Genomic DNA, 88,838 nt, shown 5'->3' on the forward strand with positions numbered 1-88,838 from the left:
ACTCCCGGTAGATCGGGGTGTCAAAGAAGGCTTCTTCCATCGCCAGATCCGACAAGGTGAACCACTGCTGCATGCAGGGGATGCGCAGCATGGTCTCCAGTGCAAAGGGTGGGCGACCGTTCTTGCCTTCGGGGTAGTACGGCGCAATGAGTTCGACCAACGCAGCCCAGGGAACAACCAGATCCATCTGGGCCAGCAGTTCCTGCTTGCGGGTCTTCTTGGTACTCAGGTTCAGATCAAGGCTGCCTTGCTTCATGGCCGTGAGGTTGCCATTGCCTGCTGACTCCTACCAAACAAGGGGGAGGTTTTGCAGGATTTCCTTAACCCCTTTCAGATAAACCACACCACACCCCATCCAACGCAGACTGCGCAACTCACTGGCTACGATGCCGGGGCAGCATGAACCAGACGTTTGCCCCACACCCAACCACCCGAAACACCCATGCGACTGATCATTCTTGACACCGAAACCACCGGCCTATCACCTGCTGAAGGCCGCATTGTGGAAATTGCCGCAGTAGAAATGCTGGACGGCAAGCTGACCGGACGGGAGTTCCACCACTTGCTGAACCCCGAGTGCCCCATCTCCGAGGAGATTTCAGAGATTATCGGCATCAACGACGCCATGGTGGCAGACAAACCCGCATTTGCTGATATTGCCCAGGCCTTCATCGATTTCGTTGGCGACGACAAATTGGTGGTTCACCGTGCGGAATTCGATAAAGCATTCCTAGGGATGTCCTGAACAACTCGGTTTCGCGCGTGCTACGAGACTGAGTTTTTCATCTGGCGCAATGGAGACCGTCTTTCCAGCGGTTCCGCCTTGTTTGGTGCCCCTTGTGGGGGCCACTTGCGCAGCCGCTGCGGCTGCACGGCTGTTTGCGGGCGCACTCATCCCTTCGCCCCCAGCAATTGGTGGCGCACCATCCACAGGTTGGACAGCGCAAACAGCGTCTTGAGCTGCAGTGTGTTCTTCTTCAATCCCCGGTAGCGCACCTTCACATATCCAAACTGCCGCTTGATCACCCGAAAGGGATGCTCCACCTTGGCCCGGATGCTTGCCTTGATCTTCTCCACCCGGTCTATGAGCGCGTCAACGGGGTTGTTCTCTTTGTCCAGCTCTTTGCGCTTGCCCGGGCGCATCGCTATGTGCCACGTCACGCCCGCCCTCGCATCCGGGCGCTTGTGAACGCCTTGATAGCCCGCGTCACCAAACCCGTCTTTTTCTTGCCCGTGCAGCAAGCTGTTGCCTTCTACAACGTCGGCCACGTTGCCCGAGGTTCCGATGACGGTATGCACCAGTCCTGACTCCGCGTCCACGCCAATGTGGGCCTTCATGCCAAAGTGCCATTCATTGTGTTGACGCCGACCGAAAACTGAGCCGCTTTTTGGTGTGATGCCGACCTAAAACTGAGCCAGGTGTTTTACCTACCCTGCTGTTTTGTGCAGCAAGGGAATGAAGAGGGTGATCACCATGGACATGATTGGCAAGATACGGCGGATGCACCGCCGGGACAAGAAGACGAAGCGGGAGATATCGAGGACCACGGGCCTGTCTCGCAACACGGTGGCCAAGTGGCTGGACGAGGCGCAGCCGGTCGAGCCCAAGTACCGCCGGGAGGCGGCGAAGGCGACCAAGCTGTCGGCGCACGAGGCGGAGCTCAAGCAAGCCTTGAAGGCCGATGCCAAGCGGCCCAAGAAGGAGCGGCGCACGGCCAAGGCCTTGTTCACGCAGATCAAGGCAGCGGGCTACGAAGGTGGCTACACGCGGGTGACGGACTTCATCCGCAAGTGGCGCCAAGGTGAAGGCCAACAGGCGGCCTGCAAGGCCTTCGTGCCATTGACCTTCGAGCTTGGCGAGGCCTTCCAGTTCGACTGGAGCGAAGACGGCTTGCTGGTGGGCGGGGTGTACTACCGCATGCAGGTCTCGCACATGAAGCTGTGTGCCAGTGGGGCCTTCTGGCTGGTGGCCTACCCCAGCCAAGGCCACGAGATGCTGTTCGATGCGCACACGCGCAGCTTTGCAGCGCTGGGCGGTGTGGCACGCCGGGGCATCTACGACAACATGAAGACGGCCGTTGACAAGGTCAAGAAGGGCAAAGGCAGGGTGGTCAACGCGCGCTTTGCAGCCATGTGCGCGCACTATCTGTTCGACCCTGACTTTTGCAACCGTGCCAGCGGCTGGGAGAAGGGGCGCGTGGAGAAGGATGTGCAAGACAGCCGCCGTCGCATCTGGGTGGAGGCGGGGCAACGGCGCTTTGGCAGCTTTACCGAGCTCAATGCGTGGCTGGGCGAGCGCTGCCGGGCTCTGTGGCGAGAGCTGCGCCACCCGCAGCACAAAGCGTTCAGCATCGCCGAGATGCTGGAGCTGGAGCAAAGCCACCTGATGCCGATGCCGGTGGCCTTTGATGGCTATGTTGAGAACCCGGCCAAGGTGAGCAGCACCTGCCTGGTGACGGTGGCGCGCAACCGCTACTCGGTGCCCTGCGAATGGGCGGGGCAAATGGTCAGCACACACCTGTACCCGGCGCAGATCGTGGTGGTGGCCGGCGATGCTATGGTGGCCACGCACGAGCGCCTGAGCGATCGCAACCAGACCCGCTACGACTGGCAGCATTACGTGCCGCTGATCGAGCGCAAGCCGGGCGCGCTGCGCAACGGCGCGCCCTTTGCAGACCTGCCCGAGCCATTGCAGCGCATGCGCAAAGGCTTGCTGCACCAGGAGGGCGGCGACAGGGTGATGGCGCAGGTACTGGCCGAGGTGCCCAAGCAAGGGCTGGACGCCGTGCTGGTGGCGGTGGAGTTGGCCCTGGAGAGTGCGCCGCCATCGGGGCGGGTGAGCACCGAGCACGTCATCAACGTGCTCGGCCGCCTGCAAGCGCAGCCCCTGCCCGAGACGGTTGCGACCAACCTGCAAGTGAGCCAGACACCCCTGGCCGACACGGCGCGCTATGACAGCCTGCGCGCTGGCAGCGACATGCAGGAGGCCGATCATGCGTGAGCTGGACAAGGAGTTCAAAGAGCTGCGCCTGTACGGCATGGCCGGGGCCTGGGAGGACCTGGTCAAGCAAGGCGGCCACGCCACGCTGGAGAGCTCGCGCTGGCTGCTGGAGCACCTGCTGCAAGCGGAAGTCACGGACAGAGCCATGCGCTCAGTGAGCTACCAGATGCACACGGCGAAGTTCCCCGTGCACCGCGACCTGGCGGGCTTCGACTTCGAATGCTCGCCCGTGGACAAAAAGCTCATCGAGCAGTTGGCCAGCATGGCGTTCACCGAGCAGGCGCACAACGTGGTGCTGGTGGGTGGCCCCGGCACGGGCAAGACGCATCTGGCCACGGCCATCGGCGTGGCGGGCATCACGCGCCATGGCTCACGCGTGCGGTTTTACTCCACGGTGGACCTGGTCAACGCACTGGAGCAGGAGAAGGCCCAAGGCAAGGCAGGCCGCATCGCAGCGAGCTTGCAGCGCATGGACCTGGTCATCCTTGATGAGCTGGGCTACCTGCCCTTCAGCCAGGCAGGCGGCGCCTTGCTGTTCCACCTGCTGAGCAAGCTCTACGAGCAGACCAGCGTGATGATCACCACCAACCTGGACTTCAAGGAATGGTCCAGCGTGTTCGGCGATGCCAAGATGACCACGGCACTGCTGGATCGACTCACGCACCACTGCCACATCGTCGAGACGGGCAACGAGTCCCACAGGTTCATGCACAGCACAGCCGTGGCCAAGAAACGCATCAAGGCACGCGAACAGGCCAAGAAGGCTGAGCCGTTCTGAGCGGTTCAAGGGCAAGCCGCTACGGGCTTCGCCCTGCGCGGCTTACCCTCAACGGACGACCACCGAGCTCGATCACCAAGGAGACCAAAACCGACCCAAGGCACTACACTTATCCACAGCCGACCTTCACAGGTTGGCCATTAGCCCTGGCTCAAAATTCAATCGGCACGGTGGCTCAATTTTGAATCGGCGCCAACACATGATGCGGGTGTTGCAGGAAATGTACGCAGATGGGGAGCCGGTTTCTGCGGCCGACGTTGAGTACCTGAGTCCCTACATGACCTCGGGCATCAAGCGTTTTGGCAACTATCACCTCGACCTGAAGCGGCCCCCGGAGCCCTGGGTCAAGGAATCACAGTTTCGTGAGGCGGCCAGGCGTGCACGGGCTGCTGCAGCTGCAGTGGCAGCGGAGGGGCAGCGAGCCGGCCAAAAGGGAGCAGGAGCATGAGCGATCCAGAAACCACCGTCCTCACGGCCTATGGTCGACTGGACAGGGCTTCGCTGACACGGCTACAGAGCACCTACGACACCTCAAAACTGCTGCGCGCAGTCGAACAGCTCGACAGAGTTGTGGGCAACGCACGAGGCCAGGACGGCCTTCGGGACGTACTGCTGCGGCTTCACGGTATGGCGCACGCTGTGGTCAACGGGGCCGGATTGTCAGGCTCTGCGCAAGAGAGCTTGCCCGAACTGGCTTTTGAAGCAACTTCAGAGATCCGTCAAACAATCGCTACGCTGCAGGAATGGGTGAAGCTGATTGAACCGCTGGAAACACTACAGGTGACCAAATGAGCTTCTATTTTGAATAAAGGAACGATTTCACATAACCAAAAGGCTTATGAGTCAAAACTGGCTTTATCCCGGCTTGCCCTCCTCATGTACGCATTGAGAGCATCCGCCGCCGCTTCGAGCTTAGCTGCAGCAGCCAGCCCTGCCTTCTTGCGACTGGCCTCCAGAGAGGCCTGTGTGCTGCGCGCCATCGCTAGTCCAGGCCGTAGGCCGTAGCAAAAGCGGCTTGACTGGGGTAGGTTTCACGCTCGCGATCAAGCAACCCGTAGCTGACGATCAATCCGCCATCCACCTCAACGACCTCGATTTTCCTCGGTTCGTTGCCAGCAGCCTCGACATTGCCGAAGAAGCTGATGCTCAGACCGGAGCCTTCCCGGTAGGCGATGGCGACATTGTTGATGTGGCTCATCGCATTGCAGACAGCCACAGCCTGCGATTGATTCAAGATACGTTGGTGGGCCATGCTATTCCTGTGAATTAAGCGATGGCCCTATTATTGCGCACTAATTGGCCTTTTAGTACACACTAATAAAGATTTTTTGCGCTTGCTTGCGCCCCCGCCCACTCCAGCCACCGGGTGGTCTAAGCCCGTGCCGGAATGGTAAGGGCTCCTGCCTAAGCGCTCGGGCTGGCCGACAGCTCGTCATCTTCTGGCTGAATGCGCGTTCCAGCCGTCTCAAGGCCGCTCACCTTGACCCTAGCCATGCGTGCAATGTCCGCGTAGTCGTCCAGGGTAGGCTCTTCGCCGTTGACCGAGTGCAGGTGCAGGGAAAAGAAGCGCCGCTCACCTTCCTCAAAGTAAGCCCGATCCTCTTTCGGCGTGGTGGTGGAAAACCACATGCGCTCCTGCAGATGGCTGCAGGAAGGCTCGGAAAATCCGAAGTCTTGAACAAGCCGTTTCAGCTCGTCAAAATCCATGTCTTCGCGTTCGCGCTCGTAGCCACGGTACGCCACTTCGCCAGCTTCGACCGACTCGTCAGTCACCACCTCGAACGTGATGGAAACGGTGTAGTTTGTGCTCATATAGTTCCTTACGGGTACGGTGTAACGGTCACATGCCAGGGGTCGGTGAATCGCAATGTTCGACCTTCATGGTCTTCCACAGAGCCCGGTCGATCATGAAATCGTCGGCGACACTGCTGACGCGAGACGTGTACGCAACCACTTCCTCGCCCTCAACGTCTACCCAGCCCAAATCGAAGTCGAACCGAGAACTGGCGTTCTTGATCTTGCCGTCCACCACCTCGCCATGCATCAGGACAAGCTGCTGGCTCTCGTCCAGTTCGAGATACCACGCATCACCATCCAGCACTACGGCAGTTCCCTCTTCCTGGCTGGACAGGTAGCCCGCAAGGCGATTCTCTTCCTCGCATAAGTTGGCCCAGGCAGCACCCACCTCGCCAGGGGCATCGACAAACACACGATCAGTCCTGATCGGAAAAGACGGCGCCGGAGTACGCTCAATCGCAACACGCATGGAGACGGCCACCGCCGCGTCAGACACGTTCAGAATACGGTCGGCGTCGGGGGTAAATGGATCTCCGTTGATGCTGACCACGCCGCCCGTGGATGCACTTACGCGGATGGCCCTGCCATCGGGAGTGGTCATCGTGCTACGCACCCACTCCTTGGCCTGCGCCTGCACCCAATCCCCCAGCGTTGCGCCCATCGCACCGGCCACTCGTTGCGCGAGAGCCTGCGCCTCGGGCTGGGTCCGCGCCTCCGTAACGGGCATCTTGGCTTTCAGCGCGTCGAATGAGGCTATGGCCGCATCAAGCGCGCCGATCACTGACTTACGAGGCATGACCTCACCCTCAACGAGCACATCGTCGCCTTTGCCCAGCTTCGCATAGGCCAGGACCATGGACGCACCTGGGGGCGCCTCCAACACAACGTGCAAGGTCAGCCCATCGGGGTCGGTTCGCTTGAATCCCGCCCGCTCAGTGCCATCGGCAAGAGTCTCGACCGCGCCACCAAACTCCAGCTCAACATCCTCGCCGTATTCACGGAGCTTGGTCAACGCGAAATCGGCTTTGATGATCTCAGGTGCCATGGATTCATTGATGGAAGCCGTCACATCCCGCAGAGCCTGCATCTGCGCTTGCCAGCGCGGGTCTTGGTTGGCGGGCGGTAGCTTGCTATTGCTGACCTTCTGGCCCTCGTCCAGTGCCAAGAGTACCGAGGCGTCTTGCAGCTTGTGATGCGCCTCGTGAACACCGTGCAACGCGAGCTTGCAATGCACCAGCGCCTGAACGATCCGGTTTTTGGTGATGGCCGGGTCAGCATGCTCGTGCTGATCCCGAAGCGTTTCCAGGCGCTCCACGCTCGCACGGAGCACCTGATCGGAGTGCATCTCACCCATGGCGATCTTCGCCAGATCACTGGAAAGCGACTTGTTGGAATGATCCATTTTGATCCCCTCGGCGATTGATTGCTGGAGGTTTATGGTGCCGGGTCGGCATCGTCAAAGCTGCGCTCGAAATCCTCGAATGTCACGCGCCCCTCGACCACCTCGCGCAAGGCATTCAGCTCAACCGCTTTCAGCTCACGGAAGGAGGTTTCACGCACCGTCTGTGGCTCGTCGTAGCCGGATGCCAGCTCACCCTTGGCGTTCACCAGCCATGCATCGCCTTGGCCCTGGTGGTATCCCGGCTCGAAGTCCTTGGTTGGCACCACGTACCGGAACTCGCCATCTGCGATGCCGGAGTAGCCGTCATCGGCAAGATAGACGCTGCCGCTCTGTAGCGCTTCACTCATGTCCACGCGGCCATCTTTCACCAGCGAGGCCACGGGTACGAACTGGTAGCGGCCCACGTTCAGCCCGTTCACATCATGGAGCTGGAAGTCGTTTGCACCATCGCCGATCCGGGCAGCGGCATCACGCAGGATGCGCGACACCTCCTGCTGCGGCTCATCCTCAAAAGCAAGGTTGCCCAGCTCGATAGCCAGACGCAGCCCGCTATCGGGGATTGGCTCGCTGGGCACGCGGGAAAGCACCGCAATTTCTCCCACCCGGTTGCCGTTCACGTCACGCAGTGGAAAAGAGCAATCGTCCAGGCTCATGCCCTCGATCTTGTCGGCTGCATCGCCAACGATCCTGGCGATCTCATGAGTGCGGCCCATGTCCGCAAAGGCTGCGTTGCCAGTGCTTTCAATGGAAAGCACTACATACCCCCCAGGCGATGCCTGGGGCAACTCGTCCTCACGCGCGGGGGTTGTGTTCTTCTCTGTCGTCATTGCCTTTTCCTTCTCCCAGTTCGCGGACATGCTCTTGGCCGTTGCAAGCGCATCGTCCGCGTCGTTTGTGTAGTACGCAATCGCTTCCTGCCTTTCCTCGCACCATGCCCTGCCTTTGTCGGGATAGCGCTCGGAAAGCCTGTACAGGTTGACGGTGACACGCCACTCGCCATCGGCGTGCAGCGCAGTCATCCCTGGAAGTTCCTTGATCGCGTCTCTTGTTGCCTTGATAGAAGCCATTTTTTGTTCCACGAGTGCAGCGCCTACGGCGCTGGTCCACCTACCTCAATGTCGCTGTACTGGCCGTCCAACGCCACATCCAGCTCGAAGCCGTCCAGCGCGATCTCATCGTCCTGGTCCTGGGCGACGCCCGCATTCACCTGCTGTGTCGCTTCGTCGCCCAAGCGGAGGCCTCCAAAGTCAATCTCCACATCCTCATCGGCAGCTTGAGCAGCCGGTGACGGGGAAACAGGCACCGGCATCGGCCACACCACCCCACCACCCCCTGGCGCGGGTGGCGGGGTGGCAACGGGAGCGGCAGCGGGCATCGGCCACGCCACATGCCCACCCCCTGGAGTAGCAGGCGGTTCCGCAACAGGCTCATGCGTGACTGCGGGCTTGATCGGCGCAAAATTCGGCAGCTCACCCTTGATAATCTTTTTGAGGTCAATGCCCTGTTGACGCTTCGCATTGGGGTCAGCCGCGCCAATTGCGTTGTCGGAAAGGTGCCCTTCAACAATTGCGCGTAGCTCTGGGTCGAAGTCAAAGACTGCGTTGTAGATTTTCTCGGCGTCGCGAGCCGCCTTGAAGATCGCAGAACGGTCCTCTTTCAAGAGCTTGATGTAGTCATCAAGGTAGGCCGCGTGGTCTTGCAGACCACCCTCCACGCCCAGTGCGGCGCAGATCATGGCCGACGCCATCTCGGCGCGCAGTTCTTCCCACACATATTCGGGCGAGTCGCGCTTGGCATCCTCAACGCCACGATTCAGCCGGGACTCGTGGCCCGTCCAATGCGCGATCTCGTGGATGACAGTGCGGTAGTAGTCACCTGGGGTCTTGAAGTGACCGCGAGGCGGCACCGTGATTTCGTCGCCCGCTGGATCGTAGAAGGCTCTATTGACCAAAGCGCCCTTGGCAGCTCGGGTCAGTTCACGATGTTCGATCACGGCGCCGGTTGCCTGGATCAGGCGCTCTGCATGCTCATTGGCATTGAACGGGCGCCGTTCTTTCATGGGCGGCATGCCCACCACATCGGCCCCGTTGAACACCAGGGCATAGATGGGCTTTGGCCGCTCCACCCTGGCCGTGGCCTCCAAGTCATCGACCGGAGCCCACTGGTACGAGTCGTGGCCACGGAACCTGCTACCTGTGACGCGCGCATTCTGCGCCGCCTCAATGGTGTCCGCTTCCTTCATCCAGCCGAGGCGCCCGTAGGCGGCATATTTGCCGCTCTTGAGCTGATAGACAGCTTCGACAGCAGGCTTGTCTGTCCCTGCAGACCACTCCACATCCTTGGGCTTGGACTCAGGAAACTGCCAAAACATCACCGCCTCCGACACCGCTCCCTTGCGAATCGAAAGCCCTGCCTGCTTGGCCTGATTGAACGTCAGCCAGCGCGGGTCAGCCGAGTCGCGTGCGAGCTGGCCCATGAGCAGGTTCACAGCATTGGCACCGCGATACTCGCGGCCCTGCTTGCCTTTCTGCGGCGTGTAGGGATTGAAGGCCTTGGTCAACCCTCGATCCCAGCTCGCCTCCCACGGCTTCGTGCCCTCCGTTTCCATCAGCTCTATGACCTTGTTGGTCACGTCCTGGGTGAAATTCGGGCGTGGCTTCTTTTCGTCCATGCCTCAACCTCCTGCAGCCACGAGCTGCTGGCCGTCGAAGATGACGTTGCGCTGGTACTCCGCAACGATCTCTTCCAGAAAGTCCAGGGGAACCGCGTCTTCGCGCTCGGCAATCGTCACGTCGATTTCATCGTTCATGGAATCCTCACTTGTCCTCGAAAAAGAAAGAAACCTTGCCCGCTGGGTCCAGGCGCAGGCCTGCGGCGAATTTCTTCTTGGCAGCAGACGTGAACCCACTCACTGGAGCCAATGAGCCCGTGCGGATCAGCGTCAAGGCCTCACGCTCAGAGAGCGTTCGGCCAGCGATGTTTGCCCACAGCGTGAAGTCCCCTGTTGCACACGAGTACCTGGGCTTGTCGCCACCCAGATGGCGCAACTCACCCTGGCACCGTGGACACGGTGCCTCGAATGGCTTGGCGGCTGCAGCGGCGCCGCTGGCCTCCGCTGAATCGGCGAACTCGAAGCCCATGGAGAAATCGTCCTTGAGCACGAGGATCGCGTCGAATTTGCGCTTGGTCTTGCTGCTGTGGAAGCCCTTGAGCAAGCCCGTTCGGCGCTTGGTCAACAGCTCGGTCATCTCGTCGGGCGTTATCACGCGCTCCGACACCGTGGTCCAGATCCCAAAACCGCAACTGCATTCGAGCTTGCGGTTGCCGCGCAGCTCGCCGCCGCACTTCGGGCATGGGGTCTTAAAAACCCGCTGGGTAGGCTCTGGCATTGCCGAGGCCTTGCCCTTGAGCACGTCGATCATGCCGCGCGCACTCTTGCCAATGCCGGACATGAATTCATGGCGGGCAAGGCGCCCGTGCTGCACGTCCTGCAGACGGTGCTCCCACGAAGCCGTCATTTCAGCAGAGGTGAGAGCGGACAGGTTGTTGCGGGTCAGGAACTCGTAAAGACCGTCGCCCTTGTCCGTGGGAACCAGAAACTGCTCTTTGCCTTCACGGGTCATGTAGGGCTGCTTGGGCTTCTCCCTGCTACCCGTGCTCAGCAAGCCTTCAATGATGGACGCCCGTGTCGCGGGCGTGCCCAGGCCAGTTTCGCGGATCGCCGCGCGCAGCTCGGAGTCCGCAAGGGTCTTCCCGGCTTTCTCCATTGCTCCCAGCAACGTGTTTTCGTTGTAGCGAGCTGGAGGCTTGGTCTTGCTGCCAACCGCCTGGACACCCTGGTTGCGTACCGCCTCACCCTTTTCGTAGGCACAAAGGCCTGGAGCATCACCCTTTTGACGGTCGCCACCCCACACCACACGCCAGCCTGCATCAAGCATCACCCGGCCAGAGGTGCGGAAACGCTCGTCAGCCACCACCGTGATGCGGGTGGTGGTCTGGTACACCGCATCCGGGTAGAAGGCCGCGATGAACCGGCGCGCGATCAGGTCGTAGACACGCTGCTCGTCGTCGGAAAGACCGCTAGGCCTCGTGCCGGTAGGAATGATCGCAAAGTGATCGGAAATCTCGTTGTTGTCGAAAATCCGCTTGTTTGGCTTCACCCAGCCGCCGTCGATGACGGCCTGCGCCAATGCGGCATAGGCAGTCCCACCAAATTGGCCCATCAGCGCTGCTGCAGGGGCCACGTAATCCTCCGGCAGCGCTTTTGCATCAGTCCGAGGGTAGGTAGTGACCTTGTGCGTCTCGTACAGCGCCTGGGCAATGTCCAGCGTCTTCTTCGCGGAGAACTTGAAACGCTTGTTCGCCTCGCGCTGCAGCGTGGTCAGATCGAACAGACGCTGCGGCGCTTCCTGGGTGCGCTTCGCCTCCTCAGTCACGCTGCTGGGCGGGACACCGTGGCACTTCGCCACCAGGGCATCAGCCCTGGCCTTGTCGAAGATGCGCTGGCCCGACGAGGCCTCGGGCTCGGCACCAGCTTCGTCGTCGTCCACCTCATCAACAGCCTCGGCCTTTGAGCTGGCATCAAACCAAGTCCCCTGGTAGCTCCCAGCAGCGACACCAAATGTGCCGCGCACCTCCCAGAAATCCTTGGGCACGAACCCCTTGATAGCGCGCTCGCGCGCTACCACCAGTGACAGGGTTGGCGTTTGCACCCGCCCTACGCTCATCAGCTCGTAGGCGCCATTCTGGCGCTCGTGAAGGCGAGTCACACCACGGGTGCCATTGATCCCCATGACCCAATCGGCCTCGCTGCGGCAATAAGCGGCATCAGCAAGGCCCTGGTATGTCGCACCGTCGCTGCGGTGCTTCCAGGCCTCAAGGATGGAGTCGTGCGTCATCGACTGCAGCCACATGCGGCTCATGGGCTTGCGACATCCGGCGTAATCGAAGATGAGCCGGAAGATCAGCTCACCTTCGCGCCCAGCGTCGCACGCATTCACCACCTCTGTGACCGATGGGTCTTTCATCAGCTTGACCAGTTGCCGAAGCTGCGGGCCTGCGTCCTTGGTAGGACGCAGCTCAAACCGCTGGGGGATCACCGGCAGGTCATTCAGACTCTTGCCACCCTCGTCGGCCTCCTTCGAGAAAATCTCGATCAGGTGGCCGCGTGCATTCGACACAATCGCGTCGCTACGCTCGTAGCAGCCGTCGCCCTTGCTGAATCCACCCAACGCCTTCGCAATGTCACCGGCAACAGATGGCTTCTCGGCAACGATCAAGACTCTTCCCATCACCATCCCCTCAGTGCGCTTGGCCTGCTGCGTCCTGCTCAGCCTTATTGATGAACTGCTCAACGATCTCTTGCGCCTTGATGGCGCGGGCTTCCTCTTCGTTCGCCGCGAGCACGGCGACACGAATTGCCGCGACGCTGCCGTCGCAAGCACCTTTCGAGTAAGCGACCAGCACACGCATCACATACAGGGGATCGCGCTCACTGCGCCCCCCTTGGGTTTCGTTGATGTGCTGCGTCAGGGCACGGAGTGCATCCAGCAGATCGTTCTTGCGCGCAAACTCGATCAAAGGCCCAATCTCCACCGGCTTGAAGACAGGGTGGATCACGAGCGGCGTGATCTTCTCCGCGTCAATGGCATCCCAGAATGTGATGCCATCGGCGCCGACCATGACGGTCTTGCGGCCACCGTAGAGGTCTTCGACCTCCAGAAAAGTGGCGGGCCTATATTTCGTTCGCTTGTCCATATTCATGCTCCTGCGCTAAAGGCATTCCATCGTCCGTGACAACGGGAATGCCAAATTTCTCAACCATCTCAGCAACCATCAAGGCTGCTGGGTCACGGTGCGATCCAAGGTAATCCTCAACCATTTTTGCGAGGTTGCGGTGCTGGAACAGTTGGCCAACGTTCGCACTCCAGTCCCGCCCCTTTGCCGTCAACTCAAAATCTTCTGTCACCAGCCCACGCGCAGCGAATTTGTTGACATGCTCCACCAGCGTCGAAGGACGGCCAAGGCCGTTCTTGTGCATGAGATGCAGCAGGCTCTGCTCCTGGGTCCAAGGTTTGAATCCTGCCTCCGGCACAACCACTGGGTACAGCCGCAACCCAGCTTCCGTCTTTCGGTGCCAAGGCAAACCTGCAAGCTCATCAGGCAGTCTCTGCAGATCGCGCAGCGCTGGCTGCTCCAGCGTGCAACGCACTCCACAATCCACCAGATTGCGAGCGACGAGCACAAGCACATGCTCCGGCAGGGACAGCAGTTCTGCCACCCGGTTCAACGGCACCTCGAAGGTCGCGGGATTCGGTGCCTCATGGCCGTGCTCAACCTGCAGCCCATGTGCGCGCACGGCGGTGAAACGCTCCGCGTCGAAGGCGGCGCCGTTCATGCGGGCGATCACATCAAGTCGCCGCGCTGCGTCCACGCTGATCGCCTGGGCCATTGATCGCGGGTAGGTCATCTGTCCCCGCTCATACAAGTCCTGCATCGCCCTGGACACGTCAGCAACTTCGGCACCAGTCTCCACGCTCGACAGCAGGACAATCTCACCGTAGTTGAGGGGACGGGCGCCGACCGTCGATTCAACGCTACTGCCCACCGACAAATGCACATCCAGCATCACGGGATCAGGTATGTCATCGCCCGCAAACACTGGCCGCTGCGCAATCCAAGGCTCGCAGCCGTCCTCGGCGGTAGCTGTGTAGGTTGCAACCCCCACCACGGGCTTTTGCTGGGTCAAGGCCAGGAGCAGCGAGCCCTGCACTCTCCCCACCGCGCCCTCAGCACTGGACAGTGCGCCGACAAGGCGATCAAGCACACGCCTTGCATCGCCCTTTGCCGCCGAGAGCGGATCAAAGGGCGCGGCGTCCTCGAAGGCAGCATGGACCTCTGACGGAGACAGGGCACGAAGCCGTACACGCACCACCCGCGAGCGATCCTCGGGGGCAATGACCAAACGCCACACGTCTCGGGCGATCACGTCGCCCTCTTGGTCGTCATCAGTGGCGATGACGATCCGGCCTGTAGTGCTTTGCGCAGCCTCTCGGATGCGTTCGCACGTAGCTATGCGATCCTCCCGGATCGCATAGTTTGTCTCGCGAAAGCTGCTTGTGATTCCCAGTGGCGACAACCGCGCCGGGTTGCCTGCGATGTGGCCTGCGGTTGCCTCCACCTCGAAGCCACGCATCCCCGCTCGCCAAAGCACATCCTTCAAGCTCGCGCGCTTGCCGGGTGCTTCAATGATGACAAGCGTCTCAGCCATGGCATGGGACGCCCGTCAGGAACGCGCCGCCAACCCCGTCACCTCAGCGAAGTAGTCGCAGGCGAGAAACAGGCCATCGGAGGCCTGCTCCGCACCCACAGGCCCCGTGAAATTCATGTCTGCACGTTCCTCGGAGAGGCAGTAAATCTGAGCCTCGTCGTCGTCCAGGCTCAGGGTGACATTCAGGACATTCGTCGGCACGCCGTTCACACGGGACAGCACACCAAACTCGATCACCCCATCCGCATCGGAGAAGCTGGCCCTGACTCCATCCAGCTCAACGCCAGACACGAGCCAAGAAACGCGCAGCGGCTCAATGCCGTCGCGCGTCAACTCCGCCCCTGCAGCGGTCAGGTAGCCGTAGACACGGCCCCGAATTGCGTCAGCGAAGCTGGTCGCCATCATCACCCCTTACTCGAAGGATGGCCCATTGGGCAATACACGGCTCCACTGGATGCCAGAACCACCGGACATGGCCTCCAGATTCGCAAACTTCACCTCGACAGGATGGGATTCAATCCACGAAGCGCGTGCGTGGTACACCTCAATGAACCGATACAAGTCCTCGAAAGACATTGCAGACTGTGCAGCGCGCAGCACACCGATGGAGATCAGCTCAGGTGGCAAATTGACCTTGCGCAGTGATTCCGCCAATTCGGGATTGCTCGCATGCAACTCGGCATGGCTTGCAGCCACGACCGTGGGCTGCATGTCCTTGTAAACCATCGTGCCCCGGCTGCTGTCTGCCCCCACGGACATACCCTCGACGCCAAAGGCGCCATCGAGATCGGTGAACTGGTAGCGAATCACGCTTAACAGAGCCCGACCCAATCCGCTATTGGCGTATTCGGGCAAATCAACTTGCACCAGGGAGAGCTGAGGCGCATCGAACAGCTCGCGTTGCGGGTCGATGTAGTTCCCGAAAGCGAGGCTGCGTGCTTTGATCGACTGTTCCAGATTGCTCATCTCATACTCCATTCCGATGTGCGCCACCATGGCGGCGCGATGCCATTATGGCACCAATACTAACGCACATTCTCGAACTATGTTCAAAAAAACGTCGTTTCAATTATTGAAATTTTTTGGTTAAAGCGAATGAGCCCGGTGCTCAGGCTCGAAGTCCCAGAGCTGGTAGTCGGGCATTTGGATGCGCTGCGGGTCAGTGAACAGCACGTAGCGCTGCGGCTCCTTGCTGATCTGGTCCATCGCCTGGAACAACACGCGGTTGACCTCCAGCGGCCCGCTGGTAGCCGCGATCATCCCGATCCGCTCCATGCCCTGCTCCATGGCCCTCTTCACCGCGTCCGCGCTGGCCTTGTTCAGGTGCTCCAAACTGTCCATGGCGCCCAGGATTTTCGAGGTAGAGCCGTAGATCGAGCGAGCGATCCGGTCTACGTCAGGCCGCTCGCCGTTGGCGATGGCCTTGGCGATCTCTTCCGAAATGTCCTTGAGATGCCCCGCATAGCGGGTGGACTCGGCCTCGAAAAAGGTGGTCGCAGCTTCCAGATAGGTCTTGAGGTCCGCTCCGCGCCCCAGCGACTTCTCGGATGAGTAGGTTTCCTTCGCCAGCTTCGCCAGCAGTTGGATGCGATCACGGTGCTGCTCTTCCGGCGAGCTGCCGTCCTCGCGCCCCTTGCGCATGAGGTCAATCAGCAGCGGCATATTTTCGACCATGGCCTGCTGGACCCACGAGTCCTGCATCCACAGCAGGACATTGCGATCAACACGCTTGCCTGCATCGGCCATGGCAATCAGGTCAGGGATGACCAGCTTCTCCAGCACCGGCTCCCGCGCGATCTGGACTGTCTTGCGCGTGGCCGCGCCACGCTCTTGCCCGTAAGTGCTCATACCCGTGGCCCCTGTTGTTGGTTGCCGAAAGCCGTTGCCTCACGCCCCACTCGTGTGTTGCGCTCCAAGGTGAAATCAGGATGGATGGACTGTGCAGCCGCCTCGAAAACACGAGCCACATCCGCACGGTGTTCGAGCACATAGGAGTCGAACACCTCGACAACGAACGGGCCGACGCGGTGAAATGGAGCCAGCTTGTCCATGTTTCGCGCAGCGACCAGGGGGAAGGCCTCTTTGCTCTCAGGATCGAGCTTGTAGTCGTAGCCAAACTCGCCCATACCCACATAGCGCGAGACGCCCTGTGCAAGGCAAATCACCGAGGGCAGAAGCATGTCCGCAACGTCCTCGGGGAACAGGCGAGCCCTGTCATACAAAAACTGCGTGCCCTGCGCGTGCTCACGCTCAGCCAATCCCGTCACCAGGGTCATCAAAGACTCCCAGTTCTTTTCCTCAAAAGACATTTTTACCCTCCGATCTGCCCGACTGGGCAATGACGATCAACTCACAAACCTCGTATGTCTTGCGCATCACCCGGTCATGCTCTTCAAGCACATGCTCGTAGTTCATGCCGCCGATGCGCTCGTAGTTGCCAATGGCAAACGCTCGGTCGATCTCCTGCATGTCCTGCAGCTTCTCGACCGCCTTGCGTGCGCATGCGTTGTAGACCTGGGCCATCACATCCACACTCACCCCGTAAGCGCGCTGGATCATCAAGGCCTGCCCGTATTCCGTCATCCCGTCCACGCCCTGTAGCGCGTGAAATTCCGCTTGCGCTGCCACGGCATAGACCAGACGGCACGCCATCGCCTCCGTGTCCATCACGTAGAAGTCGAACAGGTTCACGAGTCCCATCATCACCGGAGCCGCGTGCAGTGTGGCGAGCTTGCGCGCGGCGCCAAGGTCCAACTGCCCCGATGATTTCGGGAACAACCTGGGCTGCTTGGCGCTCACCGCCTCAATCAGGCGCCCGAAGAGTGCCATCGGCAATTCTTTCGTGCGCCCCCCGATCTGACGCCACTTGAATTCTTCGGTCACGGTTTCAAGAGCCACAGCAGTGCACATCGAAAAGGCCGCGCCGTAGTCGGGATGGTCTTCGGGTACTCCGGCAATTGACAGGCATGTCTGACGGACTGCAGCAAGCCGCTTGAGCACATCCGTCATCCCACCAAGAATCTCCCCGTCGCCCAGGTCCGCACTGACGTGGTACACCCGCGAAACGATCTGAGCAGCCAACTTGGCGCTCGCACATCGCTGCCGCACGTCACCATCGGCGATCAAGCTGATCTGCGCCGTGGTGTCCGCCACTGACTCCCCCAGATCGGCCTCGGCCAGTCTGGTGACATGCATTGCGCTGGGATCAAATGCCCCCATCACACACCCCTCCACTAGAGCGCACGGCCAGCTCCGCGAGCATCAGCATTCCTTGCGAATGAGCCATCGGTACACACCCAGCAGATTCGCACACAGAAAGATCGTTTGCTGCGCTATCAGAGGGTGAGAACCCAGTCGGTATGCAGCAACAATCCAGGCGATGCTGGACACGATCCACAACACCCAAGCCCATGGGGCGAGCCGCCCCCGCCAAGCGAGCAACACCGCGCCGGAGATCCCCGTAGCGGCACCCAGCATCTCAACTGGAGACATGGCAAGCACAGCCGCCCACAGCGACGCGAGCAGGCTGTGAACATCAACCATGGGCCATCTCCGGTATCACCACCCAATGCCAATCGTTCTTGGGAGCGCCGCGAGACTTGATCTGGACCAGCATCGACTTCTGCAGCTTGATCCAGGCAAGCGCCTGCTCTTCCACGCGCAGCTTGGTGGCAGCACCGCGCCAGTACAGCTCGTCAATGCCGAGGATGACCTTGGTGGACACAGCGGCAATGAAATCCTCCGAGAAGTGCGTTGGCGACTGGGAAATGCAGATCAACGCAACACCGAATTTTCTAGCCTCCTTCGCGATGCTATTCAGGATGTTTTCTGGATCGGAATCAAAGAAAATATGCGCCTCATCGAGCACGATCACCGTGTTGGGTTGCGCCTGCTCACCTGACTGGATAGCTTCCGCAAACAGCTCCTGCAGCTTGAACAACACGAACAGCTTTCGCTCCTCCATGCCCAGTGCGCGAATGTCGTAGCGCCACACCGATGCCTGCGGATCAAATGGCGGTGGCTTCGGCTTGAACACCCCGATGGCATTCATGTTCTCCAGCCGATCCACCACGCCTTTCAACACATCGGTGCTGTCATAGCGCAGCAGATCATCAACCTCCCGCCCCGTGGAAATCGCGGTCACATACTCGGTATAGGCTTCGATGGCTTTCTGCTTGGCCTTATCAATGTCAGCCTGCATCTTCTCGTCAGAAAAGCCTCGCTCCCCTTTGCGCAAGGCTTCAAGCAGCTTGCGTTGATAGGCTGCAGACGCTTTGTTTGCCGCAGCCAGACAAGTGATGGCCTCCTGACCACTTCCCAAAAAACTCTGCTTCATGATGTAGCGGGCTGTGCGCAGCACATCAGAGATCGAGGGATGTCACACGCACTTCATTCCCCCTTCGCGCGGTCGGGAAGACCTCGAATTGCATCGTCCCAGTACCTGGGCCGCTGTGCGTTCCCCGCCACCTTCTGCAGCCAGTTGGCTGACATATCCCAGCGCCGACCTATCGCCACAAAGGTCCATCCTTTGCGCACGACTTCGGCCCGAAATTCGGCGGGTGTCAATCGCTCCAATGGGGCGGTGTCCCCAGGCGATTTGTCTGTAGCCATGCCATATCCTTTCCATGTATCCAAATGACTATAGCAGCCACCCAACACCCGCCCATGGCGCATACGCCATGAATAACGACGAAACGCCATCTTCAAGCAGCTTTTCCACCATGAACATGGCGCATACGCCACATTTAGATACAAATTAAAGCTGCTTTTTTGCTGCGCACCATGGCGTATACGCCATGTTTGCGGCGCATAATACATGCATGCACAATCACATGGAGGATCGCAGCAATGTCCGGTAAATCCCTGAAAGCAATGGCCGCCGACAAAGACAACAACGCGGTGAAGAAGACTGACCTGTGGAAAGTCGATCCTCGCGTCTTGGTCGAAGTCGAAGGCTTCAATTTGCGCGACTACGACGACCCGGAGGTCATCGCTCAGATCGAGGCGTTCGCAGACGCATACGCTGCGGGGCGCTACGTGCCTGCGCTCATCGTGTGGACCGACGATGAGGGCCGCATCAGCCCTGTCGAAGGCCACCTGCGGCGACGTGGTGCAATGCTTGCCATCGAGCGTGGCCACGACCTGCCCTACCTTGAATGCGTGGGCTTCAAGGGAAGCGATGCAGAACGAATCGAAGTGATGCTGCGCTCTGCAGATGGTCTGCAGCTTCGCCCCCTGAACACAGCAATCGGCTACCTGCGACTGCACCGGAAGGGCTACACCAATCAGGAGATCGCCCAGAAAATGCACCGCACCGTGGCCCGCGTGGAGCAGTTGCTGCTGCTCGGCATGGCGAATAGCGACGTGCATGCACTGGTCAAGAGTGGCAAGGTGTCCGCAGACGCGGCCATCGAAGCTGTCCGCTTGCATGGCGAGGCCGCTGGCGAATACATGCAAAGCACGCTCAACAAGGGTGGAAAGGTCACTCGCGGAGCTGTGCGCGGCGCCGGCATCCCACCCAAGGTGGCAGGAACCGTGACGGGCGCCTTTGGCGAACTCTTCGGGAAACGCACGCGCGGCGGTGTTCTCGAAGGCCTTGCCCGCTGGGAAGCCAGCGGGATGCCGAAGGGGCAGAAAATCGAGGTGGACGCCGCGGCACTCCTGGCGCTGAAAGAGGCACACGATGCCCTGGAGTCGATCACCGAAAAACGCAGCAGCCGCGCATCGGAGCGCGCGGCCAAAGCCAGTCAGGGGAATCTGGAAGGTCTGGAGTAACCCGCTGCTGATCCTTGGCAGGCCCACCGCATCTCGGAGCAATCCGAGTCGGTGGGCCTTGCTGCGTCTACGCGCCCAGGCGCTGCAGGCCTGCAGCGCAGACCCCGTAGGGGGGAGCGTCGTGATGCTGGGCATAGCGGGGCATGCTCTTGATCGCGCGGATGCAGAGAATTGGTCCCGTTGTACAGCTCAACGCGACGGAGCGACCTCGGGACCGCCAGCCAGCTCGCGCATCCACTCGAATCCAGTTGTGAAATGAGGGATGTCCAAACCCGCATCTACGGCCTTCAATCCTTCCGACAACTGGATCACTTCGCGCAGCACTTCGGGCTTCGTCCCCTCCAAGTCCCAGCCGTCGCTGTGTCTTTCAAGTTGCACAAGATGACGGGCCTGGGTGAACGGTTGCCCCGCTACTTCGATGGATTCGCGCAGCGCCGTGTTGAGCTTGCGCGCCACGTCCTGGCCCGTACCCTCGATGCCCTCGGCAAGCTGCGTAGCGTGCCGCAGAAATTCCAAGTGAGCCTCCGGTGTGGCTACCATGTCCTTGTAGTCTTGCACTTGAATTTTCATGGTGTCATGTCCTGTGTTGATTCGTTGGTGAGCGTTGCACGGTACTCATCCAGCAGGTTGTCAAAGCAAGCCCGCAGCGCATTCCGATCCTCACCCGATGGGTTAGGGCTGGCCTCAATGTCGGCCACCTTTCGCCCATCGCCCGCGCCGTGGACGAGGTAGTCGCTGCGCCCGCCCTGTTCTTCAATCTTGTCCTGCACATAAGCCGCAAAGGCGCGAGCAAACAGCTCGCGAGTGGTGTTCCAGTAGGGCGCAGACCGAAGGTTGTCCAGCTTTTCTGCATCACGGCTGAACACCGATTGCTTGCGCAAACTACTTTGACCCAGCAGCACCTCGGGCACCGGCAGGCCACGCTCTGCATAGGCCTGCAAGGTGCTACCGAGCCCAAGAGCCTTGCCCATGTGCCAACAGTTATCGCGCATGTGCTTGAAGCCATCTTTGCCCAGCTTGCCGCGCCATTTCGTACTCATTTCATCGCGCACCTCGTCAGCAAGACTGTGCAGCACAGAGAACGAAATCACGCCAGCCTCCCCCAGAACACCACGGTACGGGTTGTTGTCCAAGGTATCGGGCAACAGTGCCTCTACACGCCGCGTGATCTCCATGCGCATGGAATCCATCGCATGCCCCAGATCAGCAAGGGCCTCGGGCCGCTGCTCCACGGGCACGCTGCCCAGCCAGGATTCCGCATTGGACTTGCTGCGCGCAGCATTGCGAGACGCCAGCTCGGTCAACTCCTCGACCGTGGCGTTGCGCCAACTGAGCCGGGTAGACAGGGTGCGCATCGAATCCAAGGGAGGACTCGTCATCTCGGAGGCATACGTTCCACCACCTGAAAGCGCCGCAATCTGGTGATCCAGAAAATGCCCCATCTCGTGCGCCAGCGAACCGCCACCCTTGAGCCGAGTGAGGTTGATGACGGTACGCCCCGGCTCATAGTGAGCAAGTGCCGCCCCCCTGCCCCCAGTTCCACGAGCACCGAAAGCAACGGCCAGCTTACCGCCCATGCTCAAGTCCTGGGGTCTGAGATTCAGCGCCTGGGCGAGATCGGCGAAGCTGTCGAACGCCGTATTGATGACTGCTTGCCGCTCCTTTTGTGGAAGCCACTCGCCATACTCGATAGCCCGAAACCCGAAGCGCTCAAGCAGCTCGTCAGCCGTCACGTCACGGCCATCGCGCCAGTCTTCTCCATTGCGGCGCAGGTGCTCAAGGTGCGGCACATGCAGCTCCTTGTCGATCTCCGTGCGGCGCTTGCGCTCTGCAGCTTCTTCCTCGGTCGCCGTCTTGGCTGGCTTGACCAGGGCTGTCCAGGGCTCTGCGTTCTCCATCCGCTGGGTTGCAGAGTTCCATGACCGCGTGGCCTTTTGGATCTTCCTCTCGGCAGCGTAGAAAAAATCCCTCTGCAGGAACTTGGAGGTATCCCTGCCTACTTGGTGCCACAAGGCACCACCGTAGATCACGCTGTCATCTCCTTGCGAGAGATATTCACCGGCAGCTACCGCTGCGCTCCTGAATTCAGCCTCGGTCTTCACGCCTTCAAAGAAGTCCCGCATCCGACCAACAGCCGTCACAAAATTGTCGGCGCACTCGCGATCACTGAGTGGGCTGTACTTCATGGGAACGGTGTTGATGCTGTCCTTGAACAGCTTCAAGGCCATCGCCACCTTCGGCTCCACCCCCGCCTCTTTCATGGCCGCATAGTTCAACGGAGGCCACACGTTCTGCTTGTTGACGTGCAACTTGATCTCAAGATCATTCATCGCCAACACATCGTCAAGGGCCATCGCGCGCTTCGCATAGTCCTTGCGCGCACCACCGATCTTCTCGCCCACGTCCACATGCTTGCGCGTGTCGGGCGCATCTATCGCCAACGGTTGCTGCACAGGTTTTGCCTGAACTGCCTTGGCTGCGGCCATGGCCGCATCCCGCTCTGCAGCGATCTCCGCATTGACCATCTTCTGCCACAGCAGGCGGGCGCCCAGCAGGGTGTCAAGCACCTTGTCTTTGGAAGCAATCCCCAGCTTCTCAGCACTCAGCGCCAGGGACTCGTAAGCACTGTTCTCGATGTTGTTGAGTTTGCGAAGACGCCAGCTACCGGCGTCGTTTCGCTCCAGGGCAGGCTCGGTGTCGCCAAAGACCGAATCGGCCAGGGACGAATGGCGCTCGACCAGGGCGTAGCCCTCGTTGAATACAGCCACCTGACCCCACACCAAATCTGGCGACTCGTCCTTGAGCTGCTTTGGATCGGCTATCCAGCTATCCAGGCGATCCAGCGCGGTCTTCAAGAGAGCGGCGTAGGCCATGCGGTCCCGGAGGTAATCAACCACGAGTGATTGCGGCACCGCGTCCTGCCGCAGCCACAGCGCGTTTTCTGGAGAGATCGTGCGCCGCAGATCGGGCATGGCCCAAACGTCGCGCAACGCCACGACCTTGCCCTGCCCCACCACAGCAATGGGAACACTGGCAGCAAAGCCGCTGCGGTGGTACTGCCCCTCCTTGAGCCCATCTGCCTGGGCGGCTTCCTCGTTCACGTAGTAGACCGCCAGCGCATCATCACGATAGCCAAGCTGCGATGCCTTGAGGGCAAGCGCTATCGCTATGGTCCTATCCCGATCCTGACCCAGCAAACCGGCTGTCTCCAGCGCCTCCCGCAGTGGCACTGGCTTGTCACTCTGACCCCATGGCTGCTGATTGGGAACCCAGACACCGATGGAGTCATTCACCATCGCCCTGCGCAGTCGCTCCCATCGAGCCTCGTAGCCTTGAAAGTCCTCGCTCGCAACCAGAACACGCTCAAGTGGCATGTCTTCAACATCATTCACCGTGAGGCCTGGGAACAACCGCTGCAGATCGGACAGCTTGATCGAATCGCGCAAGGCCTCCGCAGCGAAAGTGGGGTACTCGGCGCCATGGGCATTGAAGTCAGCAGCAGTCCCGGAGGCGAGCCGCGTACTGTCCATCGCGCTGAACCCCATATCGGCCAGCGCTTCACGGAACCGATCAGGGGTATACCGCTCAGCGACGGTAGGGTCCAGCACCTGGGCAATGGCCCGCTGCGCAGCCCAATCCCTGGAATGCGGCATTTCCAGCCGCAGTACCGTGCGCGTGCGCGCATCGGACTTTGGCAGCACACTGAGCTTGGCCGCGTAGCGGGAAAGATTGAACCACTTCACTGCGTCACTCCACAGCTTCCAGCCGTTCACCAACCTCTTTTTCCTGCAGAACCAGGCTGCGCAGCTCTGCTATCCCGGCAAGCACGTTGCCAGCCGTAGCTTGCTGCCCAGCTACGTGCGCAGCCTCCACATTCCAGGCGCTACCACCGCCCAGCGTTGTAGCGGCAAGCCCAGCCACGTATGACTCTTTCGCACCGCTGGTAGCACGCTCTAAAACGAGCTGGTAGCCCTCATCACGGGTGCCGGTTACGGTGACTTTTACGCGGTCATCCCCCTGACCATAGGCCAGATGGATGCTCGAAAATGCACCCTCTTCGGCCTCAGAACCAAAGGCAACCGCTGCGCCCAGGATCGCATCGAGACAAACAGCATCCGCGTCCTGCAAGCCAAAGTCGCTGGCCGATGCCCGCAGCAGGCTCAGCCGGGGGAAATGGGTGCGGTCGAACGACTCAGGGTGCTGCATGCTCTTGCTCGCCGCCAGTAAACTTCGCGCCCACCGCCTGCAGCAGCTCCCTGACGCGCTCAATGATCGCCTGGATAGCCGCTTTCAGGCGCTCAGCGTGCGATTCCGTCTCGCCACCAAACACGGGGGTTTCTGCTGCCAGCTCCTGCATCTTGTCCTTGGAGGCGTCCACCTTGTTGCGCGCCTTCATGGTCTTGGGATCGGTCATGTCGGCATTCATCAGCTCTTCGGCGCTGTGCTCGTATTGCCCTGTGTAGCTCTTGAGGGCCTTGTCCAATGACACTTTGGCCTGCAGCGCATCCGGTGATGCAGCGACCTCCTTCACGAACTTGTCGTGAAGCTCGGCCCATTCACCACCGGGCTTCATCTTTGCCATCGCATCGGGCACAGAAATGCCCGTCTTGCGCGCACGCTCTTCGATCTCTTCACGCAGAGCAGCCATCGGCGCAACCTGCCAAAACTTGTTCAGCGCCTTCTCGTAGTTGTTCGTTGACTTCTCAATCTGGTTGATCCGGTACTCGCTGATCGTTGGCATGACGGAAACGCGGTCGTAGCTGCTACCGGCAAACTCGGGCTTCGCCCCCCAATTGCCGATACCTCGCCCAGCGGCGCCGACTGCGGCACCGATGAACTTGGCAGAGCCGGATGCAAGGGAAGCAAGCCCGCCGATCAAAGCGCCGCCTGTGGCGACCAGCTCGGCGCCGACTGAGCTGCCGTACTGTGGCGCCTCGTCACCTCGCGCACCCCGCCCGCCACCGCCGCCAGCAGTGACCCCGGCGCGCAGCTCGGCGCCCTTTTCTTCGCGCAGTCCAAGAGACAACCGCTTGGAAATGTCAGCAAGCATCTTGTCGTGGGCCTTCGCATCGAGCAGCGCTGTGTTGGGGGCCTCTCCAGCCATCTCCGCGAGCACTTCTGCGAGCACGTCCAAGGGAATCTTCCCGCTGGAAAGGTCCACGCCCTTGGCCTGCAATGCAGCGATGAACTCTTTGTCCTCAAGACTGAACTGCCCCTTGCTCTTGCTCTCAGACTTGACCTCGGTGGTCTTCTTCATGCTCACGCCCACACTGGCGTTCACACCATCCTTGTCCACACCGACCTTTGCGTCAAAGCCCTTCTCAGTTTTAGAGCTGGATGACACGATGGCCTCTGCCTGGGCCGCAAGGGCGCTCTTTTGCGCCTGTGCGAATTGCACGATCTCCGCGCCGCCGCCGCGAATGACGCGCAACCCGCCAGGAACCGAACTGAGCGCATCGGCATCCAGGGCAAGCTCGGGCTTTTTCGATTGCCCTAAATCCTTGGACTTCGCCGCTGCAGATTTCGCGGCCTTTGGGTCTGGCCCAAAGCTGGGAAGACCATCTTTTACCTTCAACTCATCCATATCTTTCTCACTACTCATGGTCTTCTCCTACGCGAAATTGCCTTACTGGAGTGCCTTCGTCGCACCCTGCTTTACAGCGCGCTCGCGCGCTGCATCCGTCGCCCTGCGTTGCCTCTCAGATTTCTGAGCAGCCAACGTCGCCAGGAGCGCTTCCACCTTCTCGCGCTTGCGATAAATGGCCTCTTGCATGTAGTTGCTGACCGCCACCGTCTGGGCGTAGTCCACCCACAACGCGCGAGACGAAACCTGTGTCAGGTTTTTTTGCCACTCGGCGTCGATCATGCGCCGCTTGGACTCACGAGCGATCATTTCCGAGGGTGAAACATTGCTGTAGCTCTCGTAGCGCACTCCCGGCAACGAACCATACCCATCACGATCCGAGAGGAATTCGGGGATGGTCTTGCCCACAGCGTTGGCCTGGACGGCGACCGAATTGGCTGCGACAGACTGGGCATCCGTGTATTCCGCGTTGGGAGGGGTGCCATTGGGCACACTGCCATGCAGAATCTGGTACTGCTCCTTGGTGTTCTTGCCCAACACCGCGTTGTCTTTGGTGGCGTCGCCCACGAAGGTGTACGGATCGCACATGTACCCAGCCGGATCGGTGGTGTACGTGCCATCGCTCTTCTGCACGAAATTGTTCTTGGCCTGGAAAACCTGCTCGCGCTCCATCCCCTTGGTCACAAACACATTGCGCGCGTCCTCGCGCTTCTTCACTGTGTACTCAAGGTGCAAATGCGGGCCGCTGCTGCGACCTGTATTGCCAGACAAGGCCACGAACTGGCCTGCGCTGACCGTCTTGCCGACAGCAATGTCATTGGCATACCCACTCAAGTGCATGAACCAGACCACATCGCCATTGCCATTGCGGATCGCAAGAAAATTACCGGCACCCCCTGGCTGAACGTTCTTGTAAAGCACCGTTCCATCGAACGGCGCGTACAACTGCATACCCACGGCAGCACGCAAGTCTTGACCGCCGTGACCGCCGCCCTTGCCGCCGTTGTAATACGAGCGCCATGTGCCAAAGCGGCTTGTAGCCGCCATGCCACCCCCGCCCTTGGTCGGGTCCATGGCACAAGAGGCAGATGCCGCAAAAGCAGATTGCGGCATCAGGCCTGCTGCACTAATTGCAGCGACAGCGCCGAAGTATGCGAGCCACTTGGCAGACTTCATCGCCATGCTCACAACCCCACTTTATTCGCAGCGTTCTGACGAGCTGCGGCCTCTCCCGAGGCCTGCGCCTTGCGGGCCTGACCCGACTTGAGGTTGGCAGCAACTGCGCTTGCCAGTTGCGCCTCCATGCGCTCATATTGACGGTACTGCCGCTCCTGCAGGGTGAGGTCCAGCGCCTTGATCTTGAGCAGCTCCACCATCACGCCACGGTCATTCTGGGCAGCCATAACGCTGGACCAGCGCTTGTATTCAGGCGTATTGCCTGCGTAGCGCTTCACCTCGGTGGCGTATTGCATCGACAGTGGCAGATCGCCGTCACCATGCTCACCATGACCGCCGCTGGTGGTTTCCAGGCGAATCTGGGTCAAGGATGCCAGCGCACTGCTGCGCACCGCGTCTTTCTGGATTTTTGCCAGTTGATACGTCGCTGCAACCTGGGAAGAGCCGCCACCTTGGGGCACTTCGCCATCGGGCAGGCCAGCGACGAAATTGATGAACGAGGTTTTGGCCTTCGTCAGGTCTTCTTCCCCCGCCGTTGGCTTGAACAGCGTCGCCACATTCAGATTGGCCCCTGGCAAACTACCCTGCGCGGTACACAGGCCAGAACTCGCCTGATCCTGAGTGCAGAAGAGCTGGTTGTGCTCCATCTGCATCTCCTTCTGCGCGGTGATCGGATTGGCAAAGCGGCCCGGAGCTGCCTGAACGTCTGCGCGCAGCGCAGCCGCAGACGCACCACTCAAGTCAGATTCAGCACGCGCAATCCCCAGCCGCCCCTGGAACACGTAGCAAGGGGAGTAGCCCTGGCCGAAGTCACCGCCATACTCAAAGCGCGCTTTCTTCACGCGCTCTGCAGTTGCAAGGGCGTTCAGGCCTACTGCTACGTTCTGGTTTGTGTTGCGCAAGCCATCAGCGATCTGGTTGGCTGCAACCGCCTTCTGCTTGGTCATGATCGCTATCGCGCTAATCAGTCGCTCACTCTGGAACCAGAGCTGCGCCGACAGCGCAACGTCCATGGCCGTGATCTGCGCCGTCAAGGTGGAGGTCGCAGCCACGAACGCCGGGTACACCCATGTCTCTTGATACTGCGGTGGGCAAAACGCAGCGAATGAGGTCGCTGCTGTCAGTCCTGCAAGGCCAGTGACCACCCGCCGCTGGGCGCGGGTCATCCCGGTCTTGCCCGCTTGTGCTGCACGATTCAATCTTGTACGCATACCGCCCCCTTTATGGCCGAACTGCCTGCGCTGCCGTTTGTCGGAGCACAGCGTCGTACTTCTGATCGACCTCGGCCTGCATGTCATCAGTGCTGCTCAATACGAATGCCGCCAGATTGGCCTCCATCCGCTGGCCTTGCTCGTACTGCTTATGGCGCATCCACACCTCCAGGCCCGACATTTTGGTGAGTTCAACGACGAGCCCGCGTGTGGTCTGCGCGGCCATGGACGAAGACCACTGCTGCGCTTCCTTGCCGCCAAAATACTGGTTCACGCGCAGTTTCATCATCTCGTTGGCAGACTTGCCCCCGTAGGCTTCGCTGCGCGTGTTGTTGGCGTCGATCATTGCCAGGGAGTAAGCAGGAATCGACAACAGGGAATCCTTGCGATTCTTCTCGAAGGCATAGGCCTGCCCTGCAGGAGACTGACCAGCATCCCGCGTAATCCGCTCATCAGGGGCGCCTACCACGTTCTGGATGAACGCCTTGCGAGCCGCTGCCGCATCACTGCCTTGATCCACGCCCGTAAACAGCAGAGCCGCGTTCGTGTCACCGCCAGGAACACTGCCCACGCTGCAAAGGCCAGCATTGGCCTCGGCTGGAGTGCAGAACTTAGTCCGATGCAGATTCAGTCGGTTTGACATGGCACCCACGCGCGAATCCACCAGTCGCCCAGGTGCAACATCGAGCTGAGCCAAGGTCTGCCGCGCCAGTCCTGGCACGTCATCAAAGGCCTTGTCCAGCGATTGATTACGCGCAACAGTGCCACAGGCATCAAAGCCTTGCCCAGTAGTTGGCGAGTAGTCCAAGTAGGCCTTGACCGTAGCATCGTTGATGCGCTGCGCGCGGACAGCATTCACCAGGGTTTGGCCGGAATTGCGCGTGGCATCGACCACTTGATTCGCCGACACAGCCTCTTGCTTGGTGGCGATGGCCACAGCCGAAATCAACTGCTCAAACCGCAATTGGCTCTGCGCCATGAAAAGCGCCTGGAAGGCGGCGAGCTGGGCTGACACGGTGCCCGTCATCGCCGTAATCATCCCAATGGTCCATGTCTCTGCAGGCCCGAAGCCGTAAAGAGCGCCATAGGCCGCTCCCGACACCAGCACACCGGCACAGATCGCCCCGGCCGCGATGACCTTCGGGTTACCCAACGCTGCAGCCAGCGAGGCCTGCAGGATATGCCGCTTTGCGGCATGTCGATTACGTCTACGCATAGTCACTACTCCAAACGAGTCGAGCGGCGCATGCTCAACTGTCCAATGAAACTTTCCGCCACCATCGAACCGATGGCAGTGGCCTGCATGTTCTCAAGCCGCGCTGCTGCGCAGGCCTCGGACTTGCAATTGATGGAATGAGACGCCCTGGTGTCCACCACGTTGGTGATGTAGTTGTAGCCAGCCAGCTCCACATCAGGCGTCATCGTCTGCTCGCCAAATGGTCCTGAGTAGGAAGCATCCCAGGCCTGCATGCCGTTTGGTTTCAGCTCGCACAAGCCCTGCTTCGCTTCGGAGACAGAACAGAACAGCTCACGATGCTGGGTCAGCACATCCCGATCCGCTGCAGCACGGGATGGCGTGGATGCGGCAGCGAAGTTCGACACCAGAACACGAGTGTTCTTCTCCGACTGGTTGAAAACCTCAACCTGCAGGCGACGATCAAACTGCGCCTCGCACTTGAGCAGCATCGGCTGACCGAGGGACGGGTCGTAGTTTTTCACCACTTCACGTACACGCTCACTGGTCATCACAGCACCCATTGCCACCGCAAGTTGCTTGCGGGTATTGACCTCAGCGTCGCTGATCTGGTTCGATGCGACAGCACTTTGCTTGACCGCAATTGCCAGGGCGCTCAGCTCACGCTGCATCGTCTGGAACCACGACAACACCGAGGCCCAGCCAAAGGCATGGGCCTGGGCTGAGACTCCTACCAGGGAGGCCACCAAGGCCACCTGAGCCAGCTTAGATGCGACGGCCTTTTTCATGATGCGCGCATCACTGGAAAAGGTTGGTCAGCTTCTGCGTCAGGCTCTGCTGGCTTTGGCTCTGCTGAACCGAACGGCTCGAAAGAGTCGTGCCAGTGGTGACACAAGCATTCGCGGGGATCGTGCCATCCGCCTGCAGGTTGTTCATCCTGCAGCGGATGGTGTCGATTGCTGCTTGTGCATTGTTCACCGCCGTCTGCGCAGAAGCCACCGCCTGTTGCTGCGACGTGCAATCCGCGACGCAAACATTGGCCGCTTGCTGGGCTGCGGCCAAGTTCTGGTTGGCAGTCGCAAGCTGCGACTCAGCAGTGTTCAACTGGTTAATCAGTCCAGAGTACACGGCAAAGTAAGAGCCGGGGCCATTGCCCGTCATCCCGCCAGAACCTGTCCCGGTGCCCGTTCCAGTCCCTGTACCAGTGCCCGTGCCCGTGCCCGTGCCGGTGCCAGACCCACTTCCGCCCGCAGAATCAGGAACTGTCGCTTGTGGCTGATTGCCAAACGGTTGCCCGGTGTTGTACGTGCCGGATTGACCGATGTTGTAGTTGGCACCCAGGTTGGGGTCAAGCAACGACATGCCGCCAGAACTATTGAGGTTCGCGCTCAGGCCGTTCAGTGCACCGATGTATTGGTTCGCTTGCCCGATGGCCTGATTGATAGGCCCAGTCACCATGCCAGTGACCTTGGAAACAGCCGAACAAATTTTCTTCTTGGCGTAGGCAATCACGGCCTGTTGAGCCGCAGCGATGATGGTAGCCAACGATGGAATTGCAAAGGACAGGTCCAGCAACGCACTGAGGCCAGCGAAGCAGTCCGCATTCACATCGAAGAGTTGCTCAACGTTCGGCGAAGCTGATGCCAATTCAAGATGGGCCTTGAGTGACATATTGATCGCATTGCCCACAGTCCCTTGCTGCGTGCCGCTTGCGCAGGCCTGCGCGTCAGCGCGCATCTGGGCAGTGATGACCGACTCCTGATCGGATAGCAACGTGCTGGTTGGATCGCTATAAGACCCTCCACCACCGCTAGAAGCAGAGATGGCGTACCCGCCACCCAATGCTGCTACCCCGAGGACAACACCTGCCACGAAGCCCTTGTTGTAGAAGATTTGCATGAAATCCGACAACAAGCTCGTGCGGGACACCAACACCGGCACTACGTTTTCAGCGCTTCCCATTTTCAACCCCCATGATGGACTTGATCCGCTCAAGCCTTGAATTAGAAAAAATCTCCCCGATCAGTTGCGCCTTGGTGAAGGCCTCCAGCCTCCGACGCACGACCATCACCAACCGATCCGCTGGCTTGGCCTCACCAAGCAGCTTTTCTATCTGGTCGGCGAGCACAGGGTTCTGCTCGCTCGCCTTCTTGAGCAGGTAGAGGCATCGGCTGGACCGCATGCCACCTAGCAGCTCCAAAAACTCATGCGGCGCCACCTGCAGGCTGTCCATCCCCCCAGAGTTCAGGAATGCCTGCAATTGCGTCACAAATGCCTTGACCTCCAGTGCGTTCGCTGCCTCGTCCTCTTTGAAGTCCACCGCCCACGCATCAACACTGTCGATGCGAAGCAGGAACGCCAAAACCCGCGCGCTTTGGGTACTGCGCGCGAAGTTGGACATGATTGCGTAGCCACTGAGGTCAATCGGCGCTGCAGCGCCGCTACCTACTGTCATAAATCACCCCGGTAAACTCAACATTTGCGAAATCATCAAAATTGCGCCGTTTCGTTATTTTGACACCGATTGGACCCTTTGAGAAATCCAATTAGCCCAAGGAAGCAACAACCCCGGTATCGCGCGATTGCGCGAGCGCTGCAGTGCTCTCCCTGTTGGCCTTTTGGAGCTGCTTGATGATCTCCAAGTCCAGGTCGTGAACGAAAAAACGACTCACATGGTGGCCCTGGTTCATCCGGGTCAACAACTCCGGCAACTGCCCCTCATCCACCTTGCAGCTCATGGTCTTTCGGGTGCCCGCCAGCTTGAGCCTCAAGCTGTCAGGCGGTGTCTTTGGACCAATGTCGAAAATCCGTCCATCTGCCATCAAGCCGCCAGCATGTTTCTTGGTACCGGGAAGGCGCAGCATGTACTGCCCAGGCGTGCGGCGCGAAAGCACAATGCCGCCGTCCTCTGGGCCGTCCAGCAGGGCGTTGTTGAAGATCAGCATCTCCACGCACGGCTTGTAGCCTTTGTCAGGCAGCGCCTCAAACTTCGCGTCCACCGCGCGGATGTACTGAGCCACGTCATCGGCGTCCATGCCGATGGGCATGCTTTTCAGCTTCTCAGGCGAGATATGCGACCGCACAAGCACTGCGCGCTGCCGGTTGCCTTCGGCATCCGTGTAGAGAATGGGGTTGCCGAGGGCGTTATTGCTCGCAAGCTCCACGCTGCGGAAAATGTTGCCGCTCAGCACAATGGCCGAGCGAGTCACCAGCCCATCCGGCACATCGTTGTAGCCAGACATGAGCTTGTCGTACTCACGCTTGATCCAGCTCGCAATCCCGTTGTCTGGTTTGTCAGTGTTGATGCGCAAGCTGCTGAACTCGCCCAGCGATTTATCCTGATTGAACAGCGTGGCCAGCGAAACCGTCTTCACCCCGCTCTCGCCAGGAAACACCACACGCATGCGGTAGTCGCCCAGCAACGTCAGGGCCTCCGGCCTGGGCAAAGACACATCAGTCACATAGCCCTTGAGCGTCCCCTTGATCGGGTCATCAAACTCAATGAGCGTGCCTGGAAGCATCTGAGGCCATCCGTTCACTAGGCAGCGCATGCGCATCTCTGCACGCTTGGCACTCGTCGCCTTTTCATGCTCCAGGGCGTCGTGGATGGACTTGGTGCCCGCCTCAACCGCCTCGCGCAGCTCGTCCGGGAGCTGCCTGTGCACGAAGGCCTCGGCGGCATTGGCAACGGCCTCGCGAAACCTCGCGCGGTTCGTGCTGCCTTCGTCTCCATGCCCAAACGCCTCGTGGTAGTCGGCCATGCCCGCACGGATCATCTCGATCAGCTTGGCCTCGCGAATCGGCACGACCTCTTCCTCGTAGTGCAGCTTCACGATCTTCACCGGCTCATCGAAGGTCGATGAGGTGATCTTGAGCGTAGGCGCGACCAGCTCATCTTCTGCCACCACGCGAGCGCCCCACTCGTACACATCCACCTTGAACGGGTTGACGCCACGCTGCTCCATTTCCTCGACTTTGGCCTGGAATCGCTGGGACAAAGTAGCCAGAATTTCCTCTTGCTTGGCGACAGGCAGCATCACCAACCGACCCATCAGCTTGTTGATGTACGGATTGTCCTGGGCGCGGGCATCCAGCGAGTTTTCGTCCGTTGGCAGGTCAATGTCCAGATCACGCGCGAACCGCGGATTCTCGACCAGCCACTCCAGCGCGATCTCGTCGCCCAGGTCATTCAGCAGATCAAGCGACTCGTCCGAGATGTTCGAGTTGTCGCGGTTAGAGGTGGTGTTGGCAGAAAGGCGCCGCAGCTTCGAGTTGTGCATCATCGTCAGCCGCGACTCCGCTGGCAGCGCAGTCTCAAGGCTGCGCATGATCGGATGGCACACCTGATCGCGACGATTCACGCGGCCCATCCACTGCAGGTATTCGGCAATGTTTGCGGCCTTCTGCGCAATGATGAATTCACGCTGCCGAATATCAGAGTCTGCAAAGCGATTGGTAGCGTGCAATGAGATCCCCGTAGACCCGGCGCGGGTGATCGTGATGCAGTCGTACTGGCCGCTTTGGAAACCAGCCACGTTCGCCACCGCGTTGGCTTTCTTGTGCTCCGTGGGCACCCACTGCCCTCCCTCAAGCTCTTGATGCAACGACACAGTGCGCCCTGAAACCTCGGCTGGCTCATACCCATGTTGACGCAGACGCTGATTGATAACGTCCAGGGCGCTGAGCGGCATGTCGGGCAGCTCTCGGATCAGCGCACGCAGCGCCTTCGCTTCGTCTTGGTACTCCTCAGACGATGGGCGGTGTGTGCTGTACTCACCATAGCGCTCTTGAACCTTAATGACTCCGATGCGATCCAGCATCACCTCCAGCAGATCACGGAACTGCGGCGGCTTTTCGAGCTTGACCGCTGCCATCCTTGAGTCCACCTGCTCCTTGAGTGCATCCAGGCGCTCCTGCGCGTCTGCAGCGTCGTCGCCTGGGCGGGCCTTGATGCTTTCGATCTCATCGAGCAGCTCGGCCACGTTCGCGCGGCGCTGCAGAACCTCGCGAAGCAGGCTTTCTCCAGTGTTCTCGACCGCAATCACCGGCTTGCGGCCCTCCTTCAACGCTTGTATCGCGGCATCGGCAGCATCCTCAACCACCAACGACAACAGAAACTGCCGATTGAGGCTGTACAGACGTGATCCGAAGTTCATGCTGGACGCCTGCATGCGCGCACCTTGGCGTTCGTTTTCCGGGATGCCTTCGAGCTGCTTTTTGAACCCCGCATTCAGCTCGTTGACTTCCTTGCTCACATCACCAGACAGGTAGGACATGCGACTCAGGATGCGTGCAACCTTGTCGCTAACGTCACGGTTGAATTGAGTGCGCTCAGGCGATGGCTCGCGCGACGCAAACTCCAGCTTGGACAAGTCCAGCTCGCGACGGATGAACACCCCATCGCGGGCCATGTTGGAGCTGATGGCCTCCATCAAGGCCTCGCCACCTGCTTTCAGCGTCTCCGGCAGGCTTGCGAGATCGACGGACTTGGGGAACATCCGCGAATAAATGTGGAATGACGCCACCCCCTTGAATGGGGTAGCCGAGGCATAAACCACCGAATCCGTCTCGGAAAGGGCGGCGCCGATGGACGCACTGATGTTGGACTCGCCAGCAGCCACATGGGCCTCGTCCACCACGAAGGCCGTGCCCTGCCTGGCAATCTCGGCCAGAAAACCCGCTTTGCGGTTGATCTCAGGCCTGCGCTGGAACTGGCTGTACGTGGCGAGCACAAGATCAGTTCCTTCGGGCAGCACCCCAGCATCGAGCGCCGCCTTGCGTGCGCTGGACGACGTGGCCGGGTGCAACACATCGGAGCCAGACCCAAACTGCATGATCCCGACCCCTTCATTGAAGATGAACGGGCTGCGGAACAGATCGTCTGAACCTATGTCCTTTAGGTCACGAAAAATGTCCGTGAACAATTCTGGTTTTAGCGTCAGGAAGACCGGAACCTTGCCCTCCAGCTTTGCATAGCGCAGCATCGCGGCGCAGAAGCGTCCTTTACCGAAGCCCGTGAAATCACTGTTTGTGAATGCTCGGCCATCGTCCATCTTGCTGATCGCAAGGCCCAGCGCATCAACTTGCTCGGGCGAGAAGTACCCACCCAAATCTTCTTTTGCGTACTGCAGCTTGCTCGCCACATAGTCATCAATCGGGCCGACCTTCGACTCCAGATCGGCCAGAGCGCCATAGGTAGCACCGGCAAGGTTGATCGGAACCATGCCAGTCGGCGGCGCAACCTTGGAAGCCGCTTGGTAGGGAGCTTGGTACTCATTCACCTTGCGTTCTGGCACGCTCTTCACTGGCGCTGCAGGCGCTTCGCCCGCATCTACCTCGACAGAGGCCATCACCGGCATCTGGGCGGGCGAATCGCCCTGCAGCTCGAACTCAGGCCGCTCCGGCTCAACCACAGTGACGGCCTCGACCACCGCTGCTGGGTAGGTTGCCACGACGCGCTCGGCCCAATCCCAAGCCTCGGCGTAGGTACGAATCACCGGCAAGCGCTCAGGAATCTCTATGGTCAATGGCACCTCGCGGCGCGCACCGACTGAGAACATGCGCACATTGGCGCCCGCACCCTGCTTTGCGTACATCCGACCGTCCAGCTCGACCGCACCCAGCACCTCATAGTGGTCATAGACGTATTCGAGAAACGCCTTGGTGCCGCCACGAAACTCGCCCGGATTTCGCGCGTCATCACCCCCCAGGATCAATACCGAACGACCCTCTGGCTTGCGGGCTTCCAGGGTCTTGAGGGCAATGTAGTAGTCCGCACGCCGCACACGCGGCAGCTTCTCAAACGAACGATCCCGCTCCATGGCTCCAAATGGTGGATTCGTTATCGAATAGTCGAAGCCCTCGGGCTGTTCCAGCGCCCGTCGATAGTTCAGCTCCACAGCATCGCCAACCACCACCTTTTCGCACTGGTTGGCCTTGAGCACGCTCGCACGCTTGCTGTCCAGTTCGATAGCAAAGACGCGCCCCCCTTTGTTGACGAGCGTCAGCAGCCCGCCATTGCCCGCCGTGGGCTCCACGAACGTTTTGCCCTGAAAGTCCTCATTGCCCACCAGAAGGCGCTGGGCGATGACCCCCATCGGTAGCGGGGTCGAATACTGCTGCAGCGCTATCGACTCGGCAGTCCGCATACGCGCCACCGGCAGGCCGTTGTAGTAGTCCTCGGCCACGGTGAACGCGAGTTTGTCGATCTTCCGGGAGGGACGGCTATTGAAGGCTCGGTAGCCTGCAGCCTCGACCGCCTCCTGAAAGGCCTTTAGTTGCATGTCAGACACCTCGCCGTTGACGAGGTGGCGGGCATAAGCAGCTCGGGTGGCCCGCTCCATGTCAGACCAGTCTTTGCGGGCACCGGCCCTGATTTCCCCAAAGAACCCTTGCGCGCAATCCGCCAAGGACTCCGCGTCATCGGCGTACAGAAAGGCTCCGGCACCCAGCTCGCGGCCAGCCTTCGAGTTCGCTGCAACGATCTCGGCATCGCCGTTGTCATTGGTCCACTGGATCAAACGTCCCGTATTCGACTCGTGTACGAGATAGCCATCCTTGTTGCGGCCCAACTGGCGAGACTGCTGCAACGCAGTCCAGAGGTTCTTGCCAATCTTGTCTTTGAAAGCCGCCTGAAATTCGCGGGCAATCTCGTCGCTTTCCTTGACGACCATGGGGCAGTTGGGCAGGCCCAACGCTGCAGCCAGCTCTGCCCCTTTGATGCGCTGATCGTCACGCGCCAGGAAATACAGCCCGCGTTCGTAGGCTGGCGAGCCCTGAGTACGAGCAAAGCCCGCCGCAAGCAGCTTGTCGGCGTCTGCCTTGTCCTCAACATCCAGCAACAAGATGCGCTGCACCCCATCGCGCAGCCTTGCCGCACCGACAAAATAGCCATGGGAAGCGAGATCAAACCATTTCTTTGCAGCCAAAGCACTACCCTCAAAATCCACCAAAACAGGGCACAAACAGCACCCACACAACACCTATACGACGCGCATACAGCACCAATACGGCACAAATAAAAAACCACCAGGGCACCTGGGCGCCGTGGTGGTTTTCTTGCCGCTCATGAAGCGTTACATGCCTGGGCTGCTCTCGTAAGCAGCCTCTTTTCGGGGAGCTTTGGGGTCTTCCGGCAGGATAGAAGTCAGGGGCATCTGCGCATCAAAGTGCGCCAGGGGACTGACCTGGGGGAAGTGCTCCTGGGGCGATGCGTAGATCGCATAAGGCAGGCCATCGGGATGCCGCTGGATCGCGGTGACGGTGTTGCCATATCCGCGCTCAACGGTAGTGCGCTCGCCCTCCACTTCCGTGCGCACCAGATACCCGGCGAACTTCGGGTTTTCAATGTCCTTGAGGTACGTCTTCGCGCTGTCCAGACCGAAATTAATGCGCTCAGCGGCCACGATCTCGACCGTCAGCTCACCCGCCTTTGCCCCGTAGAAGAAATTCGCAGCCTTTTCTGGCGCCATGACGTGGGACACAGGAGGCTCATCATCGTCCAGAATTCCGGCAACGATGGCCCGTGCAAGATCGTTCTGTACATCCACATTGTCCAGGCCTGCCCTTTTGCCATCCAGCAACGCCTTTACGCTTGCATCCCCCGGCACTGGCAGACGAACCGTTTTGTTGTCGCCATACAGAGGGTCTTTCACCACGGATTCCTCCCGCGCAGGGAAAACACGCGCTGTCGCGAATTCAGTCCCCCCGTGGTAGACGCGCATGATGGCGTGGCCGTCACGGGCATTGCCCTGGTCATCCTTAGTCGCCAAGGCCGACCCCAGGGCCTCGCGCACATTGGAGCCATCCACGATGGTGGAGGTCCGCAGATATTCCACATGGGCTGACGCCTTGCCAGGGGCGCCATCTCTGGGCTGGAACAGGTTGATCGTGCCCAGGCCGTGTACCACCTCGGCCTCGGGCTTTGCTGCCATGGTTTGCGGCCAGTGTGCGCGGTACGTCCTGACGCCATGCTCTGTTTCGCCAAGCGGGCGAGCGCCATCGAACGCGATCAGCTTGATCTTCCCTGCCGCTTTCTCGGCCAGGGTTTCGCGGCGAAATTCGCCGCTTTCGTAGGACTGACGCAGACGGGCCTCATTGGCTTTGGGCATGTCCACCATCCGCTCTTCCACCGTGCTCAAGCGAACGGCCAGCTTCACGCTGGGATCGGTCACGGAGCGCCCAATGGCCCAGTCTTCTCCACCCGTACCAGGGCGCGAAAGCTCAAACCGCTCTACGGCCATGAAGACGCGCTCATCAAAAACGCGCCGCTGCTGCTGAGCCTGCGGCTTCAAAGCGTCTTTTGCCATGGAAGGGTCGAAGGTGCTGCTCATGCGGTTCTCCAAATAAACGAGGGAAATTACGTTGGCCGGAATATAGCCCGCATGAAATTGTACTGTCAACACATCGCCATTTTTACCGCGTACAAATTGACAAACATCATAAATGCGCCGTCGCGCTTTTTGAAATTTTCGATCAACTAACGCAACGATGCCTCTTTGAACATCAGAGATCAATACAGGAACAGCGCAACTGCATCGCCCGGACAGATCAACAAGATACGCCGCGTATTCAGCCGATAAGGTTTGGGAACTTTATTAATCTCGCGGATTTTCCCACCACCCATCGCGGCGTCTTTCCGATGCCATCCCAATCCTTACCAGCGGACAGATCGGAGTATTTCTGCGCGGCTCGCTTGCGGGGTTTTTGTCCATTTTCCCAATCCGCGCCAAATATCACCAAAGGCTCGATTCCATATTTCTCAATTAATGCCCTGGCCTTGGTAATTGCTTGAGCCCTGCCTGCAGCCCTCAATCGCTCTATGCGGGCACCAACATTTTCATGCAACTCCATCAGCTCACCGAGCGAAAGAGCATCTATATCCTCATCCGTCAACACAGGCACTCCTTTCACAATCCGCATCAGCGAACAAGCAGAGAATTAACCGGAGAGAAACGATCCCGCATCACCGTCGCATCCGATTCATCAATACGCGCAGAATCGGGAAGATGGCTTGCAACATCCGCAGCATGCTTTCCCGCAAAAATAATACGGTTGCCGTTGGGTATGGCCGACTCGTAGACACCGCCGAAAACATGCTGATAGGTTGCTTCCTCATACTTGGCAAACCCAGTTTTCTTATAGGTGTTCGACATGAGAATGCCGTTAGGCGTTAACGCACTCTTCACTTGCGTAAGAAACTCAGCCGTCGCCATGTGCTCGGGTATGTAGTCTTTATCAAATGCATCAAGCATCACCACATCAAACTTAACACCATCACGAATTGCCCTCCTAATATGAACTCTTCCATCTTCTGCGAAGACTCTCAGAAGTTCATTATTAGGCTTGAAATTGAAAAACCGCTCTGCGACATTTATCACCTCCTGATCCAGCTCAACAGCATCGACCATCACATCGGGATATTTTTCTCGGATAGCCATGGGAATACTTCCCCCGCCAATACCGATCACCAAAACACGCTTGACGTTTGGCACATATTGCAGAGCATCAAACATCCTCTGCGTATAACCAAAAACCAATTTTGTCGCCGGAGCATCCTTCTCCATGCAGCTCTGCCTCGCGCTGCGGCGCCCAAAGGTCAGGCACCTGTGTGTAGGCCCGTCGAGGACGATGATGTTGCGGTACATCGACCGCTGCACCCAAATGGGCTTTGTCGCCCCAAAGACTTGCGCCTGGGCGTCCACCGCCGCCAGCAGGGCCAGCGCGCCTGCGACCAGGGTTTTAATCATCATTGCGGATACGCAGTTGGTACGACAGGCTTGCTGCTACAGCGGCCACGAGCAACGAGATAACAGCAAGCATGGCGATCAGGCGGTACACATCGAAGACCAGCACCAGAAAAAAGCCGGTGCCTATCGTGCCTGCGGCAGAGCCAATGGTGCTCACGAAGTACACCAGCCCAGCCTCGCGACCGCTACTACCAATGCCGCGCACCAACAGCCGGATGCAGTACGGGCTCACCATGCCGGAGATGACTGTTGGAATTGCAAAGAGGCACATGCTGGAGATGATGCTGCCCCACCGTGGATCGGGGAAGGCAATGGAAATCGCCTCAAGCAATGGCTCTGCTTCAATTACTGGCAGTGTCAACAGGGCTTCTGCAGCCAGCAATGCAGCCAACTTCCAGAGCCTAGGTTGCCGGGTAGAGAAAACCCCACCCAGTAAATAACCAAAAGACAAGGCAAGCATATAGGTCGTGAGAATACCTCCCCATACGAATATGCTAGAGCCGAAATAAGGCGCTAGAAGCCTTGAACTAAGAAGTTCGACAGAAAGAACGAAGAACCCGCTCCATGCAACCACGATGTATGTAGTTATTCGCGCCGCATGCGCGCCTGCATTACTCGCCATATTCGCCATATACACCGTCAATCGAAAATAAAAAGGGCGCTTTCACAGCGCCCCATTAAAACCACGCTAAATTATCGCCACGGCTTTTTAGCTTCTAAAAAAGTGCCGCTTAGTAAGGAATTTGGTCATCCGTATCGTCATAACCACCCGCAGGTAATTGCGCTCCACCCTCCTGGCCCTTCGGACGGCCATGAAGTCGCAGCTCTGTAGCGATAAGCACCAGTTTGGAATCCATTGCGGGGGTGCCATCACCGTTTGTGCGCGTCTTGCTTTCCCACACGTTCTTATCCAACCGCCCGCGCACCGTTATCTCGGCTCCCTTGCCAGAATACTTCTGCAGCCGCTCAATATGATTGGCCTGAAAGAACGTAATTTCAGCCCACAACGTTTGATCGACCCACTCACCCGACTGGCGATCCTTGTAGCCGTTCTCGATACCCAGATTCACACGTCCAACAGGGTGTTGGCTATCTGGGTTAACGATCTCAACGTCAGTTGCTAAGCGGCCAGTAACTTGAAAGCTATTTTGAATTCGAGACATTGCGACTTCCTTTTGTCAGTGAGTAGAAACCTGTGTGGGGTAATTCGCCATCAGCCAACGCCCCCAGCGCGCCGCAAGTGGCACCAGCTTGCGCCGGTAGATCGTGTTGTATTGAGCCGTGGCCGAGTGGTAGGTGGCGACACGCACCCAGTAGTCGTGATTGCCAGGGGCATCCAGCCGCTGCCGGAGGAACCACGCGGCCAGCTCGGCGTTGTAGCAACCGCGCCATGCCGCATCGGTCTTGCTGACGTGCCGAAACACACCCGATTGGGTGTCGAAATGCATGGTGTTGATCTGGAAGTGGCCCAGGTCGTCGGTGCCGTTCGTGTTGCGCACGAATTGCCCATTCTTCCCACCCTCGACCGAGGCCAGTGCCAGTAGGACATTCGCAGGGACGCCCTGGCGCATCGCCGCTTGGATCACGCAAGGAATGTCTGCAGGGCCGACACGGTGCTGGGGATCATTGACGTTGAGCACTGGCATAGCCGCCGCGCCCACGACCGTCAAAGCGCTCGCGCACGCGGCCAGCCCTGCCAGGGCTTTAGCGAAACCACTTCTCATTGTTGAACCACGACTTGAAAGCGCCTTTGACGTAAAGAACGCCGTTTTCCACTTGCCATGCCCGGTAGCTCTTTTTTAGGAAGAGCACGAACATGCACAGGGCCAGTGCAGCCCAATTGATCGACAGCAGAAGGCTTGAGCCCTGCAACAGCATCCAGCAAAAGCCCAGGAAAAAGACAACCGCAGCGCCCAGGAATATCCGCGAACTCAGGGTGTGCGACTTCACAACCGACGCACGCTCCTCAGTGCTTAACCCGTCAAATAACGTGAGCGACTGCTCTTCACGGATCGCCATGAGGGTCGGGGTCACAGTGCTCTTGTCCCGCCCGCCCAGAAGCATGAAATCACACTTGGTGCAGGCCCAGGTATAGGCCATCTCGGTGTTGTCGCCCTCCTGCGCTCCCTGCACCCGCATCACCCCACCAGAACAATGCGGGCACAGGGGGTTGGTCAGCGTGTCATACAGCGCCTTGATGGTCTGGTTGTTCTGCCGAAGGGTGTTCACACCCAAAACGCCAGCCGGTATCTTGACAAAGACGTACTTTGCAGCGCCTTTAGCTTTTCCAAAAATGCTCATGTTGACGCCAGATATATAGCAATGTTCAAAAAACAGTCGTTACGCTTATTTGAACAGAAGACCGGCATCGCATCAATCATCTTTCAAGGTCTTTTTCATGAGCGCACCACAGAAGGCGTCCAGCTTGGACAGGCGCTCCTGGGCCTCGTGCACGTCCATCTTGGCGGGCATTGGAGGGTCGATGTAGGCGGTCTGTTTGATGATTGCCTTGCGCGTGGCCAACACCTCTTGCTCGGCCTGCCACTTCGCATCCAGGCTCTCATAGGGCTGACCCCGGCCCAGCATCTCAATGTCTTTGAGCAGCGCTTCATCGCCCACTGAAAGCTCGGCGTCGAAGTCTTCCTCGGTCTGGGGTGCATCCACGGCACCGGCCAGCATCAGGTGTTGGCGCAAAAGTGGCAGCGCCCGCTCCTTGAAGGCGTTCGCTTCGCTCTGCGTAAGAACGATGCTCGTGGACACATAGTCGTCATTCAGACTGATCTCGTCATCATCGGCTGCAGGTGCAGATCCCGTAGCGGCTGGAAAGGCCGCAGGATCAGCATTCAGAGCCTCACAGACCTCCAGCAAGCGGCTGCGCAAGCTCGGCTGGCCCCGCGCCGCCTCGGAGGCACCAGCGGCCTCCTGGGCGCCATCGGCATCCGATGGGAACTCAGGCGCCTCCTGCAGGAACTCTGGTGCTTCGGGAGTCTCCGGCACCTCGGGTAGGTCAGAACGCGCCGTAGCAGGCGCCGTCACCGGCGCTGCAGCAACTGCAGGCGCCTTGCTACCCACTGCACCAACCAGCTCGTTACCCTTGCGGGACAAGAACCAATGCATCACCGCAGCCGCCGCATCAGGGCGGCTGAGCCGCGTGGAATCCGGCGTCACGTAGTTGTGCGCAAACAGATTTCGCATCGAGGTCAAGATGGGGTCAGCCTCCACGGCCTGGACCAACATGACACCGAGTGATCCGTCGCTCAAGGCGCCTTGCAGCAGCTTCACCGCCTTGCGGTTCTGCGGCAGATCGGCTGGCTCCGGTGCCTGAATAGGCAGGAAGTCATTGATGCGCATTTCCTTGGGCGTCTTGCCACCACCCGTGTAGAAGCCCATCCCCCGGATGACACGCACCCCCCCGCTCTGCCCTCCCCGCTCTTTCTTGCCGATCAGGAACGTGAACTCGCCGTTCTCCTGCATCGCAAGATCGTCGTAGTCGAGCCGATTGCGCCGCTCGATGGTGATGTTGTCTTGCTGACGAAACACCTCATTGACCGCCCCGGACTTGCGCTCGAAGCCAGACATGCGAGCTTCATCTGCCTCACCCGCAGCACCTTGCACCCGCTTCCACGTCTCACTCTCTTGCCCGGAGGTGATGCGGCCGATGGCACGGATGTTGGTGTTTTCCCAGGTCGCATCGGCTTCTTCTGCGGAGGACTTCTTGAGCGAGGAAAAGTCCTGCGCGGCGAAGATCACGGAGAAGCCAAGCGAACGAGCCTGAGCAGGTGCCACGGCGAAGCCGATCACGGCGTAATAGCCGTACTCGTCAAGGATGGTGTAGAACGGCACAGCGGCATTGGTGGGCCGGGAATCAATGATCTCTCGGACCAGGCCCTCCACGCGATTGCCCAGGCACCCGGCCATCATCTGCTTGATGGAGCCCACGATCATCTTGCCGAGCATGCGCATGGAGTCTGGCGCCCGCTCCAGCGCGGGCAGCAGCACCACCAGCAGGCGCCGGTTAATCACCACATCGTAGAAATCAACGTCGCCCACCTTCGTCTTGAAAATGTGGCCGTAGTTGAAAGTAAGGTCATTGAAAATCCGGGTGAGCTGCATGACGATGAAGCCATGCTGCTCAAGCGTTTTCGTCTCCTGCTTCTTGATCTTGTTTTTCTGGTATCCGGGCAGCGTCAGGAGGTACGAGCGCAGCGGTGCGCACACCACATCGAACGTCTCACCGTACTTGCCCTTGTGCTCCCACACCAGTTCCTCGATAGCGTTCAGCTCGAAGTATTCGAGGTAACTTTCCGGCGCCAGATTGATGTACCCCTTGTCGCGCAAGAAAACGAGGGGGCGAGTTAGCGCAGCCACAAAGCTGATTGCTCGGCCCTTCCACATATCACCGCCACCACCGGAATCGTCCATCAGGGCCACGATCAACTCAATCAACATGCCCGATGAGGTATTCCCCATCATGTTCATGTTGTTCGTCACTTTGTCGTACTGCTTTTCAACGAAGTCGCGGCCAGAGGTGATGAAGTTGATGATGAGCAGGTCATCCTCACGGCCAACACGGCGGGCCAGCTTGAAGATGTTTTTCTGCAGGGCGGGATCGCCCTTGCCGTCCGTGTAGATGAACCCCGTGTTCTGCACCAGGGCGTTGAAGACGAGGCCCAACAAGTATTCGGTCTTGCCAGAGCCCGTGGTGCCCAGCACGAGCTGGTGGGTGCGCAAGTCACTGTCGCCAGCGTAGATTTGCTCGCGCGTCTCAAGATCGTTGCCCAGCATCGTGATGCCAGAGCCAAGGCCTTTGCCCTTGAGCGTGGAGCCATCGCGCAGCTTCGACTCAATGGGCATGCGATAGGGGAAGTCGAATGCTCGCCCGTCCACGTTGCCGTACATCCGCCAGAACAACCAGAGGATGAGCAGCGCAAACTCCCCTGCGAAGGGAAGAGGCTTGACGATGGCGAATGCCACAGACAGGCCCACCACAATCAACAGGAAGATCGCGCCGCCATCGGGTGACGAAAAGAATTCCGAGATTTTCTGACCCGCGAGCCGCGTGTCTTTACGGCGTCGAGAAGCCCTTACCTCATGCTTGCGCGAAGCACCCCTGTACTGAACCATTCGTAACCCCTTCGCCTACAGCAGCATTCAACCCAGCGCGTGCGCAGGTGACTCGAACCATTCCGCCAACAACTCTTTGGCGATCTTCTCGATCACAGAACTTTCCATCGCTTCGTCCACAAAATCGGCATCCGCGAACTGCTCTTGCTTGCGCCGCTCTACGAGCTTCTTGCACGAGCCGGACGGAAAGCGTTTGGCGAGCAGCTTGCGTGCTGCATCACGAGGCATTGCCTCATAGAGCATCATCCGCAGCTTGCGATCCTCGGCGGTCGTAGAGAGCGCCCACAGCCGCATCGGCCCCGGCGTCAGCGTGAACAACTGCGAAAAGGGGGAACTCTTCGTCTCAAACTTCGCCAGGAAGGTGCCGCCATCGGCATTAGGGCCGTGCACAAAGTTGACCAACCCCTGCTCTTCGACGGGCGACAAGCCGATGTTCTCGCGCATCCAACGGCGCGTCTGCTCGGTCCCTGAGTCCATGATGAACTGCGTGGTCGCAACCTTGCAGAGGTCGCCAAAGTCTTCCATAAGCTGGCTGGCAAGAACGATCTCCATATTCCACTTCCGAGCCTCACGCGCATCGGTCAGCACTTGCTGACGCAGGATCGGATGCCCGCCCGTCTTGTGAAATTCATCCATGCACAGCACCTTGTTTTCGTCAACGATCTCGTTGACCATCTTGGTGAAGTACGGACGGGCATACGCCTCGAAGAACGGCAGGTCTTCACGCGAATAGGCCACCTTTTTCATGAACGACTCGCGGGCGATCATGAACATGAGCGAGGTCTGTTTCTGCGCAGCCGCAGAGCCCAGCATCGCCACGTCTTGCAAGTCCAGTGAAACGACGCGCGCAGCTCCCAGGTCGAACTTCGTGTAACTGGCGAACACAGGAAAGTCACCGACAGCTTCACGCACCCCAGTAACAAACGTGGGGATCAGATCGCGACCGCCTTCTGTCTTCGTCGTACCGTACTCAGACTTGACCTCTTCGGAGCTGGCAACTGCTGCGAGGTCAGACAACGTGGGAACAGCGTACCGCTGGGCGATTTCAGCCTCGTAATACTGCTCAGCCTTGAAAAACGCATCCACAAGCTCCCAGTAGCTGGTGGCGGGCATGATGGTGATGCCCAGCTTTTGCACAGCCTCATCGAGCAACCGATGGTGCCCAGGTCGATAGCGATTCGGTTGAGCCTTCTCCAGCCGATCCGACTTGCGCATGTATGCAAGGTCGATGATTCGACCGACGAACGTGGACATGCCTTCAAAGGCCCTGCCATCACGCTCGGGCGGCGTAACCAGGGCCGTCATGAAGTTCTTGAGAAATTCACGTCCACGAGGCAGCGGCTCACGCTTCGTGAGCGGCGTGTCCATGGTGTTGATGCAGTCCCGCTCGTTGTTCTGCAGTCGCTTGTAGACCGCAAGGTGCCGCATGTTCTCTGGCAGCGCATCCTGCACCAGATCAATGAATCCAGCCGACGAGATACCAATGTCGATGATGCCCACAAACGGAAGGCGCTGGATACCGGGCAACAGGCAGGACTCGAAGTTATTGGAGTTCATCAGCACCGACTTGCCATAGCCTGGGCGCCCAGCGATCAGCGTGATCCATGTGGTTTGTTCCGATGCGAAGCGCTGGTAGTTGAGCACCTTGCCATCGCGGCTGCGGAAGATGATGGAGCCACGCGCAAAAGGCGATGCGGGGCGGGTCAGCGGCAAGAGTCCCAGCGCCTCATACAGGGGCGCAGGGCACGCGGGAGCGTAGTGCTTAGGCGAGAGGCCCACGCAGCACGTCTGAAAGGCATCCATGACGTACCCAGTGCGCTCAGTGACCGACGACTTGCCCCACCCTTCGAGCGCGCGGAGCACCTTGGACTTGCGCAACCGCAGCTCACGCACGCCTTCTGGCGTGTAGTCAGCCCAGGTCATGGCCGCAATCCGCAACTTCACAATCGTCTCGCCATCGCGCTTGCGCTCCTGCAGATCGCGAAGCGCAAGGTTGATGTTGCGATTGATCTCAGAGGTGAAGCCCAGCAGGTTCGCGAAAAGCTGCTTGAATCCTGTGCCCTGCAGGCCATCGCCTTCGATCATCACGGACAGGGTGTAGGGCATTGACCGCGAGCGCCCGTTTTCCTGTGTGTCGGAACGATTGAGCGCCGAGAACAGGTGGTTGAAGAACTTGGGCTCGCGCGGTGGGGCGCTGACGAACAGCGGCGCATAAATGCGGGTGCCAACACGAATGGTGGTCGGGTCAGGGATCTGTGGATTCGAGATCGTCCCAATGTCCGCAGAGGCTGTCATCACCTGCTCAGCGATGCGCGGATACAAGAACTCGCTGTAGTCCTCGTGCCTCGCGTTGTCCTTCCAACGGAATGGAATCTTCTTCCCTGGCAGCGCGGGCTCCCAGCCTGGGCCGCTTATGTCTGGATACACGCTGGAGCGCACTGCGCGCAAAGCGTCTGCGGCGTTGAGAATTTCAGCGTGGCAATTGAACTCCGGCGAGCACAGGTCCGTCACGACCTTGGTCACGTAGGCATTGTGCCGATCACGCAAGAATGAAATAGGCCGCAACAGGTTCTGCGCATCACGAGTGGCGGGCCATCCGCTTTCCTTGCGAAACGTGTTGACCTGTTCCTGAAAAATCTTGCCCTCGATGGGGTCCAGCAGCGACGGGCGGGACCAGAACACCAGATAGCACTCTTCGTCGTAAACGTAGTCGCCATAGCGATCCACAGTCTCATCAATCAGGTCGTGAACAGCCAGAGACAGGCGCTTGGCCGTAGCGTGCTGCTGCTCTGCATTGCTCACCAGGGCCTCACGGCCATCGAGGTCACGGCGGAAGATCGCTTGAAGCTGGCGCCCCCGATGGTCCAAGAAGATGCCAAGCGACCCCGTGACGAGCGACAGCAACTGCCGGAACTGATCCTCACCCAAAATGCCCTTGCTGCCATGAAAACGAACGATGGTCGCAAAGCTGCCATCAGAGGTGACAAGGCTCCGGCCCTCGTCCACCGTCTCAATGTCGCAATAGTCCTGCACGCTCATTTTCACCGACTCCAAGATGGAGACAATCACCGACTCAAATTTTTCCAGCATGACTCACCCTTTCGACAAACTGCTCGATAAAGCCATGAGCCTGCGCGGTACGCACAGCCTCATCCGACTCCCTGTCCACCAAAATCCCGTCCAGCTCCAGCATTTGCACCACGCTTGCATGCGAGCGCAACACCGCTTCGATCTGGTACAGCCCACTCTTGCCCTGCTCGCCCTGGCTCATGCCGACTCCCTGGCTTCAATGAAACTAGCCATGGGCGGCATCAAGCCCACATCCATTGCAACGTCGAGGATGTGCTTGATGCCACCCTCGGGCACCCGCACAACGACATTGCCCATGCCGTAGGCAATCAGGTTCACGCCCCGGCGTGACTGCATGCGCTGGGCATAGTCAAACATTTGCATGCGGTCGATGGCACGCATCCAGGCCGCACGCGCGGTGAAGCCAGTGATCCGTCCCACTCGCGGCTGCTTGTTCATCAGTGCTGTCCAAACCTGCTCGGCCACAAGACCGAGGCTGTAGGACAGCTCGTCCATTGCCCCTTGTGGCAGCTTCTCCGCATAGCTACCAAGGCTTTCATAGCCCTGCTCGCAGATCATTGCGGCCCGCAGCTCCACATCCGCGTACTGGCGCACAACGCGCCACTCAACATCAGTCAACCACTCGCGAATGGACTTGGAACCGCTGCCCCAGGACAGGGCCTCGGCCATGATCGGCTTCACGTTGGTGATACGGCAGCGAACCATGAATGGCTGCTCCATGTTCTCCAGCTCGGCTTCTGACAGCTTTTGCTTTGCCAACACCCAGCCTGTATCGGGTGGCACCTTTTGGGCGAGCATGCGTCGCGCATAACCCAGGCGATTGCAGCGAAGCGTGGCGCTGCTGGTGGTGCCTCGGCCAAAGCTCACGGGCTGTATCACGGAGACGCTTGGATGCCCCGCAATCGTCTCGAAGGTGGAGTAGTGCACCTCGGGGATGCGGCAGCGATCTAACCCCATGGTGGTCGCGTAGTCGTCATTGAGACGGCCATGGCTCTGGACCTTCACATTCAACTCCCGACAGGAGTAAGCCACCACGCGATGCGCAATCAGGGACAGAGCCTCTGCTGTGTCCTTGGCCTTGCCGGTGTTGCGGCCCAGGCCAAACTCCGTGGCTATCTGCTCGAAGGAAGTTCGCAGCCAACTGTCATTGCGGAAATTGGCATGCATATTCAACTTGGCAGCAAGGAATGCCGAGTAGCCGAGGTTTGTCAGCCAGATCACATCGTTGGGCAGCTCCGAGATACCTTGAATGCGGCGCGCGGTTGTGCCACCGATGGAGGCCCACCCGGCTGTCAGGGAGACGACTGAGCGATCCCCCGACCCCATCACCGAGCTGGGGTCAAATACTATGGCTCCAATGCGCATACGACTGGCTCAGACGTGCTGCGGGCGCAGCGTGTCGAGCAACGCAGGCCAGTGATTCATATCCAAATACTGGCTGTGTGTTCGCGTGAGGTAACCGGCAATTTGGCCGTCACGAAACGCGGCTTCCGTTGGAATCACGCGAAGCCCATCGAGCGTTTTGTTGCGCAGCGCAAACGCTGCATCGTCGAGCTTGGACAGGCCCACCGCAATCTCATGGCCGTTGGAGAAGTCGGCTTCAAAAACGCGCTTGAAAATGTCTACAGAACGGCTCTCGAAGATCGCATACAGACCCTTGAGCCGCGACTGCACATCCTCGTTACCCACTGCCATTGCGCAGTGGTAGATGCGCATCAGATTCGTGATCTCAGCTTGGGTCAATTCAGGCACCACTGCCAGGAACATCGCGCCGCGCATCGCGGCCAAGCCCAGGTGAAAGCAGAGATGGTCAATATTGCAAATCGTCACGAGGTTCGATTCGCGGTTGTTCGTGTGGTCATCATCAAGGTGATGGACCTCTTGGTTCGCTGTGCTGGCAAACCCGCAGAACCAGCAGCGCCGACCATCGCGGTCGAGCACTTTTTTGCGCACTTCCAGAAACACGGCATCCGCCTCATTGCGGTCATGCTCAGACTGCTCCATGCGCCACTGCTTGCGCTTGACGCTCAACACCGGCAAATTCGCGAACCGCGTCAGGAAGGCCTCGGGCCTCGTAGGCGGTATCAGTTCCATGCTTCCCATATTCGTCCGTGATGCGGTGATTGAGCTGTGACTGCGGCCCAGTGATAGCACCTGGGCCGCTGGTTCGGATTAGCCCGTAACGGTGTTACGCATCATCCACATGATGGTGCCAACGCCCGCCATCGCACCACCGATGAACAGACCCACGACAGCCGAGAGTGGCTTTTCGCGCTCATCCTTGGACGCCTTCCAGAGGGTGTACAGCGAGATGGCCACGACCACGAAACCGCCGATTGCCACGAGCTGGATCAGCAGAGATGCGCCAGTCTGCGCGGCACCGTCGATGTTGCCTGCAATGTCGTCAAACTTCTTGCCACCAGAAATGTCCTGAGTCAGGTCGGTCTTGCTGATTGCGTGCGCAGGGAGAGCCAGCGTGCCGCTGAAAAATGCGACGACCAACGAGCAGGCGAGATATGCCTTGTAGCGAGCGATGGCTGCGAGATTGAGGAAAGCTGCTTTCATGAGTGAACTCCGGTTGTAAAAAAGTAAAAATTAGGGAACGAGATCAGAACGGGGTGAACATCGAGATGATGTTGAAACCCAGTGTGTTGTTGACTACATCGGCAAACCACTTGAAGTTCCAGCAGAGCACGCCGCCGAGAGCCCAGCCAAAGGCTGAGCCCATATGGGCCTGCTCGTTGTTGTAGTAGCGATTGACAGTCATAAGGGCTTTGAACATAGCGATGAAGCCCACGACTTGCATGATCGACAGCAGCGCGATGGTGGCGACGGCCCCCTTGTCCGCCAGCGATCCACCAGCGCTGTACGCCATGTCCGTTGGCATGATCCGCGACGCCACATAGTCATCCGACACAGTGCGGGACATGATGCCCATCAAATTGAGGGTGGACAGCGCGCTCAAGAGCGCACCAACCAGCAGAGAGATCAGCGCCGATCCAGTCGAAAAGCGCTGACGGCCAGCAACGTACTTCAGCGCGTTGTCATGAGACACCCCCCACAGCTCGACCAAGGCAGAGCCGACGAGATACAGACCAACCAAGGCTGCGATGCCTTGGATCATCATCAGCAATGCAGGGGCGACTTTGCCTGCATTGACGAGCAAATCGAGTAGATCGGGGAAGCCGGTGCCCATGGTTCAGTGCTCCAGAAATGACGTGCGCAAAACGGCTCTCAGCGTTTGGCCTGAACATCGACAAGTACCTGCCCATTGGGCGCTACACGCTTGATGACAAGAGCACCGTCCAGAGGGATCGTCTCGCCCTCGCTAACGCTCCACTCGTCGTTGCCATTGCGAATCCATGCACGATTCCCGACCGAAGCCAGAACCTTCGAATCGCCGCCAGTGAGTTGCATCGACTTGTCCTTGGATGCACGACGCTCAGCCGAACGCTCCGCAGCCGCAATGCGCTCACTGCGCGTGGGGCGAGAGTCTTGCTCTTCGGGCTTCACAACGTTGATCCGCGTGCCAATGCGGGCTTTCTCCAGATTGCCTACGCGGCTTGCAGTCACTTGAATGTTGTTGTCCAGCGTTGTGAGATTCTTGTTCTGCTGGTCAACCGCCGAGGCCATTTGCGAAAAAGCGGCTTGTGCACTTTGTGCATTGGAATCGACCTTCTCACGCAGCGCCTTGACCTCCAAGCGAAGCTGCTCCAGCTCGACCGATACGCCATTGACTGGCGATTCAAATTGAGCTGGGCGGCTTCTTACCGCCTTCTCGGGTTTGCCAGACGCCGAGATGAGCGCGCCAGCGATCACCATCACGACGACAAAGACGGCGGCGGCGATCCCGACCAGTTGGCCGAACGACATTTTTTTGAGATTGATTGCCATGATTTCTCGCTTTGCGTTCAATAGTTGCTGTTCAAAGGACCGCGATACCTGTTGTCATAGCCGGTGCCCTGGTACTGGCTCGGTGCCGCTCCAGTGCCGCCTGGGGCGTAGCCGTATGGGGTAGTTCCATAACCGGGATTGAAGGTGCCCTGCCCTGCCTGCGGGAACCCCACGGGGGTGGGGGCGTTGACTGCATTCCCCTGCCCACCGGACTGTTGGAGCGCCTGCTGCTGGGCCAACTGTTGGGCCAACTGCTGGGCAGTCAATTGCTGCGGTTGTTGCTGTTGCTGTTGCTGTTGCTGTTGCTCATCACTATTTGCAGGCAACACGTCCTCTAAGAAATAGAGCACGAAGCCCGTCTCAGCGGGTGTTGAGTACGTGCTGGGCTGATTGAAGCCGCGACGCCGAATTTCGGCGCCAATTGCAGACCCCATCTCACCGACAGCAGAGCCAATCACTTGCCGGTCACGAGGCATCTCATTGGTCGTGATGATGCCGCCTGGGGTGGACACAGTTGTCCCCACTGGCTGCTGATACACACGGCCTGCGCCTTGGAGCAACGCTGCCGCTGCAAGCGACGAATAGCGGCTGAGCGTGTGGTGGTCGATCTTCTCTGCCATGCCCATCTTGGCATCCTGCTCACGCAATGCCACTGCACGAATGCGCATGGTGCTGCGCTCGTCCTGGGGGGCCAAAGTCATGAAGGTGAGCGAGATGTTGTTGTAGCTCTGCTCAATCATGCCGATCAGCTTGGCGCCCTTCCATGGACCACTGCGAACGGTTGCAAGGACAGTGCGCCCATCGTCAGTGTTGGCTTCCGAATCAAGGGTAGCGAACATAGTGTTCCCAGCCTTGATCGTTGGCTTGCGGGACGCCGCGCGCATTGCGCTTGCAGCGGCTCCGCTGCTTGCACCACGAGCGGGGGCCACGTAGTAGGTGGACTGGGTGTAGGCCCCCAAATTGTTGAGGCTGTCACTGCCTTGGGAGGCAAACATGCCGCCGATCTGTTTCACGATTTCTTGCGAGACAGATTCAACATATTTATCGCGATCACCTTCCGCCTGCTTCTGATCCGTTTCCAGCTTCGCTGCAGCACGTTGCAACTCTTGGTCGCGGCGTTGCTGCTCCGCTTGCTGTTGCGGCGTCTGCTGCTGTGGCGCTGCGCCCGAAGGCATGGGCTGTGCCTGCATGCTGCGTGCGCTCCCGTTGGCCTGGGCACGAGCAGCCTCTTCTTCGGGGGTTGCAAAGCCCGCGAACTTGGCAGGTGCTCCAGGGGATTCCTGCTTGGAGCTGGCACCGATGTTGTAGTCAAAACCGGGCTGGTAGCTCCCCCCTTTGTTTTGTGCTTCCTCGGCCTCGCGGCGCGACTGCTCTGCGCGGCGAGTAGCTTCTTCGGGCGTCACCGCGTTGGTCGAAACGCGATTTTGTGGAGACGTAGGAGCGTCCACCTGGGCCTTGCTTCCAACCACTGGTGCATCACGCATATTCGTCGCTGCAAGCACACCAAAAACCACTACGACAACCGCCGCAGCGATCAGCGCAAGTTTGCCTGGGCCAGAGCCAAAAGTGGCACGCAGGTTGCGCCGCCTCACATCGGCATCAGCCTTGCGCGCGGCACCATTTGCTTGTGGGTTCACAGCAGGTTCAGGGCTGAATCCCTGGTCTTCTGCTACTGCATCGGGGTTAGCGCCCGTACCGTTGTTGTTTGCGTCGCTCATCTGCTGCTACCTCACTCAAAGAAAGCCGTTTGTGCACGTCCACCGATGGTGAACGTCGCAGCTTTTGGCACACCGACATAGCGGTACACGGACACTCCGCTGGTGCTGCGAGCTGCAGCGAAGTACGCTGGATACTGGGCGTTAGCGCGAGCTTTGACATACAGGTTGCGGTCATAGACCCAGGCCTCGGCGCCGTCCAAGCCAGTCACCCGCAAACGCTTCGCGCTCGCAGGAGGCACGCCATCAAGGAAGTACGGCATAGCGTTGTCCAGCCCTGGAGCAGCTTGCATAGACACCTCAGCCTCGGCATCAGGATTGCGCCCCGGCACCTTGGCATCTACGCGCATATCAACCTCTGCTTGACCAGTTGTCAGGACAAAAATCACTGGTGTCGATTGGCCGCGCAGCGTGACCGTCACGTTGCCATAGGCTGCTGGCGTGAGCGCTTCGATGCTCAGCACGTTCGTCGGCGTTTCGGCCTGCCCGCCCTGCCCGCCCTGCCCCGCTCCAATGACACGGCCATCACTGAACAGTTGACGATTCATGCTGACCTTTTCGATCATCCATGGCTGGCCGCTCACATCCGAAAACACAAGGCTTGTCTGCTGCCCACGAGACAAGCGCAGTGTGGGTGGTGCGACGCCTGGATCGAGATTCACAAGCAATGTGCGAGTCACCGGCTTTGCGGGGTTCAGATAAGGCATCGAACGCTGCTGCTGGCGTTCGATGTAGATGGACTTCAAGCGCTCAACCTGCTCGGGCGTGAGCTGCATGTTTTCGATCTGGCGAACGGCCCGCTCCACAATGGCCTCAGCAGGTGGATACACCACGCTGGGACCATCAGCAGTTGAGTTGACAGTGCCCGCTGGCATCACGATAGGAACAGGAGCATTAACCTGCTGCCCCAGTCTGTTTGGTGGCGCAGCTTCGCGAGGTGATGCTGCAGGAGCGGGTGCAACCGGCACAGCAGCAGATGCCGCCGCCGCAGGCGCCGACTCTGCTGCAGATGAGGCTGGCGCCAACACCTGCGGTGCCTGCTGGGGAGCAGGCGTTATTGGTCCCTGTTGCGCAGCGGCTGCGCCGTGCAACAGGAGCGCCGCAACAGCCGTTGCGACAGAAGAAAAAGCTGCTTTCATCATCATTCCCTACATGCCTTCAACGTTGACTTGCGATTGGGGACAGCACCAGGGAATCGACAGCGATACCCTTCAAGTTCACTGCGCTGGCTTCTTGCTCAAGAATCGTCACATGGGCCAGGAAGTCCTGGCGTGATCGTGGCTGGCTCTCACCACCCGAAAAGAACTCGATAGCCACGGGCACGATTGCCACCCAGTAGCGCTTGGTGCCGCGACGGCCCTCTTCCTCGATCTGCGGCGTGCGTGTCGCCATCGTGCGAAGGACAAGACGCCCCTTGATGACACGCTCAAGATTGCCGCTTTCTTGGAGCGAGGCGAGGTACTGCTTGCGTCCAGCATCTGTGAAACGCTTCGTGGCAACATCGTTGATCGCGGGCCGGTAGTTCACGTAGTCGTAGGTGTAGGCCTCAACCACAGTGTCTTTGGCGTACTCAGTCAGAGCAGCGGGAGTGACGCGCACTTGCGCGTCACTGCTGACTGCACACAGCGCCCTGTTGTCAGTCGTGGGGATGTAGCGGTACTTTGGGAACAGAAACAGTGCCGAACTCACCGACACCGCAAAGGTCGCACCCAACGTGAGCGCCAATCCCCAGACCCTCACATTGCGTTTTTTGAGAGTGATGTTTTCTTGGTGCAGACGCGCGACTTCGCGCAGCACTGCAGCAGCTTCACCAGGGGTCTTGTCGTTGGCGATCTGAGCAAGGATCGCGTCGTCAAGCTGACGCCCCTCAAGCTGATCCTTGCCGTTGTCCGGTTTTGTGTTCTCAGTTTTTGCCATAGCGAATCTCTCCGGTGCGGCTGTCCAGCACGCAAATGTGATCGGTCGCGTCCCAAAAGATCACGTCCTCATAACTGGTTTCCGTAAGGAGCCAAGCACACGAGCCCATGAGGCCCAAGACCAGCACCACTACTGCCACCTCCCCATAGACGGCTGCGCGGTCGTAAAAGCGATTCAGACGGCGCAATGTGCGCACGTCCGAACTTCCATCACTGACCCCCCAACTCGTCTGGCCCGAAAGCCAACCCCGAACGCTGTGCAGACGCATGAATACCTCTCGTTGGGCCGCATTCTACAAGCCATTTCAAAATCCGCAATCACGCAATTTTGCGATTTCTGCGTATGTTGCTGTTGCAATGCACTCCCTTATGACATTGGAGACATACCTTTATGCAACATTCTGAAGCACTCCAACGATCAATCACTGGACTCAGATCAGCAGAACGCTGCGCACCGTCTCGCCCACTGGGAAGGAGCAACAAAAGGATGGATTTCAGGGCCAGTTGAGCGCGCCGTGTACGTGCCGCGTCTGCGCCGCATCTGCGACGTTTATGAGCCGCGTAGGTGTCGCATTGGAGCCGTTGCGGTATACATAAGGTGCAACCGCCCCTCCTGAGTGCCGCATGAGTGCTGCATGGGAGCCAGTTGGGCGCCGCCTACGTGCCGCTCCCGTGTCGCATGCGTGTCACATGATTACAAAATGCGTATCGACGCAATGTTGCGAAATTTAACAATTGCAACTGCGCGTGCAAGTGTGCAGGCGCAAAGCACGGTCGTGCTTTTGAGTCAACTTTTATCTGGCTGGGGGCCTGGGCGGGGCGATGGCTCACTCCACTGCGCAACGTCCTGGGGCGCCTGCACCTGCGTGTAGCGCACGGCCAGCAGGGACTCCCTCGCAGCGCGCATGCTGCGCCCGGTATAGCCCGAAAACTTCCGTGCGTAATGCCTGTGCGCTGTCTCCTCGCTTGAATGCCCAAACAAGGCAGCAATCTGACGGCGGTCCTGACCATCTGCTTTTGCATTTGCAACAGCTTGATGGCGCGTCCCGTAAATAGACGGAACGCTTCCTTCCCACCCTTTACTTAGAAGCGTTCGGCGTATCGCTCTCTGCAAAGAGTCATAAATCTTTTTTGTCTTGTCTCCATAAGACAACCTAGAAATCTCAGGCGTGTACAACTCCTTGATTGCAGCAAGCCACTTTCTGATATAGGAAAGATTTTGCTCTGTCAGGTTTTCAAGCATGATTATTCGATGCTCTCCATTAGCCCTTTCAGCGGATTGCTTGGCGTTATATACCCGCAACGCAGTACAGGTTTCAATCTCGCCATCTCTACCGATAACAAACTCACCCAATGGATCTGTCTTTTGATGCTTGATGAGCGCCGCATTTAGCCATTCAATTGGCCGCAAGCCAACCACGAGGTTCGCCCGAATAAACAACAATCCGTGCAAGAGATTCAAGCTCCTGTCATCAATTGCAGCCTTAGAAAGAATTTCTACTGCCTCATCGGGAAAAGCCTTCAAATTTGGACTTGAAGTCATGCCCGATTTTTTTGGAAGTGCGCTCGTCCCTAGAAACTGAATATCTCTGTATGCAGACTCATAACGGTCAATAACTAAAGCACCCGAATCCATAAGTGATTGCGCTTCCGACGCAATCCAAAATAAAGCAGCGGCCTTTTCAAGGCGCGCTGTGGCTCGGGTAATTTGGCTGTTGTCCACGCGATCCGAAAGATCGCGCACGAGCATCTCAGGAGTTAATCTTGAAATTTCGCCGCCAGCCACTCGGCTGGCGGCTTGTCTTATCTTTCTCGAATACAGAACAATGGTATCTGCAGACAGTGATTGACCCACTCGTTCCTCAGCACCAATACGAGAAAGCAGATCAAGCGCCCGCGTTCCTCCTGTTATCGAATTTTCGTACATAGCAATTATTTATTTAGCTCACAAAAGTAGGTATTTTGCGGATGCAGATCAAAAGAGGGCAGGGTGGCACAGGGCAAAACCTCCAGTTCGGCACCAGCTCAGCAGACCGTCCAGACCTGGCGCAGGGCCTGGCACCAGCTCGCCGAAAGGGCGCAGATCTACGCGCATCCTGTGACCAGAAACGTGTGCTTCGGAACCAGAAAACACGCCCCCAGGAGTCCCGGCACGCGGGCTCCGGTAACAGACGGAGGTTCCAGATCATCGGTGTTTCGGCGGCAGAAGGGGAAAAGCATGGTCGCAGATTGGTCGGCTTGGTCACAGATGGGCGTTACTCCGCCAAATCTTGGATGTATCGCCGCCAAAAAATGGATGTATCGCAGCACAAACGACCCCTCAAAAGTGCCCAGAATGAAGCCCATGCCTACGGATTTCCGCAATTATGCGGATGTATTGCAGCATGGACAAGGGGCACAGACGGACAGTCCAAATTTCGCGGCAAAAACACGCGGAGTAACGCCCATGTGGGCTTCTGTGACCAGAACCTCGCGCTGCCTGCGACCAGAGGACAGGCAACAACTGCAGCATGCGTGCCGCAATGGTGCCAGATTGGGGCGCTTGAGTGCCATTTACGCACCGCATCTGCGCCGTGAGCGTGTCGCATCCGTGCTGTTTGCCGCCAATTTCAGGCGGGTACATAGCGCAAGAGGCGCCAGATAGGTGCCGCATTGGTGCCGTATAAGAGCCAGAAGAGGACCGTTTGCGTGTCGTTTTGGTGCTAGAGAACGCATTTTTGCGCTCGAATTCATGAACTTGGGGATGCTTCTTTTGCCTTGGCGGGGTATGATCCCCGCGTGCGAAAGTGCGCTCCAAGCACGCCACAACATCACAGTTTGTCGTTTTATCGTCGTTTCACTTTTTGAAGGAGTCTGCAATGGGATTGAGATTGACTGCATGTGCGAGTCTGGCCGTGGCGTTCACGCTGTTGGGCTGCGCCACTCCCCCCGCGCCCATGGACGAGGACTTTGCGTCCAAACTGATTGCCGAGAAAGCTGCGATTGCAGCAGGCGCTCAGCGCGATTACGCGGCGCTGCTCGCCGAGGACTATTCGACTGTCCAAAAACGGCAGGCCGCATTTGACACTGACACCATTGACGTGGACTACATCGGTAATCCACGCGAGCTGGTGCAATCCCTCGCTTCGCGCTATGGCATGGCATTCAGCGAGACAGGTCGTCCCGCTGAATTGCGTCCTATCAATATCCGCATGAAAGGGGTCACACCTGATTCAGTTCTCCGAAATATCGGCAATCAGATGCACCTCGCGGCTGATCTCGTTCTGAATCGTCCCGGCAAGTCACTCACCATTGAGTACAAGAACCGCGACAGCGAACAGAATCAAACAAAGGGAGGCTAAGCGCTATGGCTGCTGATATTCCTGTGTCCCTTGAGCAATTGCAGGCGCAATATGACCGCCCTGCAATGGTTCGATCCGCCGATGATTCTTCATCCAGTATCAAAATCGAAGCCCTCAAAGAAGCCGCTTTGGGCATTGGAGTCAAGGGTGGATTGCGAAAACAGCTCGCCCACATCAATGGCGTGATCGAAAGAAAATCGCGTGAGCTGGATACGGTTTACGATTTCGGCAATCTGATGATTCGGGATCGGGTCGTACCCGCAGTTATCACCGAAGCCCGTGATTTGTATAACCAAGACGGCGCATACGCTCTGCGTTTATCTGGTGCCTCTTACAAAATCGACCAACAGCCGCGATTCTCGTCAGTACCTCCGAACTGGCGTGATTACCTTTGGTTCGGCAATGCAGACAAAGATGATGATGTGGCATCTGGCAATATGCGGCCAAAAACAGATTATGAGCGCCAGCTTTGGCGTGAATACATCGGGAAAGGTTGGCAGCAGGGTATCGACCAAGCGAACGTCATGCTGCAATATGGGCTCGACCGCCTGAACCGGGACTTGACTGGAATGATCCGGTTCCACACATTCGTGCTGCAGAACAAAATCACGATGCCCGCCATTGCGACGCAGACATGGGCATATTCGGCACAGCAGAATGAAACCATTGCTGTCGATGAAACGCTTCTGCGCATCACGACCTTGCCTGAATTCAACCCCGCCATTGACAAATGGCGTGCGTCTGTAAAGACCTCAGAGATCGTGCCTCCTATTCCAGCGCAGCCTACGCAGTCCATGCGCCGGATTTCGCCAAAGTTCAACCCCACGCCCGATCCAGCACAGCCGCCAGCTCCTGAACGGCGCACGCTGCCCCACGGCCAGGATGGCGAAGGGCAGGGTGCCGCAGGTGTCTGATATGAGCGAGCCCGTGGGCAAGCTGCGGGTGGAGGCCGGTGGCTTGCTGCCACGCGCTGCTCGCCTTACCGACTTCGTGCCCCCACAGCGCTTCATCGTGCCGGAGCACTTGAAAGGCGTGATGCTCGAAGCTCAGGCACACAATGCCAGTGACGTGTACATCCAGCCTGGGTTGCCGATCTGTGCACGGATCAACGGCGACCTCATGGCTCTAACGCCCAGCACTCTCGATGAGAGCGAGGTCATGTACATGATTAAGTGGACGAGCAACCGGGACACCGCTGAAACGGACATACTTTCAGGAGTCCCGGTCAATGCTCGGTACGAGCTTTTCTCGCCAACTGAGAGAGACGCCCGTGGCGCAAAGCTGCGCTACGGCTACCGCGTCAACATTTCCCCGATTCTCAACCCAGGTGGCACGTCTGGCCAGATCGTGCTGCGCTCAATCCCAAACGAGCCAATACCGTTCTACAAAATCGGGTTGCCAGAGACGCTTGTGCGCGATTGCATCCCCGAGAGCGGACTGGTCTACATCGCCGGAGCTACCGGATCAGGCAAGACCACCACTTTCGCGGCCATCATCCGCTACATCCTGGAAAACGACACACCCATCAAGGGCAATCTGTTGACGCATGAAGAACCAATTGAGTTCACATACGACCAAATCAACAGCCAGCATTCAATCATCGTGCAGTCTGAGGTGCCACAGCACTTCAAGGATTTCTACGCAGCCAATCGCGAAGCGATGCGCAGAAAGCCAGGACTTGTACTGGTTGGCGAAATGCGTGACGAAGAAACCATTCGTGCCGGTGTGGAGCTATCTCTTACTGGGCATCCAGTTTTTGCCACGGTGCATGCTACTGATGTGCCATCGGTAATGCGAAGACTCATATCGCGTTTTCCATCAAACGAGCGTGCTACCGCTATTTACGACATTGTTGATACTGCGCGGATGATAATGGCGCAGCGCCTTGTAAAAGGCATTGATGGAAAATTGATCGCTGTACGTGAATACTTGAAGTTCAACGACGAAATTCGCGACGAATTGGCCGAGCTGGACCAGATGGGAAAGATTACCAGCGTGATCGCCAGAATCGTTGAAGAGAAAGGGCACTCCTTCCGCAAGGAAGCCAGCACGCTGCTCGCCGAGGGGCGGATCACCAAAGCTGTCGCTGAAAGCATCTTCCCACCGCAGAAGGAGCAACAGCTAAAGGCGATCCTGGCTAGTCAGGAGTCCTGAGCACCTCGCTCCTACGTGTTGCATCGGTGCCGTTTAAGCGCCGCTAATGCGCTGTGAAGGTGCTGCATAGGGTTGTTTAGGTGTCGTTTGCGTGCCACACGGGCCGCTTGCGTGTTGTATTGGTGTCGTTTTGGTGTCGCCTACGTGCCGCGAGTGCTACACTGCACTCACGATGGCGCGCAGTGCCATCTACGTGCCATGAGCTGGTCCCTTGGGACTTGTTCATGGGTATTTGTATCGACTCTTGTTGCTGACAAATTGAAGGGGGATTTATGTCAACTGGGCGTTATCACTGGAGCAATGTCTCTGGAGAAGCCAAATTTTTCATAATCAATGCGTCGGCAAGTGTGCCGTGGCTAGCGCTGATTCTCTTTCCGCGCTGGTCCACGCTCGCAATTGCATTGATATTGACGGCTTTTTTGCTGTACGTGCAATTCAAGAAAATGAATTTCAGGACGTTTCTCAAATCGAAAAAAACGTTTTTCCTGGGTCATTCGATACGTGTTGAGCGGCCTTTCAAGGGGCAATGATGGCAACCAAAAAAAAGGAAACCTCCCAAATGAGCGAAAACAATAGCGATAAGGATCTCTTCGTTGGCGTGGATGATGGTCACTACGCCATCAAAATCGTTCTGGAGACTGGTCAAACGTTCTCGATCCCCTCGCGGGCCGCTGCAGGCAAACACCTGATTTCGCTACGCGATAGCGACGATGGCGTGTTCTACGACACCGAAGAAGGCCGCACCTTCACGGTGAGCGCTCAGCTCCCCAAGTTCGAGGACACGCGCTTTATGGACTACCCCAAGTCCGAGCTGAACCGTGTGCTCGTGCATGACGCACTGCGCCGCGCAGGCCTGGGTGGCCGCAACGTGCGCATCACTACGGGCCTCCCCGTCAGCTACTACTACCTCGCAAACGGTGAGAAGAATCAAGCGCTGATCGACGCCAAAGTTGCCAACCTGGGCAAGCGGGTCAGCTACGGCGACACCCCCCTTGCCAAGATCGTTGCCAACACCGTGACAACCGAAGCGGTTGCCTCGTTTGTGGATCAACTGATGGACCTCGACGGGAACCCCTCGGGTGACTTCCAGAATCTCTCCGAGATGCCCGTGGGCGTCATTGACGTGGGTGGCAAGACAACTGATTGCGCAGTTCTCTTGCCTGGAATGGTCGTTGACCCCAGCCGTTCGGGCTCGAACGATGTGGGCGTGCTGCAGCTCATGGAAAACGTTGGCGCAAAGCTGCTTGCACACCTGCAATTGGACGCTGCGCTCCCGGCCTCGGCCATTGAAAAGGCATTGACCACAGGCACCGTCCGCTTGTATGGCAAAGAGCAGGACGTGAAGAAAATCATTGACGACGAAAAGGAGCGCCTGACGCAGCAGATCATGAGCGCAGTCCGCACGAAGGTCGGCAGCGGCGCTGATCTCGATCATGTGCTCTTCGTCGGTGGTGGGGCACTGGTGCTGAAAGAGCAACTGCTGAAACACTTTCCCCATGCTCGCGTGCCAGACGAACCAGTGTTCGCCAACGCGCGTGGCATGCTCAAGTTCGCCAAGCATGTGGTGGGGGCCTAATGGCGAGCGAAGGCAAGTGGGTTAGGGCTTCGACGGCTTTGAACGGCAGCTACGAAGCCGAAAGCGACTTGCAGAGCGATCTCCAGAAGACCGACACATCCAACAGTGGAAAGCTGTTGCGTGCGTTGATCCGGGCGGGCTTCAAGGCCAGCCACAGCAGTCATGGCAGCGCTGCGGCGACTGCCGTGACACACCCAGGTGGAGGTCAACCGCATGAGCCCTAAACGCCATGGCATGTATCTCTCACCCGAAGACGATCAGCAACTGTTGCAGGAGCTTGAGAGTTGCACGGTGAAGGGTCGGAAGTCGGAGTTGCTCCGCAACTACGCACTGCTCGGCTACAAGCTCGCGCTGGACCTGTGCGAAAAAACGCAGGACCACGCGGCGCTGACGACAGCGCTTGCCGCGCTGTTTGGCGCACAGGAATCACAACATGATTTCCGGCAAGCGGCCGAATTTTTGAAGGTCAGAGGCCTGCGCAAAGGGCAGGGCGGCACAACGCAGATCGCTGCACAACCACCTGCTCCTGTGCAGGCGGTTGTGACGGCACCTGCGCAGCCGTCCGAGGCGCTGCGCGAGCCGTCCCAGCCTGACGACAAGGCGGCACCGCTGATGGCGCACGAAGCGCAGCCAGCGGCTACAAAACCGCGCTGGGGCGCTTTGAACTCGCTGGTAGGCGGTGCGACTCAGCCCAAACCAATTACCTCCGACGAAAAAGGGAGTGACTGATGGCCAGTGGTGCGAGCGGCAGCGGCAACGGGCGCAGCGTTGACGATTTCACGATGATCCTGGCCCTCCTTGCAGGGTCGGTGATCGCAATCTTCATTGCTTGGCTCGCGTTTCATACCGAGCTTTCGATGGCGTACACCTACGTGCGCCGAGCGGAGTTGTGGTGGCTCGACATGATCGGAGCCACAGGCCTTCCAGGCGCTGCTGCAGTCAGCAAATGGTTTGCCAAGGGCTGTGCTGCAAGCGGCTTGTTGGAGCGCTGCACGCGCGATTTCAGCACGATGAGCTGGAGGGAAATTACCAATCTCGCCTTCTATGTGAATGTGATTTTGCTGCCCTTCATCATGCTTTTTGCGTTCAAAATTTTCGCAAACATCCAGTCCAAGCATCCGAACAATCGGTTCTCTAAAACCTTCAACGTGGACAGCTTTGTTCGCGAGAAAAAGCCGCTCTATCGCCACCTGCGCATGTTCGATGCGCTGGACTTGATAGAGGCGCCCCTGGATCACCCCGTCTTGGGCATGTCTCAAACCTCGCGCCAGTTCGTCTACCACCATCGCCTTATCGTGGACAACGGCGAGCCTGGAGACGGCTGGATAGAAGAGGCAGATGGCTCTGTCACCCCGGTGCTGGATAGAGCCAAAGCGGAGCGTGTGCTGCGAGAGCAACTTGGCTCTGTTTGGACCGGGGTTGCAAACCTCACACCAGCAGAAACGCTGTTGCTCGCAATCGCCATCCCGCGCGTAGCAGCCACCGATGGCTCGCTGGACGATGCTGCTTTCAAGGCCTGTCTTGCCGAGTCCAACGAGATGGTCAATTGGTGCTGGGATCAGTTCAAACCACCGCCAAAGGATAGCGACAAGGCTGACAAAGCTGGTATCGCAACAGACCCACTCGCATGGCTTCAACCTCAGATTGATTTGACGGTGCCACGCACCGTCATTGCACGCCATATCGAGAGCAAGCCTATGCAGGCCATCCTGGGCAAGCACGCCTACGTGCGGACGATCCTGTTTGCCATGTTCACCGCCGCGCGCAGCCTGGGCGTGCTGCCGCCCGCAGACATGCGCTGGATGCGCTTCTTTGATCGCACGCTGTGGTATGTGCTGCAGAACTTCGGTCGCCAAGGCGCCTACGTGGAGGGCAGTGCGGTCCACGTCCACTACTTGTACGAAATCAAGTCCAACAACCCATTGATCGAACCGCAACTGGACAAGGCAATTACGGCCCTGGATATGGCCCTGACCGCCTTCCGCTACAGGCCATCGGATCGTGACGCTTACCGGGCTGGGGCACGGTCAATCGCGGAAGCGCTACCACCCGAGTTAACCGAGCAAAAAGACCAATCAGAAACGCCTGATGACCGCCAAAACGCCAAGGTTGTCAAAAATTAGTCGTTACGCTTTTCTAAATCGGTGATAGCATCGTGTGAGCTTCAAATGGATGTTGCTCATGGAATTGACACGCAAAAAACTCGCTATTGCCGCCGCTGCGGTGGCCGTCTTAATGGGTGGGGTTTGGCTCGTTGCCAGCCGCACCGCCTCCCCTCAACTTTCTGCAGATGGCATCGCCGACTTCAAGGCACCGCCTCGTTCACCTGATCTCAGTGGAGAAATCCACGACAAGATGGCGGCACTGCAACCTCCAAACGCAGAGCGGCCAGAGGTCAAGCTGCCACCTGCGCCACCATCGCGTGGATTCGACGCTCCCCCAACGCTGCCGACCGTAGGCACACCCACGGCTCAAGCGATAGGGGCGGGTGCCGCAGAAGCGGCGCAAGCTGCTCAGGCTTTGCAAAACGACCCCGTGATGACCCATCTCGCACGCTACGGCACACCTGTGACCAAGCAGGTGATGCCTGTTGGTGGCTTGACGATGTGGACCCTCATCAGCAAATCCGGCAAAACCGTGAAGCTGTACACCACCGCCGATGGCAAGGCCCTCGTTTCCGGGGTGGTGTGGAATCTGGAGAGCGGCGCCAACGTATCCGAATCCGCTGCGCTGCCCATGCCGATGCCCGGTGGTGACCCCAACTATGCGGCACGCCTGCCTCAAGTTGTGGCACCGGCCACGCCCACAAACAACCTTGTGACCGGCAAGCACTCAACCCCGTCCGCATTCGACGGCAAGGCCCCCAACCAGATCCCCGAAGCCATCAAGCTCGTTGATGGCTTGGCTGGCTTCAAGGAAGGGAAGGGCGGTCCAGCGGACACGCTCTACATCATCATTGACCCCCGGTGCCCATACTGCCGCAGCGCCTACCTCAAGACGCGCGAGCATGTGGCCAAGGGAATGACCATCAAATGGATTCCCACTGCCGCCTTGGGGCGCCCTGAACAGGGCCTCCCCCTGGCGACGACCATCCTGCGCTCCAAAGACCCCAGCGTGATGGAGCGAGTGCTGGGCAAGCACGAGCAAATCGCTACCGAACCTACTGCCGCTGACGTGGCAGCTCTCAACAACAACCTCGACTTCATGTTCGAGGCCTTCAAGCAAAACAACGAACCCAGTCCCGGAGTCCCCGTGGCGTTCTTCGTTGATCGCCGCTCTGGCAAAGCACGAATGATGATGGGCCTGTCTGAACAGGCAGTTATTGACGACATTCTCGGCAACCCCAAGAAGTAAATTCCATGGCAAAACAAACTCTGCCCGATTTCGCTCCTGAGCTGCGCGTTGTTGCAGCAGGAAACGCAAGCAACCGTCTAGTCGTCGTGTTCGATACGGCCACCGACCTTGACCTCAAGCGCTCGCCCCGCGTGGTGATGATCGACACCGAAGGCGTCACGAACATCACCACGGAAGTGACCGATGTATCCACCCAGGAACTGGTGGACCGTGCGCTGTACCAAGGCAAGATCAACCTGCTCACCCAAAAGGGCGAAGCAGAAGCTACTCGATACCTCCTGGCCGAGTTTTCGCTGGAAGTTGAGGGCAGCGGCAAGCGCAGCAAGGAAGGGAAGCTCAACTTCCCTCCAGCGCTGGAAGTCGAACAACAGGTTCTCCAGGGCGTGGCCGACGCCTTCACCGAGGCAAGCCTGGAAATGGTCTACAGCAGCGGCGCAGGAGCCGCCCCGACCACCGCAGCCTATGAACAGGCTCCCGCTGGCTCTCCTTGGCTTGCCAGACCAGCCCTGGCCTACGCTGGCGGCCCAGCCGCCCCTACAGGCTCAGCGCGCAGCAGCGGCGGCAAAAAGGGCTGGAGCAAAAAAGCAACTTGGTTTGTTGGCCTGCTGGCCTTGCTGCTTTTGGCCGCAACGCTCAAAATCATGCTTTCGTCCTCTGATCCCGTTCAGTCCGCCGTCAACAAGGCGCTTGCAAACGACCCTCGCGCCCGCGACGAACAGATCGAGATCACAAGGAATACTCTCAGAGAAATGGGCCTTGATCCAGGCAAAAACGGCGACCTGGGCTGTCTCGCGGCCCCATAACACCGGATGCTTTCATGGAAGGTAGGGTGCCCAGTCTTCGTGGTGACTTTGCTCTCATCCCCACCCGCCAGCGTCAGGCTTGGCGGGATGCTGCTGCGCGGCATTTGACGAGCATCATGCGTGACCGCGACGACAAACTACTGCCCAAATGGAAGCAAGACGAACAACTTGAGCCAGCGCGACTGTTTATTAAGTTATTGCGCGAGCAAGGGGTGGACGACTTGCCTACCATAGCGGGTCTATACACATCAATAGAGCCACGTCCCACGTATGCGCGAACTCAGTAACGTCGAAAACGACCCCGCCGCCCTAAAAGCACTGAGCGAGGAAATAGCGGCTTTTTGCCTCCGAACTCGCTACCTCTTGATCCCGTCACCGGAGCAACTGACCGATGCGGTCATCTTGCTTCGGCGACTGGTTCTGATCTCCCACAAGGTCTTGCCGATCAAGAGCTACTTCAACCTGCTGCGCGATCTGCAGCGAATAGTGCTCACTTCGGCTGTACTCGCACACGAGCACACCAAGAACATGCCGGAGGACACTGACGAGGCTGTACAAGCGAAGCGCAGGGCCTATCAGCATTACGACGACCAGTACAACGCAACCCTGGCCGTCCATCCTGTTGGGGAAGTGGAGGGCGAGCAAATCGCCGCCCTGGTGCGCCATCGCCTTTGCACAGAAGACGTGTTCTGTGCTGCCTGCTCGTTCTTGCAGCTCGAAGTCTCCAAACGCGGCTCCATCTACTACATCCGGGGCGAGTCGCCTGAATTCTCGGAAACGAAGAAGAACCGCGACCCCCTGGTGATGGACAACGAGATCACCTTGAAAACACTGGCGAGCAACCTCGCCCGCCCCGATCTTGAACGCGGGGCGGTCGAGCAGACCCAGATCACATACGGATTCAATCTGATGGCAAAGCTCTACCAGCTTTTCATCAAGATGCCGGTTGTCATCCAGTGGATAAAGGACGGCGAGCACCTTGCAAACCCGCGCCGCAAGGTGGACGTGCGGGCGCACTTCAACCTCACGCTGCGCGATTACGACACGGTGATGGTCATGGCCCGCCAGATGGGCATGACGGTCCTCAAATCGCGAAAAGAGGCGAGCGCCATCAAATGGACGCTCAATGCAAAGATCGAGGAGCGCGTCCTGGCGCACGCCAAGCTGACTGGCTACTCGCCGAACAGGGCATTGAATTCCCTGCTGCACGACCTGTTCATGCTCATTGACGCACGCAAACGCGGTAAAGCACTCCAGCCAGCAACGCCAGAGGCTCCCGCTGCGGCCCCTCCAAAACCCGTGGCACGCCCGGTTCGTGTCAAGGCAAAACTCTCTCAACCCAAAAAACCGCAACATGGAGCGCGGAATGGCAAAACAAGAACAAAGCGACGCCCCTGAGATTCCCGAGGAAGACAAGAAGAGGCTCCAGAAAGCCACCACCTTGTTGACCGCATACACCAACTTCATGCGTTGGGCAGGGAACTTCCGCCGCGATGAGATCAAGCGGCACCCGCGCCACGCATCTGTGGTGATGCTCAGTACGATGCAGTCCAGCCGGTTTGCATTCGCGGTCGAGGGCAGCTCTCTGCTCCTGGCCGCGCAGCCGTTCGAGATGACTTGGCTTTCCGCCATGCCATTTGACTCGGCCTATGTCTCCGACAGGCTGTATCTGTCCACAGATGGTGCGCAGTGTATGGAGGTGAACCTGCCTCCACTCACCATAGGTATTTGGTGCGATCAGAAAGCCAAGCGCGAAGAGATGGCCCAGGCCAACTATGTCGTGCCGGTGGAGATGACCGTCCACGAGGGCCAGATCACCGATGTAGGCAGGCCCCAAGGCCTCGGCATCAAGATCAAGCGCGGGGACGTTGTTGCAGCTCTCAACGAGGCCACGAGAGAGCGCCAGAACAGCCGCGACATGGCGCGGTACTTCTAACGGTTCCACCCACAAAAAAGCCGCCTCGCAGGCGGCTTTTTTTATGAGCTGCCCTCAGATCGACGGGCCATCATTCCAAGGATCGTTGGACCCAAGCCCGATCTCGTCCATCTGACGAGAAGTCGCGGCTCCATTCTTGAGCCACTCCACATCGAGGTTTTGTCCCTTTTCTGCAGACTCGATGATGCGCTCGCGCTCTGCCATAGCAACAAAAACGCCATCGAGCGTTTCGTTGCTGGGGGCCTTGTAATCGGCCAGGAGCGAGTCCACCACCGGGGGAGGGAGCTTGTTCAGCGCTGCCCGCGTCTGCTGGCCATGGGCCGACAGCGCGGACTGCTTGGAAATCAGAATTTCACGCTCTTGCGATGGCAGAACGCTGGATGACATGGCCTGGAAGGACGCTGGAGACATAGACACCTCGCTCACATCGACGGCGAAGGGCCGTCATTTGGTTCGTCGTAATGCGAATACACCATGTCGGCATATCGCTTCAAATAAATCTGCTCGGCCTGCAGCAGCAGCTCGGCGACCTGGGGCCGGTTGGCCTCCGGCACTGCCAGGGCCGTCTCGCTCTGAAACTGCGCGCGCAGCTCCTGCCGCGCCTTCGCGCCCATAGGGAACTGGTCAATGCCCTGCATGGCAGTCACGAAGCTCTCCTGCAGCACGTTGATGCCGTCAGCATCGTTGCTGCGCAACGCAGGGATGGAGTTCAACGTGGTCAATGCTGCGGCGTAGACGCTGACCATGGAGGAAAGCTCCCGCTCACGGGTTTCGTTGACCCGAGGGGAGACAGTGGCGTGTGTAGCGCGCTCTTTGAGGAACCCGCTCTCGCGAGCAGCGAGGGTGTGAATGCCCGTGCGCACTGACAGCGCTCTACTGTCTTCGCCAAGCATCTCATCAGCCATGGAATCAATCGCATAGCTGTTCTCGGGAGTGGATGCAAGCTGGCGCAAAGCGGCAATGCCTATCGCGGCCTCGCTTGCTCTGCGGACGGACAAATTCGACATATAGCTTTCATGTGCTGTCATGATGGTGCCATATCGTCTGAGTAGCTTGAAGACTCGCGCAGGTCTGCTCTGGCCTGCAGCAAATCCCTTGCACGTTTGGCCGCACCGTGCTGAACAAGGTGCATCGTGGGCGACGATGCAATGTCCACCAGCACGCTGTCCGGTGTGTATGGGTTTTCGACAAAGGCCTCAACAACGCCCAGCGCCTTCGAGGTCTTGTCGAACATTTCCCGAAGCTGCTCCGATGACTGGCACACGGGGACGAGATATGGAGCGAAATCGCTCTCGTAACCCACCATTAAAGCACTAAAAATAGCAGCTTTTTTAGTTGTCAGACCTGGCTCGTCTAAGCGCATGTGCCCCCCAAGGCTCGCAGCCACGTTCAACCGTGTCCGCTGGTCATTGCTGACTGCCAAGGCTGCAAGTGTGTCCAGCGTCGCATCAGGCCGTGCTGCCAGGGCCTGCAAGGTCGATGTGTGACCGCTGCAGTGCTCAATCAGTGCTGCCTGAACCTCCGGTGCAATGCGGCGCTGCCTCAGTGTCGCCTCGGAGACAATAGGAGCGTCGCGGCCTTGCTTCACCAGCTCGGCCTGTTGGGCTGGCGACACACGGTTGATCTCGGCGTAGATCAGTTGTGTTGCGAGCGCCTGCGAAGCGTCCGCCATGTTGGCGATGTGTCGCTTGAAAGCAACTTGCATCGTTTGACCAACAGCGGTCGCCGCTTCGGTCAGCTTCTCAACGAGGTTTCCTTGGACCTGGGCCAAGTTCAAAACCACACGAACTGCCAATCGTGCAGGGCGATCTTGATTGAGTTGCCTGCTCAGAAAGTCGTTCTCCGACTCAAAGCGAGCAACTACCGGGAGCTTCTTCATCGTCATAGTGCTCCGTTCGTTATGCGTTCAACAGGGTCGTCTTTGTGCCCAGCAGGACTGTTTCGCTCATCTCTGGGGGGAACACCACCACCTCGCCAAACCCCTCGACCCTCAACGTGAGCAGCTTTTTGCCTGTGTCCTTCATTTCCCGCGTAATCGCTTCACCGATGGCGCGCATCGCGCTCGCATCAACGTGAGCGGGCAGCGCGGGCACCTCAAGGCGGTACTCGGCATCGAGGTCGCGTGTCAGCAGCACCTCAAGCGTGGAGCCCGGAAAAAGTCCACCCACCGCACAGTCGGCCCGCGCCTGGGCCGCTGAGTAGGCCAGCGCCTGGAGCGCTGCATAAATCTCAACGTTGGAGACTTTGATGGCGCTTCGCGCGAGCACCCACTGGGCTCCATCCGTGTAATTCAATTCCTGCAACGGCATGTTTTCTCACTTTTCTACGATGATGGCACTCGCCGAGTATATTTTCTTCATTGAAAACACACTAGCATCCTGAGAGAATCTTAGGACTCGGTTACATCACTTCGGGACACATCAATGGCAACAATGCCTTTCACCCCCTGCACGGCAGACCCATGCACAGACGTAACAGTCAGCATCCTGCAGACAGTCTTCGGGCCAGTTATTCGCAATCTCACACTTGGAGCGGACCCTGGCACGGTCGATCCGGTTGTGAACGTGATCGCGACGATGATGAGTTACTTCAACAGCGGGGTGCTGACCGTTGCGATGCTGATCGTCAGCTTCATCACCATCATGGGCGTCATCAACACGGCCAACGATGGCGAGGCCTTCGGAAAAAACTGGTCGTCCTTGTGGACACCCGTGCGGATCGTTTCCGGTGCGGCGGTGCTTCTGCCCACGGGCACCGGCTACTCGTTCATCCAGCTCATCGTCATGATGTTCTCGCTGTGGTCGGTTGGCTTTGCCAACGGCACCTTCAAGATGGGCGTTGAAAACGGCATCATCGCTGGCTCACTACAAAATGTGAGTCAGCAAATCGGGGTGGGCTCTAGCGCAACAGCGAATAAAGACTTCCCTTTATTCAATATGCGAGAGCTTGCATCTAACTACATGGTCTCGGCATATTGCGCAAAAACTGTTAATGCAGTTTATGGCGACGGTATTGTTTCTGGCCTCGTGCCACCGAATGTCAGTTTGAATACGGGCGGCACACCTGACAGGCAAGCCACCGAAGCTGGTATTAAAACCACATACACATACGAGTTCAAAGACAGAAATCTTTTGGCTCCGCTGGCTGGTGGGAACGCAGTTTGCGGAACAGTCAACCTGTATGAATATCAGCATGCAACCCCGACACCGAGTTCCACACCAGTGCTGTTGTCCGCAGTTTTTGACGATGCGGCGCGTGATGCCAATAATCAAGCGATCAGCCTGTTGCGGGACGCCATCCTCGCTGCAAAACTTTCCGCAGTCAAAGACATGATGCGAGAAATCGACAGTTGGGTTGCGTCCTGGCCTGGAGACATTAATCAGGATTGGAGCACTGTCAGCGTCAATACCTTCAACACTATTGCCGACAACGCTCAGACAAATATGCTGTCGAACCTCCGGTCGCGCATGCAGTCTGACAATACCCTCAAAGGGTTGATGGAGCGTTTCACAAATGACATTACCAAAGACGGCTGGGCAATGGCGGGCGGCTATTACCAGCGTCTGGGAGGCATCCGTGAAGAGCTGCGCAAGATTTACGCAGAGTCACCCGGTACTGTGACGCAACCAGCTCTGCGCTGGCTCCCGGAAGATGCCAAGGGCAACTTGGTGCGACAAAGCGCAATCATGCCCGCTGTCATCGCACGCAAGGCGCTTGACGGCTCTGGCTACACCCCCAAATCCATCACTGACACAGGCAATGTCGCAAGCATCATTCCTGTCGATCTGGACGATGTGGACATTGACCAGATGGGTGAGCGTGGCAACAAGGTTATGAATTCACTTGTCGGCAGAGTGATGGAGGCCGTCACGAACACGGCGACGGGCGCGGACGGTAATGCAGATGCCATCGCTCGTATCAAGACTACAGGAGATATTCTGGCTGTCGCCAATGGAACGCTCTCTGGTATTGGCAAGCTGCTTGATACTGCTGTGACCACAGGTCGTGTAATTGCTGCGGCAACAACCGGCGTGCCCATCGTGGGTGGCGTGTCGAAAGCAGCGGATATTCTCAGCGAGTTCTTGGGACGAAATATCCTGCAACCCATCGCGGAAATATCAGGCTGGATAGATATTCTTGCCTTCTATTTCGGTGTTTTCCTGCCCAGTTTGCCTTACACGATCTTCATCGTGGCGGTTGTTGGGTGGCTGCTGGCCGTCCTTCAAACTGTGTTCGCAGCTCCGCTTTGGGCCGTTATGCACATGACGCCTGACCGGACATTCGTTGGTAGTCAAACACAAGGCTATTTGATGTTCCTGTCGCTGTTTATGCGGCCTGTACTCATTATTGCAGCGCTTTTTGCTGCAATGTTGCTTGCTAATCCCATCATCTTGTATGTATCGAAGGCATTCTGGGCAATGCGGACAGCAAATGTTTCGAGTGCTGAATCCCTGGGATTCTTTGTCCAATTCCTCACTTGGAAAAACTGGATGATTATGTACGGCCTTATGCTGGGGCCTATCGTGTACATGATCTTCGGTCTGACAAATACACTTCCTGATGCAATCCTTACGTGGATCGGCGCCGGAATCAAACCGCTGGGTGAAACCCAGGCCACGGCAGAGATGCGCAGCGGCATGGAACGCCATGGAGCATCCGCACGCGGCGCAGCCCTTGGCGGCGCGGCAGGAGCCCGCCGCTTGCCACCCGCTGGATCGGGTAATGCAGGGCGCAGCGGAGGCGCCATGCCCTCTGGCGGCTCAGGCCTGGGCTATGCCGGTGCTGCAGCAGGCGGCGCAGCGGCAGGTGCTGCCTATGCTGGTGGAGCGGGAAGCGACGCCAATCGCGCCCATCGGCCAATCTCCGACACTGGACAGTCCAAGGGACATGACACACCAGACTATGTGCCGCCCGAACAGTCTCCGGCCACGTCCAGCTCGCGCGCTGCGGGAGCTGGTGCTGCAGGCGTTGCAGCAGGCGCTGCTGCGCAGAACTACTCGTCGGGCCAGGACCGACTGGTCAACAATGAATCCTCAACCTCATCCGCAAGAGCTGACGATGCCACAAGTGGCGGTACTGATGCCAATGGCAACAGACCACTCTCCAACGAAGCAGCCTCGACTGCAGGCGTTGGTGCCGTGCTGAATTCGGATACCGCAGAACCATCTGGTACAGCTAAAAACCACATGCTCGATGACAATGAGAGCGACAGAAGCGCTGCAGCCTAAAGAAAACCCGTGCGCAAATTTTCTAATTAGCGCATACTAATTACAACGTGAAAGGAGTACCCAATGTCCGTTTTTCAAGACCCTCGACTTGCTGAGTCCGTTGGCTACAACACTGGACATGCTCACGGCCATGCAATGGGCCTGGAGCAGGGGTACACCAATGGCTGGAACGCTGCCACGATCCACAGCGAGAACGTGATCGCTGAACGTGACGGGGTGATTGAGCGTCTCCACGACGCGAACGCCAACCTACAGTACCAGCTTGCACAGATGCAGCAGCTTCTTGAACTGCGGCAGGAGCAAGCCCAGTCGCTGCGAGCCGACTACGAGGGCATGCACAAGGCATTCTTGGGTGTTGTGGCTATTGCCACACCTGCAATGAAAATTGTTGCGCATCAGCCGCTCGCGGCCCGCGATACCTTCATCTCCGAGTACGGAGACAATGCGTACAAGCTGCAAGGGCGGGAATACGTGACCGCCCATCGGTTTCCTCACAATCAGCCACTGGTGAAGCAATACCTCTCGATTGGGCACCACGTCATCAACGAAACGATTGCACAGATCAAGAAGCAGCAAGCCTCACCATCTCCAGGCGCAGCGGCCACAGCCTGACGCACCTCAATCACGGTTCCTCCCTTTAACCAGCGCACTCCGCTGGTTTTTTTTTGCCTGCTGTGTTCAGCACGCAGCAGCTCGTGCACAAACCCGCCTCGGCGGTCCACCGGAATGTCGAAATGTCAGGAGGGAAGGCAGACGCCCTGGCCAGCGTCGTGAGCGACTTCACCGAGGCCGCAGGGGCATCCTGCAGGAAGGCCGCTCAGGAAACCACCCAGCCCGACCCCTTGCCAAAACGTTTTTAGGCCCTTCCTGGGCTCGTGGGCAAGCGACAGCGGTATTTCCAACCGGCTTCGCCGCCCCCTCTTCCTGATTAACAGGTCGGAGGGGGGTGCCGCTGCGACGGCAGCGGGGGGAGGGCTTGCCCTCCCATGGGGTCTGGGGCGACAGCCCGCAGCGGGGGAGCTGCCAGCAGGCAGCGGGCCGGAGGCCGAGGGGCGTCGAAGCGCCCCTCCCACAGAGGTAGTTCTTCTACGGCCTGGGGGGGCCTATTCCGCCCCCTTCGGGGGCCTGTTAATGGTATTGGGGGGATGCCGGGCGGGAGCGCGAAGCGCGGGCGTAGGCCGAAGGCCGGAGGAGCTGGCGGGGGGCGCAGCCCCCCAAGAGGCGGTGACTTCGTGCACCCCGCGAAAAAATTCGCGAGTTATCCACAGGGTGCGGGCCTAGTTAAAAAACCAGTTATAAAAAAGTTAAAAGACAGTTAGAGGGGTGTGGGTAACCCCAAAAACGCCTTGTGAATCATAGGCTTAGGCGAAGTGCGGCGGTGTTCTACATACGAACTGGCGGGGGTCAACATGCGAACTTGCAGGGCTCAACATACGAGTAGGCGGGGGTCAACATGCGAATTTGCCCGTCTGGACGGGGGTCAACCTACGAAGAGTGCCTTCAAATCGGGGGTCAACATACGAATCGTGTCCGCCCCGTCCGCGCGGCGTACTTTTTGATACGTTTTGCGCCTTCAAGGCCCCTGTTCCCTGCCATGGGTGGCTGCTCATCCCGAAAACGGGGGTCTAAATACGAACTCTGCGGGGGTCTAAGTACGAATCCGGGTGCCTGAAGGAGCCGTCCGGTGAAAGAATCGTGATCGAGTTGGATCACTCACCTCTCATAGAGAGATGACATAGACAGCAAGCAACTTTCGGGCACGCGCCAGTGAAAGAAAGTTGAAGTTTGCCGAAAACGATCCTCTCTTCCTTGTTTTCTTTGAAAAGCACTATTTCCGACGAACGGAAAAGTGCCTTAAATACTCAATAAATTCAAATAAAACAATGTCTTAGCTAAGTTAAGCATCAACTTTCTTTCATTTTCTGTGAAAGAAAGTTGACTCTGTTGCTGGGTGGAGTAGCCTGCAGGGCGTGTGGAAGGAGGAGACATGCCCCATCTCTACTGCGCTCCATTGAGCCCACCGCGGCCTTTTGGCAGCTTCCGCTTCGACGTCTACAGTCGAACCGCCGGACGCAGGCTCACGTTGTACGGTGCCTCGTCGTTGAATCTTTTCGTCGACCTAGAGCTCGACTGGACGGTTTCGCACCTCTGCGAGCGTCCTCTGGTGATTCCAGACAGCAAACCTGCTCGGTATGTCGAGTTCTGGTCGCTCAAAGGGGGCACTCCTTTTTTCTATGTGACGCTGCGCAAGGGTGAGTCACTTGAAGCCTTTTCCCAGAGAACCGCTATTCAAGATTTTGATAGCTGGGTGCGTGGTCAACATGGTCAACTGATATATGTAGATTTTTCGAAAAATGAGCGCGGCAAATTTCGAACCAGCAACCTGTCTTTTATCGCACAGCATCTATCAGTATTTGCACCCAACAGACCTGCTGAGTCATCTCCAAAAGCTTTCACGCGCTTATCGTCAGTTTTCACGCTTCGCGATGCAGAACTGATCGTCGACCCAACTGACCCCATGCGAGGCAGAACGCAAGTATTTTTGGCTTGGATACAGGGAAAACTTACTTGCGCTGATATCAACAATCTCCCGTTGACGGCACAAACACAATTTTCAAAAAACAATGAGCACTAAGAAACCAATAGTGTTTGCAGTGCCGAATACAACGTTAGATCGGCACGCCTTGCCAGAGATGTTGAGGGATATAAAAGCGCTTCCGGCAGTTGATCCCAATTCGTTTTCTGGCAATTCTGATCGGGAAGCACGTTATCAAAGAAATCTTGAAGCTTACCGCCTTTACGTAAGCACAAACACTCCAATTTCCGAGATACAATCATTAACCGGAATTAATACGACCCAAATAAGGCGATTGATTCAAAGAGTGGTATCAACTCACGAAGATGGACTAATACAAGGTTTGCGTGGACTTATCCCTGACGCCCGCGTAAAGGTTTACCGAAGAAAAGCTATTGTTGAGTCTTCAACAGAAGACGATGGCAACAATCCTGCTGGAGCATGGCGGCAGCTATTAGAGTCTGTCCCGATCCTTAAAACCTGGCTCGATAAAGAAATTAAAAAAAGAAATGCGCCGCTAAAAAAGGAAGAAATCCGGGAGGTGCGACCCATTGCACGTATGATACATTCAAACTTTTTGAAGCAATGTAAATTATTGGGCATAAGTGACTCGCAATATCCCTTTAATCAAAATTATCGAGGATTGCGTTCTCTTCAACAATATATAAAAAACATCGAGGCAGAACAATTCTCACACACCGTCATAAGAGGAAAAAGCGTTAGGCATGGAGGCATTTGGTCGGATGAGGATTCATTCTTTGACATTGCTGCCACACAACCTTTTTCTGTTGTGCAATTCGATGGGCATAAAATTGATGTTCGGCTAACCATTTCAGTTGTTGATCCTTTTGGTATGGAAACAATTTATGAGATTAGTCGTATATGGATTCTGGCATTCAGCGATAAACTAACCAAAGCATCGCTGGGCTACTCTCTCTCATTGGGCGAAAATTATTCGGCATCTGACTTTGCACAAGCCCTCATAAACTCAATAGAAGGGCAACCACAAGTTGATCTGACCATCCCAAAACTGAAACTTTCTGCCGGTGGTGGGTTTCCGAGCAAAATCATTCCGCACTTATCTTATCAACGTTGGGGATGGGTGCATTTTGATGAAGCTAAAGCACATACAGCACAAGAAACGCTGGACCGAATGGTGCGAACGCTGGGAACATGGACCGCGACGGGACGATTAGGGCATGCAAATGATCGTTCGTTCCAAGAGCGTTTTTTCGGTATATTAGAAACTGCTGGCTTTCACCGCATTCCTGGCAGTGTTGGTTCCAGCCCAGAGGACAGTGTACGTGTTTTAGCTGATGTGGGCAATGACATCAGCCGGCTAATCCGGTTAGATCTATTGGAGCAAGTTGTATATGTGCTTATGGCAAATCTCAACGCGGAAACGCAAGGTGGATTAGGAGGGCGTAGTGCTATTGAGGCGATGAACTACTTTACTGCAAAACCCACATTTCGGAATGAGCCTATTCCGATAACGCGCAGGGGGGAAGTATTTCTGATGCGCAAGGAGGTGGTGCTTACTATAAGAGGGCGCCCAGGAGAGCTGATGCATGTAAATTACAAAGAAGTGCGATACAGCTCAAAGGTGCTTTCAACGCGCCACGAACTCGAAGGTCACAAGCTGCGCTGTTATGTGATTGAAAAAAATATTTGCCAAATTAGAGCATTTTTCGAAGATGGCACCGAACTTGGGATGCTTGTCGCCAGCCGACAATGGGCACGTACACCTCACTCTCTTCGGACTCGAAAAGAAATAAACCGTTTAATTAAACTCGGAAAATTGCGCGTGGGTGATTCAGATGATGTTGTGGTCGCATATATCGCTATGAAAAAAACAGAAGCTGCAACCAATAAACGCAGTGCATCAAGGGCTGCCGCTGCACACCGCGAAGCTGCAATACCTAAGCAGCATCCTTTGAAATCCGAGAACGAGCTAGAACAACACAACATCTCAGATCCTGCCAACGATATCCAGGATAGCGTGACTGAGGATGCTCAGAATAACGAGCCAATTGAAAAGAAGTCGATTAAACCCACACCGATGAAGATAAGATCAACCATCATTCTTTGAGAGGAATTGAAATGATGCTTCAACGTCCTTTTTCAGTGCACACACATCCGATGCACCGAAAAACCTACATCATTCCAACCCCATCCATTGATGCGCTTCATGAAAAAATTATTGACCTAATCTACCATGGTACGCCAGGAATGATTGTGTATGCGCTGACGCGCATCGGAAAAACCTATGCTATTCGATATCTGGAGGGAATGTTAAAGCGAACATATCTTCCGGGATCATTGATAAATCTTGAATGTCACTACACCAACAGTAAAGCATCTGAAGGAGACTTTTACTCCAATTTTTTGCATTGTATGAAACACCCAGATGCAGAACTGGGAAATAGAACTCAGAAGCGTATCAGATTGATCAATCTTTTATTGCGCAATCTTGAAAAGTCAAAAGATAGTCTTTTGCTTTTGTTTGTTGATGAAGCGCAACATCTTCAGGTAGAGGAATATCGTTGGCTTACCGAAATCAGTAATCGAATAGAAAAAGAGGGTTATCGTATGACCACTTTCATGTTTGGTCAGCCTCAACTCAAACAGCAAAAAGATGCTTTTCGACTTTCAGCTCAGACTCAGATCATTGGGCGATTTATGGTCGACGAATTCGCCTTTCATGGTATTCAGTCCGAGGAGGATCTCGCTGCCTGCTTACAAGGGTATGACAACACTATGTTTCCAATCGGTAGTGATTGGTCTTTTACTCGGTTTTGCCTTCCATCTAAATGGAGTTGTGGATTCCGGTCTATACACTTGACATCGTCTCTTTGGAAGGCATTTTTGTCCGCTAGGCCGGACGCCCATCGGCGCAATGCTATGGAGATCCCGATGAAATACTTCTCGCAAACGATTGAAATTCTGCTTTTGAAGGATGGAATGGATGATCAGGGGAATGAGAGAGAAGTCACCGTACCCAGAATCAATGATGCAATCCAACGCTCAGGATTTTTAAGTGCGCAGGAAGATATTTTTGTGGTTGGAAAATATTAAGCCCATTGAAGTTGGTAGCTTTCTTTAAGTAAATGCAATGAAGCGCGCACTCAAGAAGGCGAAGCCAATAAAACAAGATTGCATTGCATATCTTTTAGAGGATGATGTAAAAGTAGTTTCTTTGAGAACATGGAGTGAGCGGTGGGACAATCCAGGTGAGTCCTTTTATGCATTGGTTGCACAGTTTGGAGCTTTAAATGCCTTGACCAATGTTCAACTCTCTGATTTATTTGTTAAGCATACGTTTATCGATGGTGGATCGGGATTGGTTTGGAGAGAATTTGCAGTAGTAGATTTTCGAGATGGTTCTGGACTCGATCTAGAGTATTTGGCTTTTCAACTTCGAATGGAGCTTCCCGAGTTGAAAGCCAGATCAACTGCAGCTTTGATGCCGAATAGTTTAGCCGTTACCTCTAATGTCTTGGTGTGGTGTCCAACGTGTGTAAAGACGGGGCACCATCTATGCACTATGCAATTGCCAATGGTGCGGGAATGTCCCAGACACCGAAAAGCACTCCTTCGCTCTTGCCCCAAATGTAAGTCGAGTATTCCTTACATGCTGAAGCGCTCGGCTAAAGTACCTATGTTTGCTTGTCTGCAATGCGGCCATGACCTTGCACCTGCCACGAGAGAGCCACAAAATTTTGTGCCTTATCCACAGGAATTCCGGAGGGTTGTCGATCATCAAGTCGACTATTTAAGCCAAATGGATAAATTGCCCATTTTGCTAGGCAACATCAATAAAAATCTCGCCCGAAAGAACTATGAAATCAAACTTTCTAAACCAAATTTTGCTCGTGCACAAAGTAGCTTTAGTGAATTTGTTGGTAAGTTTTTATCCGCGGTTGTGGTGGTCAATCATATAGGCCATCGCAACCAAGCGGTACTGCAAATAAATTTGCCATTTGAACAAATGACCAGTCGTAGCTCGTTGGGACTTTCACAGGCTAAAAAAGGTTCAATCGCAGGAGCAACCAGAATCGGGCTTGAATCCGAACAGGTTTACATCGAGTCAACTAAGCTTTATCGCGCCGTCAGGAGGCATGTTCAGAAATCTATCGTTGGGCAACACATGAGATGTGTAAAACTTGCTCAGCGCGCACTTTGGTGGGATAACCAAGGGGAACGTACCGTGGCGTTTTGCCCAGTCGCTATGGCATTCATGAGATGGCGTATGCAGTGGGAAAGTCGCCGGGCAATTGGGCAGTTGCCAGGTTCAAAACAAACGCTGACCATGCTCGGGATCGTGGGTTGGATCGCTGCTGAACAGCCGGTTGCGTTGCCTACATGGCGTGCAGAGTTTTTCTCTTGGCTAAGATGTCACCTGCTAGGAACGGATTTGATCGATTCGATGTCTGGTTGGATCACGTTTTGTCAACGGGAGTACTCCAATGGTCACGTGATATGGCGCCCAGATGCTCATGAACATTTCGCTCGACATCATTGGGGTTGTTGTGGTGGAGGAACAAGTGGAGAGCCAGGTTATTTGTTCTTTGACGAACAAAATCGGATTGAACCCCAACACATTTCTAAGCGAAGTCAGTGGATTGAGCACTGTCGTCAAACGGAATTATTAGTCAGTTCGATCAAGAGATAGACGAGATTGCAAGGTAGTCTCAGCCATCCCAGGGAAGTAGACGTGGCGCCTTGACGGGAACCAGAGCCATTCGATCTCGCATGGATAAAGGCATCAGAGCGGCACACCCCGCGCCTGTAGTCGAGTTGGGCCGGCAGGTGAGGCCGAGGATGGTCCCGCAGCGATCATCTGAGCAGGAGGGCGCCTTAGCAGCTCCTTAGCTTTGTGCACCGTCCCGTCCAGCCACTGATCCACCTCAACCTGCTCAATTGCGATGACACTGCGCTTGTCCTGCTCGTCGGGCCCCGCCTTCGGATCGGACTTATGCATGCACCGCATCAGAGGATGGTCGTCTGCGGTCCCCCGGGCGCTCGGCGGCAAGCTGAGCGCCTAAATAGGCGGCGGTGTGGGGAATTCCAGGCAGTCGGTCTCGCCATTTTGTGACTAGGTAGACGGTAGCTCCTAGACTTGTTGCTGCCAGTCGTACTATGTCACAGAGCGACAGCTGTACCCGGCGCACTGCATCAATGCCGCCGGCGCCAAAGCACATGGGTGGTGCTCCCAGGCCACCGGCCAGCAGGTTCATGAAGCCGGTGCTATACGCCCTGCGGCTTTCGTCCACGTTCACTGCGGTAAACGGGCGGCGGGTTTCGGCCAAGATGCCGAGGATGACGTTGCCGAAGGTCAGCGGGATCTGCGCAGTCGCCAGGCCGATGGCGGTCAGCCACACCCCGGGCCGGTTGAAGGCCGTCCACTGCGGTGCAGGCAGGGCCCCGGTCCAGGGAGTCTCGGTCACCAACTGCATCAATCCGGGCTGTCGCCACCACCCCACGGCCAACCCGATGGCCATGAGCACCGGCATCGTGAGCCAGCGCCCCCGGCCCAGCAACACCAGGGCCAGCATCACCGATTCGCCGCCCAGAACCGCGTCGCTCTCGATACGGCGCAGGCCTGCCACGATGAGCGCGATGCACAGACCGAGCACGACGCCGTGGATCACATCGCGCGAGACGTGCCATGCCAGCCAGCGCGCCAGGCCACTCCACGCGGCAATCACCCAGAACGCGCCGGTAATCAGGGCCGTCAATGCCAACACCGCCGGCATGTCGTTGGTAACCACCACCGTGTGGCCCAGCGCCGCTGCGCCTACCGCCTTCATGGGCTGCACCGGCATAGGCACGCCAAAGCGCAAACCCACTATGACAAGACTCAAGCCGAAGGCCAGCAGGATGGAGGAGGGCTGCACGCCGGCGACCACGATTAAGCCGACCAGAAACGGCAGCAAGGTGCCCAGGTCGCCGCTCCAGGTGGCATCCGACAAGGGCTGTGGTGCGGACAAGGCTTCGCTGGGCTCGGTGGCGGTCGTCATGCGGACGCTTTTGCGGTGTCGCCGAGCGCCGGACTCAGGAGGATGGATTCATGGAGTCTTGATGGGGAACAAGCGGCAAAGGCTGATGCCGTGAAGCGCCCTCATTGCCCGTCCAGTGGCTTCAACTGCTGCAGCAGCGAGGGCAGCAGCTCCGACACCGTAGGGTGGATGTGCACGGTGCGTGCCATCACGTCGCAAGGCTGTCCAGCGGCCATTTGGTCCAGCAGACTGTGCACCACTTCGTCGCCGTTGAGGCCGAGGATGGCCGCGCCCAGCAGAAGCCGTGTGTCGGCGTCCACCAGCACCTTCATGAAGCCCTGGGTCTCACTCGCTTCGCGCGCACGGCCCACCTTCTGCATCGGCATCTTGCCCATCAACACCCGCCGCCCGCTCGCGCGGGCTTCGGTCTCGGACATGCCCATGCGGCCCAGCGCCGGGTCGATGAAGAGCGCATAGCAGGGGATGCGGTCCGAGATGCGGCGCGGGTCGTTGTCGAAAAGGTTGGCCACGACGATCTCGTGGTCATTCCAGGCGGTGTGCGTGAAGGCGCCTTTGCCGTTGCAATCACCCACTGCCCACACACCTGCTGCGCTGGTGCGGCACTGATCGTCCACCTCGATGTATCCCTTGGCGTCCATGCGGATGCCCGCGTGTTCCAGGCCAAGCGTGTCGGTGTTGGGCTGGCGGCCCACGGCCAGCAGCACATGGCTGGCGACGATGGGTGATCGTTCATCCGAGCATTGCGCGCCCACCGAGATGCCATCAGCAACCTGCGCCAGCGACAGGCAATCGGCTTCCAGCTCGAAGCGCACACCTTCCGCCTGAAGAATCTCGCGAATGCCGTCCGACACGTCGGTGTCTTCGCGCGGCAGCAGACGCGCCGAGCGCTCCACCACCGTCACCTGGGCGCCGAAGCGGCGCATCATCTGCGCGAACTCCAGGCCGATGTAGCTGCCGCCCACAATGATCAGGTGCTCGGGCACGGTCGCCAGCTCCATGATCGATACGTTGTCCAGGGTGGGCACGTCGTCGATGCCCTGCAGTTCCGGGCGCACCGAGCGTCCACCCACGTTGAGGAAGATGCGCGGAGCGGTCAGCTGACGGCCATTCACCTCCAGCGTGGCCGGCGCCACGAAGCGCGCCTCGCCGGTGATCACCTCGGTGTGGGCGAGGCCACGCATCCATGCCTCCACCGCCTTGCGTGAGTGCAGCACGATGCCTTCCTTGCGGGCCTTTACCCGCGCCATGTTCACCCGGATGTCGCCCGCATCAAAGCCGTATTCGGCGCCACGTTGCGCCTGGCGAACGGCGCGCGCGCTGGCCACCAGGGTCTTGGTGGGCACGCAGCCCACATTCACACACGTACCACCGAAAAGGTGGCGCTCGATCACGGCAGTGCGCAGCCCTTCGCGGGCACAGCGCGCGGCCAGGGCGGGGCCGGCCTGGCCAGCGCCAACGACGATGGCATCAAAAATTTCCTTGGGCATACGGGGGATCTCCGGGTTGCTGTGAACGACTCTGTTGATCATGTACCTTCGGTACAGGTGCTGTCTACCCATCCAGGCGCACCATGCCTGGCGCATCGGAACTCACCAGAGAGACACCCATGAGCACCTACCTCAGTGTGGAGTTTTTCGAGCGGCAGTTCGAGCGGCGGATTCACCTTGTGCCAGGCGGCACGATGGTCGTGATCGTGCTGATGCACGGAACGACCCACATGGACATGTTCGACCCTATGCCCATTGCCTGCTTCCGAGGAGCTTCCTGCAGGCGCAACTTTCCTGCTGGCGGGTGATCGCCTCCACACACCAAGAGTTTGCGGCGCCAGGAGACAAGGTGAAGTCGTTCTCCACCACCGGTAGCAGCTGCGCAACCTGTCCAGCATGGTGAATGCCGAGATCGGGGCGGCGAGGGAGATGGTGGCCCGTATCCCCTGAAATGTTCAGCTCTTTAGGAAGTGCCTCAGGAGCACCCCTGTGCCAAGCACCAGGCCAAGCAGAGCTAAAAGCAAGACCAGCACCATTGACGCCATCATCCAGCCCATTCCGCTCATTCCGCTCATTCCAAGCATACAGTTCATCATGGTCATTCCCGAAGTTCGTGTGTACGTAGTCAGACTATGGGTCTGTCGTGCTGATATCAGCCGCAGCAGCCCTTGGACCCGCTCGCCTGTACCGGGGGACACGCAACGGTTCCGTAGGAGCAGTAGACGCAGCAATCGCCGGCCTTTGGCTTGAGCACTGCGCCGCACCCCTCGCAGTCGTAGAACCACTGACACGCATCCGTGGGCATTGTTTCGACCTTCGTGTGTCCGCAGCTTGGGCAGGTCAACGCGGAGATCAGTTCCGGCTGCGCTGTCACTTGGACACCTTCACGGGTGTTGATGGGAAGCCGGCGTTTTCAGTGGCCCTCGAAAGGGTCGCCACATCTACCTTGGTGTCGTCGTACACCACGGTCGTCTGCCGCTTGGCGAGGTCGCTCTTGATGGAGGCGACGCCAGGCACCTTTGATAGCGCGGCCTTGATCGTCACGGGACAAGACGCGCAGCTCATTGTGGGTACAGACAAGGTGACGGTCTGGGTGTCGGCAAAAGCAGGACCAGCTGCGAAGAGCGCGAGAAGAAAGAGTGCAGTTTTCATTTAAACCTCAATAGAACAGTGGGGCGATGAGAGGAAATCCAAGAACGACGACGAGGAGGATCACCCCCATCACGAAAACAGTTTTCTGGGCATGCTTGCCCTCTGGCGTAGCACAGGCACGATCGGCCTCGCACACAGGTGCGCGCCAAATCTTGCGCCAGGCCATGAAGAGGGCCAGGCCGGCTATCGCAAGGAAGATGGGCTGGTACTGCTCGAAGGCAGTGAGCTGCCCGATCCAGGCGCCTGACACGCCAATTAAGACCAGGACCAATGGGGCAACGCAGCAAAGAGAGGCCACCAAAGCGGCAAAGATCGCTGCCCCAAGTACAGGTGATGCGGAGCTCGAGGCTCCTTGTGTCGGCGATTTCTCAGTGTTCATGCTGCCAAGACTAAGGCCGTACTAGGCTACGGAGTCAAGGCCATTGGACCGGGGTGGTCACTCCAGCGTACCTGGGCTCATTCAGAGCAATTGGTTTCGGTCGGTGCATGAAAGGAAGCGATCAGCGGGCAAGCCACCTTGCCCCGACCAACGCGGCAAGCCTTCACCAGGCCGGACAGAGCCAATTCCATGCGCGCCAACTCCGCCAACTTCCTTCGGATCTCGACAAGTTTTGCTTCTGCAAGGGCGCTTGCCTGCTTGCATTGGGCACCATCCTCAAGTCTCAGAAGCTCCCCGACTTCATCCAGGCTGAACCCCACACTCTGCGCGGACTTGATAAAGCGCAGCCTTTCAACGTCGGTAGCGCCATAGCGGCGGATGCTCCCGGCCTGCCGCGTTGGCTCGGACAGCAGCCTCTTGCGCTGATAGAACCTGATCGTTTCCACACCGACGCCGGCAAGGGCACCAAACTCGCCAATGGTCAGGTGGTCGTTGTGGAGGTTCATTCGATGCTCTGTAGTTAGCTACGGTTCCAGCATAGCGCAGTCCAAGCTACGAGCCCTGCTGATCGATGTTCGGTGCTGCGTTTTGTCTGCGGTGTCCATGCACCTCCGCTGAGCGAATAGAGACAAGCCAATGACGAACTCGCTGAACACCGCTACAAGTGGTTCTTCGAGTGACTCATGCATCGCCGTCACTATCTCTTGGTCGAGTACCAAGCCTTTGGCTATGCGGTGTGCCGTCACGAGATCGAGTGCAGACCCGACAGATCTTTGCAGTTCTTGGGGAACAAATTCGCTGAAGTCCATTGCCAGTCCAATACGCTTGCAATTTCTGCGTGTCCGTCTCCTCAAGAAGGTCTCGAACATTCGCGCTCAAGGGCTTGAGCGGTTGAAAGGGGCAATCACCGGTCGATTGCTGGCTGTATCGAGAACGGCGGTAGCGCCCCCGACAGCGGTCCTTCCGCCGAAGTTGCGGGCAGCCCCTCGCTGGAATATGCGTTCCCAGTTCGGTCTACACATGGATTTCATGCAGGCGTGTTGCCTGGAGGTATTCTGCGTTCCCACCGAGTTCCTAAATAGTGGAAGCTTGGCGCTGCCGCCGCATCAGCCGATAGACCACCGGCACCACCAGCATCGACAACAGCGGTGCGCTGATCATCCCGCCGATCATGGGCGCGGCAATGCGCTGCATCACCTCGCTGCCGGTGCCCATGCCCCAGAACAGCGGCAACAAACCGGCCACGATGGTGGCCACGGTCATGGCCTTGGGCCGCACGCGCAGCACGGCGCCTTCGCGGATGGCTTCCAGCAACGACAGTTCGTCCGTGCGCCCGGCGTCCAGCCGTTCCTGCCACGCCTGCTTGAGGTAGATCAGCATGATCACGCCGAACTCGGCCGCCACACCGGCCAGCGCAATGAAGCCCACCACGCTGGCCACCGACAGGTTGTGCCCGAGCAGCCAGAGGAACCACACACCGCCCACCAGCGCGAACGGCAACGTGGCCATGATCAGCAGCGCTTCGTCGAAGCGGCGAAAGATCAGGTACAGCAACACGAAGATGATGAGCAGCGTGACCGGCACCACCAGTTTCAGCTTGGCGGTGGCGCGCTCCAGAAACTCGAATTGGCCCGACCACGACACCGAATAACCGGCAGGCAAAGCCACCTGCTCGGTCACTGCGCGCTGCATGTCCAGCACCGCGCCGCGCAGGTCTCGTCCGCGGATGTCCACGTACACAAAGCCGGCCAGGCGCGCATTTTCGCTGCGCAGCATGGGTGGGCCCTCGGTGATGCGCAGGTCGGCCACATCGGAGAGCACCAGGCGTTGGCCGTTGGGCGCCACGATGGGCAACGCGCGCAGCTCGGGCAGCGAATCGCGCAACTCGCGTGGGTAGCGCAGGTTGATCGGGAAACGTTGCAGGCCCTCCACCGTTTCGCCGATGTTCATGCCGCCCACGCCGCCAGCCACGATGTCCTGCACGTCGGCGATGTTCAAGCCGTAGCGCGCGGCGTCCGCGCGGCGGATGTCCACGTCGATGTAGCGCCCACCCGTGAGTCGTTCGGCCAATGCGCTGCTCACACCGGGCACGTCCTTCACCGCGCGTTCGATCTCGCCGGTCAGCCTGTCGATGGTGGCGAGATCCGGCCCGGCCACCTTCACGCCCACCGGGCTCTTGATGCCGGTAGCGAGCATGTCGATGCGATTGCGGATCGGGGGCACCCAGATGTTGGACAGGCCGGGCACGCGCACCGTGCGGTCCAGCTCCTCGACCAGCCGGTCCGGCGTCATGCCGGCGCGCCACTGGCTGCGCGGCTTGAACTGGATGGTGGTCTCGAACATCTCCAGCGGAGCCGGGTCGGTTGCGCTGTCCGAGCGGCCGGCCTTGCCGTAGACGCTCTGCACCTCGGGCACGGTCTTGATCAGGCGGTCGGTCTGCTGCAACAACTCGGCGGCCTTGCCGGCCGACAGGCCGGGCAGTGCGGTCGGCATGTACAGCAGGTCCCCCTCGTCCAGCCTGGGCATGAACTCGGCGCCGATGTGCTTGAGCGGCCACAGGCTGGCCATTAGCAACACGGTGGCCACCACCAGCGTCAGCTTCGGGGCCCGCAACACCGCGTCCAGGCAGGGGCGGTAGAGCGCGATCAGCATGCGGTTCAATGGGTTGGCGTGTTCATCGGGGATGCGTCCTCGGATCAGGTAGCCCATCAGCACCGGGATCAGCGTCACGGCCAGCCCTGCCGCCGCCGCCATGGCATAGGTCTTGGTGTAGGCCAGAGGCGCGAACAACCGTCCCTCCTGCGCCTGCAGCGTAAACACAGGAATGAAGCTCAACGTGATGATCAACAGAGAAAAGAACAGTGCAGGTCCAACCTCGGCGGCCGCCTCACCAATCACGCGCCAGCGCGGTTCGCCCGAGAGGACCTGCCCCGGATGCTCATGGCCCCATCGCTCCAGGTGTTTGTGCGCGTTCTCGATCATCACCACCGCAGCGTCCACCATCGCACCGATGGCGATCGCGATGCCGCCCAGCGACATGATGTTGGCGTTGACGCCCTGGTAATGCATCACGATGAAGGCGGCGAGTATCCCTAGCGGCAGCGAGATGATCGCAACGAACGCCGAGCGCAGGTGAAACAGGAAGATGAAGCACACC

83 protein-coding genes and 1 pseudogene are annotated in these 88,838 nt (G+C 58.2%); 23 read left to right on the plus strand and 61 right to left on the minus strand.

Going from position 1 to position 88,838, the window contains the following annotated elements; translation table 11 throughout:
* Positions 1-256 (minus strand): transposase (locus tag Q8M85_RS03750; RefSeq protein WP_305540470.1); only part of this gene is annotated, 256 nt, incomplete at its 3' end.
* A 186-nt stretch (positions 257-442) separates the two neighbouring features.
* On the opposite strand from Q8M85_RS03750, the gene Q8M85_RS03755 reads away from it, so the two are divergent.
* Entirely contained in the window at positions 443-745 is a 303-nt protein-coding gene (locus Q8M85_RS03755) for an exonuclease domain-containing protein (protein WP_305540472.1), read from the plus strand.
* Positions 746-891: 146 nt separating this feature from the next.
* Here the strand turns inward: Q8M85_RS03755 and Q8M85_RS03760 are convergent.
* Positions 892-1,365: pseudogene (locus Q8M85_RS03760) on the minus strand (IS5 family transposase); the annotation flags it as partial.
* 109 nt (positions 1,366-1,474) lie between these two features.
* Between Q8M85_RS03760 and istA the strand changes: the two are divergent.
* From istA to tnpC, 3 genes are all read left to right on the plus strand, one after another.
* On the plus strand, positions 1,475-3,001 hold the full coding sequence (gene istA / locus Q8M85_RS03765; RefSeq protein ID WP_305540473.1) for an IS21 family transposase: 1,527 nt from the start codon (positions 1,475-1,477) through the stop codon (positions 2,999-3,001).
* A complete protein-coding gene (gene istB / locus Q8M85_RS03770) occupies positions 2,994-3,779 on the plus strand; it encodes an IS21-like element helper ATPase IstB (RefSeq protein WP_024815605.1) in 786 nt (261 codons plus the stop codon). Before istA ends, istB begins: the two co-directional genes overlap by 8 nt.
* Positions 3,780-4,223: 444 nt before the next feature.
* Positions 4,224-4,571 (plus strand): Tn3 family transposase post-transcriptional regulator TnpC, encoded by a 348-nt coding sequence (tnpC, locus tag Q8M85_RS03775; protein WP_305540478.1) that lies wholly within the window; start codon positions 4,224-4,226, stop codon positions 4,569-4,571.
* A 190-nt stretch (positions 4,572-4,761) separates the two neighbouring features.
* On the opposite strand, the gene Q8M85_RS03780 is transcribed toward tnpC, so the two are convergent.
* The 16 genes from Q8M85_RS03780 to Q8M85_RS03855 form a co-directional block, all read right to left on the minus strand.
* Entirely contained in the window at positions 4,762-5,031 is a 270-nt protein-coding gene (locus Q8M85_RS03780; protein ID WP_087863745.1) for a hypothetical protein, read from the minus strand.
* A 152-nt stretch (positions 5,032-5,183) separates the two neighbouring features.
* Entirely contained in the window at positions 5,184-5,591 is a 408-nt protein-coding gene (locus tag Q8M85_RS03785) for a hypothetical protein (RefSeq protein ID WP_305540482.1), read from the minus strand.
* A 28-nt stretch (positions 5,592-5,619) separates the two neighbouring features.
* Positions 5,620-6,978, minus strand: coding sequence for a hypothetical protein (locus Q8M85_RS03790; RefSeq protein WP_087863747.1), 1,359 nt, complete (start codon positions 6,976-6,978; stop codon positions 5,620-5,622).
* Between the two features lie 32 nt (positions 6,979-7,010).
* Positions 7,011-8,045 (minus strand): hypothetical protein, encoded by a 1,035-nt coding sequence (locus Q8M85_RS03795; RefSeq protein WP_305540484.1) that lies wholly within the window; start codon positions 8,043-8,045, stop codon positions 7,011-7,013.
* 23 nt (positions 8,046-8,068) lie between these two features.
* Positions 8,069-9,649 carry an ArdC family protein gene (locus Q8M85_RS03800; protein WP_305540486.1) on the minus strand — a complete coding sequence of 527 codons (1,581 nt, stop codon included), beginning with the start codon at positions 9,647-9,649 and terminating at the stop codon, positions 8,069-8,071.
* Between the two features lie 3 nt (positions 9,650-9,652).
* Positions 9,653-9,787, minus strand: coding sequence for a hypothetical protein (locus Q8M85_RS03805; RefSeq protein ID WP_255357421.1), 135 nt, complete (start codon positions 9,785-9,787; stop codon positions 9,653-9,655).
* A 7-nt stretch (positions 9,788-9,794) separates the two neighbouring features.
* A complete protein-coding gene (locus tag Q8M85_RS03810) occupies positions 9,795-12,257 on the minus strand; it encodes a DNA topoisomerase (RefSeq protein WP_305540488.1) in 2,463 nt (820 codons plus the stop codon).
* A 22-nt stretch (positions 12,258-12,279) separates the two neighbouring features.
* On the minus strand, positions 12,280-12,735 hold the full coding sequence (locus Q8M85_RS03815) for a hypothetical protein (protein ID WP_087864245.1): 456 nt from the start codon (positions 12,733-12,735) through the stop codon (positions 12,280-12,282).
* Positions 12,713-14,248, minus strand: a complete 1,536-nt coding sequence (locus tag Q8M85_RS03820) for a toprim domain-containing protein (protein ID WP_056639333.1) — start codon at positions 14,246-14,248, stop codon at positions 12,713-12,715. The genes Q8M85_RS03815 and Q8M85_RS03820 overlap by 23 nt, the downstream gene beginning before the upstream one ends.
* 15 nt (positions 14,249-14,263) lie before the next feature.
* The gene (locus Q8M85_RS03825) at positions 14,264-14,650 is read right to left on the minus strand and encodes a hypothetical protein (RefSeq protein WP_156391352.1); all 387 of its coding nucleotides are present in this window, start codon (positions 14,648-14,650) and stop codon (positions 14,264-14,266) included.
* Between the two features lie 9 nt (positions 14,651-14,659).
* Entirely contained in the window at positions 14,660-15,214 is a 555-nt protein-coding gene (locus tag Q8M85_RS03830) for a hypothetical protein (RefSeq protein WP_087864246.1), read from the minus strand.
* Positions 15,215-15,334: 120 nt separating this feature from the next.
* The gene (locus Q8M85_RS03835) at positions 15,335-16,096 is read right to left on the minus strand and encodes a hypothetical protein (RefSeq protein ID WP_305540499.1); all 762 of its coding nucleotides are present in this window, start codon (positions 16,094-16,096) and stop codon (positions 15,335-15,337) included.
* A complete protein-coding gene (locus tag Q8M85_RS03840; RefSeq protein ID WP_156391351.1) occupies positions 16,093-16,557 on the minus strand; it encodes a hypothetical protein in 465 nt (154 codons plus the stop codon). Before Q8M85_RS03840 ends, Q8M85_RS03835 begins: the two co-directional genes overlap by 4 nt.
* Positions 16,547-17,467 (minus strand): hypothetical protein, encoded by a 921-nt coding sequence (locus Q8M85_RS03845; protein WP_056639326.1) that lies wholly within the window; start codon positions 17,465-17,467, stop codon positions 16,547-16,549. The genes Q8M85_RS03840 and Q8M85_RS03845 overlap by 11 nt, the downstream gene beginning before the upstream one ends.
* 42 nt (positions 17,468-17,509) lie before the next feature.
* Positions 17,510-17,791, minus strand: coding sequence for a hypothetical protein (locus tag Q8M85_RS03850; protein WP_056639323.1), 282 nt, complete (start codon positions 17,789-17,791; stop codon positions 17,510-17,512).
* A complete protein-coding gene (locus tag Q8M85_RS03855) occupies positions 17,784-18,608 on the minus strand; it encodes a helicase HerA-like domain-containing protein (protein WP_305540506.1) in 825 nt (274 codons plus the stop codon). Before Q8M85_RS03855 ends, Q8M85_RS03850 begins: the two co-directional genes overlap by 8 nt.
* A gap of 488 nt (positions 18,609-19,096) precedes the next feature.
* Between Q8M85_RS03855 and Q8M85_RS03860 the strand changes: the two genes are divergently transcribed.
* Entirely contained in the window at positions 19,097-20,023 is a 927-nt protein-coding gene (locus Q8M85_RS03860) for a hypothetical protein (protein WP_305540509.1), read from the plus strand.
* Positions 20,024-20,212: 189 nt separating this feature from the next.
* On the opposite strand, the gene Q8M85_RS03865 is transcribed toward Q8M85_RS03860, so the two are convergent.
* The 31 genes from Q8M85_RS03865 to Q8M85_RS04015 all read right to left on the minus strand — a co-directional run bounded on the left by Q8M85_RS03865 (position 20,213) and on the right by Q8M85_RS04015 (position 57,603).
* The gene (locus Q8M85_RS03865; RefSeq protein WP_087866136.1) at positions 20,213-20,593 is read right to left on the minus strand and encodes a hypothetical protein; all 381 of its coding nucleotides are present in this window, start codon (positions 20,591-20,593) and stop codon (positions 20,213-20,215) included.
* The gene (locus Q8M85_RS03870; protein WP_305540515.1) at positions 20,590-23,796 is read right to left on the minus strand and encodes an LPD1 domain-containing protein; all 3,207 of its coding nucleotides are present in this window, start codon (positions 23,794-23,796) and stop codon (positions 20,590-20,592) included. Before Q8M85_RS03870 ends, Q8M85_RS03865 begins: the two co-directional genes overlap by 4 nt.
* The gene (locus Q8M85_RS03875; protein ID WP_305540518.1) at positions 23,771-24,229 is read right to left on the minus strand and encodes a hypothetical protein; all 459 of its coding nucleotides are present in this window, start codon (positions 24,227-24,229) and stop codon (positions 23,771-23,773) included. Before Q8M85_RS03875 ends, Q8M85_RS03870 begins: the two co-directional genes overlap by 26 nt.
* On the minus strand, positions 24,216-25,625 hold the full coding sequence (locus Q8M85_RS03880; RefSeq protein ID WP_305540521.1) for a hypothetical protein: 1,410 nt from the start codon (positions 25,623-25,625) through the stop codon (positions 24,216-24,218). The genes Q8M85_RS03875 and Q8M85_RS03880 overlap by 14 nt, the downstream gene beginning before the upstream one ends.
* 24 nt (positions 25,626-25,649) lie before the next feature.
* Positions 25,650-26,789 (minus strand): M23 family metallopeptidase, encoded by a 1,140-nt coding sequence (locus tag Q8M85_RS03885; RefSeq protein WP_087865273.1) that lies wholly within the window; start codon positions 26,787-26,789, stop codon positions 25,650-25,652.
* A gap of 2 nt (positions 26,790-26,791) precedes the next feature.
* Complete coding sequence (locus tag Q8M85_RS03890; protein WP_305540524.1) at positions 26,792-27,949, minus strand: hypothetical protein; 1,158 nt, start codon at positions 27,947-27,949, stop codon at positions 26,792-26,794.
* 55 nt (positions 27,950-28,004) lie between these two features.
* Positions 28,005-29,210 (minus strand): hypothetical protein, encoded by a 1,206-nt coding sequence (locus Q8M85_RS03895; protein ID WP_305540526.1) that lies wholly within the window; start codon positions 29,208-29,210, stop codon positions 28,005-28,007.
* 5 nt (positions 29,211-29,215) lie between these two features.
* Complete coding sequence (locus Q8M85_RS03900; protein WP_087865474.1) at positions 29,216-29,977, minus strand: hypothetical protein; 762 nt, start codon at positions 29,975-29,977, stop codon at positions 29,216-29,218.
* Positions 29,978-29,987: 10 nt separating this feature from the next.
* A complete protein-coding gene (locus Q8M85_RS03905) occupies positions 29,988-31,151 on the minus strand; it encodes a hypothetical protein (RefSeq protein WP_305540532.1) in 1,164 nt (387 codons plus the stop codon).
* Positions 31,138-31,590, minus strand: a complete 453-nt coding sequence (locus Q8M85_RS03910) for a type IV secretion protein IcmW (RefSeq protein ID WP_156391347.1) — start codon at positions 31,588-31,590, stop codon at positions 31,138-31,140. The genes Q8M85_RS03905 and Q8M85_RS03910 overlap by 14 nt, the downstream gene beginning before the upstream one ends.
* Positions 31,591-31,735: 145 nt before the next feature.
* Positions 31,736-37,117, minus strand: coding sequence for a strawberry notch C-terminal domain-containing protein (locus Q8M85_RS03915; protein WP_305540535.1), 5,382 nt, complete (start codon positions 37,115-37,117; stop codon positions 31,736-31,738).
* Positions 37,118-37,264: 147 nt separating this feature from the next.
* Complete coding sequence (locus Q8M85_RS03920) at positions 37,265-38,704, minus strand: hypothetical protein (RefSeq protein WP_305540538.1); 1,440 nt, start codon at positions 38,702-38,704, stop codon at positions 37,265-37,267.
* 55 nt (positions 38,705-38,759) lie between these two features.
* A complete protein-coding gene (locus tag Q8M85_RS03925; RefSeq protein WP_172415286.1) occupies positions 38,760-39,083 on the minus strand; it encodes an H-NS family nucleoid-associated regulatory protein in 324 nt (107 codons plus the stop codon).
* Between the two features lie 26 nt (positions 39,084-39,109).
* Positions 39,110-39,940, minus strand: a complete 831-nt coding sequence (locus Q8M85_RS03930) for a spermidine synthase (RefSeq protein ID WP_305540543.1) — start codon at positions 39,938-39,940, stop codon at positions 39,110-39,112.
* Positions 39,930-40,568: a fused MFS/spermidine synthase gene (locus Q8M85_RS03935; protein WP_305540546.1), complete on the minus strand. Its 639-nt coding sequence runs from the start codon at positions 40,566-40,568 to the stop codon at positions 39,930-39,932. The genes Q8M85_RS03930 and Q8M85_RS03935 overlap by 11 nt, the downstream gene beginning before the upstream one ends.
* Positions 40,569-40,668: 100 nt before the next feature.
* Positions 40,669-41,100 carry a single-stranded DNA-binding protein gene (locus tag Q8M85_RS03940; protein WP_305540549.1) on the minus strand — a complete coding sequence of 144 codons (432 nt, stop codon included), beginning with the start codon at positions 41,098-41,100 and terminating at the stop codon, positions 40,669-40,671.
* Between the two features lie 15 nt (positions 41,101-41,115).
* A complete protein-coding gene (locus tag Q8M85_RS03945; protein ID WP_305540552.1) occupies positions 41,116-41,583 on the minus strand; it encodes a transglycosylase SLT domain-containing protein in 468 nt (155 codons plus the stop codon).
* Positions 41,584-41,641: 58 nt separating this feature from the next.
* On the minus strand, positions 41,642-42,238 hold the full coding sequence (locus Q8M85_RS03950; RefSeq protein ID WP_305540555.1) for a hypothetical protein: 597 nt from the start codon (positions 42,236-42,238) through the stop codon (positions 41,642-41,644).
* A 72-nt stretch (positions 42,239-42,310) separates the two neighbouring features.
* Positions 42,311-45,061, minus strand: coding sequence for a TraM recognition domain-containing protein (locus tag Q8M85_RS03955; RefSeq protein WP_305540557.1), 2,751 nt, complete (start codon positions 45,059-45,061; stop codon positions 42,311-42,313).
* Positions 45,062-45,088: 27 nt separating this feature from the next.
* Positions 45,089-48,151, minus strand: coding sequence for a hypothetical protein (locus tag Q8M85_RS03960; protein ID WP_305540559.1), 3,063 nt, complete (start codon positions 48,149-48,151; stop codon positions 45,089-45,091).
* Positions 48,135-48,332: a hypothetical protein gene (locus tag Q8M85_RS03965; protein ID WP_087864736.1), complete on the minus strand. Its 198-nt coding sequence runs from the start codon at positions 48,330-48,332 to the stop codon at positions 48,135-48,137. The genes Q8M85_RS03960 and Q8M85_RS03965 overlap by 17 nt, the downstream gene beginning before the upstream one ends.
* Positions 48,329-49,372, minus strand: coding sequence for a hypothetical protein (locus tag Q8M85_RS03970; RefSeq protein WP_305540562.1), 1,044 nt, complete (start codon positions 49,370-49,372; stop codon positions 48,329-48,331). The genes Q8M85_RS03965 and Q8M85_RS03970 overlap by 4 nt, the downstream gene beginning before the upstream one ends.
* 153 nt (positions 49,373-49,525) lie before the next feature.
* Positions 49,526-50,245: an HNH endonuclease gene (locus tag Q8M85_RS03975; protein WP_087864737.1), complete on the minus strand. Its 720-nt coding sequence runs from the start codon at positions 50,243-50,245 to the stop codon at positions 49,526-49,528.
* A gap of 78 nt (positions 50,246-50,323) precedes the next feature.
* Complete coding sequence (locus Q8M85_RS03980; protein WP_216361026.1) at positions 50,324-50,716, minus strand: hypothetical protein; 393 nt, start codon at positions 50,714-50,716, stop codon at positions 50,324-50,326.
* A 43-nt stretch (positions 50,717-50,759) separates the two neighbouring features.
* On the minus strand, positions 50,760-51,347 hold the full coding sequence (locus Q8M85_RS03985; RefSeq protein ID WP_087864738.1) for a type IV secretion protein DotIE: 588 nt from the start codon (positions 51,345-51,347) through the stop codon (positions 50,760-50,762).
* 38 nt (positions 51,348-51,385) lie between these two features.
* Complete coding sequence (locus Q8M85_RS03990) at positions 51,386-52,045, minus strand: hypothetical protein (protein WP_305540570.1); 660 nt, start codon at positions 52,043-52,045, stop codon at positions 51,386-51,388.
* A gap of 17 nt (positions 52,046-52,062) precedes the next feature.
* Complete coding sequence (locus Q8M85_RS03995; RefSeq protein WP_305540573.1) at positions 52,063-53,763, minus strand: DotG/IcmE/VirB10 family protein; 1,701 nt, start codon at positions 53,761-53,763, stop codon at positions 52,063-52,065.
* Between the two features lie 11 nt (positions 53,764-53,774).
* A complete protein-coding gene (locus tag Q8M85_RS04000) occupies positions 53,775-54,899 on the minus strand; it encodes a DotH/IcmK family type IV secretion protein (RefSeq protein ID WP_087864745.1) in 1,125 nt (374 codons plus the stop codon).
* 19 nt (positions 54,900-54,918) lie between these two features.
* The gene (locus tag Q8M85_RS04005; protein WP_056639275.1) at positions 54,919-55,677 is read right to left on the minus strand and encodes a DotI/IcmL family type IV secretion protein; all 759 of its coding nucleotides are present in this window, start codon (positions 55,675-55,677) and stop codon (positions 54,919-54,921) included.
* The gene (locus Q8M85_RS04010; RefSeq protein WP_056639273.1) at positions 55,664-55,945 is read right to left on the minus strand and encodes a hypothetical protein; all 282 of its coding nucleotides are present in this window, start codon (positions 55,943-55,945) and stop codon (positions 55,664-55,666) included. The genes Q8M85_RS04005 and Q8M85_RS04010 overlap by 14 nt, the downstream gene beginning before the upstream one ends.
* Before the next feature lie 518 nt (positions 55,946-56,463).
* On the minus strand, positions 56,464-57,603 hold the full coding sequence (locus Q8M85_RS04015; protein ID WP_305540578.1) for a hypothetical protein: 1,140 nt from the start codon (positions 57,601-57,603) through the stop codon (positions 56,464-56,466).
* 931 nt (positions 57,604-58,534) lie between these two features.
* Here Q8M85_RS04015 and Q8M85_RS04020 point away from each other — a divergent pair.
* The 11 genes from Q8M85_RS04020 to Q8M85_RS04065 all read left to right on the plus strand — a co-directional run bounded on the left by Q8M85_RS04020 (position 58,535) and on the right by Q8M85_RS04065 (position 68,840).
* Positions 58,535-59,017, plus strand: coding sequence for a DotD/TraH family lipoprotein (locus Q8M85_RS04020; protein WP_056639271.1), 483 nt, complete (start codon positions 58,535-58,537; stop codon positions 59,015-59,017).
* A gap of 5 nt (positions 59,018-59,022) precedes the next feature.
* A complete protein-coding gene (locus Q8M85_RS04025; protein ID WP_082576749.1) occupies positions 59,023-59,931 on the plus strand; it encodes a type IV secretory system conjugative DNA transfer family protein in 909 nt (302 codons plus the stop codon).
* 1 nt (position 59,932) lies between these two features.
* On the plus strand, positions 59,933-61,171 hold the full coding sequence (locus Q8M85_RS04030; RefSeq protein WP_087865045.1) for an ATPase, T2SS/T4P/T4SS family: 1,239 nt from the start codon (positions 59,933-59,935) through the stop codon (positions 61,169-61,171).
* 272 nt (positions 61,172-61,443) lie between these two features.
* A complete protein-coding gene (icmT, locus tag Q8M85_RS23350; RefSeq protein WP_087865043.1) occupies positions 61,444-61,701 on the plus strand; it encodes an IcmT/TraK family protein in 258 nt (85 codons plus the stop codon).
* Entirely contained in the window at positions 61,701-62,747 is a 1,047-nt protein-coding gene (gene parM / locus Q8M85_RS04035) for a ParM/StbA family protein (protein WP_305540586.1), read from the plus strand. The genes icmT and parM overlap by 1 nt, the downstream gene beginning before the upstream one ends.
* Before the next feature lie 213 nt (positions 62,748-62,960).
* The gene (locus Q8M85_RS04040; RefSeq protein ID WP_144267072.1) at positions 62,961-63,476 is read left to right on the plus strand and encodes a hypothetical protein; all 516 of its coding nucleotides are present in this window, start codon (positions 62,961-62,963) and stop codon (positions 63,474-63,476) included.
* Positions 63,476-64,870 carry a hypothetical protein gene (locus Q8M85_RS04045; RefSeq protein WP_305540591.1) on the plus strand — a complete coding sequence of 465 codons (1,395 nt, stop codon included), beginning with the start codon at positions 63,476-63,478 and terminating at the stop codon, positions 64,868-64,870. The genes Q8M85_RS04040 and Q8M85_RS04045 overlap by 1 nt, the downstream gene beginning before the upstream one ends.
* Before the next feature lie 58 nt (positions 64,871-64,928).
* A complete protein-coding gene (locus Q8M85_RS04050; RefSeq protein WP_144267073.1) occupies positions 64,929-66,101 on the plus strand; it encodes a hypothetical protein in 1,173 nt (390 codons plus the stop codon).
* A 5-nt stretch (positions 66,102-66,106) separates the two neighbouring features.
* On the plus strand, positions 66,107-66,904 hold the full coding sequence (locus tag Q8M85_RS04055; RefSeq protein WP_144267074.1) for a hypothetical protein: 798 nt from the start codon (positions 66,107-66,109) through the stop codon (positions 66,902-66,904).
* A 270-nt stretch (positions 66,905-67,174) separates the two neighbouring features.
* Complete coding sequence (locus Q8M85_RS04060; RefSeq protein WP_305540596.1) at positions 67,175-68,302, plus strand: hypothetical protein; 1,128 nt, start codon at positions 67,175-67,177, stop codon at positions 68,300-68,302.
* Complete coding sequence (locus Q8M85_RS04065) at positions 68,271-68,840, plus strand: hypothetical protein (protein WP_087863492.1); 570 nt, start codon at positions 68,271-68,273, stop codon at positions 68,838-68,840. Before Q8M85_RS04060 ends, Q8M85_RS04065 begins: the two co-directional genes overlap by 32 nt.
* 54 nt (positions 68,841-68,894) lie before the next feature.
* On the opposite strand, the gene Q8M85_RS04070 is transcribed toward Q8M85_RS04065, so the two are convergent.
* The 4 genes from Q8M85_RS04070 to Q8M85_RS04085 are packed head-to-tail and all read right to left on the minus strand — an operon-like array spanning position 68,895 to position 71,149.
* The gene (locus Q8M85_RS04070) at positions 68,895-69,251 is read right to left on the minus strand and encodes a hypothetical protein (RefSeq protein ID WP_144267076.1); all 357 of its coding nucleotides are present in this window, start codon (positions 69,249-69,251) and stop codon (positions 68,895-68,897) included.
* 11 nt (positions 69,252-69,262) lie between these two features.
* Positions 69,263-69,868 (minus strand): hypothetical protein, encoded by a 606-nt coding sequence (locus Q8M85_RS04075; protein WP_156391340.1) that lies wholly within the window; start codon positions 69,866-69,868, stop codon positions 69,263-69,265.
* The gene (locus tag Q8M85_RS04080) at positions 69,865-70,725 is read right to left on the minus strand and encodes a hypothetical protein (RefSeq protein WP_087863495.1); all 861 of its coding nucleotides are present in this window, start codon (positions 70,723-70,725) and stop codon (positions 69,865-69,867) included. Before Q8M85_RS04080 ends, Q8M85_RS04075 begins: the two co-directional genes overlap by 4 nt.
* Before the next feature lie 13 nt (positions 70,726-70,738).
* A complete protein-coding gene (locus tag Q8M85_RS04085; RefSeq protein WP_056639236.1) occupies positions 70,739-71,149 on the minus strand; it encodes a hypothetical protein in 411 nt (136 codons plus the stop codon).
* 114 nt (positions 71,150-71,263) lie between these two features.
* Here Q8M85_RS04085 and Q8M85_RS04090 point away from each other — a divergent pair, with 114 nt between their 5' ends.
* From Q8M85_RS04090 to Q8M85_RS04115, 6 genes are all read left to right on the plus strand, one after another.
* Positions 71,264-74,068, plus strand: a complete 2,805-nt coding sequence (locus Q8M85_RS04090; protein WP_305540602.1) for a DotA/TraY family protein — start codon at positions 71,264-71,266, stop codon at positions 74,066-74,068.
* A gap of 63 nt (positions 74,069-74,131) precedes the next feature.
* Complete coding sequence (locus Q8M85_RS04095) at positions 74,132-74,680, plus strand: hypothetical protein (protein ID WP_305540604.1); 549 nt, start codon at positions 74,132-74,134, stop codon at positions 74,678-74,680.
* A 1,375-nt stretch (positions 74,681-76,055) separates the two neighbouring features.
* Positions 76,056-76,703 carry a hypothetical protein gene (locus Q8M85_RS04100; protein ID WP_305540607.1) on the plus strand — a complete coding sequence of 216 codons (648 nt, stop codon included), beginning with the start codon at positions 76,056-76,058 and terminating at the stop codon, positions 76,701-76,703.
* Positions 76,693-78,732 carry a hypothetical protein gene (locus tag Q8M85_RS04105; RefSeq protein WP_305540609.1) on the plus strand — a complete coding sequence of 680 codons (2,040 nt, stop codon included), beginning with the start codon at positions 76,693-76,695 and terminating at the stop codon, positions 78,730-78,732. The genes Q8M85_RS04100 and Q8M85_RS04105 overlap by 11 nt, the downstream gene beginning before the upstream one ends.
* A gap of 11 nt (positions 78,733-78,743) precedes the next feature.
* Positions 78,744-79,718 (plus strand): AAA family ATPase, encoded by a 975-nt coding sequence (locus Q8M85_RS04110; protein WP_305343721.1) that lies wholly within the window; start codon positions 78,744-78,746, stop codon positions 79,716-79,718.
* A gap of 37 nt (positions 79,719-79,755) precedes the next feature.
* Positions 79,756-81,315, plus strand: a complete 1,560-nt coding sequence (locus Q8M85_RS04115) for a hypothetical protein (protein WP_305540612.1) — start codon at positions 79,756-79,758, stop codon at positions 81,313-81,315.
* Positions 81,316-81,616: 301 nt separating this feature from the next.
* Here the strand turns inward: Q8M85_RS04115 and Q8M85_RS04120 are convergent, their stop codons facing one another.
* Together Q8M85_RS04120 and Q8M85_RS04125 are read right to left on the minus strand one after the other, a co-directional pair.
* The gene (locus Q8M85_RS04120) at positions 81,617-82,663 is read right to left on the minus strand and encodes a putative sulfate/molybdate transporter (protein WP_305540614.1); all 1,047 of its coding nucleotides are present in this window, start codon (positions 82,661-82,663) and stop codon (positions 81,617-81,619) included.
* Between the two features lie 101 nt (positions 82,664-82,764).
* Positions 82,765-84,150 carry an FAD-containing oxidoreductase gene (locus tag Q8M85_RS04125; protein WP_305540616.1) on the minus strand — a complete coding sequence of 462 codons (1,386 nt, stop codon included), beginning with the start codon at positions 84,148-84,150 and terminating at the stop codon, positions 82,765-82,767.
* A gap of 119 nt (positions 84,151-84,269) precedes the next feature.
* On the opposite strand from Q8M85_RS04125, the gene Q8M85_RS04130 reads away from it, so the two are divergent.
* Complete coding sequence (locus Q8M85_RS04130) at positions 84,270-84,458, plus strand: hypothetical protein (protein ID WP_305540617.1); 189 nt, start codon at positions 84,270-84,272, stop codon at positions 84,456-84,458.
* A gap of 147 nt (positions 84,459-84,605) precedes the next feature.
* Here the strand turns inward: Q8M85_RS04130 and Q8M85_RS04135 are convergent, their stop codons facing one another.
* The 6 genes from Q8M85_RS04135 to Q8M85_RS04160 all read right to left on the minus strand — a co-directional run.
* Positions 84,606-84,752 carry a hypothetical protein gene (locus Q8M85_RS04135; protein WP_305540618.1) on the minus strand — a complete coding sequence of 49 codons (147 nt, stop codon included), beginning with the start codon at positions 84,750-84,752 and terminating at the stop codon, positions 84,606-84,608.
* Between the two features lie 50 nt (positions 84,753-84,802).
* Positions 84,803-85,024: a GDCCVxC domain-containing (seleno)protein gene (locus tag Q8M85_RS04140; protein WP_305540620.1), complete on the minus strand. Its 222-nt coding sequence runs from the start codon at positions 85,022-85,024 to the stop codon at positions 84,803-84,805.
* A complete protein-coding gene (merP, locus tag Q8M85_RS04145; RefSeq protein WP_305540621.1) occupies positions 85,021-85,302 on the minus strand; it encodes a mercury resistance system periplasmic binding protein MerP in 282 nt (93 codons plus the stop codon). Before merP ends, Q8M85_RS04140 begins: the two co-directional genes overlap by 4 nt.
* A 7-nt stretch (positions 85,303-85,309) precedes the next feature.
* Positions 85,310-85,681 (minus strand): mercuric transporter MerT family protein, encoded by a 372-nt coding sequence (locus tag Q8M85_RS04150; RefSeq protein ID WP_305540623.1) that lies wholly within the window; start codon positions 85,679-85,681, stop codon positions 85,310-85,312.
* A 77-nt stretch (positions 85,682-85,758) separates the two neighbouring features.
* On the minus strand, positions 85,759-86,187 hold the full coding sequence (locus Q8M85_RS04155; RefSeq protein WP_305540625.1) for a MerR family DNA-binding protein: 429 nt from the start codon (positions 86,185-86,187) through the stop codon (positions 85,759-85,761).
* A 568-nt stretch (positions 86,188-86,755) separates the two neighbouring features.
* A partial coding sequence (locus Q8M85_RS04160; protein ID WP_305540628.1) for an efflux RND transporter permease subunit occupies positions 86,756-88,838 on the minus strand: 2,083 nt, incomplete at its 5' end.

Source organism: Tabrizicola sp., assembly GCF_030694085.1.
Lineage (GTDB): Bacteria > Pseudomonadota > Alphaproteobacteria > Rhodobacterales > Rhodobacteraceae > Tabrizicola.

Bases quoted from the DNA above. Each gene is read 5' to 3' on its own strand.
- Q8M85_RS03755 (WP_305540472.1), top strand. From the start codon at position 443: ATGCGACTGATCATTCTTGACACCGAAACCACCGGCCTATCACCTGCT.
- istA (WP_305540473.1), top strand. From the start codon at position 1,475: ATGGACATGATTGGCAAGATACGGCGGATGCACCGCCGGGACAAGAAG.
- istB (WP_024815605.1), top strand. From the start codon at position 2,994: ATGCGTGAGCTGGACAAGGAGTTCAAAGAGCTGCGCCTGTACGGCATG.
- tnpC (WP_305540478.1), top strand. From the start codon at position 4,224: ATGAGCGATCCAGAAACCACCGTCCTCACGGCCTATGGTCGACTGGAC.
- Q8M85_RS03780 (WP_087863745.1), bottom strand. From the start codon at position 5,031: ATGGCCCACCAACGTATCTTGAATCAATCGCAGGCTGTGGCTGTCTGC.
- Q8M85_RS03785 (WP_305540482.1), bottom strand. From the start codon at position 5,591: ATGAGCACAAACTACACCGTTTCCATCACGTTCGAGGTGGTGACTGAC.
- Q8M85_RS03790 (WP_087863747.1), bottom strand. From the start codon at position 6,978: ATGGATCATTCCAACAAGTCGCTTTCCAGTGATCTGGCGAAGATCGCC.
- Q8M85_RS03795 (WP_305540484.1), bottom strand. From the start codon at position 8,045: ATGGCTTCTATCAAGGCAACAAGAGACGCGATCAAGGAACTTCCAGGG.
- Q8M85_RS03800 (WP_305540486.1), bottom strand. From the start codon at position 9,649: ATGGACGAAAAGAAGCCACGCCCGAATTTCACCCAGGACGTGACCAAC.
- Q8M85_RS03805 (WP_255357421.1), bottom strand. From the start codon at position 9,787: ATGAACGATGAAATCGACGTGACGATTGCCGAGCGCGAAGACGCGGTT.
- Q8M85_RS03815 (WP_087864245.1), bottom strand. From the start codon at position 12,735: ATGGACAAGCGAACGAAATATAGGCCCGCCACTTTTCTGGAGGTCGAA.
- Q8M85_RS03820 (WP_056639333.1), bottom strand. From the start codon at position 14,248: ATGGCTGAGACGCTTGTCATCATTGAAGCACCCGGCAAGCGCGCGAGC.
- Q8M85_RS03825 (WP_156391352.1), bottom strand. From the start codon at position 14,650: ATGGCGACCAGCTTCGCTGACGCAATTCGGGGCCGTGTCTACGGCTAC.
- Q8M85_RS03830 (WP_087864246.1), bottom strand. From the start codon at position 15,214: ATGAGCAATCTGGAACAGTCGATCAAAGCACGCAGCCTCGCTTTCGGG.
- Q8M85_RS03835 (WP_305540499.1), bottom strand. From the start codon at position 16,096: ATGAGCACTTACGGGCAAGAGCGTGGCGCGGCCACGCGCAAGACAGTC.
- Q8M85_RS03840 (WP_156391351.1), bottom strand. From the start codon at position 16,557: ATGTCTTTTGAGGAAAAGAACTGGGAGTCTTTGATGACCCTGGTGACG.
- Q8M85_RS03845 (WP_056639326.1), bottom strand. From the start codon at position 17,467: ATGGGGGCATTTGATCCCAGCGCAATGCATGTCACCAGACTGGCCGAG.
- Q8M85_RS03850 (WP_056639323.1), bottom strand. From the start codon at position 17,791: ATGGTTGATGTTCACAGCCTGCTCGCGTCGCTGTGGGCGGCTGTGCTT.
- Q8M85_RS03860 (WP_305540509.1), top strand. From the start codon at position 19,097: ATGTCCGGTAAATCCCTGAAAGCAATGGCCGCCGACAAAGACAACAAC.
- Q8M85_RS03865 (WP_087866136.1), bottom strand. From the start codon at position 20,593: ATGAAAATTCAAGTGCAAGACTACAAGGACATGGTAGCCACACCGGAG.
- Q8M85_RS03875 (WP_305540518.1), bottom strand. From the start codon at position 24,229: ATGCAGCACCCTGAGTCGTTCGACCGCACCCATTTCCCCCGGCTGAGC.
- Q8M85_RS03880 (WP_305540521.1), bottom strand. From the start codon at position 25,625: ATGAGTAGTGAGAAAGATATGGATGAGTTGAAGGTAAAAGATGGTCTT.
- Q8M85_RS03885 (WP_087865273.1), bottom strand. From the start codon at position 26,789: ATGGCGATGAAGTCTGCCAAGTGGCTCGCATACTTCGGCGCTGTCGCT.
- Q8M85_RS03890 (WP_305540524.1), bottom strand. From the start codon at position 27,949: ATGACCCGCGCCCAGCGGCGGGTGGTCACTGGCCTTGCAGGACTGACA.
- Q8M85_RS03895 (WP_305540526.1), bottom strand. From the start codon at position 29,210: ATGCGTAGACGTAATCGACATGCCGCAAAGCGGCATATCCTGCAGGCC.
- Q8M85_RS03900 (WP_087865474.1), bottom strand. From the start codon at position 29,977: ATGAAAAAGGCCGTCGCATCTAAGCTGGCTCAGGTGGCCTTGGTGGCC.
- Q8M85_RS03905 (WP_305540532.1), bottom strand. From the start codon at position 31,151: ATGGGAAGCGCTGAAAACGTAGTGCCGGTGTTGGTGTCCCGCACGAGC.
- Q8M85_RS03910 (WP_156391347.1), bottom strand. From the start codon at position 31,590: ATGTCCAACTTCGCGCGCAGTACCCAAAGCGCGCGGGTTTTGGCGTTC.
- Q8M85_RS03930 (WP_305540543.1), bottom strand. From the start codon at position 39,940: ATGATGATTAAAACCCTGGTCGCAGGCGCGCTGGCCCTGCTGGCGGCG.
- Q8M85_RS03935 (WP_305540546.1), bottom strand. From the start codon at position 40,568: ATGGCGAATATGGCGAGTAATGCAGGCGCGCATGCGGCGCGAATAACT.
- Q8M85_RS03940 (WP_305540549.1), bottom strand. From the start codon at position 41,100: ATGTCTCGAATTCAAAATAGCTTTCAAGTTACTGGCCGCTTAGCAACT.
- Q8M85_RS03945 (WP_305540552.1), bottom strand. From the start codon at position 41,583: ATGCCAGTGCTCAACGTCAATGATCCCCAGCACCGTGTCGGCCCTGCA.
- Q8M85_RS03950 (WP_305540555.1), bottom strand. From the start codon at position 42,238: ATGAGCATTTTTGGAAAAGCTAAAGGCGCTGCAAAGTACGTCTTTGTC.
- Q8M85_RS03955 (WP_305540557.1), bottom strand. From the start codon at position 45,061: ATGGTTCAGTACAGGGGTGCTTCGCGCAAGCATGAGGTAAGGGCTTCT.
- Q8M85_RS03960 (WP_305540559.1), bottom strand. From the start codon at position 48,151: ATGCTGGAAAAATTTGAGTCGGTGATTGTCTCCATCTTGGAGTCGGTG.
- Q8M85_RS03965 (WP_087864736.1), bottom strand. From the start codon at position 48,332: ATGAGCCAGGGCGAGCAGGGCAAGAGTGGGCTGTACCAGATCGAAGCG.
- Q8M85_RS03975 (WP_087864737.1), bottom strand. From the start codon at position 50,245: ATGGAACTGATACCGCCTACGAGGCCCGAGGCCTTCCTGACGCGGTTC.
- Q8M85_RS03980 (WP_216361026.1), bottom strand. From the start codon at position 50,716: ATGAAAGCAGCTTTCCTCAATCTCGCAGCCATCGCTCGCTACAAGGCA.
- Q8M85_RS03985 (WP_087864738.1), bottom strand. From the start codon at position 51,347: ATGGGCACCGGCTTCCCCGATCTACTCGATTTGCTCGTCAATGCAGGC.
- Q8M85_RS03990 (WP_305540570.1), bottom strand. From the start codon at position 52,045: ATGGCAATCAATCTCAAAAAAATGTCGTTCGGCCAACTGGTCGGGATC.
- Q8M85_RS03995 (WP_305540573.1), bottom strand. From the start codon at position 53,763: ATGAGCGACGCAAACAACAACGGTACGGGCGCTAACCCCGATGCAGTA.
- Q8M85_RS04000 (WP_087864745.1), bottom strand. From the start codon at position 54,899: ATGAAAGCAGCTTTTTCTTCTGTCGCAACGGCTGTTGCGGCGCTCCTG.
- Q8M85_RS04005 (WP_056639275.1), bottom strand. From the start codon at position 55,677: ATGGCAAAAACTGAGAACACAAAACCGGACAACGGCAAGGATCAGCTT.
- Q8M85_RS04010 (WP_056639273.1), bottom strand. From the start codon at position 55,945: ATGCGTCTGCACAGCGTTCGGGGTTGGCTTTCGGGCCAGACGAGTTGG.
- Q8M85_RS04015 (WP_305540578.1), bottom strand. From the start codon at position 57,603: ATGTACGAAAATTCGATAACAGGAGGAACGCGGGCGCTTGATCTGCTT.
- Q8M85_RS04020 (WP_056639271.1), top strand. From the start codon at position 58,535: ATGGGATTGAGATTGACTGCATGTGCGAGTCTGGCCGTGGCGTTCACG.
- Q8M85_RS04025 (WP_082576749.1), top strand. From the start codon at position 59,023: ATGGCTGCTGATATTCCTGTGTCCCTTGAGCAATTGCAGGCGCAATAT.
- Q8M85_RS04030 (WP_087865045.1), top strand. From the start codon at position 59,933: ATGAGCGAGCCCGTGGGCAAGCTGCGGGTGGAGGCCGGTGGCTTGCTG.
- icmT (WP_087865043.1), top strand. From the start codon at position 61,444: ATGTCAACTGGGCGTTATCACTGGAGCAATGTCTCTGGAGAAGCCAAA.
- parM (WP_305540586.1), top strand. From the start codon at position 61,701: ATGGCAACCAAAAAAAAGGAAACCTCCCAAATGAGCGAAAACAATAGC.
- Q8M85_RS04040 (WP_144267072.1), top strand. From the start codon at position 62,961: ATGAGCCCTAAACGCCATGGCATGTATCTCTCACCCGAAGACGATCAG.
- Q8M85_RS04045 (WP_305540591.1), top strand. From the start codon at position 63,476: ATGGCCAGTGGTGCGAGCGGCAGCGGCAACGGGCGCAGCGTTGACGAT.
- Q8M85_RS04050 (WP_144267073.1), top strand. From the start codon at position 64,929: ATGGAATTGACACGCAAAAAACTCGCTATTGCCGCCGCTGCGGTGGCC.
- Q8M85_RS04055 (WP_144267074.1), top strand. From the start codon at position 66,107: ATGGCAAAACAAACTCTGCCCGATTTCGCTCCTGAGCTGCGCGTTGTT.
- Q8M85_RS04060 (WP_305540596.1), top strand. From the start codon at position 67,175: ATGCGCGAACTCAGTAACGTCGAAAACGACCCCGCCGCCCTAAAAGCA.
- Q8M85_RS04065 (WP_087863492.1), top strand. From the start codon at position 68,271: ATGGCAAAACAAGAACAAAGCGACGCCCCTGAGATTCCCGAGGAAGAC.
- Q8M85_RS04070 (WP_144267076.1), bottom strand. From the start codon at position 69,251: ATGTCTCCAGCGTCCTTCCAGGCCATGTCATCCAGCGTTCTGCCATCG.
- Q8M85_RS04075 (WP_156391340.1), bottom strand. From the start codon at position 69,868: ATGACAGCACATGAAAGCTATATGTCGAATTTGTCCGTCCGCAGAGCA.
- Q8M85_RS04080 (WP_087863495.1), bottom strand. From the start codon at position 70,725: ATGACGATGAAGAAGCTCCCGGTAGTTGCTCGCTTTGAGTCGGAGAAC.
- Q8M85_RS04085 (WP_056639236.1), bottom strand. From the start codon at position 71,149: ATGCCGTTGCAGGAATTGAATTACACGGATGGAGCCCAGTGGGTGCTC.
- Q8M85_RS04090 (WP_305540602.1), top strand. From the start codon at position 71,264: ATGGCAACAATGCCTTTCACCCCCTGCACGGCAGACCCATGCACAGAC.
- Q8M85_RS04095 (WP_305540604.1), top strand. From the start codon at position 74,132: ATGTCCGTTTTTCAAGACCCTCGACTTGCTGAGTCCGTTGGCTACAAC.
- Q8M85_RS04100 (WP_305540607.1), top strand. From the start codon at position 76,056: ATGCCCCATCTCTACTGCGCTCCATTGAGCCCACCGCGGCCTTTTGGC.
- Q8M85_RS04105 (WP_305540609.1), top strand. From the start codon at position 76,693: ATGAGCACTAAGAAACCAATAGTGTTTGCAGTGCCGAATACAACGTTA.
- Q8M85_RS04110 (WP_305343721.1), top strand. From the start codon at position 78,744: ATGATGCTTCAACGTCCTTTTTCAGTGCACACACATCCGATGCACCGA.
- Q8M85_RS04115 (WP_305540612.1), top strand. From the start codon at position 79,756: ATGAAGCGCGCACTCAAGAAGGCGAAGCCAATAAAACAAGATTGCATT.
- Q8M85_RS04120 (WP_305540614.1), bottom strand. From the start codon at position 82,663: ATGACGACCGCCACCGAGCCCAGCGAAGCCTTGTCCGCACCACAGCCC.
- Q8M85_RS04125 (WP_305540616.1), bottom strand. From the start codon at position 84,150: ATGCCCAAGGAAATTTTTGATGCCATCGTCGTTGGCGCTGGCCAGGCC.
- Q8M85_RS04130 (WP_305540617.1), top strand. From the start codon at position 84,270: ATGAGCACCTACCTCAGTGTGGAGTTTTTCGAGCGGCAGTTCGAGCGG.
- Q8M85_RS04135 (WP_305540618.1), bottom strand. From the start codon at position 84,752: ATGACCATGATGAACTGTATGCTTGGAATGAGCGGAATGAGCGGAATG.
- merP (WP_305540621.1), bottom strand. From the start codon at position 85,302: ATGAAAACTGCACTCTTTCTTCTCGCGCTCTTCGCAGCTGGTCCTGCT.
- Q8M85_RS04150 (WP_305540623.1), bottom strand. From the start codon at position 85,681: ATGAACACTGAGAAATCGCCGACACAAGGAGCCTCGAGCTCCGCATCA.
- Q8M85_RS04155 (WP_305540625.1), bottom strand. From the start codon at position 86,187: ATGAACCTCCACAACGACCACCTGACCATTGGCGAGTTTGGTGCCCTT.